Source organism: Agaribacillus sp. DX54, assembly GCF_056858335.1.
Window position 1 is genome coordinate 57,672 of sequence record NZ_JBXEQE010000014.1, and the last position, 107,083, is coordinate 164,754.

The 107,083-nt window shown below is 43.6% G+C and carries 91 protein-coding genes, 2 pseudogenes and 1 riboswitch (1 of these 94 running past the window's edge); of the genes and pseudogenes, 65 read left to right on the forward strand and 28 right to left on the reverse strand.

From position 1 onward, the window contains the following. Positions 1-1,622 carry the 5' portion of a TonB-dependent receptor gene (locus AC04NP_RS15905; protein ID WP_482860790.1) on the reverse strand. The gene continues 772 nt to the left of window position 1, outside the view, so only the first 1,622 of its 2,394 coding nucleotides appear in the window; the start codon lies at positions 1,620-1,622; the stop codon falls past the left edge of the window. 369 nt (positions 1,623-1,991) lie between these two features. On the opposite strand from AC04NP_RS15905, the gene AC04NP_RS15910 reads away from it, so the two are divergent. From AC04NP_RS15910 to AC04NP_RS15920, 3 genes are all read left to right on the forward strand, one after another. After that, complete coding sequence (locus AC04NP_RS15910; protein ID WP_482860791.1) at positions 1,992-2,174, forward strand: hypothetical protein; 183 nt, start codon at positions 1,992-1,994, stop codon at positions 2,172-2,174. A 19-nt stretch (positions 2,175-2,193) separates the two neighbouring features. Then, on the forward strand, positions 2,194-2,613 hold the full coding sequence (locus AC04NP_RS15915) for an Imm12 family immunity protein (protein ID WP_482860792.1): 420 nt from the start codon (positions 2,194-2,196) through the stop codon (positions 2,611-2,613). A gap of 216 nt (positions 2,614-2,829) precedes the next feature. Continuing rightward, complete coding sequence (locus tag AC04NP_RS15920; RefSeq protein WP_482860793.1) at positions 2,830-3,210, forward strand: VOC family protein; 381 nt, start codon at positions 2,830-2,832, stop codon at positions 3,208-3,210. 39 nt (positions 3,211-3,249) lie between these two features. Here the strand turns inward: AC04NP_RS15920 and AC04NP_RS15925 are convergent, their stop codons facing one another. After that, positions 3,250-3,717: a fibronectin type III domain-containing protein gene (locus AC04NP_RS15925; RefSeq protein ID WP_482860897.1), complete on the reverse strand. Its 468-nt coding sequence runs from the start codon at positions 3,715-3,717 to the stop codon at positions 3,250-3,252. 455 nt (positions 3,718-4,172) lie between these two features. On the opposite strand from AC04NP_RS15925, the gene AC04NP_RS15930 reads away from it, so the two are divergent. Further along, positions 4,173-5,573 carry an ATP-binding protein gene (locus AC04NP_RS15930; protein WP_482860794.1) on the forward strand — a complete coding sequence of 467 codons (1,401 nt, stop codon included), beginning with the start codon at positions 4,173-4,175 and terminating at the stop codon, positions 5,571-5,573. Between the two features lie 50 nt (positions 5,574-5,623). On the opposite strand, the gene AC04NP_RS15935 is transcribed toward AC04NP_RS15930, so the two are convergent. Further along, the gene (locus tag AC04NP_RS15935; RefSeq protein ID WP_482860795.1) at positions 5,624-5,854 is read right to left on the reverse strand and encodes a hypothetical protein; all 231 of its coding nucleotides are present in this window, start codon (positions 5,852-5,854) and stop codon (positions 5,624-5,626) included. A 318-nt stretch (positions 5,855-6,172) separates the two neighbouring features. Between AC04NP_RS15935 and AC04NP_RS15940 the strand changes: the two genes are divergently transcribed. Continuing rightward, positions 6,173-7,672 (forward strand): GAF domain-containing protein, encoded by a 1,500-nt coding sequence (locus AC04NP_RS15940; protein ID WP_482860796.1) that lies wholly within the window; start codon positions 6,173-6,175, stop codon positions 7,670-7,672. 111 nt (positions 7,673-7,783) lie between these two features. Further along, positions 7,784-8,167 (forward strand): hypothetical protein, encoded by a 384-nt coding sequence (locus AC04NP_RS15945; protein WP_482860797.1) that lies wholly within the window; start codon positions 7,784-7,786, stop codon positions 8,165-8,167. Positions 8,168-8,330: 163 nt separating this feature from the next. Here the strand turns inward: AC04NP_RS15945 and AC04NP_RS15950 are convergent, their stop codons facing one another. Continuing rightward, positions 8,331-9,953 carry a purple acid phosphatase family protein gene (locus AC04NP_RS15950; RefSeq protein ID WP_482860798.1) on the reverse strand — a complete coding sequence of 541 codons (1,623 nt, stop codon included), beginning with the start codon at positions 9,951-9,953 and terminating at the stop codon, positions 8,331-8,333. 258 nt (positions 9,954-10,211) lie between these two features. Then, the gene (locus tag AC04NP_RS15955) at positions 10,212-11,459 is read right to left on the reverse strand and encodes a phenylacetate--CoA ligase family protein (RefSeq protein WP_482860799.1); all 1,248 of its coding nucleotides are present in this window, start codon (positions 11,457-11,459) and stop codon (positions 10,212-10,214) included. A gap of 335 nt (positions 11,460-11,794) precedes the next feature. On the opposite strand from AC04NP_RS15955, the gene AC04NP_RS15960 reads away from it, so the two are divergent. The 5 genes from AC04NP_RS15960 to AC04NP_RS15980 all read left to right on the forward strand — a co-directional run bounded on the left by AC04NP_RS15960 (position 11,795) and on the right by AC04NP_RS15980 (position 21,649). Further along, on the forward strand, positions 11,795-14,644 hold the full coding sequence (locus tag AC04NP_RS15960) for a two-component regulator propeller domain-containing protein (RefSeq protein WP_482860800.1): 2,850 nt from the start codon (positions 11,795-11,797) through the stop codon (positions 14,642-14,644). A 53-nt stretch (positions 14,645-14,697) separates the two neighbouring features. Continuing rightward, complete coding sequence (locus AC04NP_RS15965) at positions 14,698-17,472, forward strand: DUF1553 domain-containing protein (protein ID WP_482860801.1); 2,775 nt, start codon at positions 14,698-14,700, stop codon at positions 17,470-17,472. A 6-nt stretch (positions 17,473-17,478) separates the two neighbouring features. Further along, positions 17,479-18,945 carry a DUF1501 domain-containing protein gene (locus AC04NP_RS15970; protein WP_482860802.1) on the forward strand — a complete coding sequence of 489 codons (1,467 nt, stop codon included), beginning with the start codon at positions 17,479-17,481 and terminating at the stop codon, positions 18,943-18,945. Positions 18,946-19,101: 156 nt separating this feature from the next. Beyond that, positions 19,102-20,487 carry a c-type cytochrome domain-containing protein gene (locus AC04NP_RS15975; protein ID WP_482860804.1) on the forward strand — a complete coding sequence of 462 codons (1,386 nt, stop codon included), beginning with the start codon at positions 19,102-19,104 and terminating at the stop codon, positions 20,485-20,487. Between the two features lie 184 nt (positions 20,488-20,671). Then, positions 20,672-21,649, forward strand: a complete 978-nt coding sequence (locus AC04NP_RS15980) for an FKBP-type peptidyl-prolyl cis-trans isomerase (RefSeq protein ID WP_482860805.1) — start codon at positions 20,672-20,674, stop codon at positions 21,647-21,649. A 23-nt stretch (positions 21,650-21,672) separates the two neighbouring features. Here the strand turns inward: AC04NP_RS15980 and AC04NP_RS15985 are convergent, their stop codons facing one another. Beyond that, positions 21,673-21,999: a hypothetical protein gene (locus tag AC04NP_RS15985; RefSeq protein WP_482860807.1), complete on the reverse strand. Its 327-nt coding sequence runs from the start codon at positions 21,997-21,999 to the stop codon at positions 21,673-21,675. Positions 22,000-22,143: 144 nt separating this feature from the next. Here AC04NP_RS15985 and AC04NP_RS15990 point away from each other — a divergent pair, with 144 nt between their 5' ends. After that, positions 22,144-22,599, forward strand: a complete 456-nt coding sequence (locus AC04NP_RS15990; RefSeq protein ID WP_482860808.1) for a DoxX family protein — start codon at positions 22,144-22,146, stop codon at positions 22,597-22,599. A gap of 152 nt (positions 22,600-22,751) precedes the next feature. Here AC04NP_RS15990 and AC04NP_RS15995 read toward each other — a convergent pair whose 3' ends face one another. Beyond that, positions 22,752-23,078: a hypothetical protein gene (locus tag AC04NP_RS15995; protein WP_482860809.1), complete on the reverse strand. Its 327-nt coding sequence runs from the start codon at positions 23,076-23,078 to the stop codon at positions 22,752-22,754. Positions 23,079-23,209: 131 nt separating this feature from the next. Between AC04NP_RS15995 and AC04NP_RS16000 the strand changes: the two genes are divergently transcribed. Further along, positions 23,210-23,443 carry a helix-turn-helix domain-containing protein gene (locus tag AC04NP_RS16000; RefSeq protein WP_482860811.1) on the forward strand — a complete coding sequence of 78 codons (234 nt, stop codon included), beginning with the start codon at positions 23,210-23,212 and terminating at the stop codon, positions 23,441-23,443. Between the two features lie 12 nt (positions 23,444-23,455). On the opposite strand, the gene AC04NP_RS16005 is transcribed toward AC04NP_RS16000, so the two are convergent. Further along, positions 23,456-23,710: a hypothetical protein gene (locus AC04NP_RS16005; protein ID WP_482860813.1), complete on the reverse strand. Its 255-nt coding sequence runs from the start codon at positions 23,708-23,710 to the stop codon at positions 23,456-23,458. A gap of 1 nt (position 23,711) precedes the next feature. Further along, positions 23,712-23,891 (reverse strand): hypothetical protein, encoded by a 180-nt coding sequence (locus AC04NP_RS16010; protein WP_482860814.1) that lies wholly within the window; start codon positions 23,889-23,891, stop codon positions 23,712-23,714. Positions 23,892-24,280: 389 nt separating this feature from the next. Between AC04NP_RS16010 and AC04NP_RS16015 the strand changes: the two genes are divergently transcribed. Next, positions 24,281-24,778 (forward strand): hypothetical protein, encoded by a 498-nt coding sequence (locus tag AC04NP_RS16015; protein WP_482860815.1) that lies wholly within the window; start codon positions 24,281-24,283, stop codon positions 24,776-24,778. A gap of 74 nt (positions 24,779-24,852) precedes the next feature. After that, on the forward strand, positions 24,853-26,268 hold the full coding sequence (locus AC04NP_RS16020) for a carboxypeptidase-like regulatory domain-containing protein (RefSeq protein WP_482860816.1): 1,416 nt from the start codon (positions 24,853-24,855) through the stop codon (positions 26,266-26,268). A gap of 5 nt (positions 26,269-26,273) precedes the next feature. On the opposite strand, the gene AC04NP_RS16025 is transcribed toward AC04NP_RS16020, so the two are convergent. The 3 genes from AC04NP_RS16025 to AC04NP_RS16035 all read right to left on the reverse strand — a co-directional run bounded on the left by AC04NP_RS16025 (position 26,274) and on the right by AC04NP_RS16035 (position 29,789). Then, positions 26,274-27,233, reverse strand: coding sequence for a sugar phosphate isomerase/epimerase family protein (locus AC04NP_RS16025; RefSeq protein WP_482860818.1), 960 nt, complete (start codon positions 27,231-27,233; stop codon positions 26,274-26,276). Positions 27,234-27,511: 278 nt separating this feature from the next. Continuing rightward, positions 27,512-28,786: an NADase-type glycan-binding domain-containing protein gene (locus tag AC04NP_RS16030; RefSeq protein WP_482860819.1), complete on the reverse strand. Its 1,275-nt coding sequence runs from the start codon at positions 28,784-28,786 to the stop codon at positions 27,512-27,514. Positions 28,787-29,033: 247 nt separating this feature from the next. Further along, positions 29,034-29,789, reverse strand: a complete 756-nt coding sequence (locus AC04NP_RS16035; protein ID WP_482860820.1) for an SDR family NAD(P)-dependent oxidoreductase — start codon at positions 29,787-29,789, stop codon at positions 29,034-29,036. Between the two features lie 259 nt (positions 29,790-30,048). On the opposite strand from AC04NP_RS16035, the gene AC04NP_RS16040 reads away from it, so the two are divergent. After that, the gene (locus tag AC04NP_RS16040) at positions 30,049-30,513 is read left to right on the forward strand and encodes a DsrE family protein (protein ID WP_482860821.1); all 465 of its coding nucleotides are present in this window, start codon (positions 30,049-30,051) and stop codon (positions 30,511-30,513) included. Between the two features lie 216 nt (positions 30,514-30,729). Next, positions 30,730-31,290 carry a DUF2911 domain-containing protein gene (locus AC04NP_RS16045; RefSeq protein ID WP_482860823.1) on the forward strand — a complete coding sequence of 187 codons (561 nt, stop codon included), beginning with the start codon at positions 30,730-30,732 and terminating at the stop codon, positions 31,288-31,290. Here AC04NP_RS16045 and AC04NP_RS16050 read toward each other — a convergent pair. After that, entirely contained in the window at positions 31,280-32,371 is a 1,092-nt protein-coding gene (locus AC04NP_RS16050) for a formylglycine-generating enzyme family protein (protein WP_482860825.1), read from the reverse strand. The genes AC04NP_RS16045 and AC04NP_RS16050 overlap by 11 nt on opposite strands. Before the next feature lie 355 nt (positions 32,372-32,726). Here AC04NP_RS16050 and AC04NP_RS16055 point away from each other — a divergent pair, with 355 nt between their 5' ends. From AC04NP_RS16055 to AC04NP_RS16070, 4 genes are all read left to right on the forward strand, one after another. Then, positions 32,727-33,905, forward strand: a complete 1,179-nt coding sequence (locus AC04NP_RS16055; RefSeq protein ID WP_482860827.1) for an HAD-IC family P-type ATPase — start codon at positions 32,727-32,729, stop codon at positions 33,903-33,905. Positions 33,906-33,927: 22 nt separating this feature from the next. Further along, positions 33,928-35,394, forward strand: coding sequence for a cation-translocating P-type ATPase (locus tag AC04NP_RS16060; RefSeq protein WP_482860898.1), 1,467 nt, complete (start codon positions 33,928-33,930; stop codon positions 35,392-35,394). Between the two features lie 62 nt (positions 35,395-35,456). Further along, positions 35,457-35,708 (forward strand): hypothetical protein, encoded by a 252-nt coding sequence (locus AC04NP_RS16065; RefSeq protein ID WP_482860829.1) that lies wholly within the window; start codon positions 35,457-35,459, stop codon positions 35,706-35,708. After that, positions 35,708-35,986 (forward strand): type II toxin-antitoxin system RelE family toxin, encoded by a 279-nt coding sequence (locus tag AC04NP_RS16070; RefSeq protein WP_482860831.1) that lies wholly within the window; start codon positions 35,708-35,710, stop codon positions 35,984-35,986. The genes AC04NP_RS16065 and AC04NP_RS16070 overlap by 1 nt, the downstream gene beginning before the upstream one ends. A gap of 34 nt (positions 35,987-36,020) precedes the next feature. Here AC04NP_RS16070 and AC04NP_RS16075 read toward each other — a convergent pair whose 3' ends face one another. Next, on the reverse strand, positions 36,021-38,435 hold the full coding sequence (locus AC04NP_RS16075; RefSeq protein WP_482860833.1) for an FtsX-like permease family protein: 2,415 nt from the start codon (positions 38,433-38,435) through the stop codon (positions 36,021-36,023). Positions 38,436-38,826: 391 nt separating this feature from the next. Between AC04NP_RS16075 and AC04NP_RS16080 the strand changes: the two genes are divergently transcribed. Together AC04NP_RS16080 and AC04NP_RS16085 are read left to right on the forward strand one after the other, a co-directional pair. Next, a complete protein-coding gene (locus AC04NP_RS16080) occupies positions 38,827-39,084 on the forward strand; it encodes a hypothetical protein (protein ID WP_482860835.1) in 258 nt (85 codons plus the stop codon). Then, positions 39,027-39,260 (forward strand): GNAT family N-acetyltransferase, encoded by a 234-nt coding sequence (locus AC04NP_RS16085; protein WP_482860899.1) that lies wholly within the window; start codon positions 39,027-39,029, stop codon positions 39,258-39,260. The genes AC04NP_RS16080 and AC04NP_RS16085 overlap by 58 nt, the downstream gene beginning before the upstream one ends. Positions 39,261-39,555: 295 nt before the next feature. Here the strand turns inward: AC04NP_RS16085 and AC04NP_RS16090 are convergent, their stop codons facing one another. Next, on the reverse strand, positions 39,556-41,001 hold the full coding sequence (locus tag AC04NP_RS16090) for a SusD/RagB family nutrient-binding outer membrane lipoprotein (protein ID WP_482860836.1): 1,446 nt from the start codon (positions 40,999-41,001) through the stop codon (positions 39,556-39,558). Between the two features lie 29 nt (positions 41,002-41,030). Continuing rightward, entirely contained in the window at positions 41,031-44,132 is a 3,102-nt protein-coding gene (locus AC04NP_RS16095; RefSeq protein WP_482860837.1) for a SusC/RagA family TonB-linked outer membrane protein, read from the reverse strand. Positions 44,133-44,740: 608 nt separating this feature from the next. Between AC04NP_RS16095 and AC04NP_RS16100 the strand changes: the two genes are divergently transcribed. Beyond that, positions 44,741-45,490, forward strand: a complete 750-nt coding sequence (locus AC04NP_RS16100; protein ID WP_482860838.1) for a DeoR/GlpR family DNA-binding transcription regulator — start codon at positions 44,741-44,743, stop codon at positions 45,488-45,490. A gap of 27 nt (positions 45,491-45,517) precedes the next feature. Here AC04NP_RS16100 and AC04NP_RS16105 read toward each other — a convergent pair whose 3' ends face one another. After that, a complete protein-coding gene (locus AC04NP_RS16105; RefSeq protein WP_482860900.1) occupies positions 45,518-45,823 on the reverse strand; it encodes a Pycsar system effector family protein in 306 nt (101 codons plus the stop codon). Beyond that, the gene (locus AC04NP_RS16110) at positions 45,715-46,713 is read right to left on the reverse strand and encodes a hypothetical protein (protein WP_482860839.1); all 999 of its coding nucleotides are present in this window, start codon (positions 46,711-46,713) and stop codon (positions 45,715-45,717) included. Before AC04NP_RS16110 ends, AC04NP_RS16105 begins: the two co-directional genes overlap by 109 nt. A 124-nt stretch (positions 46,714-46,837) precedes the next feature. Here AC04NP_RS16110 and AC04NP_RS16115 point away from each other — a divergent pair, with 124 nt between their 5' ends. The 16 genes from AC04NP_RS16115 (at position 46,838) to AC04NP_RS16190 (ending at position 70,080) form a co-directional block, all read left to right on the forward strand. Next, positions 46,838-50,578, forward strand: a complete 3,741-nt coding sequence (locus AC04NP_RS16115) for a BamA/TamA family outer membrane protein (RefSeq protein WP_482860840.1) — start codon at positions 46,838-46,840, stop codon at positions 50,576-50,578. A gap of 4 nt (positions 50,579-50,582) precedes the next feature. Continuing rightward, on the forward strand, positions 50,583-51,107 hold the full coding sequence (locus tag AC04NP_RS16120; protein ID WP_482860841.1) for an outer membrane beta-barrel protein: 525 nt from the start codon (positions 50,583-50,585) through the stop codon (positions 51,105-51,107). Next, the gene (locus AC04NP_RS16125) at positions 51,100-54,813 is read left to right on the forward strand and encodes a sensor histidine kinase (RefSeq protein WP_482860842.1); all 3,714 of its coding nucleotides are present in this window, start codon (positions 51,100-51,102) and stop codon (positions 54,811-54,813) included. The genes AC04NP_RS16120 and AC04NP_RS16125 overlap by 8 nt, the downstream gene beginning before the upstream one ends. A gap of 12 nt (positions 54,814-54,825) precedes the next feature. Further along, positions 54,826-56,232 (forward strand): sigma-54-dependent transcriptional regulator, encoded by a 1,407-nt coding sequence (locus tag AC04NP_RS16130; RefSeq protein ID WP_482860844.1) that lies wholly within the window; start codon positions 54,826-54,828, stop codon positions 56,230-56,232. A gap of 152 nt (positions 56,233-56,384) precedes the next feature. Further along, positions 56,385-56,729, forward strand: coding sequence for a thioredoxin family protein (locus tag AC04NP_RS16135; protein WP_482860845.1), 345 nt, complete (start codon positions 56,385-56,387; stop codon positions 56,727-56,729). Next, positions 56,713-57,408 (forward strand): Crp/Fnr family transcriptional regulator, encoded by a 696-nt coding sequence (locus AC04NP_RS16140; RefSeq protein ID WP_482860846.1) that lies wholly within the window; start codon positions 56,713-56,715, stop codon positions 57,406-57,408. Before AC04NP_RS16135 ends, AC04NP_RS16140 begins: the two co-directional genes overlap by 17 nt. Before the next feature lie 134 nt (positions 57,409-57,542). Continuing rightward, complete coding sequence (locus AC04NP_RS16145; protein ID WP_482860847.1) at positions 57,543-59,075, forward strand: GMC oxidoreductase; 1,533 nt, start codon at positions 57,543-57,545, stop codon at positions 59,073-59,075. Positions 59,076-59,081: 6 nt separating this feature from the next. Further along, entirely contained in the window at positions 59,082-60,233 is a 1,152-nt protein-coding gene (locus AC04NP_RS16150; protein WP_482860848.1) for a VOC family protein, read from the forward strand. A 66-nt stretch (positions 60,234-60,299) separates the two neighbouring features. After that, a complete protein-coding gene (locus AC04NP_RS16155) occupies positions 60,300-60,602 on the forward strand; it encodes a YHS domain-containing (seleno)protein (protein WP_482860849.1) in 303 nt (100 codons plus the stop codon). A 94-nt stretch (positions 60,603-60,696) separates the two neighbouring features. Next, complete coding sequence (locus AC04NP_RS16160; protein ID WP_482860850.1) at positions 60,697-62,340, forward strand: SMP-30/gluconolactonase/LRE family protein; 1,644 nt, start codon at positions 60,697-60,699, stop codon at positions 62,338-62,340. Positions 62,341-62,375: 35 nt separating this feature from the next. Continuing rightward, positions 62,376-63,197 carry an SDR family oxidoreductase gene (locus AC04NP_RS16165; protein WP_482860852.1) on the forward strand — a complete coding sequence of 274 codons (822 nt, stop codon included), beginning with the start codon at positions 62,376-62,378 and terminating at the stop codon, positions 63,195-63,197. 26 nt (positions 63,198-63,223) lie between these two features. Then, positions 63,224-65,875, forward strand: a complete 2,652-nt coding sequence (locus AC04NP_RS16170; protein ID WP_482860853.1) for an MGH1-like glycoside hydrolase domain-containing protein — start codon at positions 63,224-63,226, stop codon at positions 65,873-65,875. Between the two features lie 22 nt (positions 65,876-65,897). Further along, positions 65,898-67,859, forward strand: a complete 1,962-nt coding sequence (locus AC04NP_RS16175; RefSeq protein WP_482860854.1) for an amylo-alpha-1,6-glucosidase — start codon at positions 65,898-65,900, stop codon at positions 67,857-67,859. Continuing rightward, on the forward strand, positions 67,852-68,628 hold the full coding sequence (locus tag AC04NP_RS16180; protein WP_482860855.1) for an MIP/aquaporin family protein: 777 nt from the start codon (positions 67,852-67,854) through the stop codon (positions 68,626-68,628). Before AC04NP_RS16175 ends, AC04NP_RS16180 begins: the two co-directional genes overlap by 8 nt. An 8-nt stretch (positions 68,629-68,636) precedes the next feature. Beyond that, positions 68,637-69,332, forward strand: coding sequence for an SDR family NAD(P)-dependent oxidoreductase (locus AC04NP_RS16185; RefSeq protein ID WP_482860856.1), 696 nt, complete (start codon positions 68,637-68,639; stop codon positions 69,330-69,332). Then, entirely contained in the window at positions 69,319-70,080 is a 762-nt protein-coding gene (locus AC04NP_RS16190; RefSeq protein ID WP_482860857.1) for an NAD(P)H-hydrate epimerase, read from the forward strand. The genes AC04NP_RS16185 and AC04NP_RS16190 overlap by 14 nt, the downstream gene beginning before the upstream one ends. 51 nt (positions 70,081-70,131) lie before the next feature. Here the strand turns inward: AC04NP_RS16190 and AC04NP_RS16195 are convergent, their stop codons facing one another. Continuing rightward, complete coding sequence (locus AC04NP_RS16195; RefSeq protein WP_482860858.1) at positions 70,132-71,268, reverse strand: glycerate kinase family protein; 1,137 nt, start codon at positions 71,266-71,268, stop codon at positions 70,132-70,134. A gap of 211 nt (positions 71,269-71,479) precedes the next feature. On the opposite strand from AC04NP_RS16195, the gene AC04NP_RS16200 reads away from it, so the two are divergent. From AC04NP_RS16200 to AC04NP_RS16245, 10 genes and pseudogenes are all read left to right on the forward strand, one after another. Then, positions 71,480-73,924, forward strand: coding sequence for a TonB-dependent receptor (locus tag AC04NP_RS16200; protein ID WP_482860859.1), 2,445 nt, complete (start codon positions 71,480-71,482; stop codon positions 73,922-73,924). Positions 73,925-74,008: 84 nt separating this feature from the next. Next, the gene (locus tag AC04NP_RS16205) at positions 74,009-74,605 is read left to right on the forward strand and encodes a hypothetical protein (protein WP_482860860.1); all 597 of its coding nucleotides are present in this window, start codon (positions 74,009-74,011) and stop codon (positions 74,603-74,605) included. Between the two features lie 211 nt (positions 74,606-74,816). Beyond that, a complete protein-coding gene (locus AC04NP_RS16210) occupies positions 74,817-75,047 on the forward strand; it encodes a hypothetical protein (RefSeq protein WP_482860861.1) in 231 nt (76 codons plus the stop codon). Positions 75,048-75,685: 638 nt separating this feature from the next. Then, a complete protein-coding gene (locus AC04NP_RS16215) occupies positions 75,686-75,937 on the forward strand; it encodes a hypothetical protein (RefSeq protein ID WP_482860863.1) in 252 nt (83 codons plus the stop codon). Between the two features lie 613 nt (positions 75,938-76,550). Continuing rightward, positions 76,551-76,949: a hypothetical protein gene (locus tag AC04NP_RS16220; protein ID WP_482860864.1), complete on the forward strand. Its 399-nt coding sequence runs from the start codon at positions 76,551-76,553 to the stop codon at positions 76,947-76,949. 627 nt (positions 76,950-77,576) lie between these two features. Further along, complete coding sequence (locus AC04NP_RS16225; protein WP_482860865.1) at positions 77,577-78,212, forward strand: hypothetical protein; 636 nt, start codon at positions 77,577-77,579, stop codon at positions 78,210-78,212. An 80-nt stretch (positions 78,213-78,292) separates the two neighbouring features. After that, positions 78,293-78,934 (forward strand): annotated as a pseudogene (gene pnuC / locus AC04NP_RS16230) (nicotinamide riboside transporter PnuC). Continuing rightward, positions 78,895-79,440 (forward strand): AAA family ATPase, encoded by a 546-nt coding sequence (locus AC04NP_RS16235; RefSeq protein WP_482860866.1) that lies wholly within the window; start codon positions 78,895-78,897, stop codon positions 79,438-79,440. Before pnuC ends, AC04NP_RS16235 begins: the two are co-directional and overlap by 40 nt. A gap of 22 nt (positions 79,441-79,462) precedes the next feature. Further along, positions 79,463-79,561: riboswitch (TPP riboswitch) on the forward strand. 195 nt (positions 79,562-79,756) lie between these two features. After that, on the forward strand, positions 79,757-80,725 hold the full coding sequence (locus tag AC04NP_RS16240) for a carboxypeptidase-like regulatory domain-containing protein (protein WP_482860867.1): 969 nt from the start codon (positions 79,757-79,759) through the stop codon (positions 80,723-80,725). 13 nt (positions 80,726-80,738) lie between these two features. Beyond that, positions 80,739-81,071, forward strand: coding sequence for a DUF6687 family protein (locus AC04NP_RS16245; RefSeq protein WP_482860868.1), 333 nt, complete (start codon positions 80,739-80,741; stop codon positions 81,069-81,071). A 2-nt stretch (positions 81,072-81,073) separates the two neighbouring features. On the opposite strand, the gene prmC is transcribed toward AC04NP_RS16245, so the two are convergent. After that, on the reverse strand, positions 81,074-81,943 hold the full coding sequence (gene prmC / locus AC04NP_RS16250) for a peptide chain release factor N(5)-glutamine methyltransferase (RefSeq protein WP_482860869.1): 870 nt from the start codon (positions 81,941-81,943) through the stop codon (positions 81,074-81,076). Positions 81,944-82,093: 150 nt separating this feature from the next. Between prmC and ribD the strand changes: the two genes are divergently transcribed. From ribD to AC04NP_RS16265, 3 genes are all read left to right on the forward strand, one after another. Beyond that, positions 82,094-83,128, forward strand: a complete 1,035-nt coding sequence (gene ribD, locus AC04NP_RS16255; RefSeq protein ID WP_482860870.1) for a bifunctional diaminohydroxyphosphoribosylaminopyrimidine deaminase/5-amino-6-(5-phosphoribosylamino)uracil reductase RibD — start codon at positions 82,094-82,096, stop codon at positions 83,126-83,128. 135 nt (positions 83,129-83,263) lie between these two features. Next, positions 83,264-83,746 carry a GAF domain-containing protein gene (locus AC04NP_RS16260; protein ID WP_482860871.1) on the forward strand — a complete coding sequence of 161 codons (483 nt, stop codon included), beginning with the start codon at positions 83,264-83,266 and terminating at the stop codon, positions 83,744-83,746. A 271-nt stretch (positions 83,747-84,017) separates the two neighbouring features. After that, positions 84,018-84,470, forward strand: a complete 453-nt coding sequence (locus AC04NP_RS16265) for a protease complex subunit PrcB family protein (protein ID WP_482860873.1) — start codon at positions 84,018-84,020, stop codon at positions 84,468-84,470. Here the strand turns inward: AC04NP_RS16265 and AC04NP_RS16270 are convergent. The 5 genes from AC04NP_RS16270 to AC04NP_RS16290 all read right to left on the reverse strand — a co-directional run bounded on the left by AC04NP_RS16270 (position 84,462) and on the right by AC04NP_RS16290 (position 88,638). Then, the gene (locus tag AC04NP_RS16270; RefSeq protein ID WP_482860875.1) at positions 84,462-85,127 is read right to left on the reverse strand and encodes a phosphatidylserine decarboxylase family protein; all 666 of its coding nucleotides are present in this window, start codon (positions 85,125-85,127) and stop codon (positions 84,462-84,464) included. The genes AC04NP_RS16265 and AC04NP_RS16270 overlap by 9 nt on opposite strands. Positions 85,128-85,171: 44 nt before the next feature. Next, positions 85,172-86,446 (reverse strand): Glu/Leu/Phe/Val family dehydrogenase, encoded by a 1,275-nt coding sequence (locus tag AC04NP_RS16275; protein ID WP_482860876.1) that lies wholly within the window; start codon positions 86,444-86,446, stop codon positions 85,172-85,174. 233 nt (positions 86,447-86,679) lie between these two features. Then, positions 86,680-87,510: a phosphatidate cytidylyltransferase gene (locus AC04NP_RS16280; RefSeq protein ID WP_482860877.1), complete on the reverse strand. Its 831-nt coding sequence runs from the start codon at positions 87,508-87,510 to the stop codon at positions 86,680-86,682. Further along, complete coding sequence (locus AC04NP_RS16285; RefSeq protein WP_482860879.1) at positions 87,491-87,697, reverse strand: putative signal transducing protein; 207 nt, start codon at positions 87,695-87,697, stop codon at positions 87,491-87,493. The genes AC04NP_RS16280 and AC04NP_RS16285 overlap by 20 nt, the downstream gene beginning before the upstream one ends. Next, entirely contained in the window at positions 87,694-88,638 is a 945-nt protein-coding gene (locus AC04NP_RS16290) for a CPBP family intramembrane glutamic endopeptidase (RefSeq protein WP_482860880.1), read from the reverse strand. The genes AC04NP_RS16285 and AC04NP_RS16290 overlap by 4 nt, the downstream gene beginning before the upstream one ends. Positions 88,639-88,736: 98 nt before the next feature. Here AC04NP_RS16290 and dusB point away from each other — a divergent pair, with 98 nt between their 5' ends. The 10 genes and pseudogenes from dusB (at position 88,737) to thrC (ending at position 102,207) form a co-directional block, all read left to right on the forward strand. Next, a complete protein-coding gene (gene dusB / locus AC04NP_RS16295) occupies positions 88,737-89,735 on the forward strand; it encodes a tRNA dihydrouridine synthase DusB (protein WP_482860882.1) in 999 nt (332 codons plus the stop codon). Positions 89,736-89,817: 82 nt separating this feature from the next. Then, a pseudogene (locus AC04NP_RS16300) lies at positions 89,818-89,913 on the forward strand (EamA family transporter); the annotation flags it as partial. Positions 89,914-90,044: 131 nt separating this feature from the next. Then, positions 90,045-91,964: a CocE/NonD family hydrolase gene (locus AC04NP_RS16305; RefSeq protein WP_482860884.1), complete on the forward strand. Its 1,920-nt coding sequence runs from the start codon at positions 90,045-90,047 to the stop codon at positions 91,962-91,964. Between the two features lie 466 nt (positions 91,965-92,430). Further along, positions 92,431-93,576, forward strand: a complete 1,146-nt coding sequence (locus AC04NP_RS16310; RefSeq protein ID WP_482860885.1) for a fatty acid desaturase family protein — start codon at positions 92,431-92,433, stop codon at positions 93,574-93,576. Between the two features lie 173 nt (positions 93,577-93,749). After that, positions 93,750-95,540: a MutS family DNA mismatch repair protein gene (locus tag AC04NP_RS16315; RefSeq protein ID WP_482860886.1), complete on the forward strand. Its 1,791-nt coding sequence runs from the start codon at positions 93,750-93,752 to the stop codon at positions 95,538-95,540. 9 nt (positions 95,541-95,549) lie between these two features. Beyond that, positions 95,550-96,689, forward strand: a complete 1,140-nt coding sequence (locus AC04NP_RS16320; RefSeq protein ID WP_482860887.1) for a 5-(carboxyamino)imidazole ribonucleotide synthase — start codon at positions 95,550-95,552, stop codon at positions 96,687-96,689. Next, on the forward strand, positions 96,686-97,219 hold the full coding sequence (gene purE, locus AC04NP_RS16325) for a 5-(carboxyamino)imidazole ribonucleotide mutase (RefSeq protein WP_482860888.1): 534 nt from the start codon (positions 96,686-96,688) through the stop codon (positions 97,217-97,219). Before AC04NP_RS16320 ends, purE begins: the two co-directional genes overlap by 4 nt. 268 nt (positions 97,220-97,487) lie before the next feature. Beyond that, positions 97,488-99,980 (forward strand): bifunctional aspartate kinase/homoserine dehydrogenase I, encoded by a 2,493-nt coding sequence (thrA, locus tag AC04NP_RS16330; RefSeq protein WP_482860889.1) that lies wholly within the window; start codon positions 97,488-97,490, stop codon positions 99,978-99,980. Next, positions 99,973-100,902 carry a homoserine kinase gene (locus AC04NP_RS16335; RefSeq protein WP_482860890.1) on the forward strand — a complete coding sequence of 310 codons (930 nt, stop codon included), beginning with the start codon at positions 99,973-99,975 and terminating at the stop codon, positions 100,900-100,902. Before thrA ends, AC04NP_RS16335 begins: the two co-directional genes overlap by 8 nt. A gap of 3 nt (positions 100,903-100,905) precedes the next feature. Then, positions 100,906-102,207 carry a threonine synthase gene (thrC, locus tag AC04NP_RS16340; RefSeq protein WP_482860891.1) on the forward strand — a complete coding sequence of 434 codons (1,302 nt, stop codon included), beginning with the start codon at positions 100,906-100,908 and terminating at the stop codon, positions 102,205-102,207. 168 nt (positions 102,208-102,375) lie between these two features. On the opposite strand, the gene AC04NP_RS16345 is transcribed toward thrC, so the two are convergent. From AC04NP_RS16345 to AC04NP_RS16355, 3 genes are all read right to left on the reverse strand, one after another. Continuing rightward, positions 102,376-103,035 (reverse strand): hypothetical protein, encoded by a 660-nt coding sequence (locus AC04NP_RS16345; protein WP_482860892.1) that lies wholly within the window; start codon positions 103,033-103,035, stop codon positions 102,376-102,378. A gap of 738 nt (positions 103,036-103,773) precedes the next feature. Next, on the reverse strand, positions 103,774-104,271 hold the full coding sequence (locus AC04NP_RS16350) for a hypothetical protein (protein WP_482860893.1): 498 nt from the start codon (positions 104,269-104,271) through the stop codon (positions 103,774-103,776). A 93-nt stretch (positions 104,272-104,364) separates the two neighbouring features. Continuing rightward, entirely contained in the window at positions 104,365-105,687 is a 1,323-nt protein-coding gene (locus tag AC04NP_RS16355; RefSeq protein WP_482860894.1) for a M20/M25/M40 family metallo-hydrolase, read from the reverse strand. A 224-nt stretch (positions 105,688-105,911) separates the two neighbouring features. On the opposite strand from AC04NP_RS16355, the gene AC04NP_RS16360 reads away from it, so the two are divergent. After that, entirely contained in the window at positions 105,912-106,328 is a 417-nt protein-coding gene (locus AC04NP_RS16360) for a hypothetical protein (protein WP_482860895.1), read from the forward strand. Between the two features lie 66 nt (positions 106,329-106,394). Beyond that, positions 106,395-106,997, forward strand: a complete 603-nt coding sequence (locus AC04NP_RS16365) for an alpha-ketoglutarate-dependent dioxygenase AlkB family protein (protein ID WP_482860896.1) — start codon at positions 106,395-106,397, stop codon at positions 106,995-106,997. The last annotated feature ends 86 nt before the right edge of the window (positions 106,998-107,083 follow it).

Here is a 107,083-nt window from a genome sequence, read left to right on the forward strand (position 1 = left end):
GTGATGCCTGCCCCTCCGCTAAAATTTTCGAACTTTCTGTCAAATGCGGGCGTCCGCTCTTCAAACTCGCCGGTGGGTTGTAAGGTGCCCGGATCATAGAGGGGCTGTGAATATTGCCGGATATCGTGGCGGCCATGGTCATACCGTATCCCCGCATTGGTTGTCCATTTATTGTTAATGTCCCACACATGATAATTAAAAAAACCCCATTGTGTCGTATTAAAATCAGGCAGCAAAAACTCAAAGCCATCCCTTTGGTTATCCATGTATTGAAACTGTGCTCCGAACAATATTTGGTAATCACGAGCCAGGTTTAGCTGGTAGCGCGCATTGGCAGTATATGTATAGAGCTCAAGGCCCAGTGCCAAATCGCTGTTGACGGCAGCAGCTTCGATGCCATGCGCGCCGGGAAAAGACAATTCCTGCCGCTTATTTCGCTGAATGCCCAGATCCAGTTCGAGTTGATGATTGCCCAGGACAAAGGTGTTGTTGTTAACCAGCATCAGGTGTTGGTTTTCCTGTCTGGGAAAATCTATGTCTCTGTGCCTGTTTTCGTGCCGGAGGTTATAGATGCGCGGCAGGCCAATGGCTCCGGCAAAAATTCCCGCATCCTGGTTGAAGGCCGAAAAACGCCATGTCGAAGAGACCTTATTTCCACGGTAACCGGCCATCAGGCTGTAATGCAGTTCCCGGCCTGCGGTGTTTTTCAACCTGTTTTCATAAATAGGCAGGTTAAAGCCCGCATAGGTAAACTCATCGGCAGGCACGGTGTAATCCCCATAATCCTGATGGGTAACCCGGGCACTGTAGACCCAATGGTCTTTTCTGCCTTGCCAGCGCAATGAATTGGAAAAGGCGCGGTTGTTGGACTGATAAGAAGAAACCCAATCGAGCCTACTGCCATTGGCTTCCGGAAACTCATCAGCCTGTATGTTGATCACTCCCCCCAATCCGTCAGAGCCGTATAGCAAGGAAGCGGGCCCTTTGATAATTTCCACCGACTCCACATCAAAAGGGTCAATTTCCAGGCCATGGTCGGCCCCCCACTGCTGCCCCTCCTGTTTGATACCACGATTATTCACCAGTATCCTGTTAAAACTCATCCCCCTGATCACCGGTTTGGCAATTCCTACTCCCAAATTCATGGCATTGACTCCCGGCAAAGATGCCAAAGCACCGGAAAAAGTGCCGGTGTTGTTTTTTTCAATAAAGTCTTTGTCTATCATCAGTACCGGCTGGCTTTGGTGTAATAGTTTTGTCAGCAGGTTGCGCCGGTAGATGCCCACTTCCTTCAAAACATGCACGGCCTCTGTCAGGGTAATCCGGATGTTTGACAGATCCGGAAAATCCGCTACAGGAAGGCGAACCGGGTCATAGGCCAGATGCGAAATTTCCAGGAAAGCCATTTCCACATTCAGATCACAGGCTATCGAAAAAGTCCCGTTTTCATCCGATATCGTCTGTTTTTCTCTTGGAAAAACTTTGATCAAGGCAGATTCCACAGGCTTTTTTTCACTATTTAACAGAACGCCTCTGAGGAGTACCTGTCCTTCCTGGGCAAAAAGCCCATGGGGTGACCACAGACTAATACAAAGCAGTAAAAAATATCTATTATGCAACATTGTTGCAAAAATAGACATTTATTACTAAATAACAATGCGATGACTCGAGCCGGATACAATATTTTTAAATTATTAAATACACGGCCATACCCCAATATTCAGAGCAATATGGAAATGAAGGTCGCTATGTCTCGAAAAGCACTTACATCATCGCAACTTACCTGGTCACAAATCAGTGGATGCTAACTCTTTACACCGTAAATACCTGGCTTCAATTTAATGCAGACAGAACCATCTTAAATGTTTAACTTTGCGCCACCCGGGATATGGAAATTAAAAATAGTTTCGATCAAATCGATGCCAATAGTGAGATAAAAGACAAATAATTTTCAGCGCAACCCTTTCATGATGAACAAAATGCATTCGGAATTGGAAAAGACGAACCAGTTAATCATTGACCTGAAAAACTGGCATTCATTTGGCGAACCGGAAATAGCCGGTAAACTTAAAGCATTTGAAAAAATACCCAGGCCCGAATGGTCCAAGTACAGGGCAGCCCAACTATCTGAGCCGGAAATAGGTCGATCTTTGGTATATAATAACACAAATTGAACTCCTAAACTAATCGCTCATGGAAATTATATTAACCGCGCAAACCGGTGGTCCTGAATCTGGCAGGTTATTCAGAAATGAAATCGTCAAACTCAGAAAGTCCTTAAAGTTGCTGGGGGACAAGCAATATTCCGAATCTCTGAAAAAAGCTAAAATCTTCTTACGAATCAGCGGGTCGATAGATAATTTTCACAAACCTACCGGAATTCACTACTGGCGATACAGCAAGCCAGGTAAAACCTATTCAGCCGATATCATCATCGCCAGGGACACCTGGCAAAATGGAGAAGGCATCAAGGAAATTTTGTCAAAACTGACCAAAGAATATTTCAGGTTTATGATTGAATATTTAACAAAGAAAAGAATTAATGATATCGATTCAGACCAGCTTCTGCAAGATATTGATGGTGTTGTCATGGATAATTTTTTCCGTCACTAACAAAAGTAATAAAGCGTAAACAAAGCCATAGAATTAAAAATCCGGGAAAATCGACAAGGGTAAATCCGAGAGCGTGTGGAACATTGATAAAAAATACTAATGGACAAAAAAAAGACTTTAATATATTTTTGTTTTTTTTGTATGTTGGCTTTTTCGTGTATGGATAAAGCCGGAAACACAGCAAGTAAAAATGACTCGGAAGTGCAACCGAATAAAATGGAAAAATCAATCAATCCGGTAGTATATTTTGAAATTCCGGTCACAGATATCGACAGGGCGATAAAGTTTTATCATGCCGTATTCGGATTTCAGTTTGACAAAGAGATTATTGACCACAATGAAATGGCCCTGTTTCCATTCAGGGACGAAAGCTCCGGCATTTCGGGGGCCCTGGCCAAAGGCGAAATATATAAGCCAACCAAAGACGGGGTTTTAATTTACTTTAACACCGGCAGCATCGATGAGACTTTAAAAAAAGCCCAACAAAATGGCGCGGAAATCTTATATCCTAAAACCTCCAATGGCGAACTGGGCTTTGTCGCAGAATTTGAAGATAGTGAAGGGAACCGAATTGCCGTGCATGAGCCGGTAAAATGACAAGCCCGGAAGGAAAAAACCAGCCCGGGAAAAAACCGGTTACCGGACTTTTACAAACTTATTGCATACTCCTTCAATACAAACCACATACATACCGGCAAGCAGATCCCGCACCACTACTTTCCAGGCACCACCCTCCCGGATCAGGTTTTTGGTATAAGCCATGCCATCCACCCGCGCTATTTGCACCTGGCTTACAGGCTTGAATTTTCCTGATAGCACAATTTCGTCCGTAGAAGGATTGGGGTATACTCGTAAAGGCTTATCCCTGAGAGGCGCTTCTGCTACCGATAATATCACTTCTGTTGTCACCTTTATAGTGCTTGCCGCCGACTCGTTGCCTGCCGCATCCCTTGCCGTCACCGCAAAGGTATAGGTGGTGGAGGCCTCCAAACCGGTTATGGTAGTACCTGTTGTATTCACCGACCCTTCCAACACATGGTCTTTGTATATTAAATAAGCTGTCACCCCGACATTAACAGTGGCCTTGTCCCAACTAAGGCCAATACTGGTGGTAGGATAAGGTTTTTAGTTTTGTGGGAACCATGGTGGAAGTTGCGGGTTTGAAAGTATGGCACAAGCGTCTCGTGGCTGTTGCACAACTCAAGAATGTGCCTATACGCTCATTTCACCGGCTAAAACCTCTGTGTCTCTTTGTGTCCTAGTGCCTTTGTGGTGCCTGGTTTTTAACCGCGAGAGCACGGAGATACGAGGGGGCACGATGGCTATGGGCGATAGAGGGTAGGGAGTCAACAGTGAAATGATGTGCAGAAACTTTGCAACATATCCGGTGCTTTTGAAAAAATCAATACAACTTAACATGTGAAAAGGGTGAATAGGAGTTAAAATTCGATTTAAACACAGTACAGGGTAGAACAGCGTTGGTAGTTATTTTTAAGGTTGTTTGTAAAAATATTTTATAAAATTTTAATAATTTACACAAAATTGTCATTTTTGTGTAAATGAATTTTATTAAATACGACAAAGAAGAGGTTAAAAAGCGAATTGTAGTTGATAATCCCTGGTGGCAAACGAATGAAATTGCAGACTTTTATCAGCCATTCAGGCACAGGGCCTATTTTGATCCGTTTTATCAACTAGTAGGGATAAAAAGACCCAAACGGGCTGTAGTGCTCATGGGGCCCAGGCGGGTTGGTAAAACGGTTATGTTGAATCAGGCAATTGAGAAGCTCATTGGCTCGGGAGTACCGGCGCGGAAAATAGTTTTTTTAAGCCTGGACAAGCCCATTTATTCCAGGCTTGATCCTGATTATTTATTAATGCTTTCGTTAGAAGCAGCGAGTACCGAAAGCCCTGAAGGTTGTTATTTTTTCTTCGATGAAATTCAGTATCTCAGGGATTGGGAGAATTACCTGAAGACGATGGTGGACACCTACCACGATACCAAATTTGTGGTATCCGGAAGTGCTGCTGCCGCCTTAAGAAGAAAGAGCAGGGAGTCCGGGGCCGGGAGGCTCACGGATTTTGTGCTACCGCCATTGACATTTGCCGAGTTTATAGATATGACGGGTAAACAGGGCATGTTAAAGCATACAGACAAAATTTCGGAAGCGCTGAATATCGCGGCCTTTAATCAGGAATTCATAAAATATATACATTACGGGGGTTATCCGGAGGTGGTCATGAACCCTGAAATGCAGGATGATTTGGAACGTTATGTTTCGCAGGACATTATCGATAAGGTATTGTTGAAGGATCTACCCAATTTATACGGTGTCAGGGACACCCAGGACATGAATGCTTTTTTCAATGTAGTGGCCTACAATTCGTCCAATGAGACATCGACAGCCAATATGGAACGGGATTTACAAATTTCCAGGCACCTGCTGGATAATTATATCGAATATTTACAGGCAGCTTTTTTGATTAAGAAACTATCCAGGGTCGATATCAATGCTAAAAGATTGAAAAAAGAACAGCAGTTTAAATTGTTTCTGACCAATGTTTCATTTCGAAGCGCTATGTTTACGCCCATTGAACCCACCTCCGACATGTTTGGAGCGCTGGTTGAAACAGCCATATTTGACCAGTACCTCCATCGAAGTTATGATATCAGATATGCCAGGTGGAAAGAAGGACGAAAAACCAGGGAAATTGATTTCATCAGTATCGACAGGGCTACCCAAAAACCCAACTGGGCCCTGGAAATCAAATGGTCCAACAACGGAGACCCTTCCAATTTGCGCTCATTTATGAATGCCAACAAGTTATCCACAAGCTGGATGACCACGCTTGATCAACACGATTTGTCAAAGGCCATCAAAAAAGTTCCGGCCTCCATTATGTGCTATATGATTGGGAAAACGCCTGAAATTATCTCCGGGGGTAATGATGGGGTTTAGTTGGTCTTTTGTTACCGGCGCAGATGTTATTTCACCTCCATCATTGGTCATTAATAGGGCAGTGCGCCTGGCAAAGGGCCTGCATTTTCGACGGTGACTCTTCCTTTGACGATAAAATCAGGTTTTACCGAACTTTGGTTTTTATCAACCGGATGGATAATGACAGTGTCGCCCTCCATGGAAATGTTTGATCTGCTATCTGCAATAACCGGTTTTACCTTTTTACCTTGTGAAAACCTTAAAGGCCGGCATTCAAAAAATGGAATTAGTAATGAAAACATTACAGGTAAGATATAATCCAAAGATTGAAATTATTTTTTTCCTCAGCCTTCAATAAATTTGGATGCATTTGGCAATGAAAGCCATGGTGCAATTCACACTTTCGCAGGTAATCCATCAAATTGTCCGGATACCTGTGACCAAAATCGCAAGCGTTGTGTGATGTAAACGAAATTACAGTAACTTCCTGCGCCAAAGTCAAGGGCATTCAGGTGAACACCACAATTACAGGTTATCCCATCCAACTAAAAGGGGCCAACGGATCAATGTCTCCGTAATCCCTGAGGGTCAATTTAGTTTTATAATTAATCGCTTTAAAAATGAAAATTGCAAAGATTGGATTGGATGACAGTTATCCGGAATACATACAGCAGAAAATAATCTTATCGAATCAGATCGCGCTGGTTATTGGTCTATTAGTAGCTGCCCCTTTTACTTTTATCAGCCTCCTACATTTCCCCCCGATTGCTTATTTACCCATGATCGGAACAATCGTATGCATGTCTACATTGGTATTTAACTACTTTAAACTACAGATAATCGCCAGGATAGTCATTGCTTTATTACCGATTCTGCTTACCTCTGCTTATGCTGGCTATATCAACCATGCAGGAACAACTCCTGCTCCTTCATTGGCGATGCTTGCATTAAGTTTTACCCTGGTTATTTTTTTAGTTTTTGATATCCGGGAAAAAGGTTACCTGATCACCTTAAGTATAATAGCCATGGCAGCGCTCCTGTTCATGGACAACATCAATGAATTGCTTGAGCTGGAGATGGATAATGAGGTTATCATCACTGGATACCTGTCAAAAGCAACCATTGCGATTAGTATTATAACCGGTGGTGGATGTATCCTGATCCTCGCCAATCAAAATAAAACATCAGGAGAAAAATCCCAGGAGCTATTAAAAAAATCCAAAGAGGCCAATGACCTGTTAAGTGGCAAGGAGACCGAATTGAAGGAGAACCTGAAGAAAATCGAGGAAGCGCAGGAGGAGGAGAAGAAAAGGCAATGGGCCAGTGAGGGTCTTGCCCAATCTATTAAACTTATGCGCGATCATGAGGAAATGCAACAGCTATATGATGATCTCATATCCTTTACGGTAAAATATGTGGAAGCCAACCAGGGGGGGTTATTTGTGCTGAATGAGGACAATAAAGAGGACCTCTATCTGGAGCTTGTGTCCACTTATGCTTATGACAGGAAGAAGTTTATTGAAAAAAGGATCAACATTGGTGAAGGGTTGCTGGGGCAAACTTATCTTGAGGGTAAGTATGTATTTTTGAAAGAGATACCCGAAAATTATGTAAACATCACCTCGGGTTTGGGGAAAAGCAACCCCAGATCTTTGTTAATTATGCCCATTAAGGTGGATGAAAAAACACTTGGGTTGATTGAATTGGCCTCTTTTAATGAATTCGAAAATCATCAGATGGCATTTTTAGAAACATTGGGCGAAAACATAGCCGCTACGATTGAAGGCGTAAGAAATACCTCCAGAATGCAAAGGCTTCTCGAAGATTCGCAACAACAGGCAGAAGAAATGCGGTCTCAGGAAGAAGAAATGCGCCAAAATCAGGAAGAGCTGCAGGCTACCCAGGAGGAGCTGGCGAGACAAAAAAGTGAAATGGAGGAAGAAATTGCCAGCTTAAAACAAGAATTGGAAGACTACAGGAAGAAAGAACCCGAAAATGAAAAAGTTGAAGATAAAAAGGTTACCGATAATCCCTCGACTGAAATGCAACAGGAACAATCCGGGCAACCGGCACAGGCCCAACACTTAAAAACCACTCAATCGATGACCAATACTGATTAAAGTCATTTCTTACGCTGACGTATATCAAGGTAAATAATCGCTTGTGCGATTATTTTGCTATTTCTTTATAAAGTTTTTACCATTGTCCTAAATCTTTTAAATGCCAGATTGATGAGCGTCTTCAGTAATCCACATATATGTGTCTCCGGCAGGTTTTTTGCCTGGATACTCCCGTGCCTGCTTTTTATCTTTACAAACACCGCCCAGGTGCATAAGCAGAGGATAGAAAACCACAGTACGGTGATCATTAAAATACCTGACATGGAAGAGGCCCAATACAGTGGTATTCTGGACGGGATCTCAAGGGATAACCAGTTTACTTTCGAATACGCCTGCAAAGAGTCCAATATTATTGTGGTCAAGTATTATCACAGCCATAGGGAAAAGGCGGATGTCCGCCTGGCCGCCACATCCAGCTTCAGGAAATGGGGCAAGGTATCGAAGATGGAGGTGATATACGTAGACTTTATGAAAGGATCGACCGGTAAATGTTGAGAAAAATAACGTCTGTGCACTCCCCGGAGTGATTTTTTGTTAACGCAGATCTTTTTTGTCTAGTGCTATTTGTGTGGCATGATAGTACTCATGGTGCCGGGCATCATTCCCTTGTAGCCATAAATTGTTCCTGCACCTCCTGAGCATATTTGTTTGCACCACTTCAATGAGTATCTTCCGACTCTTTTTCTTTCCTGGGAAACCGGTGATCCGCTGTGTCAGGCTTGCGATCGACCAGTTTATTGGGTTTACCATTTCCTCTTTTGATCAAATCAAAGACATCATACAGCTTACCGGTAGTGGTGTAGGCTTCGTAGCGGATCTTGTCCTCGTCCACATGGAGGATTTGATAAAGCTGCAGGCCTTCTGCCGACCGGTCGATCCATTTTTTTTCCTGCTTGAAAGTATACATTTTCGGTCCCGACACCGAAACCACATATACAGGGCCGGTGTTGTCAGGGCGTTTTGTACGGCCTGTGGACTGGTTTTTGGGCATTCCCCTTCCATATACGTGGTCATGGCCCTGCAGTACAAGATCGACGCCGTATTTGTCAAACAACGGTTTAAAGTGCTTTTTCAGCGGCCCGCTGTCACTTCTGGCAGCTCCGTAAACAGGAAAATGAAAGGTCAATACGGTCCAATTGTTAGGATTATCGCTCAGGACTTTTTCGAGCCATTCCAGTTGAATTTTGTAGCGGGTGGTATCCCTGTTTTCAATCTCCATGGAATTCAGGGAAATGATCCTGACCCCCTGGTAATCCAGGTAGTAGGCGGTTTCGCTGAGGTTCGGCCCTTCGGGGCCATTTTGGGGAAAGGTGAATTGTTTCGTCCACAAACGGTCTACAATGGCCTTGCCTTCAGGGCCAATGGTGTACTCATGATTACCGGGTGTGGCAACCATAGGTATCATAGCATGGATAAAGCTTCCGGCATAAAACCACTCACCCCACTCATTATCTGCCTCGGGTATGTTGATCAAGTCACCTGCGTGGATGATGAATTTAGCTTTCGGGTCATCAATGAAGGCCTGCCGTATAGTACGGCTCCAGAAGGACTTGACATCATTTTGCGCATCCCCGAAATAGATGAACGAAAAGGGCTCCGGTTCTGTACTGGCGGTGGTATAATGAAACCACTCACTCCATCTCCGGCCATCTCCCACCCTGTATGCATACATGGTTTTTGGGGTAAGCCCTTCTAAAGTAACAGAAAAGTGGTGCGAGGACACACCATTCAGGCTTTGCGTTTCCAAAACGGCCTGTGTCTCCCGGGTGTCCGGAAAATGCCAGCCTTCTTTATATTCAGGTGCATCGGTTGTCAAGGCAATCTGTGCCATACCTTCGGTAACCGTGGTGTCGGTGCGCCAGGTCACGGCAAAGGAGGTGGCCGGGTTTTGCATCCAACTAAGAGCAATGCGGTCCGGAACGGGTGTCGGAGCAAAAACTTCGGCAGGAGAAGGGATGCTAAACTCCGTCCATTGACTCCAGTAACTTTCTCTGCCGACACGGAATCGGTATTTGGAAGAAGGCTTCAGCCCCTTGACGGCAGCCACATGACTGTAATATGATTTACCATCTCTTGCGTTCACTTGTTTTGAAGTGGCTTGCCCGTGGAAACTGTCGAAAGGCTTTTTCAGCGCTTCTACTTCCACATTGCCGTCGGTGACGGTAGTATCGGTAAACCATGAAAATGTCCACTGGGTTGCCGTACCGTTATGACTGATACCGAGGGGAGTGCCCTGTTGTTCCTGGGCAATTAATAAATTGTTAGCGGCTAATAAAGCCACCAAAAAGCAGGTTATCCGGTGCATGGGTGCTAAGATGTTGTTGATATATTTAATATTGATTAAAATTCAGTTTCCCATTTTGAAAAACACAAAATGATCCGTTTCTTTTGGCAGGAGTAAAAACTATCTGCAAAGGCCCCTCATATCAAAAAGTGTAGCTAAAGTACAATATCCAAAAGGTTTTTCATACATAGCAGTGTTTTATAATTCCGATTATTTCAAATTATTTTGAAATCCTTCTAAAACCCTGCTGCTGTTTCATTCCCTCTTCAAAAATTTAAATTTACCGCTGGCTTCATTGGGAATCACCTCACACCTTTCAAAATCAACTTCAAGTGCTTCAAAGCGCATGGCTTTTATCAATTCTTTGCGGATAATCTCATCACAGATTTCATTATCCGCTATATACTTCACCAGCAATGACTGGTCCTTTTTCAGTAACAGTTGTATCTTCTTTAACCCGCTCACACGCAAAGCCCCGTGAATCAAATGTTGCGAATGCAATTGTCTCCCATCTTTCAATGGCAAAACATCAAATTCACGCCCGTCAATACTTTTAAAGTGCAGAAATTTGTTTTTACAATGGCCCTGTGATTCGGAAAGCGTAATCATGTCACCCAACTCATAACGCACCAGCGGGGTAGTGTACTGGTTGAGTGTTGTAAAAAGAACTTTTCCCTGCTCTCCATTTTTGACCGGCCTATATGAATCATCCACTACCTCTACGAAAAAGTTTTGTTCATCAAAATACAACTGACCGCAATATATGCATGAATAACCCATTATACCGCATTCCACCGCACCATACCTTTGTATTCCCGGGGTACCGAAAGCTTTCTTAAATTTTTCTCCATGATATGATTTTTTGACTTCTCCCCCTGTGGATATAACACGAATGCCCTTCAGACTTTCGCCATGATCCACCAGCCAATCTGCTATCTGTTCCACGCTTGTCAACGTGCCATGTAACATTTGCGGATTGATCTGCCGCAATTGCTTCACCTGATCTTCTACAGGTTGGTGTATACTGACATGAAATTTCCGGCTGTTGATCAGCCTTTGAAAAACTGAATACTTCTTGGGTGACACCTCGCGCCATACCTGTACTACCTTCCACCATGGCCACCACCCGTAGCCCAGCATAAAACGTAAAAAACTTAATTGCCGCACCGCATTTTCCTTTTTGGATAACCGGAATTTCAATGGACTTCCGCTTGTACCTGTGGTGGACATGTTCAGCATCTCATTTTTATTCACCTTTTTCGAGGTGATTTCATCAAGATGGCATTTTCGCAATTCCGGAGCGTTGATTACCGGTAATTTTTGCACATCCTTCAATGAAGAAAGGCCTAAATCCATCCCCTCGTATTTTTTCCGGTAAAAAGGTACGTTTTCGCAGGCATGGTGGACAACTTCCCGAAATTTCGATAATTGATATTGCCTTATATCTGAACGGCTTTTGTAAGGGAAACGTAATGTTTTGAAAAAATCAAACAGCAGATTCATATGGCCATTCTTTGGTTTGTTTACAAAAATATGACACAAGCACTTATGTGTGCGCCCTTCATACCCACTATCGATATTCACGAATGTAATAAATTATGGCATTCAAATAAGGGATTTCATTGAAAAACCATTTAAAATGGCCTGAAGCCATGCCATGACTCCTTTTTTGATAATAATCCATGGATAAAATTCCTTGCAGCAAACATGGATTCAGGGATTTTTCACAAAGAACTGGCAGAAAACATCAGGAAATCATAATTTTGTTATGTTGGGAGAAGCCTGCATACATGAATCCATGTCACCGACATACAAAATTCCCGGTTACCATAATACTTATGTTATTGGCAATTATGTCTTGTGCCCAGACGCCAAAAAACCTGCATTTTCTCCAACTGCCTTTTGAAGGGCTGTCACACCCTACAGTAAACTGCATCTTTCAGGATAAAACAGGCTTCCTTTGGCTGGGCACCATCAACGGTCTCAACCGGTATGACGGCTATAATTACAAGGTTTTCCAATCTGACGGGGACATTAACAGCGGGCTTTCCAACAACTACATCAACAGCATCGGCCAGGATGGTGATGAAAACCTCTGGGTAGGCACCAAGTACGGGTTGAACCTGTTGATGAAAAACGGAAACTATTTTAAGACCTACCTTCCTGATGAAAACAATCCAAATGCATTAATCAATCCGAATATCGAAGTAGTTTACAGAGACAGTAAGGACAGGATTTGGGTAGGATCCTGGGGTGGCCTGAGCCTTTACCGAAAAAGCACAGGAGATTTTATCAACTTTTCACATGACCCGCTGGATGAAAGCAGCATCAGTGGCAATGTGGTAACGACCATTATGGAAGACAGCCGGGGCCGGTTGTGGATTGGTACTGCCTTTTCGGGACTGAACCTCATGGACTTGTCAACCAAGCGCTTTACGCGTTTTCAAAAGGAAGCCAAAAAGAGTAACTGTATCAGTGGCAACAGCATCAGTGCTATTTATGAAGATGAACAGGGACAGATCTGGGTTGGGGCCCAGCGGGGCGGCCTGAACCGGTTTAATGAAGCTTCACAAACTTTTAAGTGGTATCTCAACGAGGAAAAGCGAACCAGCATTGCCAGCAATACGGTTTATTCCATTATTGAAGATGAAAACGGTGAATTGATGGTTGGCGGAATGAATGGTGGCATCAGTGTATACAACAGTGAAGAAGACAATTTCCACCGGTTCGACACTTATGGCAACTACAACCCTTTCGGGAGCAAAGCCAGTGTATTCAGTCATTATAAACTCAGATCGGGTGAGATTGTGATCGCCACCTCAAACGGTGGTGTAAAAATTCAGGATAATTATCCTACCGCTATTACATGGCATCAGCATGTCGAAGGGAACGACCATACGCTTCGCATGAACAATGTCTTGGCTTTAGCTGAAGACGCGTATGGTAATTTCTGGGTAGGGACATCGGGAGGTGGCCTGAATTATCTGACGGTAAAAACCGGAAAATTCAAATGGTTTCCACACTTCAAAGACAAAACCGTCAACAGCCTGTGTTTTGATAAACCCGGCCATTTATGGATCGGAACGCTCGAACATGGCCTGGCAAAATATGATATCATTAAAAATGCGTTTACCTACTTCCCACATCACCCGGATGAACCGGAAAGTCTTAACACCAACCATGTAACAAGGCTGATCAAAGATGATAATGGTTTGTGGACGGGCACTGACAGGGGAATCAGCCTGTTTAATCCGGAAAAGCAACGATTTCAACATTTTCACCATTCAACAGATAAAAATGAAAAACTTGAAATAGGAAAGGTCAACAGCCTCTTGATAGACCAGGCCCGTACAGTTTGGATGGCTTCTGAAAGTGGTCTTCATTATTACGATAAAAAAGATGGAATATTCCGGTTGTACAGATTCCAGGGCTTTGCCAAAGGAAAAAACCGGGACTGGGTATCTTATCTGTATGAAGATAGCCACGGGTGCATCTGGATGAGCACCCTGGATGGAAACCTGATATTGTTGGATGCAAACAGAAAACCCATAAAACCCGGTGTTTCCAACCCTAATTACCAAATCACTGAGGTAACCAACATGATGGAAGATTTCAATGGCTTTTTCTGGATTACCTGCCGGCAGGGTTTATTCAAATGCGAGGTTGACCAGGGCACATACGGCATCCGGGTGCTGAACAAACTCAACAAAAGTGATGGCCTGCAGGGAAATCTTTTCAATAGCCATGCCGGCTTGGTGAGTAAAAGGTCGGGTAATATTCTTGTCGGAGGGCTTAATGGTCTGAACAGGCTCAACCCCCTGGAAATGGATCTGAATCCCAATGTGCCTCCTGTGATCCTTACTGGAATGATGGTCAATGGTGAAAAATACAGGGCGCCTGATAAAAAGGAGCTCTTTGAAGTAGATGAGGTCTCCTTATCGACCAGAGAAGCTTCTTCTATTGACATTTACTTTACCGCGCTGAACTTTATTAAGTCACAGAAAAACCAATATGCATTTATGCTTGAAGGGTATGATGAAACCTGGCATTATGCGGGAAACAAGCATGTAGCCTCATACATTAATCTGGCCCCTGGCAAATATCATTTGAAGGTAAAGGCAGCTAACAACCACGGGGTCTGGAATCACGACAATGCCAGTCTTGGCATTATCATAACTTCTCAAATCTGGGAAACTGCCGGTTTTAAACTGGGTCTGATGTTAATGACGATAGTAATTATTGTTGCAGGTTTTACTGGTTACCGCCGTTATATGGCCCGGCAACCCGATCACCTATCACTATCTGACCTCGTTTTCAGGAACCACCAAACCGCAGACAGCAAGGTGGTTCTCTCCGGAAAACATTATGACAAAGCCTTCGTTGAAAGGGCCGTAAAATACGTGGAGTCCAACATCGACAATGACGAACTGTCAATTGAGAGCATGTGCGCCGAGCTTGGTCTCAGCCGGGCCAGATTATTTCGAAAAATTAAAGAACTCACCGGCCAAACAGTATCTGGTTTCATCAAAGATATCCGGCTGGAAAAAGCAAAGCTTTACCTGGAAGCCAACCCCAGAAGTGTCAGCGAAGTAGCCTTCGCCATTGGATTCAAATCCCATGCCCACTTTACCCGCTCGTTTAAAGAAAAATTTGGGATTTCCCCTTCCGCCTATGTTCAGGGCCGGTAAAAGCCGTCAGAAATACGTTCAGTCAAACATTTGATACGGTTGATCAAGTGAAAATGGCAAATAAACAGCATCTTGTAAGTTCGAATCACTACTATTTAAATTCAGACATGGCGAGGCAATTCGATTTTACCATCACCGGCCCTAAAAAAATATCCTTTTTCGCAGGCATTCTGCTGATACTGCTCTCCTCCTGCCAGGAGGAAAAAATCGATTTTAATGCCCAGGTCCGCCCCATTCTCAACAAAAATTGCATAAGCTGTCATGGGGGCGTCAAACAGTCCGGAGGCTTTGGGCTGATTTTCCGGGAAAATGCTTTGCGCGAAACCAAGAATGGTAAAATCGGTATTGTGCCGGGCCATCCCGACAAGAGCGAAATGATTGCCAGGATTAAACACGACGACCCTGAGATGCGTATGCCGCTTGAAAAAGAACCACTTAGCCAAGAGGAAATTGACGTACTCACCCAATGGATAAAACAGGGGGCAGAATGGCAGGATCATTGGGCCTATCTGAAACCTCCGGAACCGCAAATACCCCATACCACATCCAGCTGGGCAAAAAACGAAATTGATCATTTCATTTTAAACAAAATCAAAGAAAATAACCTGTCACCTTCTGAAGAGGCCGGCAGGTATGACCTCGTAAGGCGTGTTTATCTTGACCTGACCGGTTTACCCCCCTCACAGGAACAAATTGCCGCTTTTGTCAACGACCATTCGGAACAGGCTTATGAAAATCTTGTGGATCAATTACTGGCATCGCCCAAATACGGTGAGCACTGGGCCAGTATGTGGCTGGATCTGGCCCGGTTTGCCGACTCCAAAGGGTACGAAGCCGACAGGGCCAGGGAGATATGGAAATTCCGGGACTGGGTGATCAAGGCATTCAACGACGATATGCCCTTCGACCAGTTTACGATCGAACAGTTGGCGGGCGACCTCTTGCCCGACCCTTCTATCAACCAACTCATCGCCACGGCATTTCACAGAAATACACTGAACAATGACGAAGGTGGCACCGACAATGAGGAGTACCGGATAGCTTCGGTCATAGATCGTGTAAATACCACCTGGGAAGTATGGCAATCCACTACCATGAGCTGTGTGCAATGTCATAGCCACCCTTACGACCCGATATTAATGAAGGAGTATTATTCCTCATTTGCTTTTTTTAATAATACCTCAGACTGGGATGTTCCCGGCGAACAGCCCCTGCTTAAAGAGCTTGAAGAAGATGATGAAACCCGGCTTGAAGAAATCAAAAAGTGGATTGCCAATCGCTCAACTGTGACGGAATCCGGTAAGTGGGAAAAATTCCTGCGGGTAGGGGAACCGAAACTCAGGCCCGAGGACTTTGAGGAGGTAGGAAATGTGGTGCATTATAACAGGTCCGACCAGGACTTCATGCAGGTTTTTAATGGATCGTATATTAAAATCAAAGGGGTTTCCCTGCAGGATGTCGACAGAGTATACATAAATTATCGTCAATCGGAAAAATACAAAGGCTCATTATATATCAGGGCTGACAGCCTTACCGGTCCGGTGATTGGTAAAACCACTTTACCTAAAACAAATGGCTTTGTCAACAGGCCGGTAAAGATCACCTCCAAACCTGCGATCACTGATTTATACTTTCAGTTTATCGGTTTGTCAGGCGATTATGCAGGCTTGATCGATGGCTTTTTGCTTGGAAAAAAACTGCCCGGCGATAACGATACTGAATATCAACGGGTTTATAAGGAAATAGATGAAGTGTTGAATGCTCCTTTCAGACATTCAACGCCCATCATGGTAGAAAAACCCAAAACGCACAGCCGGAAGACCCATATTTTTGTACGGGGAAACTGGCTGGTAAAAGGAGAGGAGGCATTTCCGGGAGTTCCGGAAGTGTTTAGCGGCGAAAAACAGGCGTTTGATAACCGGCTGGATCTGGCCAAATGGCTTGTAAGCGAAGAAAATCCCCTGACCGGAAGGGTTATTGTCAACAGGTTCTGGGCAAAGCTGTTTGGCAAAGGATTGGTAACCACCGTTGAAGATTTCGGAACCCTGGGTGATTACCCTTCGCATCCGGAGTTGCTGGATTGGCTGGCACTGAGGTTTTCAGGGGAATGGGACTGGCAGGTAAAAAAGCTATTGAAAACGATCGTCATGTCAGCTACCTACCGGCAAAGCGCCAAAGTAACCGCCATAGCCATGGAGCGGGATCCGGACAACAAATGGCTTTCCAGAAGTCCGCGTGTGAGGCTTTCCGCAGAGCAGATCAGGGACCAGGCGCTGGCAGTTTCGGGGCTGTTAAGTGATAAAATGTATGGCCCCAGTGTAATGCCTCCACAACCCGATGGTGTTTGGACGGTTGTTTACAGTAACGCCAGATGGAATACCAGTGACGGAGAGGACGCCTACCGCAGGGGGCTGTACACTTATACCAGGAGATCAAGTCCCTATCCTTCATTTATCACATTTGATGCGGCAGGGAGGGAGTTTTGCCTTTCCAGAAGGATCAACACCAACACCCCCCTACAGGCCCTGGTGACTTTGAATGATCCGGTGTATTTTGAAACCGCCCTGAATCTTGCCCGGCAAATCATGCTGGTGAAAGGAGGAAAAAAAGAAAAGGCAGAAGTTGCTTACAACAAGGTAATGGGTAAGATGCCCGGGCCTGAAAAAACCAATATATTGATGAAGTTACTGGAAGAAACCGAGGCCTACTACCGGGAAAATGAACAAGAGGCTTATGAGCTAACAAAGTCAGACAACCCGGAATTGGCAACGCTGACCGTTATGGCCAATGCCCTGATGAACATGGATGAATTTATAGTTAAAAACTGATTTCCGATGGATTTATACAACGAAGCACGAAAAAGAAAACTGGAGTTTACCACCCGCCGGCATTTTTTGAAAAGGTGCGGCACCGGGCTCGGTGGCATTGCGCTGGCCTCGTTGCTCGGCCCACAGTACCTATTGGGAAGGGGTATGGGTGACAATGCCGGACCGGATACCTTGCCTCATTTTTATCCAAAAGCAAAAAGGGTCATCTACCTGCATATGGCCGGAGCCCCCTCGCAACTGGAAATGTTTGACTATAAACCAAAACTCGAGGAATTGCATGACCTGGATTGCCCGGAGTCGTTACTGGAGGGTAAAAGGTTTGCTTTTATCCAGGGAACACCAAAAATGCTCGGTCCGCAACATGCATTCGAAAGGTATGGCGAATCGGGCACCTATGTTTCTGAACTGTTGCCACATTTCAGTAACATTGTCGACGAGGTGGCGCTGCTGAAAGCCATGCACACCGATGAATTCAACCATGCGCCTGCCCAGCTTTTTTTGCAAACCGGAAGTCCCCGGGTCGGCAGGCCAAGCATAGGCGCCTGGGTCACCTATGGCTTAGGCTCGGAAAACGAAAATCTACCTGGTTACATGGTGTTGGTATCAGGGGGGAAAAGCCCAAGTGCCGGCAAAAATGCCTGGGGAAGCGGTTTTCTTCCCTCGGAATACCAGGGAGTACAGTGCCGCAATTCAGGTGACCCGATCCTTTATGTCTCCAACCCCGAAGGCATGAGCAGGGACATACGGCGAAAGTCACTCGATGCTATCAATGCCATCAACAAAGAGCAGTACAAGGAGTTCGGCGACCAGGAGATCCTATCCAGGATCGCCCAGTATGAGATGGCTTTTAAAATGCAGCTTTCTGTTCCCGAGGTTATGGACATCACCAAAGAACCCACATATATTCAGGCATTGTATGGTGCCAATCCGGGGCAGGCATCATTTGCCAATAACTGTCTGCTGGCCCGCAGGCTCGTTGAGCAGGGTGTCAGGTTTGTCCAGCTTTATCATTGGGGCTGGGATATGCATGGCGACAGTAAGGCCACTTCGCTTAATGAAGGGTTAAAAACCAAGTGCCTGGAGATCGACAAGCCAATGACCGCCCTGGTGCAGGACCTTAAGCTCAGAGGCTTGCTCGATGATACCCTGGTAATCTGGGGCGGAGAGTTTGGCCGCACTCCTATGCGCGAAAACCGTGGGGGCAGGATTATGCCTTTTTATGGCCGGGACCATCATACGGAGGCATTTACCATCTGGATGGCCGGTGGAGGCATAAAGAGTGGGTTTTCATATGGGGAAACTGACGATATTGGTTATTATGGCATCAAAGACAGGGTACATGTTCACGATTTGCAGGCCACTATCCTGCATCAGCTCGGATTGGATCATGAAAAATTCACCTATCACTTCCAGGGGCGGGACTTCAGGCTGACGGATGTGCATGGACATGTCGTAAAAGATATCCTCGCCTGAAAATATCAATCGATACGGAGTGATGAACAACCCCAAAAAAGGTGGTTGTGAAAAAAGACCTTTGACCATTTAATTTCCAGGAAAAATGCAAAAATTCAGGCTACAAGAGAAAATGGAAAATTCCGGACCAACATCGACAATACTTGAACTGCGTGTATGACAATTCTTTTGGAAGCTAACCTGACATTGTTTTTTGGCCGGTTTCACCCATTGCTGGTGCACCTGCCTATTGGTTTTATTATCCTGGCGGGCATCTTTGAAATGATTTCATGGAAAAAAAAGGTGGACTTACAGCTTGCCATTGCTTACGCATTATTGGCAGGCGCCATTTTTGGTATGATGGCCATTGTCTTGGGGTTGATGCTCGCTTCGGAAGGTGGCTATAATGAATCGGCCCTGAATACCCATAAATGGACCGGTATCGCCACTACTGTATTATCGTTAGCTGCCTATCTTCTTAAAAAAAAACTGCACAAAGCCGCCTGGATGCAAAAAGCATATCAAAGCACGCTGCTACTGGCACTGATCACCTTAACAGTGGCAGGGCACTATGGAGGCAGCCTGACACATGGTTCTACCTATTTGCTCGAACATGCCCCCGGGCCCGTAAGGCAGTTGGCCGGGCTCAAACCGGCCAGGGAGCGTGTTACTGTAATGGATTCGGCCCTGGTATACGACGATGTTATCCATTACATGTTCGAAGCCAAATGCAATGTTTGCCATAACCCAGACAAACAAAAGGGGGCACTGTTACTTACAGAGCCGGCACATATCATGAAAGGCGGAGACAGCGGACCCGTCATTGTACCCGGAGATGCCTCGCAAAGTGAGCTCTTCCTCCGTGTAACGCTGAATCCTGATCACGATGATTTTATGCCTGCCGAAGGCCGCACCCCACTTACCAAAGAAGAAACCGCCCTGCTGGAGTGGTGGATCGAAGAAGGCGCCCCATTTGATAAAAAAGTAGTGGAATTATCACGCGAAGAAAGAATAAACGGATATTTGAGGGAGGTAGGTATTGGTGAAAAAAAGTCCTTCCTGGCCAGCCTGGCTATTGCGTCAGTAGCCCGGGAAGTACAAGATGAAATAGTTGCCGAGGGATTCAAGTTGAAAACCATTGCCACCGACAGCCCATGGCTCGAAGCAAGTTATTCATCCTATAATCCGGATAAGTTAAGCGAACAAAAGCTGAGCACCCTGACCAACGCAAAAGAAAACATCACCTGGCTTACACTTTCACGTATCCCTTTGAAGGATGACTGGCTTTCTCATATTGGCCGCTTCACCAATCTGACGAAGCTTTGGCTCAACCAGACAGCCATTACTGATGAGGGTATCAGACATCTGGTGCAACTCAAAAACCTGGAATATCTGAATTTATATGGAACAAAGCTCACTGATGAAGCCATAACCGATATCCGGCAACTCTCAGGCCTTAAAAAATTGTATATCTGGCAAACCGACATCACAGAAGAAGGAGTAGCGCAGATTAAAGAATCCCTGCCGGAAGTCGAAGTAGTCTATCAATACCCTTCTTTATAAACTTATTCACAAAGCTTTACGTTGTTAAAACACAAAAAAGTACATTTTTAAGGCCAAAGCATTCCAACCTATTCATCATTTGCAGGGTCTTATGGTCAGGTGACACATATACCTAAAAGGCTAAAAAGAAACCGTGTGTTGCATTTTTTTACTTTGATACTGATGACTGTTAATGCGAGAATTTATGAAAAACAAGAAGATTTTTTTGAACTACAGGGTAAACACGCTTATCATCCTGACTTTAACCGCCCTGTTATTTCAGGGTTGTTTAGACGATGATGAATCAGATTTGGACCGGCAGGTCAGACTGGACGATGAAGCAATCACCGAATACCTGGAAAGCAATAACATAGAAGCGGAAAGAGATCCTTACGGTTATTATTTTGTAAAAACCAAGGAAAACAGGGCTGGAGAAGAAGTGGAGGATGGGGATGTCTTGTCTATCTATTACACCATGACCTTACTGAACGGAAATGAGGTAGACAGCGCTTCTGCCACCAGGGGCGGGGCTGTGAAAATAGGCTTTGATCAGAGTCGCATTACCATGGCTCCCTCCGGGTTATACGTGGGTCTCAGTACCATGAGGGAAGGTGAAATCTACAAATTCTTTATTCCCTCGTACCGGGCTTACGGTTCTTATTCTTACAAGCAACTCATCCCAGCCAATGCTATCTTCATAATCGACGTGGAGTTGGTTAATATCGGTAGTCGTGAGGAGCAGGAAGAAATTGAAATAGGTATGATCGAAGCCTACCTGGAGGAACAGGAAGTGGTAGATGCGGATAACTTTTCCTCGGGGTTATTCTATAAACAACTCAGCACCGGTGATGGCGCCAAGCCCGGAAGAGGCGATAACCTGAGGGTTCATTACAAAGGCACTTACCTGGATGGTACCGTTTTCGACCAAACAGAATCCAATTCGCCATTTGAGTTCACACTCGGGTCCACCTCGGTGATTGAAGGGTTTGAAGAAGGCATAGAGCTGATGCAGGAAGGAGAAAAAGCGCTGCTTATTATGCCTTCCAACCTTGCTTACGGGGAAAGTTTTCAGGTCGTTCCAGCACAAATCAGGGAGGATCTCATTGATAAGGAGCTGATAAGGGAATCTGTCGAACCTTTTTCACCATTGATCTTTGAGGTAGAGCTGGTGGATGTTAATTAAAGATCAAACGAAAGGGTCTTAATTCATGGTATGGCTTGGAGCCATGCTATGCAGCTACGCCACAATACTCTGAATAATTTACTATTAAAATAGCGCAGGCGTTCCATCGCTGCTGCACAACGTTTTAGACAAAATTCTTTGTAGTTTCCTTCGCGTTGTCGTATATCCAGTACACTACCGAGCCTTCCTCCGTATCGGACGGGAATGCCACCCCTGTAAATTTTAATGTCTTTTACGGCATCCGGATTTACCACGGAATATAATCCCAACAAATACGCGGAATTGCAGATAATCCCTTCATCCAATAAAATCAGGGATGAACACTGCAAATAGCCGGATGGAGGCAACATCTAAAGCCCGGGATTAAACGGAAAAATAACACTAAATTCGACATGACTCAGTCCCGGTAATCGTAGGTAGTACAATTTTGCTACCTGATTTTAAAATTGTACCTCAAATTTTTGTAAATTATAGGAAACAAAAACCCTAATACCATGAATGCCTTACATAAAATCGAGCATTGGGCTGATTCGCACCGGCCCACATTTTTCGTAATTCTCCGTGTTTTTCTGGGCGTTTTTATTACCTACAAGGGGCTGAACTTTATGTTCAACATCAATGACCTGCAATCTACGATGACAGAACAGGCAGGTCTCAACTTTTTTGCCGCAGGTATAGCCCACTACGTGATCTTTGCCCATGTGCTGGGAGGGCCGCTGATTATTTTCGGGCTTTATACCAGGTGGGTATCGCTTTTGCAAATACCTATTCTGATAGGGGCTGTATTTTTGGTGAATTATCCCAAAGGATTTCTTTCTGTCGGCCATTTGATGGAATTGGAAATGTCCATCATCATACTGGTTTTGCTGGTGTTGTTTCTGATTTTCGGGGCGGGCAGGTTTTCTATCGACCAGTTGAGGCGGAACGAAATGGAAAAAAGTGAACGGTAGTTAAACTTGTGTGATCGCAGCAAAGATTTTCAAAGTTTAATGAAAAAAGAGGGTGCCCCTTTAAGGCGCCCTCTTTAAAAAAGCCGGTTTATACTTTGCAGCTTTGATTTGGGTTAAGTATATCTCTTAATTGGTAAAGAAAAAATAATAAATCAAAATACTGTGAGCTTGGCAGGTAGTTTTTCATCGATGGACAAAGTTACATACCTGATCCAATTATCGATGTCTCCGTATAATGCCTCTTTGCCATAATCCCGGACGACCAGTTTTTTCAAATCATCAGCCATTGTTTGTAGCGGCTTTTTGCCTGATAACCTGTAAATACCTTTTTGAACTTCCTCGAATTTCCCATGGGCAAGTAACCGGTCGGCCTCATGTGGCCTGAGCCTGGCGGTGTGGGTTTTACCTTTGCAATTCAGCAGCACTTTGTAACCATCGCCAGCAGATTCTTTAGATAGTTCGATAATTTTTGCTTTCATAGTTTTGTTAGTAAAGTTTAAAAAATTTCTGAATTCTGTAGGTAGCTAATTGTCTGGTAAATATATAAAAAAAATAACAAATCGTACTATGGTTTGATTATAAAATTCCTTACATAGCTAGTTTAGATTTTATGGATATCAAAAAGGCCTTTGGAGTTGTACTAAAAAAGGAAAGAGAGAGAATCGGAATAACGCAAATAGATCTGGCAGGACTCTGCGATATTGACAAGGAAACAATCTCTTTGTATGAACGCGGTCTTCGCCAGCCTACGCTAAAAACGTTACTTAAGTTAGCAGATGCATTAAACGTAGAAGCAGAATACCTGGTTACCGAGGTAAAAAAGCATTTGACAAGCCTCGAATAATCCCCAGCCCATTTAAGCGTTCATGGTCAGCCTCTTAATTCTCTCCAGGTAGCAGGCAAGATAAGTTTCTTTGACCGCTGTATTCAGAAATGACCTTTCAACCAGTATATGCACCGATTCATGTACTGGTATGAACTCTTTTATAATTTTGCTTACCCTTGATTGCTTTATCCCTATCTGCCGGCCAAAAAGATAAAAATCCTGATAGGTGTAAAATCCATAGGCCTCATAGGCTTTGGAAAACTCTTCTTTAAACATCCTGGACATATCATGAGATGATTTCTTTTACTGTTATAGTTCCTATTGTATCTGAAAAGGCCGTTTTCAGCAATAAACTAAAATAATCGTTCTCATCAATCTTCAGTAGCCTGCATTGTGTTTGTTTATTCACTCCTTCAGATAACAGTCCAAAAAAGAAAGGGAACAAATAAGTTGATTTGAATATCAAAATTTATGAATTAATTATTGCTGCTCGGTGTTTAGTAAATGATTCGACCCTCGAAAACTCTCAACTTTGTAAGTAGCTTTTAAGCAGGATCATTTATGTATTCCACAGCATAAATGAAGGGCCTTAAACTTTATGAAAGAAAATTAATAAACAGTTTTCTTTCAAATAAATTATTCCTATCTTTCGAACCGAGATAGCTAGGTATTGGAATTTATTCATACAAAGTTTATCACTCCCCCCAATATTGGGATTCTGATAGTAACAAGAATCCTGAATTAATTTTAAGATTTTTTAAAAGCAGATGATTTCATCCGTTTCCTGATAAAACATTCAGGAAATAATTCATGCTAACCTCCATAACTATTTTTTTAACTAAAACACAACACATCATGAAAAATCTAAAAACAACACTGTCAATTCTGGCGATTTTCATTTTTTCAACTGCCTGCCAACAGCAGGACGAGGTATCAATCCAACCGGAATTTGTAGAAGTGGAGATCCCCGATGTTTACAAATCAAGTATTAACAGCAGAACCGCTTACCCGGAAGTTGATGATTTGATTGTGGATGTACAATTAACCACCATAGATGGAAAAGAAGTAACCGGAAAGGTGCACCTTGTCATGCCTGATGATGAAACCTTAATCTATATGGCGGTTACTGAAAACATTCTTAGCTCCACAAAGCTGACACCGGATTTTTGGAAGCAGGCAATAGGCCGGTATCATGCAACGAGCCGGCAATACGAATCACAAGGCTGCTTTGCCAGTTGCAGGGGTATGAAGAGAGGCAAGGGGAAGGGCACCTGTAAAGCTTTGTGCTGGTTACAAATCATTAAAGATGTTGCTACGGTAATAGTTACAGTTGTTACAATATCCAATACATAGATTACGAGTCCGGTTAGGGGGTTCTTAACCCTCTTCCGGACTTCGGCGATTCCGAATTTTAAAATAGCTTTAAAATGAATCCGTGCATTAAACTCAACAGACTGGTGCAAACGCAAGCATCTTTCCGGTTTCCCGGACTGGTGCAGCACAAGCGAGACATGGGTGTTGCACAACGCAAACACATGCCCGTATTTTTTTTTATCGGCAAAAACCTCTGTGCCTCTTTGTGTCTTTGTGCCGCTGTGGTTAAAAAAGGGACACCACAAAGACCCCAAGGCACAAAGAACTTTGCCGAAAACGTTGTGCAACAGCCACGAGACACTTGCGCTATCAGCGTATTTTCGTCATTATTCCAACCTGCCGGCAAGCAATTGTTGAAACTGTTACATATGATTTTTTTAAGTCTGAGTTCGACTACAGTCTCTTCGCAAATGATTGTTGCTTCAGGCATTGTTCAGGATGAAAATAACAAACCCATAGCCAATTGTCACATCGCTGTTAAAGATACTAACCTGGGCACTGTAACCAATGGCCAGGGTCTGTTTACATTGAAAATTCCAAAAGACCATTGTAATATCACACTGCTGGTATCCTATGTTGGTTACCATACCCAGACGGTCAGATTAAAATGCCAGGATAAATCCAATATAGTCGTCCGCCTGAATGATAAAATACATCAACTGAAGGAAGTCAAGGTGAATGCACGCTCACCTTCACAGATTGTGCTGCAGGCTATTTTGAATCTTGAAAAAAACTATCAGGTAGACTCGGTAACTTATACATTGTTTAGCCGGATTACAGACACCGTAGACGCTTTGCCAGTACTGATCAAGGAGTTTGTGCTCGACCTTTACCATGGAAAAAAGACCATTCCGGCTTTTTATATTGAAAAGATACGTGTCAAAGGATTTAATAAGCTAGGCGAAAAAAGATTACAGGATAGCCGGTTAACGGATGTCTATGTTACAGGAAGTCATATAATGCTCCGGTATCTGCCTTCTTTTTTGAAAAAATCGAAAATGAAAAGATACCGTTATACGCTGGCAGATGATGTTATCATCGATGATGATCATTATTATGTTATCATGATAAATTCAACCAAAAAGAATTACCCTGACAAAGGAACCATCCGGATCAACAAAAAAAATTATGGTATCAGCTATCTGGAACAGCAATACGCCGCAGAACACTGGGATGATATGAGCCATTTAAATTTCATACAGAAATCCCATTACAAACAGGTAGATGGCAAATGGTATTTTGTACATGGCACCAGAAGTTATGATGAATTATTAAAAGAACAAAACATAACCATCAAACATCATCAGGTAACGGTAGCCACCGACAGAGTTCAGGCACTACCCCTTGCCGAAAGGCCGAAAATGGGAGTTATGGTTAAAATGCTCAAAGATTTTACCGGAAGTTATGATGACAAATTTTGGGAACATTATAATTTCATTCCTTCGGAAAGCAGGTTTAAAGACAACTAGTTGGGTTATATCAAATCAAAAGCTTTCTTCATGGCACCATAAGTCGTTTTTACAGCTACCTCATTGTCCATATCATTGAGTTTTTGGTTAAACGGTTCAGCACGTACCGGGCCATCGTAACCAAGTGATATCAATGCACCTAAAAAAGCTTTCAGGTTGATCACACCGGTAGCAACCGGCAGCTCCCTTTTGTTATCAATCTGCTCATCGGCGGTAAAACCTGCTCTGGCATCATTAAGATCGCAGGTAACAATATCTTCTTTACGCAGTGTCAGAATATCCGCCACTGTTTCCCCGGCACAAAACCAGTGAAAACTATCCAGCACCAACCCTACGTTGGATTCACCGATTTCAAAAATCAACTCTTTAGCTTCCTGCATCGAACGGATGAATGCGTATTTGTCCCTGGTCATCAAAGTTTTGGGACCTACATATTCCAACCCTAACCTCAAACCGTAGTGCCCCAGCACCTTGGCAATTTCCCTTAACCGGCTGGCATGTTGCCTGAAGTTAGCAAGATAGGTAAGTTCAACGTGTGTAGGCATGATCCATGTGCCCAATCGTGACACGCCGGCCTGCTGCAAAGCGCCTGCCAGCCTGGGCAGTCGGGCCAGACCATCCCTGAAACTTTTTTCATCTTTCCTGAAATCCATTGGCAGCCCCGCCGATCCCCATGAGATTTGTTTTGCCTGCATGGTAGTTAAAAAATCTGAAAGTTGTTTTTCAGACATATTGGCAATTTCATCAGGCATGGCCACAATAGCCTCAAATCCAAATTTTTTGGCCAGGGTCAAAAGCGCCTTCTGATTGGTTTTAACGCCGATAGCTCCCGGATTGAGACACATTTTAAATTTTCTTTTTTCTGCCGGTGATACAGGCAAAGAAAAAACATAAGACGGGGCAAAGCCAGCTATTCCTATCAGGGAGCTTTGCCTTAAAAATTTTCTTCGATGATTGGCAGGCATAAATCTTTGTTTTTTACATAAAGCTAATCAATTCGTTTAAACAATACTTTCAAAAGTTAAAAAACCGTCATTTAACACAGCACTTGCTTTCCCATGGCAAGTTATAACTATTTAGAGCTCAATGGGTGGCTGTTCGATAAGTTCGATCTGGCTAAGAAATGGAAAATTTTATAAAGCTACGGCCGCCGGGAAAAGCTTCAGCGTAGAAGCAACGCTCCGCTAAACGCACGCCAGTTTCCTTGTTACAGGTCGCGCAACATCCACGGATGCTCGCTTCATTAGAGGTTTTTCTTCGTATTAAAAGCATGTGATCGTTTAAAACCAGGTTCACGCAATGTCTCGGTTCCTGTAATCAAATCATTGGCTATAAATGCATTGTTTTTCTCCAGCTTAACGATGGTATAGGTTTGCTGGCTGTTATTAAGGTGTTTAATCGCAGCAATTTCCACCCATCCACTAACCGTTTGAAGCCTGTTCCCCAATTGTAATTTCCGTACGTGATCGAAGCGGTACTCCAAACTTGTTTTTTGGGGATCAAATGATCTCCAACCGTTTCCGTCATAGAAAGGATGGTCGGCAGTTGCTATGATTGCGCTACCATCTTTAAAAATGATTTTCATAAGATTATCATGAACCGGACTGGCCAACTCTTTAATCACAGATGGCTCAAAAAGATTGTTTTCGAGGTTATAACTCAGAATTTCATCACCCACCGAAAGCCATTCAATATTCCTGGTTTGACCATTTGCCAGGGTTATTTTCGTGCCCCGTGCCAGAAAATGAACATCCAAGCCGTCAAAGCTAATTTCCGTGATTACAACATCATCGTATTTAAGGCCTTTGTAAACATCAGCAATTTCAAATTTTATTTTCCAGCTATCCTTCTTTTTTAAAGCCTCCAAATCATTTCTGTCACCATTACCAATCGGAGGCACGGAAAAACTTTGTACGGCTCTTATGTCCTTTAAGTACAAATAGGCAAAAGGTTTATCATCAACATACATTTTAAGCAACTTTACCCTGGAGTTATTTTCCCAGGCAGATTTGCTTTTAACATAACCATTGATAACCACAATTTTGTTAACTCTGGGGCTTTCAGGAGCGAAATGATATTCCAGGTATTCCCCGATACCATATCCATTTACGCCTTCAACCCAGGCGTTTTTATAGCTAAAATCGTGGGCATTTTCAGGCCTGTAGCTGTTATTTCCCTGAGATGCCAGATACGACGAAGCCGTGAAACCCATGGGGCCCATACCACAATACCAACTGCATCCACTACCCTCGGTCATCCAGATATTTTCTTTGGCCTCATCACAGTGTCTCAATATTTCTTTTTCATCCGATGTGATTTCTTTGTAACTTCTTCCCTCTTTATCCAAGTTTTTCCACACCTCGTCACACTTCCGCCACGATTCGGGTGAATTGTACCTGGCGATAGATTCAGGGCTGAAATCAAGTTTTGCGTCAATGGTGGGTTCCAGGGTTTTAATATTTTGACCTAATACCGCTGATGATGTCCATATGAATAGAATAATGTGTAATATTTTCATTTAGTATGAGGAAACTTGTTTCCGGTAAATGTAGCTTTTGCAAATTGTTAGTTTACGCTGGTTTTATTATGGAACTTACATGAATCATAAATCTTCATTCCTAACAGTGGCCTACCTGTAAGGTGCCGCATCTCACCAGATTATAAAAAGCATACTACAATCAATATACCGCCTTCATTCCGTAGTTAAGTAGACCCGTTAAGGATCTTATGACCCCCTGGCTTATCATGGCATCAATTACTGCTGCTCAAACAAAAGTATTGCCCCCGTTTACCGATATTTTTTGACCGGTGATGAATTTGGCGTTTTCAGAAGCCAGGAAAGCGACCATTGCAGCAATATCATAAGGTTCACCCATATGTTTCATTGGAAGATTTTCCACATATTCCCTGATAGATGATTCCGGGGCATCACGGTGCATTTCGGTGGGAATCCATCCGGGAGCGATCAAATTGACGGTGATATTATGCGGGGCCAGCTCAGAAGCCCATGACCTGGTCAACCCAAGCTGCGCGCCTTTTGCCGCAACATAATTGCTGAATTCCGGCATGCCTAACTCAAACGCCTCAGAGCCAATGTGAATGATACGCCCCCATTTTTTTCTTTTCATGGGACCTAACAGTTCCTTGGCAAGTAATAAAGGACTTTTAACAAAATAGTCCATCATTTCCAGCATATCGGCCCAGGTTAGCTCCTCAATGGATAAATGTCGATGGTGGCAGGTAGCGTTAAGCACCAGTATATCAATCTCACCAAAAACCCGGTTTATTTCTTTACACAAGTTGGCCACACCACTTTCTTGCGTCACATCTGCCCTGAATATTGCCGCCTGACCACCCGCCGCGATTACAGCATTTTTGACCTTTTGGGCGCCTTGTTCGTTGTTTATATAGTTAATAGCCACCTTGGCACCATTTTCTGCCAATTTAGTAACCATAGCCGCGCCCAAACCCCTGGAAGAACCTGTTACTAATGCTACCTTGTTAGTTAAATGATGATTCACTTTTAATGCTCATTTAAAATTTCAAACTATTTTCTTCGGCCCACCGCCATGGCTGCTTCTCGGTACGCTTTTAGAAAGCAAAAGCTAACCTCCGGCACGCCATGGGCCAATATGACAAATATCTTCTTACCGGATGAGTAAAGTCACAAAAAAGCAGCAGTTATAACATTAATTTTGGACCAAAAATAAATTTTACAGCTACCGGGCAGGCGTTTACTAACCCGGCAAGAGCGCTTTTCCTAAACAAATCAAAAAAACGATGACACAACAATTTGACAAATTATTTATTTTGGCTTTCCTGTTTTCGGGAATAACTGCTTGTCAGCAAAGCAAAAATACCGAACAGGTTGTTAATACGGAACCTCATTCGGCAGAGTTAATCATTAATCTTGTCAGCGATGCAACCGCTAGTGCCCACAGCTCACTGATGGGACTTCATTTGGGCCAAAATGCGCTTAAAAATGAGATTCCGGTAACTGTGTTTCTGAATGTCAATGGTGTGAAACTCATGTCTCCCGGAGCAGATACCCTCTCTTTTCAAGATGAAAACCTTCATGCGTTGCTGAAAGCGATGATTTCAGACGGCGCGCAGGTACTTGCCTGCCCTCACTGCATGGAGGTAGAGGGCATAGAGGAGAGCAATCTGATCGAAGGTGTAAAAGTGTCGAATGAGGAGCTGATGATGCCCAAAATAAAGGCCAGCCCTACGGTATTTACCTATTGAGCATCAATCATTTTTGCCTTATATACATACTCACTTGGAGAGTTTATGTATTCATATCGGCTAAAATACAAGACCGGGCATAGCAGCAAGTGTCGAAAGCCATGTATGCAAAAATAATATTCGCAGAAAGGGAACTGTTGTTTCGATATTCGCATTTAATTATTTTAGGCGATTAAAACAACACATAAAGTTCACTTAAAAACATATTTTTTAACGATGAAAAAACTAATTCTTTTTGCAGCCTTGTTGATCTTAAGTCCCGTTGTTACACAGGCCCAAAATGTCAGTTGGCGCGGCCTGGACAAAAGTCCATTGGATTACGCGTATTTTCCGGATAACTTCCCCCATGACCGGCAGGCAGGTCAAAAGGCGGTAGTAAGGGTCATTTACAGCAGGCCTCAAAAAAAGGGCCGTGAAGTTTTCGGAGGTATGGTTGCCTACGGTAAAGTCTGGAGAACCGGCGCTAATGAGAACCCTGAAATCAAATTCTATCAGAACGTGACCATAGGAGGGCAAAAGGTAAAGGCAGGAACCTATTCTTTGTTTGCCGTTCCAGGCGAAAAAGAATGGACCATTATCATCAACACCGACCTGGATTATTGGGGCGCGTATAGGTATAAAGAACAAAATGATCTTTTGAGAATCAAAGCGCCAACCCAAAAACTCGATGATGTTATTGAGGCATTTACCATTCAGTTTGTTGGGGTTGGGGAAAACAAGACGGTAATGAAAATGGCATGGGACCAGACCCTGGTTGAAGTCCCTATCAGTTTTTGATGGCTTCCCACATCTCCTGTGTCATTACTCCTCTGAAGCCTGCATGATCCTGCCCGGTATCGGGGCTGCAATGCATCCTGGCACTGGCGCGGTAACTGCTGCAGTAGCTTTCATTGCATAAAAAAGAGCCACCGCGCTGCACCCTCTGGGGGGTATAAGGCTGTCTTGGGTCAAAGGGCTTATCGGCACCCGGGGGATTGGCTACTGTTCCCTGGTTGGCACACTGCGCATAATAATCCACATGGTACCAATCGGCAGTCCATTCCCAGACATTGCCGGCCATATCATATAAGCCGTACCCATTGGGGCGGTAGGATTTGACAGGAGCTGTGGTAAAAAATCCATCGTCCTTCGTATTATGCTCCGGAAACTTTCCTTGCCAGGTGTTTCCGCAGACCGTAATGTCGTTGTCATCGCCCCATGGATATAATTTATTAAACAATCCCCCCCGAGCGGCAAATTCCCATTCAGCCTCGGTTGGAAATCTTTTCCCTGCCCATGCCAGATAAGCCTTGGCATCATCCCATGACACCTGAACAACCGGATGATCTTCCTTTCCTTCAATACTGCTTCCCGGTCCCTGGGGATGGCGCCAGTTGGCTCCCGCCACCCAACTCCACCATTGAGACCAATCAAACAGGTTGTCGGTTTCTACCGGTGTGAAAACCATCGATGCCGCCACTAATATCGAATCCGGGGGTTTGGGCGTATCAGGGGGCAGTTGTTTTTTCATTGCTTCCCATTCGGGCTTTTTCTCCGCAGTGGTAATGTATCCCGTAGCCGACACAAATGCTTCAAATTGTTTATTGGCCACCTCGGCAACATCCATCCAAAAACCATCGATTTTAACTTGATGTGCGGGTCTTTCATCCGGTCTTGCCTGCCGGTCATCATCCAGCGCCCCCATGATAAACTGTCCGCCGGGAACCCAAACCATGCCGGGAGGACCATCGGCAGGAGCTGGGCCTGTATTGGGGACAAAAGCGTTTTCTACTTCTTTGTTCTGAGAAGGTGAATGGCATGATAAGAGGCACGCCGACCATAACAACAAGAATATCTGTGGCCAATAACTTCGTTTCACGTGTTTTTTATACATTGATTTTGTCTATACTTGTCGCGCCATCTCCGGCTTTCCAAATACTTTGCTCTATAAAAATAAATCTAATCTACTTAAAAGCGCATTAAATCGGTAAAATCTTGAATAAATCCAGCGGTACAGTTTTAAAGCTTTAGTTTTTAGCCCCTCCTGAAATTCAATACCCGGCCGCTAAACTATCGGATTCGAAGTCTGACAAGCGCAGAACAGGCCCGCTCCTGAGCACTGACCCATAGTATTCGCGCCAATCAATCAGGAATTTAATTCATATTTCTGTGACAGTTGTAATTACTTTTTCACGATATTTATTATGACAAAAAAAAGCTGAAGAAAATAACCGGTGAAAACAGCAACCAAACAGATCGGTACGAAGCATAGAATGCCGCATGCCCTTTCAATTGAAGAAGTTCTGCAGCAATCGCATTCCGGTGCGGACGGACTTACCGAAGAGGAAGTTTCGAAACTCCGCGAACAACATGGCTTCAATGAAATACCTGGGTTAGGCAAGCCATCGGGCATTGAAATGTTGGTTAATCAATTCAAAAACCCTATAGTACTATTGTTATTCGGGGCGACAGTTATCTCGTATTTGCTGGGTGATTACACCGAGTCTGTTTCAATCCTTGCCGTTATTTTGATCAATGCCATGATCGGTTACATACTCGAGTCTCAGGCGGTAAGATCCATGGAGTCGCTCAAAAAACTTGACAAGGTCTATGCCCGCGTGATCAGAAACGGTGAAATGAAAGAGGTAGAAGCCAGAGAGCTGGTGCCTGGAGATGTAATATCCCTGGAGGCCGGAGATATGGTTCCGGCCGATGGAAGAATCATAGAATTAGCCAGGCTGGAAATCAACGAATCATCCCTCACCGGTGAATCAATGCCGGAGATGAAATCAACCGGCGCACTGGATGAATCGATAGTACTGGCAGACCGTACCAACATGGTGTTTAAAGCTACGGCAGTCACCAGGGGCAACGGCAAAGCGGTTGTGACCGCCACAGGCCTCCACACAGAAATGGGACTTATCTCAAGCATGGTGGAAGAAGCACAGAAAGAGGAAATTCCATTAAACAGGAAGTTAAACCAGCTCGGCAAAAAACTCATTGTATTAACCATAGCAGTTATAGTGCTGTTGATCATCGTGGCACTGGCTAAGGGGCAGGATTTATTTGTCGTCATCGAAACTGCCATAGCGCTGGCTGTGGCGGCCAATCCGGAAGGATTGCCTATCGTTGCCACCATATCCTTGTCACAAGGGATGTTAAAACTGGCAAAACATCACGTAATTGTAAAAAAGCTGGCTTCAGTAGAAACACTAGGGGAAACTGACATCATTATGACGGACAAAACCGGGACACTGACAGAGAATAACCTTACCGCCAGTATTGTCAGTTTACCAAAAAATAATGGAGATATTTCCGCTTCCGCACCCGGTATTGATCATGACGCAGTAGCACTTGCAGCAAAAGATGTCCGCAATCTATTGAATGTAGCTGTTTTTTGCAACAACGCTTAATTTAAGGGAAGGGGAAGACGGCATAGGGGATCCTGTTGAAACTGCCCTGCTGAAACTTGCGGACGATATCAACCCATCCTTAATTGACGAGTTGCGTCAACGCTGGAAAGAGTTGGATGAAATACCTTTTGACAGCGATACAAGGTATATGGCTACGCTGCATCAGGCCGGTAATCGGTATTTTGTCTCTGCCAAGGGAAGTACCGACGAAATCCTGGCTCTCTGCACTTACATCGAGAAGGAGGGAAAACCCGTGGCTTTGCCGGAAGGAGATAAAAATTATTGGAAGGAAAAAACAGTTTTCTTGTCCAAAACCGGCCTCAAAGTTTTGGCCTTTGCCTACCAAAAGCCTGAAACAAGAGAAAATGTTTATACCCATGATCTTATTTTTTCCGGGTTAATTGCCTTTATGGATCCACCACGAAAGGATGTTTTAGAAGCAGTGGCAGAATGTTATCGCGCAGGAATTAAAATTGTGATGGTGACAGGCGACCACCCCGCAACCGCAAAGGCCATCGCCGACATGATCGGCCTGTCAAGGCGCGGGCAGGAACCGGTGATACATGGTGCTGATCTGAAGCCTGTCACAAAAATGACCGGTGAAGCGTTGGAGCGGCTGGATGATACCATCATCTTTTCCCGTGTTACTCCCAGGCAAAAGCTGGATCTTGTCGACCATTACCGTAGCCAGGGCTTTGTAGTGGGCATGACAGGTGATGGGGTTAATGACGCTCCTGCCCTGAGAAAATCTGACATAGGCATTGCTATGGGAAAAAGGGGCACCCAGGTAGCGGCAGATATTATTCTGGTAGATGATGCGTTCTCTTCCATCGTCCGGGCTATCCGGCAAGGGAGGATTATCTTCAACAACGTCAGGAAGTTTGTGATTTACCTGCTTTCATGTAACCTGGCTGAGATCATGGTGGTAACCATTTCCGCCTTTTCCAATTTGGGAATGCCTTTGCTGCCACTGCAGATTTTGTTTCTTAATTTGGTAACGGACGTATTTCCGGCCCTGGCCCTCGGAATGGGCGGTGGTAAGCCTTCTATCATGGAAGGTAAGTTTCACGAGCCCGAAGAACCGATCCTTTCCGGAAAAAACTGGAAGTCTGTTATCCTATACAGTGTAGTCATGACCGTATCCGTTCTAGCCGTCTATAGTTACGCCATATTGGCCTTAGGAGCCGATAACCGCACGAGCAACAGCATTGCTTTTTTCGCTTTGGCCTTCGGTCAATTATGGCATCGGCTCAACCTTATCGAAAGGCGGGATAATTTCTTCAGAAATGAAATCATCCGCAACAAACACCTATGGATGGCGGTGATTTTTTGTTCTGTGTTACTCCTTTTGACCATCGCTATCGCACCGGTAAAAGAGGCATTGCAGCTATCGTATTTGCACGAAGCGGAATGGCGATTGATCGTGATAGGAAGTATTGCTCCTGTGTTTCTGATAAGATTGATGAAGCAATTTAAACTGGAGGGGTGAGTAGTATTGATTATTAATTTATATGCATTGTATGTATAATATATTTTTTATATATTTGACATATGAGGAAAAACATAGATATTGATGAAAAACTACTCACCAAATTAAAAATACTCTCTGCTTTTGAAGATATGAGTGTAAAAGCTTTAATGGAAAAAGCAGTCCGTTTTTTTGTTGAGTACAAGGAAAAAGAAAGATTCAATGCGCTTTCCAATGAAGAAAAAGAAGATATAGGACTACTTCTCCTGATGCAGCAAGCGGATAGAGATGATAGGGTTAGCCGGGATGATGTAATGAAGGCATTGGAAGAATAATGGAAGTTTTTTATCTAAGGAGTTTCCTTAATGATATCAGGAAAATCAAGGACCGGAGACTAAAGAAAAAACTAAAAGATTTAATAATAAATCTCGAAAATGCCGAAACATTAGAAGACGTACCTAACGTTGTTAAACTGAAAGGATATGCGATTGCATACAGAGTTAGAATTGGTGATTATCGCATGGGTTTATATTGTGAAAATAAAGTCATAGAAATTGCAAGATTTGTTAAGAGAAATGACATCTATAAGGTCTTTCCTGACAAAAAAAGATAAAAATAATTGGGTTCAGATTCCTGCAAACCGCCGGCTAATCCGACCGCAGTATACTAGCCGGATTACTTTGATTAATCTTTTTAATCTGCAATGAAATGGTAAACAATAGCACCACGACAATCAATCCGATAGCCCCCAGAAAATCGAGCCAATTAATATTTATATGATAAACGAAGTTTTCAAGCCATTTTTCCATAACATACCAGGTCAACGGCAGGGCCGCACAAATTCCCACCAGCGCCAGGTATAAAAAGTGCTTGCTTAGCAGCAAGGTAATAGAAGACAGGCTTGCCCCTAATACCTTTCTAATGGCCAATTCTTTTTCCCTGGTTCTCATAGTGTAAGCAAATAATCCAAAGATTCCCATAAAAGCAATAAGGATGGCTAATGCCGAAAAAAAATAGATCAGCTCAAGCTGTCTTTCCTCAGCTTCATAGATTTTTTGATACAATTCATCGACAAAGGCATAATCCATAGGAAATTCAGGGAAGTTTTCCTGCCAAAGATTCCGGATCGCAGCGATCTGTTCAAGCATATCATCTCCGGATAACTTTACAAGGATATTATGAATCCAAACCGGCTCTGTAATCATTACCAGCGGTTGGATGCTATTTTTAAGGCTTTCCTGGTGAAAATCTTCCACCACTCCTACCACAGGTCCCCGTTGCAACTGAATGCCGGCTATACTCCAGCTAAATTGTTTGCCCAGGGCCTCTTCCGGCGAGTTCCATCCGATGATCCCAAGGGCCGTTTCATTGATTATATATTCTCTAGGTTGGCTTTGGAGATAGGCCATCAGGTCTTCTTTTTCCCCACTATCCCTGTTCTTTTCACTAAAGTCCCTGCCAGCTTTTAATTTGAGCCCCATCACACCAATAAAATCTTCATCAACGATCTGCACATCCATCACCGGTGGACTTTCATACATTATGCCTTCAGCATAAATGGGCCCCGAGTCCCTGATTTCTGTAGAGGGAACCTCCATTGATGCGGTAACACCCCTCACAAAAGCAAGCTCCTCAAGCTGATTTTTTAATATATCGTATTTGTTTTTTACCGGGTCAGGAAGATCCAAAATCGCCAACAATTGCTCCTTATCCAATCCCAGTTTTTTACCGGTTAGATACCGGAATTGTGACTTGGTAATCAACGTACAGCTTATAAGGGTAATACAAAGAATAATTTGCAAAGCTACCAGCAGATTTTTACTGCTCATAAACTTTCTTGTAGACCCGATATTGCGTTTACCTTTAATAGATGCTACAGCAGGCTGTTTGGTGAGTACAAATGCGGGAAAAATACCTGCTATGAAAGCCACCACAATTGTCGCTGCCACTGCCATGACAATTAAACTGAGCGGTGTAACAGTAATGGGTGCAAACTTCTGAATTAACGGAACCAGTATTACAACAAAAAGGATGGCTAAAACACTACTGATAAAACACATGATGCCTGACTCCATAAAAAAGTAAGTAATCAAATTTCCCCTGTCAGACCCCAATACCTTTCTGATCCCAATCTCCGGGAGTCTTTGCAGTGATTGTGCGGCATTTAGATTGATAAAATTAATGGTTGACATGATTAAGACAATCAAACCCACACTTGCCACCAACCATAAGTGAGACTTTTTACCATTGAGTTTAATCTCCCTGGCTAAATCTGAATTCAGATGGATAGATTTAATTTTTTGTAAAGGCAACTTAACGGTATCTGCATCCTGCTCACCTGCCCTTCTTTGAATAAATGCAGAGAGTTTACTTTCCAGGGAAGCCAAATCCGTATTTTTCCGGGATAAAATATAGGTATAGGCCCACCCCGTTCTTTCCTGCTCTGAAGCGAAGGAAGTAAGCATATTCACCGGCAAATGGGTATTGGCCGGCAGGTCTTCCATAACACCGGTCACGGTATATACATTTTGTATTGATCCTGTAGCGTCAATAATAGATATTTCTTTTCCCATAGGGTCCTGGTCACCAAAAAATGTGTTGGCCATTTTTTGTGTAAGCACGGTGGAATATGGGTGAAGCAGGGCGGTTTCCGGATTGCCCCGGAGAAGCCTGAAATCAAATACTTCAAAAACCTCATTGTCTACCGAATAGGCATGGCTTATTTTATAATTGTCTGTCCCCACCTGAATAAAACGAGGGTAATAATCCTGAAACCGGATGAGATGTTTTACTTCAGGAATATCCGTAGGCAGGGTTTTCACCCAGTCCCTGTCTACCCTCGCCCAATGTACGTCGTAGTTGTTGTCCCGGATATGCATGGTCACACGATAAATACTATCAGCTTTTGAATGCATATCTTCATAACTTAATTCACTTGCTAAAAAAAGGCTTATATAAAAGGTAATACTTAAGCCAATTGATAAACCCAGAATATTGATGACTGAAAACAGTTTGTTCCTGCGAAGGTGCCTTAGGATGATTTTGAAATAGTTGATCGCCATGTTGGTCAATTGCTTGATTCTTATTGAAGTCTCAGGTCCGGATACACGGATTTAGCAATAATTGTAAAACACATCTATAGCCCATCCCTGTTGCACTTTTTACGTTTTACAGACATCTTTTGTTCACATCAATCGATCAGGCCATTCGTGCGGCAAAAACGATTCCGGTGGACAATCGGTGTTGTAGCCATCTTTTGACTTAATTTATTATATTTAAAGCGTAAGGAGGCAAATATTTTTCGTGCCGACTCAACCTTCACAGGCACGTTTTACCAGTTTGGAAATGACGGTGATTCCGATGATATTCAGGCTGGTCCGGAAGGCGCCGGAATCAAAGATACGAAGATAATTTGCTGACAGCTAAAAAGACGAAACCATAGAAAATCGAGCTATGAACCATTTCAAGAAAATTGTCACCGTAATTAAACTCCATGAAAAAGACCTGGAAAGGTTTATGGAGGTCATTAAGCTCTTTGAAGTTGTTTTTGAAATGGAACCGTTCCCAATACCAGCGTCTGCCCACCTGCAAAAACTTCTGGGCAAAAGTGATTTTTTTGTGTTTGCAGCCATCATAGAAAACAAATTGCTTACATTTACGAACTCGCCGTCGATTCCAATTATCAAAGACAGGGAATCGGAACAAAACTAATCGCCGAGATGAATAATTATTGCAAGGAAAAAGGGTTTGAAGAAGTTTTCGTCCAGGCTGAAAAAGTCGATGACTATGCCTTAGATTTTTACCGTTCGACTAAACCAACCGGAGAAGAGCAAATAGTTCACTTCTATTATACACTTGATAAAACAAAAACCGGACTTCGTGAATAAGCTGCGACCCAATGAACAGAAAGGATCAGTTAAGGAATAACATACCTTTTACTACTGTGAAGCATTAAAACAACATGTCCATCCTGTTTGTCAGCAAGGCAAAGAGGCCCAAAAGAATGTAAGCAAGGAGTTCAGCTTTGATGAATGCTAATAAGCTAGTCTTTTTCATAATTTAAAAAATAATCGAGCCTTTTTTTATTCTACGGCGCTGCATATATATGGGTTTTCGCAGCTCCGGTTAACCGTGAAAAAAATAACGCCGGCTTACTATGGCCGGCATTATTTTAAATAAAGCTTATTCTTCTGTGGTACTAAACCACATGGGTTTGGTATGGTAATCAATTTCCAGACCACCTACTTCCTCAAGCGCCTGGCTGTTCCAGTCAAACTCGGAAAAACCTCTGACCAGCCATCTTTGTGCCGGCTTGTCTCCATTTTCAGGAGCAAATTCTTCGGGCAATTGAAAGCCCAAAAATACGTTATTATCATATTGGTACCGCCTAAGATCGACCCAGGTTTCATTATTGGCATAGAGGGCGATATACTTTTGGATCATAATATGACTGAGCGCCAAATCATTGGCATTTTGCGGTAAGGCCCCGGCAATAAACTGACCGGCTGCTGCCGGATCAACACCGGTGAAATCCATATGAGCCCGTATGGCTTCCAGAAAGGCATCGAAAGCTATGGTCAGGTTGCCCTGGATAAACGCCGCTTCAGCCTTAATAAATTGCAATTCGGAATAAGTAATCAAAGGGTAAGCGACTTCATCCTGAAAAATATATTTCCCGTATAGTTGTGGTACGATACCCGAAACATCGCCAAGGGTAGGAGTTATGCCCGTGTATTCGTCATTCTCATCGGTGTTGAACATCAGCGCCAATCTGGGGTCGACCTCTCCATTAAAATAGGTGCCGTTGAGATAACTGATAATCAGATTGGTTTGGAGGCGAAAGTCGTAGTTGCCACGGCTTGGCCCCATAAAACTACTTTTGGCCGAGCTTTCACCCTCAAATGGAATGGCAGCGTTATCTTCATTGCCTGCAAATGACTTGTCTACAAACTCAATTACTTCGGCCGGGTTATAAGAGCTTTTATTAGAGATATGGTGGGCATTTCGCGCTTTCACTGCATAAACAAATTTTTGCCATTTTGATAAATCGCCGCCATACATCGACTCGGTTTCCGCAAAATTAGGATCTGTTTGTCCCGTAGGGTTTTCCAGCTCGCGAATGGCCTCGTCACATAAATCCCTGATGCCCGCATAAATTTCCGCCTGCGTGTTGTAATCAAACTTTGTTAACGTGTTATCCCATGCCTGATCAAATGGTAGCTCCCCGTGATGATCGGTAAGCACCTGCCAGCTCCAGCCGCGAATGGCGGCGGCAATACCTTTGTATCCGGCCAAACCAAATTCTTCCGCCTGCTTTGTCATTTCATTCAGGTTAGAGCCGGTGGCCCAGTAATGATTTCTGAATTTTTGCGTACCACTTCTGTTGCTGGAACCATGACGATCAAAATGATAGTTAGGGTTGAGCCACGACCAGTTTTGTGTTATCGCTCCCACATAGCGGCTGTCAAACATTTCACCCTCCGCCATAGAGTACAGTATCTGGGGCAAATAGAGATGAGGTGCCGCTGTCTGGGGCAAATAAGGATCATCGTTGACATCCAGGTAATCATCGCAAGATCCAAGAACTGTCAAGCCAAATAGTATATATATAAAATTGAATTTTTTCATGATCGATAACATTTGAGAACTGAAAGTCACTAAAAACCAAGTCTGATTCCGGCAGCAAAAGTCACAGGATTAGGTACGGAGAAAAAATCAAACCCTACCGCATTACTACCGCGAGCCGATGCATTTAAACCATTGATGCTCGGATCCGCGCCATCATAATTAGTCAATAAAAGAAGGTTGTTGCCGGTTATATTTATCTGAACATCATTGATAAACGTATTGGTCAATAAAGATGAAGGCAGCCGGTATGATAGCGTCACATCTCTCAGATTAAGCCAGTTAATGTCTTTTTCAATATACGCTGACTCAACCAGCCCTAAAATGGTACTTGTATAATAGTCCTCATCCAAAATAGTCTCCTGAGTGTTTCTTTCCCCATTTTCCAATACCCCGTCAAATACCACTGTTTGCCCCCTGTTAGCGGTTCTGGGGCTTAATCCTGCCGCTGTAAGTGATCTTTCGGTCGCATTAAATACATCTCCACCCTTCCGGATATCGAGCAGGAATGAAAGTGTAAATCCTTTGTAGTCGAAAGTATTGGTAAGTCCTACCGAAAAATCAGGTTCGCGGTTACCTATCAAAACAAAATCAGGGTTTATTTCAGGCTCTCCATCATCACCGATAATCAATTCCCCATTGTCATTTGTTAAAAAGGTACGGCCTGTAATGGTCATAAACGATTCTCCCGGCACATATCCCGCCCTGGCATTTCCGGCCAGCCAGGTATCTGACAAATAAAATTCCTCAAAATCCCCGGGCAACGATAGCACTTCATTCCTATTCAAAGAAAAATTGGCATTGACATGCCAGGTTAACTCATTTTTTCTGAGCACTTCACCATTGACCATAATTTCAAGACCTTGATTTCTGATCTCGCCCGCATTGACCAATTGCAGTATGTATCCCGAGGCATAGCTAAGCCTCGGTGAAACGATCTGATCTTTACTGGTTACGTTGTAGTAGGTAAAATCAATACCTAAACGGTTAGAAAAAAATCGAATGTCAAAACCAGCCTCGTAAGAGACCGTTGTTTCCGGTTTGATGTTTTCATTAGCCCCGAAAAAACTAACATTAAAACCTCCCCCGGTTCGCGTAAACTCCCGAAGTGAAGGCCTGGTGCTGTGTGGAGGGGCATCTTTTCCCACCTGCGCAAAAGAGGCCCTTATTTTTCCAAAAGAAACGGGCGAATTTACATCGAGGTTAAGGGCTTCTGAGAATACAAAACTGGTGCTGACAGAAGGGTAGAAGAAGCTCCGGTTATCTCTTGGAAGTGTGGAAGACCAGTCATTTCTACCGGTGACACTTAAAAACATCATATTTTTGTAATCTGCTTTTAGCTCACCGAAAACACCTATTAGTCGCCGGTTAGACCCGCTTACACTCACCTCACGGGTTGCCTGATCTGTATTGATAATGCTGTAAAGACCCGGCACAAGTATGTCTTCGCCATAACGGGAATCTACCCGGTATTCCCTGTCATCGATATTATTGCCCAGGGTGAGGCCAATATTGAAATCATCAAAGGATTTATTGGCCGTAATAAGTATAAATGAGTTGATTAACTTATTGTATGCCTCATATTCGGCCATTAAACCATTGACATCCCTCGCCATACTCCTGTTTGGGTATCTTTGAATAGACTCCGGATCATAGGCGGTAAGGCCTGTAGTAGTGTAAATGTCAGAACCTATCCTGCCTGTAATGTTAAGCCAGCTCAATACGTCGTAAGATATGCTTCCATTGAGTAGAATTCTGTCGGTTTGATCCGTAATGCTGTTATTCTCTGCTGTGAAAAACGGATTTTCAATCTCATTGTCCCCCAGGATTTTCAGGTTACCACCGGCATCTCTTTGAACCCGTATGTCGTCGGTTACGGGCCACCTGAGCACACTGGAGTATAAACTGCCGGCCCCTTTTGAAGTACGCTCGGCTTCTGTTCTTACATAATTGGCAGAGGTAGTTAAATTAAGTTTAGGACTAAGCCTGGTTGTTAAGTTAACCCTGAATGAGTTTCTGTCAAACCCTGTTTCAGGTACCGAACCATCCTGCATGGTAAAATTTCCCGAAGCCAGATAGGTCATCTGATCATTTCCTCCACTTACACTCAGATTATGAATCTGGGCAAATCCTGTCTCAAAAAAGTTTTCAACGTTGTCGTACACCCTGTCATTAGGTCCTAAAGGTGCTCCCCAATGGCCTACTACCTCCGGATCATTAGTCCCTTCGGTTCCTGTGTTATAGGCTTTAAGGATATCGGGGAAACGGTTGATTTTTTCCCACCGGAAATTATTATTATAGTTGATTTTAGCCGCGCCGCTGCTACCTTTTTTGGTGGTGATGATAATTGCCCCGTTAGCAGCATCGATCCCGTACAAAGCGGCGGCGGCAGGTCCTTTCAATACCGTGACGCTTTCAATATCATTGGGGTCGATATCCCCTGCCCTGCTCGAATAATCCGACTGCCGGTTGGAAGCTTGATTGAGTAGATCTTCCTCGTTCAATGTGGTGTTATCTATAGGGATTCCGTCTACCACAAACAAAGGTTGATTGTTGCCATCCAGCGAGGTACCCCCACGTATCACAATGGAAGATGACGCCCCGGGCATGCCACTGGTAGCCCCTACGCTCACACCGGCTACCCTTCCCTGCAGGGAATTGATCAGGTTAGGACGGGTGGTATTGGCTATTTCCTTTCCCGATACTTCCTGTACTGCAAAACCCAGCTCCTTTTTGTCTTTTTCAACGCCAAATGAAGTGACTACCACTTCCTGCAGTTGCATGATGTCCTGCACCAGGCCTGCATTGACAGTGACAGCGGTTTGTACGTCAAGATTAATTTGTTCGGTTTTTTTTTCGTAGCCAATAAAGCTAAAAATCAAGGTGTAGGTACCCGGTGTTAAACTGGCTGTAATTTTGTAATTGCCGCTTGCATCGGCAATTCCTCCAAATGTTGTGTTTTGAATCTGTACCAAAACACCCGGAAGCGGCTCACGGCTACTCCCGTCAGTAACTTTTCCGGAAATGGTGTAGTCACTCTGCGCCCTGAGGTGGGATACCATCAGGATACACAGCGAAAACACAAGCAATTTCCTTAATTCCAAAAATGGACATCGTGTAATCGTTGCATTCATATTTATTATTATTTAGGGTTAAAATGCCATCAAAAAATATCCACGATTTCCCATGATCCGACCGGAGTTGAGAGGACTCCTGTATCGACTGCCACTTATTTACCCGCTTATCCTGTTTTCAGGCCAAACCGGATGAGTCGATCCAACTGTAACCGTTTGATTAATGTTTCCACACCTTATTGCTCTAAAACTGCTTTGTTCCAAAAAAATCAAACATTTCTGTGGGATATATAATGGGTTACACCAACTTTCTTACACTAAAAAAGGGCCTGGCATGTATCTATGGTGAACTTCGAAACCTGCCAGGATTACCAGCTAAATGTAAAATATAAATCTTATCATTGCAATTAAAAATTGCATAACATTGTAAATAATTGTAAATAATTGCAAATAATTAAAGTTTTTGAATAAAAATTCATTATAATCTTGCAATACAAATAATAATATGCAAATTAATGCTGTTTTTATAATCTTTGCAATGTCCTGCAATATTTGATCTTTAATGACATAAATGATAATTTGTCCGACAGGGTAATTTCGATCCGCTGTAAATCCCCGGAATTAAAAAGGGGAATGATTTTTGGCATGACTTTGTTAAGTTCGTTACTATGTTAAAAGAAGAAAGGCAAAATATAATTCTCAATGAAGTAAGAATACATAACAGGGTGCTCCTCAATGACCTGGCAGCCCAATTGGGCGTATCTGAGGACACTGTAAGAAGGGATCTGAAAGAGCTGGACACGCTGGGAAGAGTCAAGAAAGTGCATGGCGGAGCTATTTCAAAAGGCTATCATCTGTACAGCTACCGTGAACAGGAGATTTACGCCCACGAACACAAAGTGCTTATTGCCAAAAAAGCGATGACGTTGCTGAAAGATGGCCAGGTGGTCCTGATTAGCGGAGGCACCACCAATCTTGAACTGGCCCGCCTGATTCCTAAACAACTCAAAGCTACTTTTTTTACCCCCAGCTTAACAACCGCCCTGCAACTTTTATCACACCCCAATATCGAAACCATCTTTATTGGTGGAAAGCTTTCCAGGGAAGCGCAGATTGCCATAGGTGGTAATGTGGTCAATCTGCTCTCACAGATCAAAGCCGATATTTGCTTTCCAGGCACCAGCTATCTCGATGTCAGACATGGATTGTCGGACTTCGACTGGGAGGTTGTACAAATGAAAAAGGCGATGATTAATGCGGCGAAGCAAACGGTAGCGATGGGTATTTCCGAAAAATTAAACTCCTTTAATAAGTATCAGGTTTGTGATATTGAAGATATTAACTATTTAATCACAGAATTAGACAGCCGGCATGAGTTGCTGGAGCCTTACAAAAACCAGGGACTAAGTATACTTTAGTAACAGCAAAATCACAGATACACCCTTTTAACCAACCACTTCTGCAAAAAATAAATGACAAATTAAAAAAGTCATCACTGACAAAATGATGCCATACATAAAGATATTGAAGGATACCCGGAGAAAACCGAATTTTCTGTCCAGGTTTAGCCCCAGATAATAAATATCCCTGCCTATACTGTTGTACAATTTGTCAGCACTGCCCATCAATTGATTCAAGCCATCTACATAAGATTTTTCCTCCATGTTTTTGAAATTGCCATAAAACAACAAATGATGAAAGCCCGGTTCAGAACTGTTGCCATGGGTTTTATCAGGACGTGTGGCGAGGATGGCAAAGACGATGGATCCAGATTAGTGGCAAGGATCAAAAAAATGGGTACAATCAAATGGGGATCATCGTTTATTTTTCCTAATAAAGTACCCAAAATGATGGATAAAATGATCGCATTAATCGAAATTAAAATATTAGACTTTCTGTCGACCATGGCATTTAAGGTATAATGATTTTTGGACGTCAGCCTGAAAAGGGTTTCAATTCCACGCTCCGGCCGGTTAACCATTTTGGCATATTTCTTTTTTAGCTCTTTTAAGCCCTTTTCATCGACTTTCAGTTCCCTTTCCAGCCAGGCATCTTTCTTTTTATCCAGCTTTTTTTTCATTTTATTCAGCACCACGAGATTGTCCCCGATTCCAAATGTATAAGTACTTTGACCGTAAGCTGAAAGATAACGTTGTTTTCTGAGCTTATTATCCAAATAATCCAGCCAATGCTCATCATCGTAATGTTCGTTTTTTACTGCCTGCAGATAATTTCTCAGGTGGGCCTCATACCTGAAAAAGGACTTTTTTCCATATATACTTGTGCAGATATCTGTCAAAAGCGCGTGTTCGGCAGCACTTTCATTATCGATAAGGGCCAGTGCCTTGTCTATCACCGATTTTTCCAGGCCTGTTTCTGCCAATAGCCCCTTACACAATACATCTGCATCCCTGTATTCCAGGATTTTTATCAAAATTGCCAACGTCAATACCTGCAGTTGGTGCGCTGAAAAATTTAATGCAGCACTCGCTTCTTTAAGGGCCTTTATATACTGCTCAAGCAAATATTTTTTAAATTTATAAACAGAATCACCTTTATTTTTAAGTTCTTTTTCTGCAAATTCATAGACAATTGAAATCAATTGTTCGCTACGGCCCGGCAAATGATGATTAGTCTTCATAACCCATTGAAATTTGTGAAACACAAAAAAACTTCATAAGGTTATGAAGTGGTGTCGTTTAAAATACACTGGTTTATCAATTTTTGTCGTTAATTAGCCCTTTGTTTAACCAAGAGACCAACTCATGCTAACAAACAGGTATACGTTTACCCTATTACTGATATTTATTCTGGGCGCCTGCGCTACCCGTAAAGCGCATTTCTCCGTGGATTACCAACCTCCAACGGCTGATTCCGGAAAACCTGATTATGCTGTTCTTTTTTTTGGAGGAGCGGATAAAAGCCCTGATAACGGCGGCTCTGCCTTTGAGGGATTAAAACAGCACCTGGAAACAACGGAAAAAGGCGCTTTAATACTGTTGGGAAACAATGGTGCGAAAAAAGGCATGTCCGATTCGACTGCCGAAAGTTCCCGTAAAAGAACAAAAAGATTGCTCGAAGGAAAACTGGGTACTATCAGCGCTTTCAAGGGGGATGTATTTGCTGTTCCCGGAAATCATGATTGGGCTAATGGTGGCAGAAGCGGTTATCAAAGGATTTTAAGGCTGGAAGAATTTTTAGAAGATTATTTGGGGGAAAATGTGCTGGTGCCCAACAACGGCTGCCCCGGGCCTTATGAAGTTGAGATAAGGGAGGGATTGGTATTTTTATTTCTAAATACGCAATGGTGGTTACATGAATGGGAGAAAGGCGGTCCGGAAACTGGTTGTGAAATGGAGGGTGACCTGGATTTCATTGTACAATTGGATGACGCCCTGAAGCGCCACATGAATAAGAAAATAATCGTAATAGGCCACCATCTACTTTTCAGCAATGGGCCCCACGGAGGGTATTTTCCTGCCTATACGCATTTGTTACCGCCGGTTTTGGGTTCTGTTTACGCATGGTACCGTAAAAACAGGGGTGGACTTCAGGATCTGGCAGATACGAGGTACAGGATCATGAGAAGAGGGCTACAAAATATTCTCGCCCAGCACCCCAACCTGGTGTATTTGTCAGGCCATGAGCGCTCACAGCAATATCATAAAAACAAGGAGCAACACTACATTGTTAGTGGTGCTATCGCCGAAGCCACTCAAACAGCGCCAGGCAATGGCGCCAGGTTTGCCTATGGAAATCCTGGTTTCGGTAAGTTAAATTTTTACAACAATGGTGACGTATATCTGGAGTTCTGGACGCTTGAGGAGGGTAAAATCCAGTTGACTTTCAGGGAAAAATTATTGAACCATATTTACAACCCTGCCACTGATGACCTGGAAACGCGCTATGCTGATCTGGATTACAGTAACCAGACCGTTAATGCAATCGCTACCACGAAATTAAACAAGGATCAAAAAAGACCGGGGTTATTGGGAAAAAATTATCGCACCGAATGGGCGACCGAGATTAAAAATGTGCCTGTATTTGATATCGGCAAAGAAAAGGGTGGAATGAAAATTGTTAAAAAAGGAGGTGGCTTGCAAACTATTTCGCTGAGGTTGGAAGATAAAGACGGCAAGCAATATGTGTTGCGGTCCATTGAAAAGTTTCCTGAAAAAGCCGTGCCTGCGGCGTTAAGAGGAACCATCGCCTCTGATATTATAGCCGATCAGGTATCTGCCTCTCATCCCTACGGGGCATTTGTAATTCCCAAATTGGCCCATGCTGCCGGTGTATACCACACCAATCCGAAGCTGGTCTACCTGCCCGATGACCCCCGCCTGGGTATCTACAGGGACGATTTCGGCGATGGCTTATTCCTGTATGAGGAGCGGCCGGCCAGGAACAGGAGCGATGTGGAAAGTTTTGGCAGATCAAAAAAGATTATCAATACCCTGGACGTTATTAAAAGAACGCAGAAAGACAATGAACACTATATAGACCAGAATCAGGTGCTGAGGTCGAGGCTTTTCGATATCTGGATCGGTGACTGGGACCGGCACGACGACCAGTGGCGCTGGGCCAGATTCAAAGATGAGGAAGGTTTCAATTTTTATCAACCGATTCCCAGAGACAGGGACCAGGCTTTTTTTTGGTCAGATGGCCTGCTGATCAGGGTAGGCTCACGCAGATGGGGGCAACCCAAATTCCAGGGCTTTCATGAAGAAATCAGGGATGTGGCCGGATTAAGCTTCAATGCCCGCCATTTTGACCGCACTTTTTTGACCAAACCCGATATGGACGACTGGCTTAACACAGCCCGGGACCTGCAGGAAAGACTGACCGACGAAGTGATAGAAGAGGCTATTAAAGGCCTGCCCGAAGAAATTTACAAAATCAATGGCGAAAATATCATCGGAAAATTGAAATCACGGCGACAACACCTCCACACTTATGCCAGGGATTTTTACCTTTTCCTGAATAAAAATGTCAATATCCTGGGAAGTAACAAAGCAGAGCTGTTTGAGATAAATCACCGGAAAAACGGTGATGCCCTGGTAAAAATTCACAGGATTAAAGAAAAATCCGGTGAAATAAAATTCAAAGTCTTCGACCGTGTTTTCAAATACGGGGAAACCAGAGAAATCAGGTTGTATGGTTTGGGTGATGACGACCGCTTTATCGTAACCGGTGAATCTAAGAACAGTATCAGGGTAAGAATCATAGGAGGGAAGGGAAAGGATCAAATCAAAGACAGCTCCAATGTTAGCCGTCGCAACACAATCGTTTATGACAAGACCAAAAACACCACCATCAACTCAAAAAACGGCCTAAAAAACAAAACCTCCGATAAGGATGAAAATATCAACCAATATGATCGCTTCGCCTACAAGTATGACAAAGTCATTCCGCTGGTCACAGGTGGATTTAACCCTGATGACGGTGTGTTTATAGGAGGGGGAATTTCTATTATTAAACATAAATTCCGAAAAGCGCCGTTTGGGGCAAAACATAATCTCACCGCTTCGCTGGCTCCAAGGTCGGCCTCTTACAATTTCAGGTATAAGGGGCATTTTGTCGAAACGGTCGGTTCCTGGGATTTGCTGCTGGAGGCCGACATCTACCAGCCCAGTATTGCGGATTTCTTTTACGGTTTTGGAAACCGAACCCGTTTTGATGAAGACGCACGCGATGATGACAGCCAGTTTTACCGCGCGCGCTTCGGTCAATGGATTTTGCGCACCGACCTGCAGAAAGTACTCAATGACATCCATACTTTTACCATCGGCGGGTTTTTCCGGTCGGTAAATATCAAGTCAGACTTTAATGACAATGAGCCCAACAGATTCATTATCACCTATCCGGAACTGATAGGAAGAGGAAGCGATGCGGCCGTGCCTTTGCTGGACAGGACCCGCAGCTATGTGGGGATGAACCTGAACTATGGTTTAAACCTGAAAAACTCTAATTATTTCCCCACCAAGGGTATTGCCTGGAATGTGGCGGGCAAGCTTGTCACGCAAACAAACTATGAAGAAAATGACTACCAAAGCATTGCCTCCGATTTTTCAGCTTATTTTACTTTTGGCGGGTCTTTGAAGACAACGCTGGCCTTGAGGGTAGGCGGCCAGGCGAACTTCGGCGACTTCGAGTTTTTTCAGGCCCCGCGCCTGGGTGGCTTTCAAAACCTCAGGGGATACAGAAGGGGCAGATTTGCCGGCGATGAGTCATTTTACCAAAACACAGACCTGAGAATTAAGCTATTGGAATATAAAACACCTCTCTTCCCCGGCAGTTTGGGCATTACGTTCATCCATGATATTGGCCGGGTGTGGACGGATCAGGAAGATGTCTCACTGATCGATGAAACCAAGGAAGAATGGCACAGGGGTTATGGTGGCGGCATCTGGATTGCCCCTTTGGGGGAGTTTGTGATTTCTGCAGATTATACGGTCTCGAACGATGATGAGCGAGGCATTTTTGTACGATTTGGCTTCTTTTTTTAATGAAATGAAAACGTTTATTATTTGCGTTGTACTCATTCAATGTCTGATGGTGCAATGCGCAATGGCTCAGTCATACAGCGTAGGCGCCGGACTGGCTTATGGAGATGACATTAGGGAACCTGGCATCAATTTCAGGGGATATTACAACCTGGCCGATAACAGAATTTGTTTTGGGCCTGAATTCACCTATTTTAAAAAACGAACTGAAAACAGTACCAGTGAAGAAATTGATATTTCCCTCTTTGAAATCAATCTGAACGCACACTACATATTTGAAGTCGCCCATAAATTAGGCATTTACCCGGTGATTGGCCTTAACTACAGTCAGGAAAAAGAAGATTATACCGATACTGAAGAAGAAGTTACAGAAAAAAAATGGGGGATGAATGTGGGTGCGGGAACACACTATACAGTGAATAAGTTTACGGTATTTCTTGAATATGACCATTTATTTAGTTATTTAAGTCAAAACACTTTCATTTTAGGGGCATTTTATACCTTTGGAAAAAAAAGTGAGGAGCGTGAATAAACTCAGCCTATACGCATTACTGATAGGTAACTTTTGGTTTAACCCGGCCTGGTCACAAACAAATAACGTCCGATTTACCCAGCTATCAGTTGATCAGGGCTTATCCCAGTCCACCATCCTCAGCCTGGAGCAAGATATGATGGGGTTTTTGTGGGCAGGTACCGCCGACGGGCTCAACAGATATGATGGCTACGAATTTGTCACCATGAGGCGAGACCCTCAAGACCCCGGTTCAATCAGTGACAATGAAATAATGGCTGTTTTAGATGATAAAAAAGGAAATATCTGGATTGGAAATGCTGCGGGGGTGGATTTACTAAATGTAGAAACAGAAATATGCAAACATTTTAGTTTTGATCCCAATAATCAAAACAATTTAAGCAATAGTTATGTCACCAACATTTTCCAGGATCACCAGGGAGACATCTGGGTGGGTACAGCCGAAGGATTGAACAAATTCGACTACCAAAATAACACCTTTTCCAGGTACTATATTAACCCACCCCCCAATAATAACCGGAATATCATCAGGTCTATCTGCCAACTATCAGCTTCCATTTTGCTGATTGGCTCCGGAGAGGGATTATTCCGGTTCGACACGGAAAGCCGGCAATTTCAACAAATCACAGACAACCGGCCTCCTGAAAAAAGTATCAACGCCTGCATGGTCAATGCCATCATTCAAGATAACGATCAAAATGTCTGGGTAGGCACCGATGTGGGCATTTTTAAATATGACGCACAGTTGAAAAACTATACCCATTTTACTTCACAAAACAGCCCGGTAAGTAATGATTTCATTAGATGCGGCCTGCAAAGGAGAGACGGAACCCTCTGGTTTGGTACTGAAAACGGACTGATCCGGTACAACCCTGCAACAAAACGGTTTCATGTATACCGGCATCAGGGCGGCCAACCCCATAGCCTGAGTAATAATACGGTTCATTCTATCCTGGAAGACAATGCCGGCAATTTATGGATTGGCACAGGGAGTGGCTTAAATCGCCTGGATCCATTCTCATTTCAATTCAATCCAATGCTTATCGACCCCTTTCAAAAAAATGACCTTGTTAACAACAAGGTATGGGCAATAGAAGAAAATGGGCCATATCTGTGGCTAGGTACGGAAGGGGGCTTACATTTGTATGACAGTAAGGAAGGCCATATTGTTACCACACATCCCAATCAGGCTATACATGAAAAGCTAAGTAATACCATTGTGAAATCGATGGAATCTATGGGGCCGCAAATGTATCTGGGCACTGAAGGGGAAGGGCTGCTTACATTCGTCATCGGCGCCAATCATTTAACCAGCTACAAAACGGTGGAAAATGACTCCACAACGATCAGTGATGATGTTGTCAGGGTGATCAAAGCCGACCAGGATAATGCCCTGTGGGTTGGCACTGCCTATGGACTGAACCATTTTAACCCGGCCACGCGCAAATTCTGTCGTTTTTACTTCGATGTCGGTAATAATAAATTGAAAATCAACTCTATACGGGATTTAAAACATGACGGTGATTTTATTTGGGCAGGCACGGAAGAAGGGTTGATAAGATTTAACAAAATCACCGGTAAAACGAATCATTTTATCCATTCAGCCGAAGATTCCACAAGCCTGAGCCACAATTTTGTCAGAACCATATTCATAGATCAATCAGGTATATTATGGGTGGGTACTTCCGGAGGACTCAATAAATATGATGCCCAAAAAGGGATATTCAAATGTTACAATACGCGTGACGGTCTTGCCAATGAAGTGATCTATGCGATCCTGGAAGATAACAACCGGCATCTTTGGATCAGTACCAACAAAGGGCTTAGCCGGTTTGACACCGGCGATGAAATTTTTTTTAATTACGACGTTAGCGAAGGGCTGCAAAGTTACGAGTTCAATACCAATGCTGCTTTTAAAAACAGGCAGGGACAGCTAATTTTCGGCGGCATCAACGGTTTTAACATTTTTTCTGCGGAAAACATCAAAGAAAACAATTTCCCGGCACCTATTCTTTTAACCGGATTCGATATTTTCAATAAAAAGGCAGACATCGGCGACAATAGGCCCCTCCGTAAATCTATAATGATGGCCGATACTGTATTTCTTAGTTACAGGGACAACCTGTTTACTTTTCGTTATTCGGCCATCGACTTTATCTCGGCACCAAAAACAGTCTATCAATACCAGTTGGAGGGTTTTGATAAAAACTGGAACTATGTGGGGCCGCGAAGATATGCTACCTATACCAATATACCCGGTGGTGTATATAAGTTTAAGGTCAAAAGCTGTCATAACCAAAGGGATTGGAATGAGGGTCTCTCTATCGTTATCATTATAAAATCCCCATTTTGGGAAAAGCTATGGTTTCAATGGGGCGCTGTTCTGCTTTTTGGCTTATTTTTGTTTGCATTTTTCAGGATCAGGACGCAGACTATCCGCAACAGAAATATAAAACTGACCGGGCTGGTTGAGGAGAGAACCAGGACCCTGAAAGAAAACAAAAAAGCGTTGGAAGAAAGCGAAGCCCTGTTTCGAAATATCTACGAACAAAGCCCTATTGGTATCGCTTATGCTGACAAGGATTTAAAAACCATTATAAAATGTAATCCACAGTTTTGTCAAATTCTGGGCTATCCGGAAGAAGAAATCAAGGGTAAATCCATGCAAAATTTTGTTCATCCCGAAGACTTGCTTCCTTCCAGGCATGAGAGCAGTAACAACAGCCTTTTTAATGAATCGAAGTTTTATCAAAGAAAAAAAAGGCTCATCGACAAAGCGGGTGATACCATATATGTGACAGCGGCAGGCTCCATGATCACCGATTTTTCAGGAAAAGCAAAATACCAGTTGATCATGTTTGATAACATCACTGAAGAATTGAAGGCCCAGGAAAAATTGCAAAAAGCGCGGAGCCAGTTAATCCAGGCCGATAAGATGGCCTCTCTCGGCCAGCTCACTGCCGGTGTAGCCCATGAGATCAATAACCCGGTTAATTTTATCTTCAACGGAATTAACGGGTTGGATAAAAACCTGCAACGATTCCTCGAAATAATCAGCGAATACGAACAACTAAATGGCGAGCAGAATCTGAAAAGACAGCTTTTGGCTATTCTGGAGAAAAAGGAGGCGCTGGACTATGAGGATTTAAAAAAAGATATAAAAGAAATGATCCCCACCATCAAGGAAGGTGCGGAAAGAACGGCACAAATTGTCAAAAGTTTACAAACCTTTGTCTGGAGTGCCGATGTCGACTCAGTACATGAAGACATCCACAAGGGGCTTGAATCAACCTTGTTGCTGCTTTCTAATCAACTAAAAAATAATATATCCGTTAAAAAAGATTTCAAGGCCAGTGACCCGGTGGTACAGTGCCTGCCAGGCCAGTTAAACCAGGTTTTTATGAATGTGGTCATCAATGCTATCCAGGAACTGAAAGCTATGGAAAACGGAATCATTACCATTGAAACCGAATCTGATGAAAAGCATGTCTGCGTAAGCATTAGTGATAACGGAAAAGGGATTCCTCCTGCATCCAGGGAAAAAATTTTCGAACCTTTTTACACCACCAAACCGGTTGGGCAGGGAACAGGCCTTGGCTTATCAATTTCCTACAACATCGTCAAGGAACACGGTGGACAAATCAGTGTGGAAAGCCAAACTGGAAAAGGCACAAAATTCATGATCAAAGTGCCAAAAAATAAATAATTAACCTTTTTGATGGCAGACAAAAAGTACAGCGTTTTATACGTAGACGACGAACCTTCTAACCTACGGGCTTTTAAAGCCACGTTTAAATGGGACTTTCATATATTCCTCGCTGAAACCGGATACGAAGGACTCGAAATACTCAGGGAGAACCAGGTTCAAGTAGTCATCGCAGATCAACGGATGCCCGAAATGACCGGTTTCGAATTTTTTAAAAAACTGGTGGCTGAATTTCCGGAACCCACAAGAATTATTTTAACGGGCTATTCGGACATGGGCGTGCTCATCAAAGCTATCAATGAATGCGGCATTTATCAATACCTTACCAAGCCATGGAATGAGAATGAGCTGAAGTATGTCCTTGAGCGGGCCTGCGAGATTTACCAGTTAAGAAAAGACAATAAAAAGCTTATTCATGATTTGAAAGTTGCCAATGATAAGTTAACCGAGGAAAATTTCTACCTGAAGGAAGAAATAAAGCTGGAGCATGACTTTAACCACATTGTCACCAAAAGCCCACTGTTCAGGGAGGTATTGCAAAACGTTGAAAAAGTCGCCAATACCAAGACCAGCGTTCTGATCACCGGTGAATCAGGCACAGGAAAGGAATTACTGGCCAGGGCTTTACATAACATCAGTAACCGGAGTAAATGTCCATTGATCAAGGTTAACTGTGCTGCATTGCCACGCGAATTGATTGAAAGTGAACTATTTGGTCACGAAAAAGGCGCTTTTACCGGCGCCATTTCAACGAGAAAAGGAAAATTCGAGCTCGCCGACAAAGGAACAATTTTTCTGGACGAAATAGGAGAAATGCCCATTGAGTTACAGGCCAAATTGTTAAGGGTGTTGCAGGAATCCGAGATTCAGCGGTTAGGTAGCGATAAGACCCACCCTATCGATGTGCGGGTGATCGCTGCTACCAACAGGCAACTCGAACAGGCTATCGCCAGAGGCGAGTTCCGGGAAGACCTTTATTATCGCCTTAATGTCTTCCCCATCCACATTCCCCCCCTGAGAGAAAGGGCCGAAGACATTCCCATTCTTGTCAATTTCTTTTTGCAAAAACACGAACCTATCGTTGGCAGGTCAATCAATAAAATCCCTAAAAAAGTATTGAATAACCTGATAAATTATCATTGGCCGGGTAATGTCAGGGAACTGGAAAATGTAATAGAAAGATCCATGATTCTAAGCACAGGTACCACGCTGCAGCTAATGCATCTGGAAAACAAAATGCCTACCATAAAAAATCAACCCGACTTTCTGACCCTGGAAGAGGCCGAGAAGCAACATATTCTCAAAGCCCTTGAATTAACACGCTGGAAGGTGAGTGGAAAAAACGGGGCGGCGGAGTTGTTGAACATGAATCCAAAGACACTTTTTTTCAGGATGAATAAGCTGGGAATAAAAAAATAGTTTTCTCGTATAATAGAATATTTCTGATATATGAGAAAATACTGATTGGGATTTTTTTGCAAGATTTTATATAAAATACTGAAAATCAAATCTTTGCTATTTAGAAAGCAGATTGGCATACCTTTTGGATAAAGATGAGCTAAAAATCTGTTTTGATTTCCTATTATCACAAACTATCCAAAGACGATTTCAGCAAGAAAATCCGGGAACAACAATCCCTGGCCTTATTTGAGTTTACAGTGGATTGGTTGGGAGGCAGTTACATCATCGACCCGATCATCAAAAAACTGGCCAGGGACTATCGCAGGTACCTGGACTTTTATCAGATCAACCTGGAGTCAGATTCAGAGTTGATCAGGACTTATCAGTTAAATAAATTTCCAACCATACTATTTGTTAAAAGGGGTAAAATAGTCAATAAGATTGAAGGTATTACCTCTTCTGAAAAACTAATTGAAGACATCGAAAAACTAATCGAGAATGATCCCATCAACTAAAAAAGACCAGACAGCGGACCACCTGAGATACAATCCCCTGTTCCAGGATTTAACACCACCGCAATTTGATTTTATATCGGAAAACCTGAAGTACCAGACTTATAAAAAAGGCGAAACCATCAGCCATTGCCGTGGACTGGTGCGATATACTTATTTTATCATTTCCGGTAAGATCAAACTATGTGAGATAGACTGCGCAGGCAATGAGCTCATCAAAGATGTTTTAAAGGAAAATGATTTTTTTGGCGACCTGCTGCCCACACGAAATCATTTAAACTTTGAATATGTGGAAGTGATATCCGGCCGCGTACTTATTTGTAAAATTCCCTCCCTGGTGATCAATGATCTCATAAAGAATAACCCAAACTTTTCATTGAAATTAAATACCGAGCTTTGGGAAAAGTACAGAAAAATTGAAAACAGATTCAAAAACGTAGCCTATCTCAAAGATGTGAAAAGCCGTCTTATTAACTTTTTCAAAGACTGGGCTACCAGTGAAGGCGAGCAGATAGGAAGCACGGTTAAATTACAAAATTATCTGACCCATAAAGATATTGCCAGTCTTATTTGCAGTACCAGGGTCACCGTGACCAATATTCTTAACCAATTGCGGGAAGCAGGGGATATTAATTATTCGAAAGGACAGATTGAGATTGTGGACATCCACAACTTCGAATAAGCCCTCTTCAAACCATTGCAGTGACAGGACATTTTGTCTTTGCTACCTTGTCTCTTATCGAATGTAATGATTCTTTGACCGGATACGTGAAAATTTACTGATCGACCATCTTACTATTCAAAAATCATAACCAGATGAACTACGACTTTATCATTATCGGCACTGGGGCGGGAGGTGGCACACTCGCCTGCAAACTTGCCTCCTCAGGAAAGAAGATATTAATCCTTGAAAGGGGCGGTTTCCCGCCCAGGGAAGAGGATAACTGGAGTACCAGAGCGGTCTTTACCGAAGCCAAATACAAGGCCAGGGAAACCTGGCTTGACGCGAAAGGAAAAGAATTTCATCCCGGAATTCATTATTATGTGGGTGGCAACACAAAAGTATACGGGGCAGCCTTGTTGAGATTTCGAAAAGAAGACTTTGGCGAAATCAAACATCATGGGGGCCTTTCCCCTGCATGGCCCATTGTTTATGAAGACCTGGAACCTTATTATTGTCAGGCTGAAAAACTATACCACGTTCACGGATCAAGAGGAATCGACCCTACAGAACCCCCAGCCAGCAAACCATATGCCTACGATCCCCTGCCACAGGAACCTCGTATTCAGGAGTTATACGATGATTTTCAAAAAGCAGGGCTGCATCCTTTCCCCTTACCGGTAGGTGTGCAATTACCCGATGAAAGTTCCGGAGGGCAGGCCCCGTTTGTCATGGGGTCTTTCGATGGCTTTCCCGATCCCACGGAATCAAAAGCCGATGCCCATGTCATCGGCATTAAACCGGCCCTTCAACATAGGAATGTAACATTGTTAACAGACTGCTTGGTTGAAAAACTGGTGACTGATGATTCAGGAAAAACGATTAAAGAAGTTCACACCTCAGGAAACGGGGAAAAACAAATTTTCACTGCCGGCAAAGTGATTGTTTCCTGTGGTGCCATTAATTCTGCCGCCCTGCTACTCCGTTCAGCCAATGATAAACATCCGGATGGACTGGCCAATAGTTCTGGCGTAGTGGGCAGATACTACATGTGCCATAACAACTCAGCCATGCTGGCCATTTCAAAAAAACCTAACCCAACCCGGTTTGGTAAGACCTTTGCAATAAATGACTATTATTTCGGAAGCGACGATTGGGACTATCCCCTGGGCCACATTCAAATGCTGGGAAAATCCAACGCCGAAATGCTTAAGGGCGATGCCCCGGCGATTGCTCCGAACATGGCATTGGATTACATGGCTAAACACGCCGTCGACTTTTGGCTTACCTCAGAAGATTTGCCTGATCCGGATAATCGTGTCATGGTGAATAAAAATGGTCAGTTGCAGTTGTTTTATAAAGAAAACAATCTGGAGGGCCATAAACGGCTAATGGGCAAACTGAAAAAGCTGTTGAAACACCTGGGCTGTGAAGAGCAATTGTTTTCCCAATCTATTTATTTAGGTAAAAAAATTCCATTGGCAGGAACAGCCCATCAATGCGGAACGGTAAGGTTTGGAAACGACCCAGCCACCTCGGCTTTGGATATAAACTGCAAAGCCCACGACCTGGATAACCTGTATGTGGTAGATGGCAGCTTCTTCGTTTCAAGCTCAGCAGTGAACCCTGGTTTAACCATTATAGCCAATGCCCTCAGGGTTGGTGACCATCTTCTGGAAAATAGCTGATAATCGATGAGGCGTATCGTAAACAAACTTCGTGTCTTTGTGCCTTTGTGGTTAACCTTTCTTCACCACAAAGACACGGAGGCACAAAGGGCACAAAGGCTAACCCGGCACAAGCGGGACGCTGGCGCCAGGCGGGGGAGCCGGGACATCCGGTTTGTCGGAGGAAAAATGGTGCTGTACCTCCTGCTGGTCCTGGGCATGCAAGCCAATGTACTGGCCCAGAAAGTAGAAGAAGTCGGCATGGTCTCTATGACAGTCGCCGATTTGAGTCAATCCACCCGGTTCTTTGAGGAAGTCTTAAATTTCAAAAAAATCTTTGAAACAATCGAACATGGCAAAGCGCTCGATCAACTGTTTGGAATGGACAATGTAAGAATCAGAAAGGCACATCTGACCCTGGGCGAAGAAAAAATAGCGCTGATACAATTCATGGCACAGGAAGGTGGCAGAAAAATTCCTATGGATTCAAAAAGCAATGACCTGTGGTTTCATCACATTGCCATTGTGGTGAGCGATATGGATAGGGCCTATGCGCGACTGAGGCAACACCACGTAAAGCACGTTTCCACGTCACCACAAACTTTGCCCGATTACATCCCGGCCGCGGCCGGGATCAGCGCATTTTACTTCCGGGATCCGGATGACCACAACCTGGAGATCATTTATTTTCCGGCAGGCAAAGGAAATCCACGCTGGCAGACCACAGGAGATCAGTTATTGCTTGGCATTGATCATACCGCCTTTGCAGTGGCCAATACGCAGGAGTCCTTGATCTTCTACCGCGATATCCTCGGCATGCAGGTGGGCGGTCAAAGTGAAAATTATGGCCCCGAACAGGAACACCTGAACCAGGTTTTCGGAGCCCGGCTGCTCATTACCGGACTGCATGGAGATAAAGGCATGGGCCTGGAGTTTTTAAATTACCTGGCTCCTCCCGGTGGGAGGCCCTATCCTGAAAATTCCAAGCCAAATGATTTATGGCACTGGCATACCGAATTGAAAGTACAGCATATTAAACAAGTGTATCAAAAATTACAAAAAGCCGGGGCAGCATTTATTTCAAACCGGATTGTGGACTTGCAAAAATATCACTTTAACGCAAAAAGTGGATTTCTGGTCAGAGATCCCAATGGCCATGTGTTGCTAATTACGGAGTGATGTATTTTATACAACAGACGTAAATCCCACTTATACTTTTATTTGCCCTTAAAAAACCCTATGAAAATGTTAAGTATATTATTGCTCGTTTTGACCGTCAACCTGAATACTTTCAACCAAACAAAAGAGTATTCACTGGTCAATGTAAACCAACAAGGTGTCATGCTGAATGGCTATGATGTGGTAGCTTATTTCACCGAAAACAAACCTGTTAAAGGTACAAGCACCTACGCGTCTTTTTACCAGCACGCCACCTATCATTTCACTTCCATAGCAAACAAGCAATTGTTTGATGGAAACCCTGACAAATATGCGCCAAAGTATGACGGCTATTGTGCTGTGGCAGGATTAAAGGTTAATTTTCAGTAGTTCACCTATGAGTATTGGCATGAGGCATCGGTTAAGCGTGCTATTTACGTTTAGTCTTGCCGGGTGATCTATAGCCCAATCAAATTTAAAACAAATGAAATACCTGATAATAATTATAATAATTACGCCTCCGCTTTTTGCCCATGCTCAGGAATCCGTAGAGCTATCGATGGGTACGCCTGAGGCTATTGTCGATCTTCGATCGGCAGAAGGCGTAAAACTGGTTGAAGCAATATGGAAATTTCTTCCGGCAGAAGTAGTAACTGCGGACTTCAAGGCCCCTGGGCCACAGGGAAAAGATAAGCAGTACCTGTATCCTACCGGCAAAAAAATCAAAACCAGGGACATTCATCCAAAAGCCGGAGCTATTGACTTTGATGACAGCCAATGGGAAACACTGGACCAGGGTACGCTGGAAAAAAGAAGAGGAAGTGGCCTGTTTTCGCTCGTCTGGTACAGGATAAAGGTTAAAATTCCACCAAAAATCCTAGATTTTAACACCCGGAATTCCAGGGTGTTTTTTGAAATTGTAGTGGACGACTATGCGGAAATTTGGGTTAACGGACGTTTAAATAAAGCCTTTGGCCAGTCCGGAGGGAAAGTTGTGAAAGGATTTAATGCCAGAAACAGGGTTTTATTGACCGAACATGCCAAAGTGGGCGAGGAATTTCAAATCGCTGTTCTGGGCATCAACGGTCCTATGGCTGACCCACCTTCCAATTACATCTGGTTACGTTCGGCGACACTGGATTTTTACAGTAAAAAGCCCGTGTATGCCGGTTGGGAAAACCTCGGAAGCATAGCCAGGGTAAATCCGGAAATCGACAACATTTTAGATAAAAACGCTAAAATCCAAAAGTTAGCCACCGGATTTCAGTTCATCGAAGGCCCGGTATGGCATCCGGAAGGTTATTTGCTTTTCACCGACCCCAATACCAACGTAATATACCGGTATGACAATGCTACAGGTAATGTGTCGGTTTACATCACCAAATCCGGGTATACAGGCTTTGACATAGGCAAAATCAGGCAACCGGGATCAAACGGATTGGCGATTGACAATGAGGGCAGACTGATTGTTTGCCAACATGGAAACAGAAGGGTAATAAGACATGAAAAAAAAGGACCTGTGACAGTACTGGCAGACTCATATGATCAGAAAAGATTAAACAGCCCCAACGACCTGGTGGTCAGGTCTGATGGCGCCATATATTTCACCGATCCACCTTACGGATTAGAAAAATTTTATGAAGATCCGCAAAAAGAGCAACCGGATCAGGCTGTATATTGTATTATAAATAACAAGGTGCTGAAAGTGGCCGCTGATTTGGGCGGGCCCAATGGCATTGCTTTTTCCCCTGATGAAAAATATCTGTATGTAAGCAACTGGGACATTCGTAACGTACACAACACCAAATCAATTTGGAAATATTCGGTGCGGCAAGACGGATCATTAACTGATGGAAAAGAGTTTTTTAACATGAATTTAACAGATGACAATGAAGCATTGGACGGCCTAAAGGTTGATCACGAAGGAAATATTTATGTCTCTGCCCCCGGGGGTGTCTGGATAATATCACCCGAAGGGAAATACCTGGGTAAAATTATAGCCCCGGAAAGACCGGCTAACATGGCTTGGGGTGATGTTGGAAAATCATTATATCTGACTGCCCATTCCAGCCTGTACCGTATCAGAACAAAAATCGGCGGAAAAATAGCCGTTCACACAAAACAATAATTACTGATTATCAATAAATTAACTAACACCTAAATATGTACCAAAAACCCAACGACAGGTTAAAAGGCCAAACTGCCATTGTAACCGGTGCCAACTCAGGAATCGGAGAGGCTGTCGCCATGGCCCTGGGTAAAGACGGAGCCAATGTAGTGGTTAACTATGTTTCAAACCCCGAGTCTGCTGAAGAGGTGGCGCATAATATTTGCCAGCATGAACTTTGCGGAACCGGTATAGCCATAAAAGCCGATGTGAGCAAGGAAGAAGCGGTACAGGCCATGTTCAGGCAAACCATCGATCAGTTTGGCACCGTCGATATTTGCGTAGCCAATGCTGGCATTCAACGTGATTTTGCTTTGCATGAAATGCCCCTCCAAGAGTGGCAACTGGTATTGGATATAAACCTGACCGGGCAGTTTCTTTGTGCCAGGGAGGCCATTCGCGAGTTTTTAAGGCGGGGGCTGAAAGAGGACGTATCCTGTTCCATGGGCAAGATCATTCATATGAGCTCGGTGCATGAAATCATACCCTGGGCCGGCCACGCCAACTATGCCGCTTCCAAAGGCGCCGTGGTGATGCTGATGCAAACCATCGCCCAGGAATATGGGCCCCAAAAAATCAGAGCCAACAGCATTGCTCCGGGAGCTATACAAACCCCCATCAACAAAGATGCTTGGGAAACACCCGAAGCACTTGAAAAGCTCAATGAGCTGATCCCTTACAAAAGAATCGGTGTACCTTCCGATATCGGAGCGGCCGCTGCATGGCTCGCCTCCGATGAGTCGGACTATATTAACGGAACAACCATTTTCGTAGATGGTGCAATGACCTGTTATCCGGGTTTTACGACCAATGGCTAATTTATCAAATTCCAACCGAGTTTTCCATGGCAAAGAAAAATATATCTGCAGAACAAAAAAGAATTGATGACCATTACAACGGTAAAATCAATTGGCTCCAATGGGGACCTTACTTAAGTGAACGGCAATGGGGCACCGTAAGGGAAGATTACAGTGCCACCGGTGAAGCCTGGGACTATTTCCCCCATGACCACGCCAGGTCCCGCGTCTACCGGTGGGGCGAAGACGGACTGGCCGGCATCTCCGATGAATTTCAAAACCTGTGCTTTTCATTGGCATTGTGGAATGGCAAAGACCCGATTTTGAAAGAAAGGCTGTATGGCCTAACAGGCTCTGAAGGTAATCATGGGGAAGATGTAAAGGAACTCTATTATTACCTGGACAATACCCCTACCCACTCGTACATGAAATATTTGTACAAGTATCCGCAAGCTGCATTTCCCTACAGCGATTTGCTGCATACCAATGCAGCGAGATCTAAATTGGAAAAGGAATATGAACTAATTGATACAGGGATATTCGATCATGATCAATATTTCGATGTTTACATCGAATATGCCAAGGAAGGGCCCGATGATATTTTAATCAAGATATCCGCATACAACAGGGGCAAAAAGCAGGCAGAATTAGTAGTGCTGCCCACCTTATGGTTCAGAAATCTATGGTCGTTTAATAAAATCGATTTTAAACCGGTCATACAAAAAATTGAAAACCTTCAGGGATTTGGCGGGGTGTATGCCGATCACAAAATCCTCGGGGATTATTATTTGTATTTCGACCAACCGGAAAGGTTCCTGTTCACTGAAAATGAGACAAACTCCGAAAGATTGTTTAATTACCCCAACAAGCAGCCTTTCGTCAAAGACAGCATCAACGATGCAGTAATCAACAATGATTTTCAGTTTTTTAATAACTATAATGCCGGTACCAAGTTTTCGCCCTATTACAAATTTATGGTTAAAGGGGGCGGATCATGTGCGGTAAATCTCAGACTCTCTGCACAATCTTTCAGCAAAAATCCATTAAAGGAAACCTTCACCGAAAGCTTCCGTGAAAGGGCAAAAGAGGCAGATAGTTTTTACAGTCGGTTCATACCTGAAAACGGCCATAAAGAAACCGCCAATGTACAAAGGCAGGCATTTGCCGGGATGCTGTGGACCAAGCAGTTGTATCACATAGACATTCCGGAATGGTTAAATGGGGATCCCGGACAGCCCGCACCGCCCGAAAACAGGAAAAAGTTTGGCCGGAATCACGAATGGCAAACGCTCAATAACAACGACATTATTTCCATGCCGGACAAATGGGAATATCCCTGGTACGCAGCCTGGGATTTGGCATTCCATTGCGTCCCACTGGCCCTGATCGATCCCGGTTTCGCCAAAAATCAACTCATCCTGATCATGCGCGAATGGTACATGGCACCCAATGGCCAGATACCCGCTTATGAGTGGGCATTCAGTGATGTCAACCCCCCTGTCCAGGCTTGGGCAGCCCTGAAAGTTTATGAGATAGAAAAAAATAAAACCGGAACCGGCGACATCAACTTTTTGAAAAGGGTTTTTTCAAAGCTGATGCTAAACTTTACTTGGTGGGTTAACAGAAAAGACAAAAAAGGGAAAAATATTTTTGAAGGCGGCTTTCTGGGGCTGGATAACATCGGCGTTTTTGACCGCAGCAATCAGTTGCCCAAAGGAGGCGTACTGGAGCAGGCAGATGGAACAAGCTGGATGGCCATGTATTCCCTGAACATGATGCATATGGCCCTCGAAATTGCCACCGAAGACGATGCTTTCGAGGATGTAGCCACCAAATTTTTTGAACATTTTATCTACATTGCCGAAGCCATTAACAGGATGAGCCATGACTGGGCCAGTGCCTGGGATGTGGAGGAAGGGTTTTTCTACGACCTTCTGGCTATACCGGACGGTAGGTACATTCCCTTGAAAGTAAGGTCACTGGTAGGGCTATCGACACTATTCGGGGTAGAGGTTATAGCCACAAAACTCCTCAAAAAAGTACCTGATTTTTTTTCCAGACTCAACTGGTTTGTAAAATACCGAAACAAGTTGGGCGAATATTGTGTTATACGGGAACTAAGAGACCATGGCTCGATTTTGCTTTCCCTGGTCGATGAAGAAAAATTAAAAAAACTGCTGCAGGCGATGTTAGACGAAAGTGAATTCCTGGCACCGGGAGGCATAAGATCGGTATCAAAAATCCACCGGCAGGGTTACCGGGTCAATATCGATGGTGAAGAATTCGGCATGGACTACCAACCGGGGGAATCAACCACACATCTTTTTGGCGGAAACTCTAATTGGCGGGGACCTGTATGGATGCCCATGAACTACCTGTTGATCGAGTCAATAAGAAAATACTATGATTACTACGGGGATACGTTTCAGGTTGAATTACCTACCGGTTCGGGTCACTTTGCTAACCTGAATGAGGTAGCTGACGAACTTTCAAACAGGCTCATCAGAATCTTTCTCCCCGACAAAAACGGGCACCGTCCTGTGAATGATGGTGTAGCGCTGTACAGGAAAAGCCATTTTAAAGATCTGGTTCTTTTTTATGAGTATTTTCATGGTGAAAACTCACGTGGGGTTGGTGCTTCGCATCAAACCGGGTGGACCGGCGTCGTCGCAGCGCTAATCGACCGCTGTGGCTGGTAAGTATTGGCAACAAAATAATAGCATGATAAAAATCAAAAAAAACGCAAACCCGGAAGCTTATATCAGAAAAGAATGGCTTTATACCAATGGGTTGGGAGGATATGCCTCCTCCACGATTATCGGAATGAACAGCCGCAAGTATCACGGCCTGCTGGTGGCTGCACTGAACCCGCCTACTGAGCGAAGAGTGCTCGTGGCTAAGGTAGAAGAAACCGTTTTGCACGGTGATAAAAGCTATTCCTTATCCACCAACCAATATCCCAACACATTTTACCCTAAGGGTTGTCAAAACCAGATCGGTTTTGACCGGAAACCTTTTCCAATGTTCCGATACAAAGTGGACAAGCTCAGCATTGAAAAAACCGTATTCATGGTACAAAACACCAATACAACCCTTGTCGAATACCAAAATACCTCCCGGGATCAGCTTAAGCTCCGGTTAAATCCTTTGTATTCGGACAGGGACTTCCATGGCCTTTTTTTTGAAAACCCCCTATATGATTTTTATGTTGAAAAAAATAGCAAGGCCCATGTCATTTATCCCAGGTACGGAGAAATACCGGTCTATTTTAAATATTCCAAAGGGGACTTTATCGATGCTAAATACTGGTTTAAAAATATTGAATACGCGATAGAGCAGTACAGGGGGATGGACTTTGCCGAAGATGCCTGCAGCACAGGTTACCTGGATGTGGAGCTCGAAGCCGGCGAAAATGTTTATTTACTTTTTACCACCGACAAGGAGTACCTTGAACACGACCCGGCGAAGTTGAAAAAGCAGGAAGAAAAATACATCCGATCTATCCGCCAAAAAGATATAAAAGATGAATTTGTCCAGGATCTCATATATGCCGGGGACCAGTTTATCGTACACAGAAAATCAACCGATAGTGCTTCGATCATTGCCGGGTATCACTGGTTTTCAGATTGGGCCCGTGATACGATGATATCCGTTCTGGGCCTGTGCATCGCCACCGACAATAAAAAGGCCGCCAGCTCAATTATTAACACTTTCATAGCTTATCTGGATAAAGGAATGATCCCCAACCGGTTTCCCGATTATGCTGATGAACCACCGGAGTATAATACCGTAGATGGAACACTGTGGTTATTTATTGCCATTTATGAATACTACCGGAAATTTGAGGAAAAGAGTTTTATAAAAAAAGCCTACCCCAGGCTGGCCGAAATTATTAAATATCACCTGGAAGGAACCAGGTATGATATACATGTACTTGAAAGCGGCCTGTTGTATGCCGGAAAGCCTGACACGCAGTTAACCTGGATGGATGCACGGATAGGTGACTATGTAGTAACCCCCCGAAATGGCTGCCCGGTAGAGGTTAACGCTTTGTGGTACAATGCGTTAATGATCTTTGATTTGCTTTCCGATGAATTGGGCAAAAAAAATACCATTACACCAAATCTGGCACAACAGGTGAAAAAATCATTCAGGAAAGAATTTCTGAATGATAAAGGTTATCTGAATGACATGATATACTGCGGGGCGGAGCCAGACACAAGCATTAGACCTAATCAGATTTATGCCGTCAGTCTTCCTTTTCCCCTCTTGAATACCAGGGAAAGCAAATCCGTGATCAATCATGTTAAAAAACATCTTTTAACCAGGTACGGGCTGAGATCACTCAGCCCCCAAAGTCGTGATTTCATCGGCACCTACCAGGGCAACCAGTGGAGCCGTGATACAGCCTATCACCAGGGAACCGTATGGCCCTTTTTGTTGGGTGAGTACTACCTCGCCCTGTTAAAAACAAATAATTATTCCAAAAAGGCCAAAGATGAGGTAGAAACACACATCTTAGGATTAAAAGATCATTTCTACAAGGACGGTTGCATCATTGGAATCTCAGAAATATTTGATGGTGACAAACCTAAGATGGGCAAGGGTTGTTCCCAACAGGCATGGTCAGTTGCCCAGCTAATCAGGGTAATTTTTACAGCAGGTTTATTTCAAAATGATTAAAGCATTCAAAAAAAACTGGCCTGTTTATTTCATAGAAGCCTGGGGCCTGGGCACTTTTATGATTTCGGCTGTTCTTTTTACCATCATCGTTGAACATCCGGATTGGCCGGTGAGGCAAAGTTTTGATGGCAGTCCCATGTTAAGAAGGCTTTTTATTGGCGTGGCAATGGGCCTCACCGCCATAGGCATTATTTATTCTCCCTGGGGAAAAAAGTCCGGTGCTCATTTAAATCCTGCGGTAACACTTTCTTTTCTGCGGTTAAAAAAAATCAGTAATCAGGATGCCTTTTTTTATATCATGTTTCAATTTATCGGTGGTTACCTGGGTGTATTGCTGTTCAAAATATTGTTGTACTCATACACTTCCAGCGCCTCGGTAAACTACGCGGTAACCATACCCGGACCGCTTGGTTGGTTCGGGGCAATGCTGCTGGAAGCACTCCTGGCCTTTACCTTGTTTATGACCATCCTGTTTGCCAGCAATAATCAAAAGTTTGCTTCTTTAACAGGAGTATTTGCCGGTATCTGGCTTGCCATTTTCATTACCTTCGAAGCGCCGTTTTCAGGTATGAGCATCAACCCGGCAAGGACCGTTGCGTCTGCCTTACCTGCCAACATCTGGACACATGTCTGGATTTACTTTGCAAGCCCTGTGGCCGGTATGTTACTGGCGGCAGAGGTATATAAAAATTTCTGCCATAAATCGTCTGCGGTGTTGAAATGCCATATGTCCGGGAACAAACACAATTGTAACACTTATAAAGATTAAATCATTTTATGATGCACAAAAATGCCATAGTATCAGGAGGGGTCGGGGCTGTCGGCACCGCCATAGTAAATAAACTAAAAAGTATTGATTATACCATCACCGCCACACTTGGACCGGGGGACAAATCTGAAAACGATGCAGAATCGAAAGTAACTTATCAACAGATAGATTTAACAAATGATGTTGAAACAAAACGGTTTGTAGAGCATTATTTATCCAGGGCAGAAACTATTGACTTACTGGTATTGACCGTTGGTGGTTTTTCAATGGGCAGTCTGGATGAGACCACCATGAACAGTATTAACAGAATGATTGATTTGAATTTTCATACTGCTTTTAATCTGGTGAAACCTGCTATCGAAAAAATGCGGGATCAGGAAACCGGTGGACAAATTATTCTTATTGGTTCGAGACCGGCCATCAACCCACAGGAAGGTAAAAATGTATTGGCCTACAGTCTTTCCAAATCCTTGCTGTTTTCCTTGGCAGAAATTCTGAACGCCCAATACCATGCGCATAACATTGACACAACGGTGATTGTACCAAGTATCGTAGATACACCAGCTAACAGAAAAGCCATGCCCGATGAAAACTTTCTCAATTGGGTAACGCCCGGAGAACTTGCCGACACAGTTGAATTTATTATCTCCGGATCCGGAAAAAAATTACGTAATACTAACTTTTACCTGTATGGAAACGCTTAAAACCAAGAAGAACACATTTCCCCTTTATAAAAAGGAAATTCCCTATTTGTCAACTGAACAAATGATTGAAGTGGATCGGTTAATGATAGAAAAATATCATATCGAGCTGATTCAAATGATGGAAAACGCCGGTAGAAACCTGGCCCTGCTCGCCAAAAAAAGATTTTTGGGGAAAAAGAAAAAAAACAAATCCGTCGTAATCCTGGCCGGCACAGGAGGCAACGGCGGCGGAGCGCTTGTTTGTGCCAGAAGATTGTTTAGCTGGGGTTTCGATATCAAAGTATTCATCACAGACCCACACAACATGACCAAAATTCCCGGTCACCAGCTCGACATCCTGAAAAACATGGAGGTGCCTGTTGAACCCGTCGAAAAGCTGGATACTATCACCAACCCGGGACTTGTTATCGATGGCATTATCGGGTATAGCCTTAACGGAGACCCCCGGGGAACCGCTAAAACCATGATAGAATGGTGCCTGCAGCAAAATAGCCCTGTCCTTTCCCTTGACACCCCATCCGGAATAGACCTTACAGGAGGTAGAATCTATGAACCAGCCATCAAAGCCACCGCTACACTAACCCTGGCCCTGCCTAAACAAGGGCTGGTCGCAGGCAACGTCAGATCACAACGGGGAGAATTGTATTTAGGGGATATTAGTGTACCGCCGTCTTTGTATGCTGAACCCACGCTCGGCTTGTATGTGAAACCGATTTTTAAAAGGAGCGATATCGTTAAACTGGATTAAACGTTGAAATTGAAAGTTTTACAGACCTTCCACCCTTTCAATTACCTGTCTTTAAAGTGAATGTGGGCATAAATTTCTTATCAATTCTTCGCTCCTTGCCACCAGCAAATTACGGGCGTTTTGTAAGGCATAGCCAAGGGGCATATCGTCTTTTTTGAGGGTTAACAGTTTTGATATGCCCAGTTTTATAAGATCTTTATCAGTAAGGCTGTCATCTTTGATGCCACAGATGACGCCAAATGGTCGATGATATTTGACTGCGAGGCTTCCAACACCGGCCACTACTTTTCCTTCCAGGGTTTGACGGTCGAACTTTCCTTCGCCGCTGATTATTAAATCAGCCTCTTTGACCAGATTTTCCAGTCCAACAATATCCATGACTGTTTGAATACCGCTTTTCCTCCTGGCATTCAGGAAGGCCATGGCCCCTGCGCCCAATCCACCCGCAGCGCCGCTTCCTTTTACGCTGGCAATGTCCCTGCCCAGTTTTTTATGCATCAGCTTACCAAATTTCATCAAGCCATCATCCAATAGCTTGATGGCCTCCTCATTGGCCCCTTTCTGGGCCGCATAAACCCAGGCAGCACCTCGAGGCCCAAATAACCGGTTTTCCACATCACATACCACATAAAAGGAAATTTCCTGCCAGTCAATCCCCGGCTGTTGCAGATAAAAATCCTCAATCAATACCAGGTTTTCACCAATTGGCTCGACCGGTTCACCCTGTTCATCCAAAAAGGAGTAACCCAACGCAGAAGCCATGCCAATGCCCGCATCATTGGTGGCGCTGCCTCCTATAAAGAGATAAATTTCCGTTGCACCGTTTTGGATGGCATCTTTAATCAACTGACCCGTTCCCAAAGTGGTGGTGTAAAGGCAATTTCGCTCTGCGGAAGTCAGCAATTCCAGTCCCGAAGCCGCCGCCATCTCTATAAATGCAGTATTTTCTCTCATTAAATATTCAGCCATGACCGGTCGAAATAAAGGGTCGGCTACTGTGACAACCATTTTTTGTAAAGCCATGTTTGAAGCCAATACCGATAACGTTCCTTCTCCTCCGTCGGCAAGCGGTACCGGCCGTACCTGAAATTTGCTGTTGAACTTTTTTACCCCTGCCTCAATCGCTTCGCAAACCTCGGATGCTGTCAAAGAGCCTTTAAACTTGTCCGGAGCAACTAAAATATTCATATATTCAATATTGATAATCGTATGATTTTGGGCCGGAATTCTTTTGGATACCTCAAAGCGCACTCAACGCAGAGCTACGTAAACCTGCAAATCCGGGCCGTTGAAAAATACACAGAAAAAATTAAAAGCAAAAGGAACTAAATTTTCGCAACTCTGTTGCAAAAGATATATATTTGTATTTGCAAAAAACAATGCTTTAATAAAGCCTAAGTTGAAGCCTTTAATTAAAACCCTGAGTAAAACGCTTCCCGGAATAGCTTTTTTTTTGGTATCGGTTTCGGATGCTATTGCCCAAAAACCTGATTCCTGCAATTACGAGGTAAGTGGAGTAATCTATGATTTAAGTACTAATCAGCCATTATCATTTGCATCCATACAAATAAAGGACACCAACGTGGGTACGGTGGCAGATGAAAACGGCAGGTTCATCATTACAGGTTTATGCGAAAAAGAATTTGACATCGTCTTTTCGCATGTGGGCTTCAAACGTTTAACACATCATCATGACCCGCATCATGAGCTGAGCCAGGTATTTCTGGCCCCGGAGGATGTCGCGCTGGAGAGTGTGATTATAGAGGGAGAAGCGCTGGAAGGAGATTTAAATTCAAATACGGTCACAAAACTATCGACACAAGTATTTGAAAATAACCAAACTGAAAGCCTGGGCGATCTGGCTGCCAGAATAACCGGTGTATCTGTTTTAAAAACCGGGCAAAACATTGTAAAACCCATCATTCATGGATTGCACAGCAATCGCGTACTAATCGTCAATAATGGTATAAGGCACGAATTTCAAAACTGGGGGCAGGAGCATGCACCGGAAATCGACCCATCCCTGGCAGAGCATATCAGCATCATTAAGGGCGCCGCTACCGTACGGTTTGGACCCGATGCACTGGGAGGGGTGTTGCTGATCAATCCTCCCGAAATGGAAATGGTCAGCCCGTTGAGCGGAGCGCTTAATTTGGTCGGTAAAAGTAACGGACGCTCAGGAGAGGGGAGCTTCAGGTTACAGAAGGGATATGATAAACTCGCCTTCCTCGCCAGCGGTTCTTTCATCAGGCAAGGTGATTTAAAGGCGCCTGGCTACCAACTAACCAATACCGGCAAGCTGGAAAAAAGCCTGGCACTCGGCGCTAAATATCACAGCAGCCATTTTGATTTAACAGGCTTTTACAGCCACTTTGATCAGGAACTGGGTATTTTGAGCGGTTCCTTCACTGGCAACCTAAATGACCTCGCCCGGGCCATCGAATCGGAAATTCCCCAGAATACCGGCGATTTTTCTTATGATATCGACTCACCAAAACAAAGGGTTATTCACGATCTTTTTAAACTGAGTGGTGAATGGCACAAAGAAAACCAGTCATTTCTGATCCAATATGGCTTTCAAGTCAATCAACGGCAGGAGTTCGACGTCAGAAGGGGTACCAATAATGACCGGCCGGCCATTGATCTGGAATTATTCTCCCATAGTCTCGATGTCGAATGGGACCACCCGGCATGGAATCTCTGGCAAGGCGTCATCGGTGTCCAGTGGGTATACCAGGACAATAACAATTTACCCGGAACCAACACGATTCCGTTCATTCCCAATTACAACAACACCCGGTTCGGTGTGTTTTTAATCGAATCCAGAACTTTCAACAAAAATACCGTTGAACTGGGTCTGCGTTATGATTTTCAAGGAATTTCTGTCCGTGGAAGGGCTGCCGACAACGACTTGTTTTCCAATGACCTTTCCTACCAAAATTTATCAGCTACCATTGGCTTCAAAAAAGATGTCAAAGAGGGGCATGTATTCAGAACCAACATGGGCACCGCCTGGAGGCCCCCTAACGTGTCTGAGTTGTACAGTTTTGGCAGGCATCAGTCAACTTTTGAATATGGGCTATGGCGCTACGAAATCAATGAGAACAATGAAGTGACTGCCAACAGGATTCTCACCGAACAGGATCGCGAGGTACCGTCTGAAGTGGGGATCAAATGGGTGAGCAGCTATGAAATAAGCCAGCAAAATTGGCAAGCAGATGTGACTGGTTACATAAACCTGATCCATAACTTTATCTATACCAAACCTGCGGGAATTACCCAAAATATAAGAGGGGCCTTCCCATTTTTTATCTATGATCAGACCGACGCCCTGCTGATTGGTGTGGATTTTAGCGGAAGTTACCGGCACAACGAAAAGTTTAATTCTACGTTCAATGCCGGCATTCTGTGGGCCAGAGATGTTGGTAACGACGAAAGCTTTGTTGGGCTTCCTCCGATTAACCTGGGTTATTTGTTGAACTATTCTCCCGGCAGTTTCGGGCTATTGCTCAACAACCGTCTTGAACTGGACCTGGGCTATACATTCGAGCAATTTCAGGCTCCCCGGGTTATCAGTGTCAACCAATTGCTGGAAGCCAAAGAAAGTGATATTGATTTATTTGAAAGCAATGACGAAGTTTTTGATTTTTTAGCACCACCTGATGGGTACTTTTTAATGGATGTCTCCTGGGGGTTTCAGATTAAAAATGTGCCGGACCTGTATGGCTCACTGCAAATAAAAAATGTGCTGGATCAATCCTTCAGGAACTACACCGATCGCCTGAGATATTTTGCCGATGACCTGGGAAGAAATTTTATAGTTTCTTTCAAATACAAATTTTAAGAATTTTTCAGATAATATTTGCAACGCAGTTGCGTATATTATAATATTGTAACAAATTGCAAATAAATTAACTTGACTGAACCAATGAAAAAGCTAAATTACCTATCCCTCCTGGCCGGATTTCTTCTGTTCTGCTTAACGATCGCCGGGTGCGATGATGACGACGAACCACCTGTGGAAAACCCTGAAGAAGTTATTACCGATGTTACCCTCACTTTTACACCTGTGGGTGGCGCAGCGCCTATAACGGCCACCGCCTCTGACCCTGATGGCGAAGGTCCGCAGGATCTCGCGCCTGACGGAGCTATCACTTTAGATGCAAACACCGAATACACCATGACGATTGAACTCAGAAATGAAATTGAAGATGAAGATGTTACCGAGGAAATCGAAGATGAGGATGACGAACATATGTTTTTCTTCAGTTTTATGGATCCGCTGTTTGACAGTCCGGAAGGTGATGGTAACTATGATAACCGGTCAGACCCCCTCAACTACAACGATAAAGACGAAAATGATAACCCTGTAGGATTATCCACTTCCTGGACTACCGCCGGAGCGGGCTCCGGAACTTTCCGTGTGGTTTTAAAGCACCAGCCGGACAATCTAAAGACGGATACATCCGGATCTGATGTGGGTGCATCCGAGGTCGATGTGGTCTGGGATCTTACGATCCGGTAAAAACCCTGAAAGTGTTCCGGTTAAAGAAAAACCGAACCGCCCTCGGGCGGTTTTTTATTTTAAAACCTTGTATATCTATCCGGAGGTCGATTAATTGAAGTAGATCCTAACCATCTGATCCATTTCAAAAGAATATACCCTCACAAAAGCTACTACGTATGATCTGTTATCCATCCTTTTAGTTGTTTTGTTGTAAAACGATGGCTCCAAGGTGCAACAAATTTTTTTTATCCGGTATACCACATTTCCCGCTTTCATTTCCAAAGTAAGAAATGCCGAAAAATTACAAATCCAGGGACATGAGGAGTGGGGATCCAAGCTATCATGTATGACAATACAAGCTGATACCGGGTGGCAATTTCTTATCGACTATCAAAAATATTACACCCGTTTTCTTCCTGGAAGCACAGGTATTTTCAGGCTTGTGCAACTGTTTACTTAACTAACACCAGGTAAAGTTTTAAATACTTTTGTAAATACTACTTCCATTTTTGCCTGTCAAAACCGGGGTAGTGTTGTGAAACTTACACACTTGCCAATATGGAGCACCATGACATTTATACCTGAATTTTAAAGGAAACCACCCTTAAATCAGCGCCCTTCTTACGCCTTGGACCGGTAAGACCAAGGGCGTTAAAGTCATAGTATGACTTCAAGTCATGCCATGATTACCAGACTATGACCGGCTACCTATAGGTAGCTGACCGGAAGCTGCCATTCTTTGAAAGGGCTGTCTTAAAATCGAATATAGATGAATCTTAGCATACCTGAAGCCACGCTATGACCTACCGGCCCCAGGTTTTTGTTATGGGAATTACTTTCCCATTTTGAAACAAATTATCGACCCCTGAAATCCCAAAAACGTCTCATAAAGGCCAAAAAACTGCATTTTTTCAGTTGGCACCTGTTTTGGGGTACCGGAATCAAAAGAAAAAAATGAAAATGCTCATACCATTCAACACAAGTTTTAAGGCATCTCCGGACATCTGGTACTTATTTTACCTCATCCAAATTTTACCGGATTACCTGTGCGGAAATATGAGTCAATGACAATCACCCGGATATAAATATCGACAGACCATGGATTTTAGAACATTTAATAATTTATCAGATAAGGGCAAATGCTTTCACATTAAAAACAACGGCACCTACCTTGCTACCAGAAAAGAATCAGGATGCTGGATAAACCTTTATTCCATTAGTGGTTTCTTCGCAGAGGTCTGGTTCCAACTGACTGACAATAAAATTGTTTTCGTCAGTACTTTTCAGGGTGTCATAGGCATAGAAAAATACCTTGAAAAAATCGATATCAGTGATCTTATCAATGCTTAACCCCGATTTGCAGCGCTTCAAATCCATTATGCAGAATTTGAAAAAACCATAGAACAAATTCTCCGGAAAGCTTCCAACCCAACAGCGAATCATCTTTAAACGCAACAGGACTGATGGTCTCAAAAGCGTCAGGTTATCCACCAATGTCGAGGAGGCCCTTGAACAAATCTACAGGGAAGAATACATCTGCTTTTATTATCAGGTATATGATGGCTGGCTTAACTATCGGGTGGGTGAGACAACCGGTCTTGTTTAACATTTTAACACATCTTTTGGATAGCCCCGGGAGGCTCGATTACATCCTGGTTAAATGAAAACAGGGTTCCTGAGACAGTCGGCCATCCGGTTCAGGTCAAAAGCTGCTTCTCAGGTAATATGCTTAGAATCATCAGTGGTCATTTGCCGGCAGTGGGGGTTTTCAAGAAATAGGATGGATCAATGACCGTATTTGATAACCAATTTGATACTTTTTTCCCAATTTGAGAAGGAAAATGCCCTGTTTAACTCCTAAAATGCTTTGTTTAACCAGTTTTTCAAAGTTCCACTAAAACTGGCATGGGCTTTGGTTCAGTACAAGTACAAAACAGAAGTCATTAACATTAACACTCATAAAATGAAAACTAAAGTCGAATTAGAAAAGGAACTCGAAAATATCGATTTCAGGTATAAGTCACTCATAGATATTCCCAACAGAAGGGAAATGACCCCTGCCGAAGAAGAAGAGTTGGAGCTGTTGGAAATCAGAAGAAATGACCTGAAAGAAATTCTGAAGCAGAAAATAGCCAAACGAAGATTCAAATTTGCTTCCATCGGCAAAACTATCACATTGCTGGCAGCCATCATGTTTATGCTGCTAACCGTTTATTCTACTGCCTCAGCTTATCAGTTCTTGCAGTCCGATACTTCTGTTGAGAAGCAGGTAATGATGGGAATAACCACTATTCTTACCTTCTGTTTAACCATAGGTGCCACCTATGCTTACTCAAGGCAGTATAAATTAGAATGGAAATAAGACCATAAAAACAATATAATCACAGCTCGTATCTTAAATCAAAAGTAAAAGCACCTTAGCGGGTGCTTTTTCTATTTCAGGGTTCCTGAAAATCTTTCAATCAGCCCTTTAAGTAATTTTTGACAGCCAACTTAAATTTTCACCCCCTGAACTTTCATTTTTTCCCTAAAAAAGTGCAGAACCCATTGCGTTGAATCCATTCCTGTATTTTCCCAAAAAGGGAATTATTTCTCAAATTAAAAAATTGTCTCATCCTGAACCTTCATTCCCGAAATGGGAGTCAATGTTATCTCAAATCGCCCAAAACAGCGATTTTTTGTAGAAAACCACTTCTGGCACTGGCTTTGAATAGCATATAACAAACAGATAATTGAAACATGTCAGAAACAATAGAGATGATTTTGTTGATTTTTAGTGCCACGATGTTAGGCATGTTTTGCAAGGATATCTTAGCCTATCTTAAAAAAAAGCTTTCATGACTAACATACAATATGTAACACGCATTTTCGAATCAGTTGCCAGGGAAATTTGCTGTTTTTTTGCTCTCTGAAAATTTTTGTCCGGTAGCGGGGTGCAAAGACTTTACGCAGGTTTTAACGTCACTGGAAATACCGGATTTGTTAACTGATGAGAATTACAAGCTGCATTTTCTTACTATACCTTTTTGTGTATGGCCGGGCTACTGCCCAGTCCTGGATCGACCAGATGCCGGCGATTTTACAGGAAGATAAAGCAAATATGATCGTCAGCAGCTATTTTGCCGACAAAAAACTTTTCGATCAGGTTAACCATATGCGCCGGCAGAAATTTCAACTAGAGCCTCTTCCTTTTGATACTACCGGCCAATATACCAAGTCTAAAAAGGAGCTAAACCGGTCTTTACAATTTATCTCCCAGAACATAAACATGATCCCTATCAGGCATAACAGCCAGGCCCTGAGAAAGGTGCTGAATTTCGAAGACAGCGGCCAGATGCTGGTGTCTGTGAATGAGATTAACGACGCCTTGGTGGAAAGGATTTTCGAAAGAAACATCAACAACACCCTGGATAATTGGCTTGGTGATCAAAGTAAATATTCCATTTTACGCTTAAAAGGGTTGAGCGCTGTGGCTGCTATGAAACTATTCATCACCTTTGAAAAAGAAGATAATGCCGTCAGGGTAATCTGGAAATATGCAAGTAGCTATACACTCAACAAATTACCGGAAAACATGGTAAGGACAGGCAGCCAAAGCCGGATAAGCCCTTTAAGGAAACCCTGATCAGGATAACCCATTTTATATTAGCCGGTTTTTATTATTTGGATATCCTTGCAGCATACCACACAACCTAATAGCTGCCAATGTCAGATTTCATCGAACAGATTGCAGATACCGCCTCCTCATTGGATGTTTGGGGGATATTAGGACTGATTTTCGGCCTTTTGGCTGTTTGGTTTTTGATCAAAGAAAATATTTGGACCTGGCCAAGTGGTATTGCCTACGTGTTGGTTTCATTGGTGGTCTTTTGGAAGGCCAGGCTTTTCGGGGACCTGTTGTTACATATTTTATATTTGATATTAAACGGCTACGGATGGTACTATTGACGCTATGGAAAAAATGAGGATGACGATGAGGAACTTGCTGTGTCAACCAGTTCTCCCAAAGAAATGCTCCTCATATTGATACCTATGCTGGTTGGGGTTTATATTTTTGGCTATTTATTGGAACATTTACCGGATTACATCTCCGGTTTGCCGCCGGCAGCCCTGCCCTATTGGGATTCCGTCACTTCAATACTAAGCGTCACGGGAATGTGGTTAACCGCCAAAAAGAAAATAGAGAGCTGGTATTACTGGTTGGTAGTAGATATCCTCGCAACGGGCATTTATTTTTACAAGGCATTGTATTTTTATGCCGTTTTGTACATGGTTTACATAGTATTGGCTGTGTTAGGATATTTATCATGGAAAAAGTCACTGGAAACACAACAGCAGGCAGCCTGATCAAAGTAGCCATTGTAGGCCCCGAGTCTACGGGTAAAACCACGCTGGCCCAAAAGTTGGCGGCACATTTCGACACACATTGGGTGCCGGAATATGCCCGTGAATACCTCGACCGTACCGCTGGAAAGTATGAGCCATCCGATTTGCTGGAAATTGCAAAGGGGCAAACCACACTGGAAGACCGGCTGGCCGGTAAAAGTAAAAACCTGTTATTTTGCGATACCAATCTCCTGGTGATCAAAATCTGGAGTGAGCACAAGTATAAGGATTGTCATCCCTGGATATTAAACGAGATGGACTCCCGGAAATATCACCTGCATATGTTATGTGATGTTGATTTACCATGGACCGCAGATCCCCTTCGGGAACACCCAGATTTGAGAGATTACTTTTTCGAACAGTACAAAAACGAACTTACCGACCTGAAAATCCCATTTCAGGTCATAAACGGAAATGGTACCGAGCGTTTTAGTAAGGCGGTCAATGCCGTGAACAATTTGCGATAAAAAATAAATTTTCTACATTTGCCCTGATGTACAGGGGTGCCTGATTGTAACAACGGCTGAGATTATACCCTATAACCTGATCCGGGTAATGCTGGCGAAGGTAAGTATGTTTTTCGCAAACCGTACGCATGGTATTCATTCCTGTCAAAATTTAATGGTTTTTTAAGGGGTGCCAACCACGGCTGAGATTATACCCAATCATTCTCCGGTCAAAACGGGGAATCACCTGATCCGGATAATGCCGGCGTAGGGAAAGGTAAACTGCTCTAACAGGTTGTTCTGCCTTAAAGTATGTTTCACTCAATTAAAAAACTACATGAAAAAGTTTGTTTTATCAGTAATTTTGGGCCTGGGATGGCAGATAATTTCTTGTGCCCAATTTAACATTACCGGTCAGATACTCGACGACCGGGGGCAGGGGCTTTCCGGAGCCAATATTTGGCTTGAAGCCACTAATAAAGCGGCTGTTTCCAAGGCAGAAGGGGATTTTCAAATTACCGGAGTAAGGCCGGGAAACTACCAGCTAAATGTTTCTTTCGTAGGGTACAACACCTATCAGCAGCCTGTTTCGCTGAATCGGGATGTATCTTTGGAGATCCGTCTGAAGCCTCAGGTGGTCCTTACCGACGAGGTAATTGTGACCGCCACACGTGCTTCGGACAAAACGCCTGTTACTTTTACCAATGTGGATAAAGAAGATATCCAAAAACAGAACCTCGGACAGGATATTCCCTTCCTGCTCAATCACACCCCTTCCGTGGTTGTCACCTCCGATGCAGGTGCGGGAATCGGGTATACCGGCATAAGGATCAGAGGAAGCGATCCGACACGAATCAATGTGACTATCAATGGCATTCCCTACAACGATGCGGAGTCACAAGGCACCTTCTGGGTAAACCTTCCCGATTTTGCCTCCTCTGTGGATAATATTCAGATTCAACGGGGAGTAGGCACTTCCACTAATGGTTCAGGCGCTTTCGGAGCTTCGCTCAATGTGCAAACCACGACTTACAACCCCGATTCTTATGGTGCCATAGACAATTCTTTCGGGTCGTTTAATACCCGTAAGCATACGGTGATGGCAGGCACCGGACTGATCAATAACCGCTTTACCTTTGATGCGAGACTCTCAAGAATAAGCTCCGACGGCTTCATCGACAGGGCCTCTTCCGATCTGAAGTCCTACTTCCTCACAGGCGGGCACCAATTTTTTGATGGCTTTATCTTTAAAATTTTAGTTCGCAAGAGAAACGGGGTTATGGATAACCCTGTTTCTTACTTATAATCACATGCCAAACATGAAACAATTCCTTCCTTTTGCAGTATCAACCAGCTATGACGAGGTCCTGGCCATAGATTGCTTCGCTAAAAATGCTTTCAACCTTTCGCACTGGCGGGGAGCTCCCAAAGTGACAGACATTCATGACGACACCAGCGCCCAGATAACTATGCATGCTATTGAAAAAAACCTCCCTCAGACGCAATACAAGTACGTTACTTGTAACCACTTCGATATAGATGGATTCCTGGGGGTCTGGTTCGTTTTTAATCCTGTTACAGCCCTGCAAAACAACGCCTTAATCAAGGAAATGTCGGTTGTTAATGAAAAGCTCAAGGCTGTATTTGCCTGAAGTCACCTTTTAACACCTTTTACAATACGGTCTTTCGATTGTAGATCTTTCAATACCTGAATCTGCACAAAGCCTTCACTTTCCAGCACATTCATAACCTCACGGCCAAAAGCTTCATTGATCTCCAGGTAGATTCTACCCCCTGTCCTAAGTGCTTGAAATCCTTTTTTAGCTATTGCAAAATAAAAAACCAGCGGATCGCGATCGCTTACAAACAGGGCTGAATGGGGTTCATAATCAAGTACATTTTTCATCATCAGGGCTTTCTCACATTCGCGTACGTAAGGCGGGTTACTCACAATGATGTCACAGGAAAAAGCCGGTAAGTCGTCAAGCAAAATATCGGATTTATCCCAATGAATGCCTGCGTGGTACCTGGCTGCATTGCTCTTTGCGCAATAAAGTGCATCCTCGGAAACATCCATGCCTGTGACAGAGGCATCTTTCAATGCTATTTTCAAACTAACCGCTATACAACCACTGCCAGTACCTATATCGAGGATATAGGGTTTCCCACCCTGATTTTCTTTGATAATCCTGTCAACCAGCAATTCCGTTTCCTGTCTGGGAATCAGCACATTGGAATTAACATGAAATTTTCTTCCATAAAAATCTGCTTCTTCGAAGATGTATTGAATCGGCTCATTATCCTTAAGCCGCCGGATAACCCCCTTGATGTTATCCCGTTCGGCAGGGGAAATTTCCCGGGACTCATTCATCGCCAGCCCCATGCTGTCAATATCAAAATAATGGTCCATAATCATGTATGAAAAGCTGTCGCGTTCATTAACGTCTGCTACAAAGCTCAGACTTTGTATTATCCACTGACGCAAAGCCCTGGGATACATATGAATGTGCTGTGTTTTATCCATCGCGCTGAATTCAAAATTAATGGAATTCCTGATTTATTCTTAATTTTGTCGCCGTAAAGCTTAAAATCAAGGGTTGAACAGGTTTATCGGGAAAAGGTAAATCCCATGGCGCAGTTATTCGTTAAAGTACTCTTGTAACATGTTTTTTAGATGGAGAAGGATGAAACATATATGCAAAGGGCCCTGGAACTGGCGGCCCTGGGGTTGGGCCATGTCAGTCCCAATCCAATGGTAGGTTGCGTAATTGTCCACGATAACCGTATTATTGGCGAAGGATGGCACCGGCGTCATGGTGAATCACATGCCGAGGTATTGGCCCTGAATCAGGTGAAAAACAAGGCTTTGCTACCGGAAAGCACCCTCTATGTCACCTTGGAACCCTGCTCGCATCATGGTAAAACGCCCCCCTGCGCCGACCGTATCGTGCAGGAAGGGGTAGGCCGTGTGGTAATCTGTAACAAAGACAGTAATCCCCTGGTAAAAGGGGAGGGAATCCGGAAAATGGAAGCCGCAGGGATAAAGGTGGAGAACCATCTGCTGGAGCAGGAGGGCCGGCGATTAAACAAAAGGTTCTTCACTTTTTATGAAAAGCAAAGACCCTACATCCTGTTGAAATGGGCGCAGACGGCTGACCGATTCATAGCTAGGGAAAACTTCGAATCCAAGTGGATCAGCCATGAGTTCTCGCGTAAAATAGTTCACAAATGGCGAACGGAAGAAGATGCTGTGATGGTGGGGACCAATACGGCACAATATGACAACCCCCGGTTAAATGCCAGGGACTGGCCGGGCAAAAATCCGGTAAGGATCGTGGTTGACAAAAACCTGAGACTCGACAGGAAATTGCTATTATTTGACCACAGCCAGCCAACGCTTTGTTATAATTTGCAGGAGAATCGCAAGGAAAAAAATTTACAATTTATCAAACTTAACACTGAAAACTTTTCGGAGGCCCTGTTTTACGATTTGTTTGAAAAAAAAATAATGTCGGTAATGATAGAGGGGGGCAGCAGCCTGTTGCAAAGCCTGATCGCAGAGGGATTATGGGACGAAGCCAGGGTATTTGAATCAAAAGCCACCTTTGGCACCGGCATCAGCGCCCCTACTCTGAAGGATTGCAAAATGACAGAAAAAACCCGGTCCGGAGAAGATGAGCTAATAGCCTACAAACATTTTGAAGACTAAAAAACCAAAATCCTGCACCCCTGCGACTCGCTAACATGCCCTACACTGTTGCTGAAATCTGTTGCCGTTGCTCCATACGCCTCCGAATAGGAATAGTTCGCTTTGAAGAAACAACATTAAAATCTATATTTAACCATGGCAGAAGAATTAATCATATCCACATCGGATGATAAGGCAGAAAGATACAGGTCATTGTTACCACAGATAGAGGCACTGGTGGCCGGTGAAAATGATCTGACCGCTAATCTGGCCAACATAGCCTCGGCGCTGAAATATGGTATGGATTATTTTTGGGTGGGTTTCTATAGGGTGAAAGGTCATGAACTGGTATTGGGGCCGTTTCAGGGGCCTATTGCCTGTACCAGAATAGCCAAAGGCAAGGGGGTATGCGGCAAGTCCTGGGAAGAAAAAAAGATATTGATCGTAGAAAATGTTGAAGAATTTCCCGGCCACATCGCCTGTAGCGCCGAGTCCAAATCCGAAATCGTTTTACCTGCCTTGAAAAACGGGGCAGTTGCCCTGGTTCTGGATGTAGATAGTGACCAGATAGCAGATTTTGACGAAATAGATAAAGAATACCTCACCCAGTTGATACGGCTGATAGAATTAAAACTATAATCCTTAAAAAACCGGATCTCTTTGTGCCTCCGTGGTGAAAAATGGTGAACCACAAAGGCACCAAGACACAAAGGGTCTTGTCGAAAACGTTGTGCGACACCCACGTCTAGCTTGCGCTATGCCGCCATGAAAAAAGGAAATCATAAAGACACAAACGACACATCCCATCCGTTAATAAAATGTTACCCTTTCGCAGATGGTCATACAACCTTAGTACCGGAATGTGTGTCTTGTATTTGAGTTTCATATTTAATCTTATATCTTTGTTATAATGAATATAAAGTCAATTACATTCGGTTTTCTGGCATTAGTGCTTCTGGCGGGTTGCAACAATTCTGACAGTGATTTAAACAGGTCGGTGACGTTCGAGACTATCGAAAAAGACCTTTATTCAGGTGTGGATACACCCCAAAATGTGGTCATCACCAACATTAATGACTGGAAGGAGTTGTGGGATGAAACCGTTACATGGACGCCTGATGAGCTGCCTTTTGTTAACTTTAATGAGTCAATGGTGGTGGCAGTATTTATGGGCGAGCGGATTTCAGGTGGATTCAATATTGAAGTATTGGAGATCAAAGAGGCTGACAATGTTATTCAGGTGATATCGAGGGTTACCAATCCTGATTCCAGTAGAGGTGTTACCCTGGCTTTAACGCAACCCTTTCATATGATCAAAATTAACAAAACCAGCAAAGAAATAATTTTCAGCGAACTACACTGACTCTAATACGGCAATCACAGTCTTACCAGCCGTGGTCTTATCATTGACTTTTACCTTTATTTCGGCGTCGACCGGCAAAAAAACATCCACCCTGGATCCGAATTTGATAAAACCGAATTCACCTCCCTGGGCTAACCTGTCACCTTCTTTCACGTAACATTTAATCCTCCTGGCCACAGCACCCGCTATCTGGCGCAACATTACCTCCAACCCGTCATTTGTTTCCACTACAAGGGTTGTTCTTTCATTTTCAGTACTTGACTTTGGATGCCAGGCCACCAGGTATTTGCCAGCATGATACTTAAAAAACTTTACCACTCCGGCTACAGGGCTACGGTTCACGTGAACGTTAACCGGTGACATAAAAATTGAAATCTGCTTACGCCGGTCATTGAAATATTCCGCTTCGGTAGTATTTTCAATCACCACCACTTTACCATCAGCAGGGGCGATAACATGTTTATCATTAATGATGGTCTTGATTTCCGGGCTTCGAAAGAATTGCAAAATCAGTAAATAAAGCACAATGCTCACGGTAATAATTCCGTTTTGCAATAATGCGTTACCGGGTGCTAGCCAGTAAATCAACAGGTTGATACCGAAAAGTAGTATCAAAAGAATAAACAGTATGGTGCGTCCCTCTTTGTGGATAGTCATAATGGTTCTTAAACTTTAAGGTGCAAAGTTAAGACATTAGGAACTTAATAACCACCACGCCACTTATATGTTTTTGCTACTTTGTCAATGGCCACGATGTAGGCGGCGATTCTCATGGACACATTGTATTCTTTCGATGCTTTGTAAACATGGTCAAAGGCATCTTTCATGATTCTGTCCGATCTCCTGTTCACCCTTTCTCCTGTCCATTTGTAACCCAGTCTATTCTGCACCCATTCGAAATAAGATACTGTGACACCCCCTGCATTGGCCAGGATGTCGGGAACTACCATGATCCCTTTATCATTGATCACCTGATCTGCTTTGGCCGATGTAGGCCCGTTGGCACCTTCCACAATCATTTTGACCTTGATTTTATCCGAGTTAGTCATGTTGATGACATCCTCTGTGGCGGCAGGGACCAGAACGTCGACATCCAGCGTCAGCAAATCCGGTCCGTCTATGCTTTCCGCACCATTGAACCCATCAAGGGTACCATCATTTTCATTCCTGAAGTTAATCGCTTCCTTAACGTTAATGCCATTTTCATTATAATATGCACCGGATAAATCACTGATCGCCACAATCTTCACGCCTCTTTCTTCCAGTAACAGCGAGGCAAAAGAACCCACGTTACCAAAACCCTGAACCGCGCAGGTGGCATGATAGGGATTAATCCTTAACTTTTCCATGGCTGCCATGGTCGATACCATCACGCCTCTGCCCGTTGCTTCCGATCTGCCCAGCGAGCCTCCCAACACAATGGGTTTTCCAGTTACCACTGCATTGGTGGTCATACCCCGTGCACGTGAAAATTCATCCATGAGCCAGGCCATTTCACGCGGGCCGGTTCCCATATCCGGGGCAGGGATATCCCTGTCAGGCCCAAAAATTTCACCCAATGCCGCCGTATATGCCCTGGTTAACCGCTCTATTTCCCCCGCTGACATTGATCTGGGATTGCATTTTATGCCGCCTTTCGCCCCACCATAGGGAATGTCAACCACCGCACATTTCCAGGTCATCCAGGCCGCCAGCGCCTTCACCTCATCCAGGCTTACACCCAGGTCATACCTGATCCCTCCTTTGGATGGTCCCAAAATATTAGAGTGGATCACCCTGTAACCTTCAAATACCTGAATGGACCCGTCATCCATTGTAATAGGCAAAGAAACTACCACTTGCTTGGCAGGCGATTTCAAAACGTTGTAAACCTCATCATCGAGACCCAACGCCTGCGCAGCAATTCGAAACCTGGACATCATTGACTCGAAAGGATTCTCTTTATCCTTTATCGGAGCCGGTTCAATATATCCCATATGTTTTTTGCTTTCTAATAAGTTCAGAAACTGATTGCTAATCTTTTTTAACCATTATGCAATTTTAGCTTTTTTAACCAAAATCTTAACAATATTTTTTCAAATTCTACCTTTACACTTAACGAATAAAACTAGAGATGAATTCCCAATGAATGGCATTTAATATATAGTAAACAGTACATTACGCATGAAAGCGCAAACTTTATAATTTTTTTTGAAAAACAGGACTTTTTTTAAAAAAATATTAAAAAGGCAACAATGAAAGGCAGGGATAATAACAATCCGTCAAAACGATCCAGAAAACCTCCATGGCCTGGAATGCTGCTGCCGGAGTCTTTGATGTGGATGCTGCGTTTAAAAAGTGACTCGATTAAATCACCATATGTCCCGGCGATGACACTTATTCCCGCGATGATAAACCACTCTCGCCAAAGCAGATCTGTGAAATAATGAGAGAGGCCATAAGCAAAGGCACAAGCCAGAATGGCACCACCAATACTACCTTCCCAGGACTTCTTTGGCGAAATCCTTTCGAAAAGCTTGGTTTTACCAAACCTGACACCGGCAAAGTAAGCCCCTGTATCACTGGCCCAATGCAGCAACAAGGTGCCGATGATAATCTGCCAACTGTATTCCCCCCTTGTGAAGGCCAAAATGTTCATTAATGAAATTGGAATAGCTACATAGATGATCCCTAAAAAGGTAAAGGCAATATTGGTAAATGGCTTTTTATCGGTTTTTTTATAGAGTTTTACAAAAAAAATACTGGAACTTACGGGGAATATAAAAAAATAAAAGTCTACACTGAGAATTTGCTTTTCAATGAGGAATATTAATGAATAAATAACCAACCCGCAAAAGGTTCCCCAAAATTTGAGGGGCAGCATACCGTCGAGCCCAACCAACTTATAAAATTCCAGTTGAGTAAAAAGACAAATCACAAAAAACACCGTAAAGAATGCCCATTCACTAAGTACTATACTGGTAACAATCAGGATGGCTCCCAAAAAGGCGGTGATGATTCGTTGTGTGAGGTTATTGTACTTACTCAAATTGAATATCATTCTCAATCAATTTTATAGCCCACAGTACATCATCCGTTTTTACATGTACCTCATAATGTCCAAACTGATAGGCGGTATCTTTTTTGTCGATCACCACAGCCATAATGTTGTGGTTAACCAACATATCTTTTACAATTTCCGCTCGATATATCTTTTCAGTACTATAAACCTTCTGCCAATCCTTCATCCAACGGTCTTATTTTTGAGAAAAAAGTTGCGATAGAAATAGATTAGTCCCAAAAATAAGACAAAAAGTATTAGTAAAAAGGTGGCCGGCAAGGATTCTTCTGTTTCAACATCAAGGTCTGTGACATTTTGCTGGTACAGGTACATCATAATGATGGTAAACCCATTATTGATGAAATGCGCCAGCATCGCAGTGCTGAGGCTGCCAGACCAATAATAAAGGTATCCGAACAATACGCCTAGCAGCATGCGTGGCACCAGCCCGTAAAATTGCAGGTGAAAGGCGCTGAACAAAAAACCAGCTGCCCAAACCGCTATATGGATATTGCCGGTAATGCTTTTAAGCAGGTTTTGCACAAAGCCCCTGAACAAAAGTTCCTCACCAATGGCAGGAATCACGGCAATGACCAGAAAAGCCAGAAAAAACTGCTGGAAACTATTAAAGGCAGTAAGAAATTCCGTTTGCACCTTTGCCGCCTCCTCTAACGATTTTAAGGTGTTTTCCAGAGCCGCCATGGACTCGGGAAACTTAAAGTTTGCGTTCCATTCGATAAAAATGCTGTTTACAAACATGAATGATAACACAATGAATGTCAAAAGAAAAATCGGCCATGACCTTAAAGACAGGTTATTGAAAAACATACGAAGCGGTTTTCTCACAACAAACCTCAGATAAATTATGGGAATTACAATGAACCCGAATGCCGATGCCAAACCCTGAATAATAAAAATTGGCGTCTTCGCTTCTTCATGCCCCACCGGGTCAGACAAAACATCGATGGCATGCATAATATCAAAATCAAAAAACGGCAGGGTCAGCAGAACGCCTATGATGGGACCAATCGCCTGGAAACCTGAAAATGCCAGAAGTAAAATCACAATTAACGAAATTACCGGGTTCCGGCCTTCAGATAGATAAATATTATGTTCGAATTTGTCCATATTTGCCTTAAATTTACAGCAAATTTTGAATTTTGGAACTAAATAGCAGAAAGCGGGCCTGTATTAACGAAGATATTTGACAGGAAAGGATAATTTCAATGGTAAAAATCGGTGATCATAGTATTGGTGATTTCCCCCTTTTACTGGCTCCTATGGAGGACGTCAGCGATCCCCCTTTTCGTGCGGTTTGTAAGGAAAACGGGGCTGATATAATGTATACTGAATTCATTTCGGCTGAGGGTTTGATCAGGGACGCAGCTAAAAGTGTCCAGAAGCTGGATATTTATGATTACGAACGCCCCATAGGAATTCAGATATTCGGTGATAAAATCGAATCCATGCGGGAAGCAGCGGCCATCGCAGAAAAAGCCAGTCCTGAGCTAATAGATATTAATTACGGCTGTCCGGTTAAAAAAGTAGCCTGCAAGGGGGCAGGGGCAGGAATCTTGCTCGACCTTCCCAAAATGCAGACGATGACCAAAGAAATCGTAGAAAGGGTCGATCTGCCGGTTACGGTTAAAACCAGGCTTGGGTGGGACGAAAATACGATTAAAATCGTCGAAGTAGCCAAAAGACTTCAGGATGCAGGCATACAGGCCCTCACTATTCATGGGCGTACCAGAAAGCAGATGTACAAAGGGGAGGCCGACTGGCATTTCATTGCGGAAGTGAAGAACCACCCCGACATCCACATTCCGATTTTCGGCAATGGTGATGTTGATTCGCCCGAAAAGGCCCTGGAGTATAAAAACAAATACGGTGTGGACGGGATCATGATTGGCCGGGGGGCTATTGGCAATCCATGGATTTTTGATCAGATTAAACATTATTTCAAAACAGGAGAAAAATTAGCCGAACCCGGTATTGAAGAGCGTGTACAGGTGACCAAAAAGCACCTGGACTTTTCTGTGCAATGGAAAGGGGAGCGCAAGGGAATATTTGAAATGCGAAGGCACTATACCAATTATTTCCGGGGCATACCCAATTTTAAGCCATACCGCACCAGACTGGTGGAATGCGACAACTACTCATTGATCCTGGATACCTTGGATGAAATCGCCTTAAAATTTCAAAACGCTTATTCCTTTGCCGAATGACCGGGCATTCGAAAGCAGCCGGTAGTCATCCCTTGTTAGCATGGTTTTTATCGATAATTCTCTCCCTTGTATAGTTGTATAGGGAAGCTCCTTCATTTTGATTAAAAAGGGGTTAATGAGTTTTAATGCTACCGAGGTGGGCGCCTTGCGCATATTTTCAGCAGGTATTTTTATCATTGTGGCCGGCGTTTATCTCGCCAATTACTCATCTAAACCACCAAAAAAACAGGACATTCCTCCGCTTATCAAAAAATAACAAATTAAATAGTCCTCCTTTATTATTTTTAAGCAAACAATCAATCCCATGTTATGAAGATTCTAATTTTAACTGTATTAACCTGCTTTGTTTACTGTCTGCCCGGATTTTCCCAAAATCAGGCAGAAGCCAATCATGTAAAAGAAAACTATGATAAGGCCATATTTGAGATTCCCATGCGTGATGGAATCAAACTTTATACGGCTGTCTATTCGCCGAAAGATAAAAGTGAAAAGTATCCAATCCTGATGAAACGGACTTGTTATAGCGTAGCACCTTACGGAGAGGATGCCTACCCGAAATCCCTTGGTCCTTCACCCTATTTAATGAAAGAAAAGTATATTTTCGTCTACCAGGATGTCAGGGGAAGGTGGATGTCCGAGGGAACCTTCGACAATATGCGACCTCATGTTCCCGGTAACAATCCCAAAAAGAAAAAAGCTATTGACGAAAGTTCCGACACTTACGACACCATTGAGTGGTTGCTGGCTAATCTGGATAATCACAATGGCAAGGTCGGGCAATGGGGCATATCTTACCCTGGGTTTTATACCGCCGCGGCGATTCCGGAAGCCCATCCTGCGCTCAAAGCATCCTCTCCCCAGGCACCCATCGCTGATTTCTTTTTCGACGATTTTCACCACATGGGTGCTTTCCTGCAAAGCTATCTATTCACCTTCCCTGTCTTTGGGGTTCAGACCGGCGAACCTACCGACGAAAGCTGGTATAACGACGCATGGAAAGATCTGCAGGCAGCGGGTAACAACAACGATGCCTATGACTTTCATCTCGGACTCGGTGCACTGAAAAATGTATCGGAAAAGTATTATGCCAATAACTTTTTCTGGAAACAGGTGACGGAACATCCCAACTATGATGATTTCTGGCAAAAAAGAAGCATACTGCCGCACCTTACGGATGTGGCCGAAGACCATGCCGTCATGACTGTAGGAGGCTGGTTCGATGCGGAAGATCTTTACGGGCCACTCAATATTTATAAAACCCTGGAAAAGAAAAATACCTCTATCCGGAACACCCTCGTTATGGGCCCCTGGAGCCACGGTGACTGGGCACAGGAAAAAGGTTTTCAGGCTGTTAACCACATCTACTTCGGTGACAGTATTTCCACTTACTATCAAAAGCATATCGAAAAGCCCTTCTTTGAATATTATCTGAAAGGAAAAGGAGAACTGAATCTTCCGGAAGCCTATATGTTTGACACAGGGATAAAAGCATGGAAACGTTTTGAAAAATGGCCCCCTGATAACCCCGAACCAATGGTACTTCGCTTTGCTAAAAACGGTAAACTAACCATCGACGAGGAGGTAGATCCTAACGCAAGTTTTGAATATCTCAGCGACCCGCATAACCCGGTGCCTTACCGGTCAGAAATCAGTCCGGTACGGTTTACGCCCAGACCCTTTATGACCGACGATCAAAGGCACGCTGCCACCCGTCCCGACGTCATTACCTTTGAAACAGCCCCTTTAGCAACGCCTATCACATTTTCAGGTGAAATTGCCGCCCACCTGAAAGTCGCTTTGTCGGTAACAGACGCCGATTTTGTGGTAAAGCTGATCGATGTATACCCTCCGGATGCGGAAAGGACCAAGGCCACACCGGACCACGTGCATATGGGAGGATATCAGCAATTGGTGCGCCATGAGGTGTTCAGGGGAAGATTCAGGAACAGTTTTGCTGAACCGGAGCCTTTTAAACCCGGAAAGATCGAGGAGGTAAATTTCCCGTTGCAGGACGTCTTGCACACCTTCAAAAAGGGTCATAAAGTCATGATCCAGATACATAGCACATGGTTTCCGTATATTGACAGAAATCCACAGAAATATGTCGATAACATCTACGAAGCCAGCGAAGAAGATTTCGTGAAGGGCACAATCACTGTCTATGGAGACAGCGAAGTAATTGTTGGGGAATCAGGCGGACTGAAAGGGAAGCTGGATTTTAATAAATAAAGTTGTTCTGATTTTCTGCCTGTCATCAGGTGGCAGGCAACCTATACCCGATGGCGTATTTTCGGGATTAAAGGCAATCGTGGCATACGAACGGGCTTTTCCAATGGGTAAGCCCTTGAAAAAGACAGGGATATTACCTGGCAAAGTCTGCTAAAAGTCAGACGCGTGCCCGATAAGCCAGGGTAATCTGTCATAAGCAAAAAAATACAATCGGCAATTAATCCGGTTGCTACTGGCAAATCCGGAAAAAAATCGTAATTTAGCGGTCGAATGTGGAAATAGGTGATAATTTTTCTCGCAATTTGACGTTCACCACCTAAAAATAACTGATAAACTCTAACTAACAGACCTACCCGGAAGAGATGCGGCATTAAGATTACCGATGATCATTCATCTATTTTTTTAAGGCTTCAAATCTAACTAAAGACTGTAGTAATTAGCCTAATCACTTAAAAAAAGATGTGTTATGCATAAGGTAAGCAGCAAAGGTACGAATGAATCGAAGAATACTAGACATCCATCTCAAAAAATCAGATTTGGCAAACCCCAGGAAGATCAGTATTATTCGGAATTAACCAGAAGGGTTAACCGCTATTTCAAAGACAACAATATAAGTAAAGGGGCTAATCGTGAAATGATCTTAAAAACTATCCTGATATTAGGGGTTTTTGTCGCCAGCTATGTGCTGATCATTTCCAACTTATTTTCCCCCTGGGTTTTAATTCCCCTGGCAATGATCAATGGTTTTTTCACCGCCTTAATCGGATTAAACATCGCCCATGATGCCATTCACGGCGCCTATTCGAGCAATGATAAAGTGAATAGGGGATTGGCCGCGGTTTTTAACATCATCGGAGCCAACGACTACACCTGGAGCATAAGTCATAACCTGATACATCATACCTTCACCAACATTCCCGATCATGATTCCGACATTGATCAAATTCCGGTTATCCGGCTGAATCCCAAGCAGAAATTATGGAAAATTCATCGCTTTCAATACATTTATACGTTTTTCTTTTATTCGCTTACATCGTTATCATGGGTGTTTATTAAGGATTACGCACTATTTTTCGGATCAAAAATTACCCGCCATAAGCAAAATCCTTCTCCGGCAAGGGAGATATTCAGGCTTTTTGGATATAAGCTGATCTATTACACATTATTTCTGATCATCCCGGTCATTATCATTCCACTACCCTGGTATTATATATTGTTAGGGTTTTTGCTCCTGCATATCGTCGAAGGCCTAACGCTTGCCCTCATTTTTCAGCTCGCCCATATTGTGGAGGGTACTGATTTCCCGGTGCCGGACCAGGATGGCACCATGGAATACTCCTGGGCGGTGCATCAAATGTACACTACCGCCGATTTTGCCAGGAAAAATCCTTTGGCAAACTTTTTGTTCGGCGGCCTGAATTTTCAGATAGAACACCACCTTTTCCCAAAAATCTGCCACACGCATTACAAAAACCTGGCCCCTATCGTAAAAGCCACCGCCAAAGAATACAACCTGCCTTACATCGAACACGATACCTTTTTTGGGGCTATCAGATCGCACATTAAAGTGCTGAAGCGTCTGGGAACGGTTCAAATGCCAGCGATGAATTAGTGATATAATAACAACCAGGCCCCATATGCGATGACAAGCACTCACTTCTTGCCCGGATGAAACCGAGGAGATAGAAGATTTGCATAGATATGCGCGAAAGAAATGGGAGAAAAGGGCAAAAAATCAATCTAATATAACTAACCTTAGCTTCGCATCACCTAATTTTGTTGCCTATGAACTCACCCAATGCAATATTCAAGAAAAATGTTAAGCGGCAAGCAGAAATCGTAACGGGACTAAAGAAAAAATATGTCTTCTGGTCCGGAATCAGAGTGACAGTTTTTCTACTATTTATAATATGCCTGATATATTTTGCTAATGCCCGTAACACAGAAGTAGTAGTGGGTTTGGGACTGATTTTTCCGGTCCTCTTTGGACTTCTGATTAAGTACCATAACAAAATCGCTTTTAACAGGGACCATGCCGAGAATTTGAAAGCCATAAACCAACAGGAGACACTTCGTTTGCAGGGAAATCTTAAATCATTTGATGCAGGATCAGAATATATCGACCCTTTACACCCTTACAGCATCGACCTGGATATTTTCGGAAGCCATTCCCTGTTTCAACTATTAAACCGAACAACGACCTTCGGCGCAAAAACGCAATTATCGGAATGGTTGCTGAATCCTGCAGAAAAGCAAATTATTGAAGCCCGACAAGTAGCCGTAAAAGAATTGACGCCCAAAATCGACTGGCGTCAGGATTTTCAGGCCCATGGCATGCACTTTATACAGGAAGAAAACAAAACGAATGCGTTACTGAAATGGTTGAACCAGGAAGATGTGGTCAAAAACAAAAGCTTATACCGGCTGTTGATGTTCATCATGCCGGCTGTGTCAGTGGGTTGTATCGTTTTGTGGATCCTGGGCTTTTCTTTTTATTTTTTGTTGGGGGCCGTTGTGGCTAACAGCATCATCCTTAAAAATGTCCTCCTGGCGGCAAAAGATACCACCACTTATACCAGAAAAAGCTCTGTGGCACTAAAGGCTTACAGTTATTTGATAAAAAAAGTAGAGGACGAGACTTTTAGCGCACCACTTTTGCTGGAATTAAAAAATCAGTTCGATCATGATCATTTTAAGGCCTCTGCAGAAATCAAAAAACTGCAACAGATCCTGTTCAGCCTGGAAAGCAGGGCCAATTTGTTTTACCATATATTGAATGCCTTGTTGCTGCTGGATGTGTTCTGGCTGCTGAAAGCATCGGCCTGGAAACAAAAAAATAAAAAGTATGCAAAAAAATGGTTCGATACCATCCATCAGTTCGAAGTGCTGAACAGCCTGGCAGGGTTTAGTTATGCCAATCCCGGATACACGATGCCTGTCATCATCGATGAAACCTATCGATTAAATGGCATGGCTATGGGCCACCCACTGATCAGGAGCAAAGACCGGGTGGTAAATGATTTCAGCATGACAGGAAAAGGAAAAGTCATCATCATTACCGGTTCCAATATGTCGGGCAAAAGTACGTTTTTGCGCACAGCAGGTATCAATGTAGTGTTGGCGCTCATGGGGGCACCTGTCTGCGCGGGTTCCTTTACCACCTCTGTGTTACAGGTTTTTACCAGCATGCGCACGCAGGACAATCTGGAAGAAAGTGTTTCCTCTTTTTACGCCGAGCTAAAGCGGCTGAAACAACTGTTGGAGATGATTGGCACCACGCATCCTATCCTGTTTATGCTCGATGAAATTTTGAAGGGTACCAACTCTCATGACCGGCACAACGGGGCAGCTTCACTCATCAGGCAGTTAGCAGAAACAGATAGCTTTGGATTTGTTTCAACCCATGACCTGGCGTTGGGTGCTTTATCTGATGATGCCAACCGGATTGAAAATTATAGCTTCAACAGCCAGATTATCGACGACGAAATTATCTTTGACTATAAACTTCACCCCGGTTTATGCAAAAGTTTTAATGCCAGCAAGCTGATGGAAAAAATGGGTATTAAGATTGAATAATGAAGAAATATGGATCAATTTTACAAAAATTTCACCTTAGGAGTGCTTGGAGGTGGTCAACTGGGCAGAATGCTGGTGCAATCTGCTATCGATTTTAATATCGACGTCAACATTATGGATCCGGATGAAAATGCCCCGTGCAAAAACTTTGTCGGCAATTTTCAGGTGGGGAAATTGACTGACTTTGAAAGCGTTTACCGGTTTGGCCAACCCTGCGACCTCGTGACGATCGAAATCGAAAACGTGAACACAGATGCGCTCAAGCAACTACAGAAAGAAGGGAAAAAAACCTTTCCTCAGCCGGAAGTCATCGAGTTAATTCAGGACAAAACCAAGCAAAAGCAGTTTTATCTGGAAAGGGATATCCCCAGCGCAGAATTTATTCTTACGGAAAACCGGGAAGCTGTGGCTGAAAACCGGGATTTTCTTCCGGCCGTGAATAAATTAGGGAGAGAAGGATACGACGGCAGAGGCGTGCAGATATTAAGGAGTGAAAATGACTTACCCAAAGCCTTCGATGCTCCGGGCTTGCTGGAGAAGCTGATAGATTTTGAAAAGGAAATTTCGGTCATTGTGGCCCGTAATGCCGATGGTGAGATAAAAGCTTTTCCCCCGGTAGAGTTGGTGTTTCACCCAATTCGTAACCTGGTGGAATACCTCACTGCACCGGCAGATATCTCCATTGAAATTGTCCGTGAGGCAGAAGCCACAGCCATCGAGGTAATCCGGGAACTAGACATGATCGGATTGCTGGCGGTTGAAATGTTTGTAACCAGGGAAGGCAAAATACTGGTAAACGAAGTTGCGCCCCGTACACACAACAGCGGTCATCATACCATTGAAGCAAACATTACTTCGCAATTTGAACAGCATTTGAGGGCTATACTAAACATGCCTTTGGGTGATACTTCCATAAAAATGCCAGCCGCCATGATCAACCTGCTGGGGGAAGAAGGCCATACAGGGCCCGCACAATATGAAGGTCTGGAAAAGGTATTAAGCCTGAAAGGAGTACATTTGCATTTGTATGGGAAAAAGTTAACCAAACCCTTCCGGAAAATGGGGCATGTCACCATCGTGGACCATGATGAGGAAAGCCTGAAAGAAAAGGTTAAATTTGTCAAAGAAAACCTAAAAGTAATTGCATGACCGGATCAAAAATAAAACCACAGGCGGGCATCATCATGGGGAGCCAGTCTGACCTGCCTGTCATGGCAGAGGCCGCAGATATGCTGGATGAACTGGGTGTGGCGTTTGAAGTAACGATCGTGTCCGCCCACCGTACACCCCACCGCATGGTTGATTATGCTGAAAGCGCCAGAAAAAAAGGACTAAAAGTCATCATTGCCGGTGCCGGCGGTGCGGCACACCTGCCGGGCATGGTAGCCTCGCTCTGCACGCTGCCCGTCATCGGCGTGCCAGTAAAAAGCAGAAACTCTATGGACGGATGGGATTCTGTGTTATCGATCTTACAAATGCCAGGCGGCATACCAGTGGCTACCGTAGCCCTCAACGGCGCAAAAAATGCCGGGATCCTCGCCGCCCGGATCATTGGCGCCTTCGATAAGCAAATCGCAAAAAACCTGCAGCAATACAAGGATGAGCTAAAAGCCAAAGTTGAAGAAACTGCTGACAAAATTGAAAAAAACGGTTACAAAGGAGGCAATATCGGATTTTAATCAATGAATGACGTTTATTATTAAGTTAATTTTAAAATCCCGTTAAATATTTTGATTCCAGCCGGAAAAGCCATAATATTGCCCCAGCTTGGCAAGCAACCTGACGCCAGGCGTCCACTGACAGAATTATGTATACGATAACGACCATAACCCACATCACTACAGGCACCACAGGAGCCGTGCGGGGAATGGTTTGACCAATAAACATTAAAAGAGTTTTACATGAAGCCGTTCCCTGACAGGAATGGCTTTTTTGTTTAGGAATAAAATGAAAGTACTAAAATTCGGAGGCACTTCAGTCGGTTCGGCCGATAGCATCAAACAGGTGGCAAAAATCGTTAAGTCCGGCCTGGATCAGGGCGATCAAATCGTAGTGGTAAGCAGTGCCATGGGTGGTGTAACCAATCACCTCATCGAAGCCAGCCAACTGGCAAAGGAAAACGACGATCAATATCTGAACATTACCCGGCACATTGAAACACGCCATGCCGAAACCATCAGGCAACTGCTCGATGCCCGGTCACAAAGCAAGTCGTTGGCACATCTAAAAATGACTATCAACGAGCTGGAGGAGGTCTTACATGGCGTATCTTTAATCCGGGAACTCTCCGAAAGAACGTTGGATCTTGTATTAAGCTTTGGCGAAAGGCTTTCCGTGCCCGTCTTAGCCACCTATTTTCAGCAAGAAAAAATCAATGCCGTACCGGTTGATAGCAGGGAATTGATTTTTACCAACAACGATTTCGGCCATGCCAGGGTGGATTATAAACCAACCAACCAGGCCCTTAAAGATTATTTCAAAAATTTAACCTCCACGCCTATCGTTACCGGTTTTATCGCTTCCGGTGAAAACAAGGAGACTACCACACTGGGAAGAGGGGGCTCTGACTTTACCGCCGCCATCATTGGGGCAGCCCTTGGAGCGGCTGAAATCGAAATCTGGACCGATGTCGATGGCGTGATGTCTACGGATCCGAAAGTAGTAAAAAATGCATGCTCACTTTCGTATTTGTCTTATTTGGAGGCCATGGAAATGTCGCATTTCGGGGCCAAAGTTATACATCCTCCCAGCCTGCAGCCGGCTTTCAATGAAAAAATACTGCTCAGGATTAAAAATACCTTTAATCCGGCTTTTCCCGGAACCATAATTGGCAGCGAGCCGAAAAATTCCGTTCGACTGATCAAAGGTATCTCATCGATCAAACAGGTGACGCTGATCTCCCTGACCGGCTCAGGAATGGTCGGTGTGCCGGGGGTGTCTTCCAGACTATTCAGTGCCCTGGCAGCAAAAAATATCAGTGTTATCCTGATTACCCAGGCTTCTTCCGAACACTCCATTTGTTTCGCCATTAACCCCGATGATGCCAAAGCAGCCAAAAAAGTTATCAGGCAGGAATTTGAATTCGAAATGGAAAGGGGCAGAATTGATGCACCATTGATTGAACCAGGAAAGTCGATTATCGCTATCATCGGTGAGAACATGAGAAACACACCCGGAATTTCGGGCAAACTGTTCAGTGCTTTGGGAAGAAACGGTATCAATGCCACCGCCATTGCACAAGGATCCTCAGAGGTAAATATTTCAGTGGTTATCGATGAAAAAAACCTCTCAAAATCTTTAAATGCGGTACATCAGGCTTTCTTTCTTTCGGAGTCCAAAACGCTCAACCTTTTTATGGTAGGGGTAGGACTGATCGGTGGCACTTTGCTGAAACAAATCAAGGCACAAGCAGCATACCTACTCAATGAACGGCTACTGGAAATCAACGTCATAGCCCTGAGCAACACCAAAAAAATGATTTTTGATGAAAACGGAATAAACCTGGACCAATGGAAAGAGCAGATGGAAAACTCGGCTGCCGTTGCTGATCTTACCACTTTTGTAAAGGAAATGGTGGCTATGAACCTGCCCAACAGCATATTTGTAGATAACACCAGCAACCTGGAAATCACCGGATACTATCAAAAAATTCTGGCCGCCAGCATCTCAGTGGTTACACCCAATAAACTGGCCAATTCCGGCAGATACGCCGACTATCAGTTATTACAAAAAGAAGCCTTTTTACACGGCGTCAAGTTTTTATATGAAACCAATGTAGGAGCCGGTTTGCCGGTCATCGGCACCATGGCCGATCTGAAATTCAGTGGTGACAAAATCCTGAAAATAGAAGGTGTTTTATCCGGTACCTTGTCGTATATATTCAATAATTTCAAAGGCGAAACCAAATTCAGTGACGTGGTACTGGAGGCCAAAAACAGTGGCTTTACAGAACCTGATCCCCGGGACGACCTCAACGGGATGGATGTAGCCAGAAAAATACTTATCCTTGCGCGTGAATCCGGTGTGGCTATGGAGCCTGAAAATGTGGAAATAGAAAATATATTACCTCAATCATGTCTTGAAGCGGCGTCAATCGATCTTTTTTTTAAAGCACTGGAAAAAAACAACGCCCATTTCGATACACTTAAAAAAGATGCCGAAAAAGCAGGAAAAAAGCTGAGGTTTATCGCCACCCTGGAAAACAGCAAGGCAACCGTACAGTTGAAAGCAGTGGACCAGGACCATCCCTTTTTCAGCTTATCAGGAAGCGATAATATTATTGCTTTCACCACTTTGAGGTATCATGACCGCCCTTTGGTCATCAAAGGCCCCGGAGCGGGAGCAGAGGTGACAGCGGCTGGGGTATTTGCAGAAATCATCAGCATCAGTAATTATCTTTATCAGGGAATTAAAAACATTTTACCCAACAACCATGGATAGCATTAGAGTATTCGCCCCGGCAACCGTTGCCAATGTTACCTGTGGTTTTGATATTCTCGGCTTTGCTGTGGAAAACCCCGGTGATGAAATAGTGGTGAAAACCTGCACCAAACCGGGCGTCATAATCAAAGAAATTAAAGGAGACGCAGGTAGATTAAGTCATGCTGTTCATGAAAACACAGCCACTATTTCTATTTTAAACTACCTGGATCATGTAGGAAGTGATGCCGGATTGGAAATTTATTTATATAAAAAAATGCCATTTGGCAGCGGACTGGGCTCCAGTGCCGCCAGCTCAGTGGCTGGTGTGTTTGCAGTCAACGAATTGATGGGGCAAAAACTACGTACGGAAGAACTGTTAAAATTTGCCTTGGAAGGAGAGCGTGTGGCCTCAGGATCCGCCCACGCCGATAACGTGGCTCCTTCCTTGTTAGGAGGTTTTGTTTTAATACGCAGCTATGACCCCCTGGACATTATTAAGATTAAAACACCTGAAAAGCTGCACGCAGTCATTATTCACCCGGAAATTGAAATCAATACAAAGGACGCCAGAAATATATTGAAGAAAAACGTACCCATCAAAAGCGCCATCAGACAATGGGGTAATGTGGGGGGACTGATCGCCGGACTGACCATGAATGATTTTGGTTTGATCAGCAGGTCTATGGAAGACGTGATCATCGAACCGGTCCGGTCCATGCTCATTCCGGGCTTTGATCAGGTCAAATCCTCAGCCCTGGAAGCCGGTGCGCTGGGATGCGGAATTTCGGGCTCGGGGCCCTCCATGTTCGCATTGAGTACGGCTGTAAACCTGGCTACTGAAATCGGGCATGCCATGCAGGATCAATTTGCCCAAATCGGTATTAAAAGTGAAATTTTTATCTCTAAAATTAACCAGCAAGGACCAATTATTCTTGATTGAGCAATGGAATTATACAGCACCAAACACCTCTCACCCAACGTGTCACTCCAGGAAGCCGTCTTGACCGGTTTACCTCCTGACAATGGTCTCTACGTACCTTCGACTATTCCTGAATTACCGGCAACCTTTTTCGATCACATTCAGGACATGAATTTCAGGGAAATGGCCCTTACCGTCGGTCATGCGCTTTTAAAAGATGACATCGATAAAGACTCGCTCGCCACGATCGTAGACGATGCTTTTAATTTCGATACCCCTGTCGTTCATCTCGAAGATAATATTCACGTGCTGGAATTATTCCATGGACCCACTTTAGCCTTCAAAGACTACGGCGCGCGATTTATGTCAAGGTTAATGAGATATTTCCTGCGTAATTCAGATCAAGAAATCAACATACTCGTAGCTACTTCCGGCGACACCGGCGGTGCCGTTGGCTACGGATTTCTGGGCATTGAAGGTATCAAGGTCACCATTTTATACCCAAAGGGAAAAGTCAGTGAAGTTCAGGAAAAACAACTAACCACCATCGGCGGTAATATTACGACCATCGAGGTAGATGGCAATTTCGATGATTGCCAAAGCCTTGTAAAGGCTGCTTTTCTTGACCCGGTGTTGAGCAAAACTTTACATCTTACCTCGGCCAACTCCATCAACATTGCCAGGCTTATTCCGCAATCATTTTACTATTACCAGGCCTATGCAAAGCTCAAAAGCTCAGGGTTGCCCCTGGTGGTGTCGGTTCCCAGTGGCAATTTCGGCAATTTGTGCGGAGGACTGCTGGCATACCAAATGGGACTGCCTGTGTATCAGTTTATAGCCTCCACCAATGTAAACGATGTAGTCCCTGCCTATTTAAAAACCGGGATTTTTCACCCCAAACCCTCTGTCGCCACCATCTCCAATGCCATGGATGTCGGTAACCCAAGCAATTTTCCAAGGATTCTGGCCATCATGAATGAGGACGAAAGCCTTATTAAAAGCAAAATAAGTGGTTTTGCTTTTGACGATTATACCACTAAAGCAAAGATGCAGGAGATACATGAAAGGTTTAATTACATGATGTGCCCCCATACCGTAGTGGCTTATCTGGGACTGAAGGCCTGGATGGAAAGCCATCGAATGCCCGTAACCGGCGTGCTGCTATCGACCGCCCATCCTGCCAAATTTACAGATATTGTCTCGCCGGTAATTGGTACCGAAGTAACATTACCTCCACCCCTGGCCCAAGCCTATCGAAAGGAAAAAATTGCCGTATCCCTATCTAACCGTATGGAGGAACTGAAAGCTTTTTTATTATCCGGATAATCTAAGCCTTTCAGGTATAAATGCTGTTTTAGTCATCGTATGGCTTGGAGCCATGCGATGACTGGCTGGGATAAGTATGTGCTTATATTTTCATTTTACGGGCAAAAACCTCTGTGCCTCTTCGTGCCTTTGTGCCTCCGTGGTGAAAAATGGTGAATCCCTCTGTGGTTAACGCAAGGGACTGATTTCCTTGGCGGAGATATTGCTCAACTGATCCAGATAGGTAAGCAAGGCGCTGATATCCTGTAGTTTTCTGAGTCTTAAATGGTTACGGGTAGCATAATCTTTCAGCTCTTTTGTATGCACCCGGCCAAGTTGAAATAAAAGTTTTGTATCGGCATTTATATATACCGGTTTGTTTCTATGCGAGTATTTGGATACGGCATAGGGAAAGATTTCCTGTGTTCTGTGATCCATCAAATACAAAGCTTCCGTTGCCATCATTCCGTAGGAGTTTGTGTGCCGGAAAAGGGAAACCGCATTACCGGGATACAACACTTCAATAAACATTTTCTTTTGATATTGATGATTTTCCATGAAAGTCGGAATTGAAACAAAGCGACGATATTCGTTTCTTAATGAATCAAAAAATTCAAATGACTTTATTTTCAATGGGGAAAGTGTCATAAGCGCTTCATTTTCCCTTGCCTGCAACAGGCCCTCGGATCTTGTGGGAACATACCGTAATTGCACCTGATAAATGTGATTATCAATCAACTCAATTTCCCCCGTATACCAGGCATCGCTTTTGGTTTGAGCAAAAACAGATAGATTCAGGGTGACTATAACCAACAAAAACAGGACTTTTAAAAGATTTGCGGGCGACATTTTGGTTTGTTTTAATTTTAAAATCCCGTAAGATATCGCGCCTTGCGCTTTAAAATTCAAATGGCTCGCCGCTGTAAAGCGGCTCGCCATTGAATTAAGGGACTCGGAAAAATTAAAATTTCGTTTGGTGATGCTAAGGTGATACTATTTTTCGAATCTTTTATTTCAATAATAAACCAATGTAAACCCAGGTAAGATTTGCCAGCCAAAGATCTGATTTTTCCCAAATTGGGAAATTACTATAAAACCACCCCTCAGAATGTGAATAAATTAACAGCTATTAGAATAATACAATTAATTACTTCATAAAGATAATCCGCTTTCATACCGGCCCGGGCTTGAACAGCAGGTTTTTGAAGTAAACACCACTAAACTTTGGAATGCCCGATAATCATTTAACAGAACCTGCCTATTCATACTGTCCTACAAACACTTATGATGAGTCTTCCACGGGAATTGTGCAGGATCAATAGGTGTAAAGAAATCTTCAGGATATGCTGTTTCCAGCTAACAGGTGTTTACGGCATTCAAAAAACCAGTATTTTTGTATCAATAGGTTTATGACAGAAGAAAAAGCCGATTTTGGGACAAAATATTTTGCATCTTTGCAAGATCTGGCATGTAATTAAACACAAATCCCTGTAATCGGGACATCAAAAACTCAAGGTTTCGCCAATCTTGCTTCATAAAAGGCCGTAATATTCGCTGCTTCTGATCGGTAATCTCACAGGTTAATGCTCATAAGTCCACCCAGATTCTTTCAGGTTCTGTGCAATCCAGCAGTTTTACATCCAGCTTTTTAGCCAGGTGCTTTAATTGGGTCATTACTTTATCCTTATCCGTGGACTGGATCACCAGGATTCTTTCCCTTCCATCGACTCTGAGGTTTCCTTTATACAATATCCCCCGCATGGTAGTGTTTGCGGCCCTCAACCCAATTTGCTGCGAAAATCTTGATTTTGTCAGGCTGATATACTCTATACCGGGCAAATGCTTCCATTTTCCAAATTTCAAGCCCGGAAGTCCCCAGTATTCTTTGAATTTACGTGCTTCTACATCAATCAGCACACCATAATGCAGGAAAACTATGGCAATGCCTGCCAGGAGTATCACAAAGCCAATCACAGACTTGAAGATTAAAATACCTGTACCTATCAAAATCATTATGGCACCTCCAAAGATTAAACCTGCCGGGAAAAATCTTTCGGTTCTATGTGAGAATACGTTTTTGTTCATGGGATAAATTACGCTGAAGTCATCGTGTGGCTTGGAGCCATGCGATGACTGGTAGTTAAGGTGACTGAAGGCAATATACCGGATGCTTTCATTTTACCTGGTTAAACGGTAGATTAATAACGCGGCACGTTTGGTCAAATCTTCGAAAGTGCGTAAATCCACATATTCACGAGGAGAGTGAGCCCCTCCTCCCATGGCCCCGAGACCGTCCAATCCATCGACATACGCTGCGACAAAAGATATGTCCGCTGCACCCCTTTTGCCAGGATCGTAAGGCTTAACCTCGCCAAGGTCGAGGTCGATACTTACCTGATTTAACACTTTTAGCACCTCCATGTTGCCCTCTGTTGGGCCCATGGCCGGATAACTATCGGTAAAAGAAATTGTAGCACTGGTGTGCGGGAGGTTGCGCTGTGTGATTTCCCGCATTTTTGCCCTGGCTTTTGCCAGTTGCTCTTTCGATATAAACCTTAAACCCCCAGCTACTACGGCTTTCCGGGCGACCACATTAGATTTACCGAAGGCGGATCCCGTGGAAAAGGCAGTGTCAAAGTCCACCTGGGTTCCTCCGAGCAAAACACCCGGATTAAACGTCAGAAATTCCTCCCCTTTTACCTCTTCATAAAAAGCGTTTAATATTCTGGCGGTTTCAAAGACAGCCCCTGCACCGACCCGTTCATTAAATATGCCTGAGGAATGGGCACTTTTTCCTGTGACTTCCAGTTTCCATCCACTGGATCCACGTCTGGCCACCGTGGCATAGTTAAAACCCGAAGCCGTTTCAAAACCAAGGGCTATGTCACTTCTTTTTGCCGCTTCGATAATATCCCTTCTGCTTATATCCAGCGGTTTGCCTGTTTTCTCCTCATCACCATGGAAAGCAACGATAATCTGACTCGATTCCAGAACGCCTGCATCATGCAAGGCCTTTAGCGCATAAAGTGCTATGACATTACCCCCCTTCATATCATTGGCTCCCGGGCCCTTTGCGATCGTATCCTGAAGCATATATTTTTGAAACGGGCTGTCAGGCTCAAAAACCGTATCCAAATGTCCGATCAACAATAGCCGTTTGCCTTTGTTTCCTTTTTTCTCAGCAAACAAATGACCCCCTCGCTGCATCTCTTCAGGCATGTCGATCCAGGTTGTTTCAAAACCGATTTCATCAAAGGCCTGCCGAAACAACGCCCCGACTTTTTTTACCCCCTCAGGGTTCATGGTACCACTGTTAACATTCACTACCTCCTCCAGAAGAGCCAGCGCGGCGGCATGATTGCGTGCTACGTGTTGAATTATCTTTTTTTCTTTCGAGCTTAATTTCTGTGCTTTCAATACCGGCGGCAGTATCACAAAAAGTCCTGTAATAATCCAAATGAGTTTTTCCATGGCAAAATCAATCATTGCAGGGTTCGACATGCATCCTGCTGCGTTACTTATCGATCAAATTATAAAGAAAAATACATTAATTCCTCAGGTTTTACAACCCCGGAAGGCACAAATCCGGAATCGCCCTGTGTCAGGGAATCGGCCTGCTCTTGTTACGGAAGTTTTATTTTTTTATTATCAAATATTTATCCCGAAATTTATGGTATAAGTCACTGAGAATGTCTATATTAATTTAAACACAAAATTGTACGCTTATGGATCAAATAGCATTAGATAACATCGACTTTTTGGCCGAAAGAAGTATTGAAGATCTGCACTATTCCAGCAGGCAATGGTTGTTTAACATTGAATTCTGGAGACGTGAACTGGACTTCTTTCAAACGCTGCTGGATCGAAATGTAGAAAAGGCCCAATCAGTGGATCAAAAAAAACAAATCGATCACTTTCAACACCTCATTACTTATTACCAGGGAGAACTGTTAGATGAATTTCACCAGAACGCCCGGAGACATGAAAAATTCATGCGGGCAATGCTAAAAGGCGAATCCTCAGATGAGGATACCAATTTTAGAAAAAAACACAACCTGTTATTTGACCAGATTGTTTCGTTTGACAATCAATTCAAACAACACAAACTCGATTTTTACGATTTCATATCGAAGCTACTTTAAGGTTTGAAAATTTTGGGAAAAGGGAAGCATACCGCTCCTTTTCCCAAAATTTTTATCTTACAGATAATGGACATTCAAAGCCTGCCAGAGCCAATAAATATTAACTTGCCAGACGCCGATCTGGTCTATTACCCGCATTTTTTTAGCACAGAGGTAAGCCAAAACCTGATGCAGGCCTTAATCAGTCACATAACATGGAAACATGAAAAAATTACAATCTTTGGTAAAAAGGTTTTGCAGCCACGTTTAACCGCCTATTACGGTAATCCTGGTAAGCCTTATGCGTATTCTCATATTAGCCTGGATCCCAATCCCTGGACCAATGACCTGCTTTTTATTAAAAACAGCATAGAAGACATAAGTGGTCACCGATTTACCAGTGTATTGTTAAACTACTACCGGGATGGGCATGATAGTATGGGCTGGCATAGTGACGATGAAAAGGAGTTGGGCATAAACCCTGTGATCGGATCCGTAAGTTTCGGTGCTTCCAGAAAATTTATGTTCAAACATAAAAAGGATAAAACATTAAAATCATCTATCATGCTGGAAAATGGCAGCTTGTTGCTTATGCAAGGTGCCACACAGCATCACTGGCAGCATCAAATTCCCAAAACCAAAAAGCCACTTGGCGCTCGCATTAATCTCACCTTTAGAAAAATTATATAACCGTCTCCCGGTAACCGGCATATTTGTCTCTCACATGCTTCTATGTGTAGAAATAACCCACTTTCAAAACCTTTGTGTCTTAGTGC

Excerpts from the sequence above, each read along its gene's own strand:
- AC04NP_RS16040 (WP_482860821.1), top strand. The coding sequence starts at position 30,049 with ATGACACAACAATTTGACAAATTATTTATTTTGGCTTTCCTGTTTTCG.
- AC04NP_RS15995 (WP_482860809.1), bottom strand. The coding sequence starts at position 23,078 with ATGAAAGCAAAAATTATCGAACTATCTAAAGAATCTGCTGGCGATGGT.
- AC04NP_RS15955 (WP_482860799.1), bottom strand. The coding sequence starts at position 11,459 with ATGAATCTGCTGTTTGATTTTTTCAAAACATTACGTTTCCCTTACAAA.
- AC04NP_RS16090 (WP_482860836.1), bottom strand. The coding sequence starts at position 41,001 with ATGAAAAAATTCAATTTTATATATATACTATTTGGCTTGACAGTTCTT.
- AC04NP_RS16150 (WP_482860848.1), top strand. The coding sequence starts at position 59,082 with ATGAGGCGTATCGTAAACAAACTTCGTGTCTTTGTGCCTTTGTGGTTA.
- AC04NP_RS16355 (WP_482860894.1), bottom strand. The coding sequence starts at position 105,687 with ATGTCGAACCCTGCAATGATTGATTTTGCCATGGAAAAACTCATTTGG.
- AC04NP_RS16115 (WP_482860840.1), top strand. The coding sequence starts at position 46,838 with ATGCTAACAAACAGGTATACGTTTACCCTATTACTGATATTTATTCTG.
- AC04NP_RS16220 (WP_482860864.1), top strand. The coding sequence starts at position 76,551 with ATGAAAACTAAAGTCGAATTAGAAAAGGAACTCGAAAATATCGATTTC.
- AC04NP_RS16290 (WP_482860880.1), bottom strand. The coding sequence starts at position 88,638 with ATGGACAAATTCGAACATAATATTTATCTATCTGAAGGCCGGAACCCG.
- AC04NP_RS16015 (WP_482860815.1), top strand. The coding sequence starts at position 24,281 with ATGAAAAATCTAAAAACAACACTGTCAATTCTGGCGATTTTCATTTTT.
- AC04NP_RS16180 (WP_482860855.1), top strand. The coding sequence starts at position 67,852 with ATGATTAAAGCATTCAAAAAAAACTGGCCTGTTTATTTCATAGAAGCC.
- AC04NP_RS16280 (WP_482860877.1), bottom strand. The coding sequence starts at position 87,510 with ATGATATTCAATTTGAGTAAGTACAATAACCTCACACAACGAATCATC.
- dusB (WP_482860882.1), top strand. The coding sequence starts at position 88,737 with ATGGTAAAAATCGGTGATCATAGTATTGGTGATTTCCCCCTTTTACTG.
- AC04NP_RS15945 (WP_482860797.1), top strand. The coding sequence starts at position 7,784 with ATGAGCGTCTTCAGTAATCCACATATATGTGTCTCCGGCAGGTTTTTT.
- AC04NP_RS16110 (WP_482860839.1), bottom strand. The coding sequence starts at position 46,713 with ATGAAGACTAATCATCATTTGCCGGGCCGTAGCGAACAATTGATTTCA.
- AC04NP_RS16005 (WP_482860813.1), bottom strand. The coding sequence starts at position 23,710 with ATGTCCAGGATGTTTAAAGAAGAGTTTTCCAAAGCCTATGAGGCCTAT.
- AC04NP_RS16160 (WP_482860850.1), top strand. The coding sequence starts at position 60,697 with ATGAAATACCTGATAATAATTATAATAATTACGCCTCCGCTTTTTGCC.
- AC04NP_RS16175 (WP_482860854.1), top strand. The coding sequence starts at position 65,898 with ATGATAAAAATCAAAAAAAACGCAAACCCGGAAGCTTATATCAGAAAA.
- AC04NP_RS15960 (WP_482860800.1), top strand. The coding sequence starts at position 11,795 with ATGTTATTGGCAATTATGTCTTGTGCCCAGACGCCAAAAAACCTGCAT.
- AC04NP_RS16305 (WP_482860884.1), top strand. The coding sequence starts at position 90,045 with ATGAAGATTCTAATTTTAACTGTATTAACCTGCTTTGTTTACTGTCTG.
- AC04NP_RS16285 (WP_482860879.1), bottom strand. The coding sequence starts at position 87,697 with ATGAAGGATTGGCAGAAGGTTTATAGTACTGAAAAGATATATCGAGCG.
- AC04NP_RS16265 (WP_482860873.1), top strand. The coding sequence starts at position 84,018 with ATGAATATAAAGTCAATTACATTCGGTTTTCTGGCATTAGTGCTTCTG.
- AC04NP_RS16190 (WP_482860857.1), top strand. The coding sequence starts at position 69,319 with ATGGAAACGCTTAAAACCAAGAAGAACACATTTCCCCTTTATAAAAAG.
- AC04NP_RS15930 (WP_482860794.1), top strand. The coding sequence starts at position 4,173 with ATGAATTTTATTAAATACGACAAAGAAGAGGTTAAAAAGCGAATTGTA.
- AC04NP_RS15935 (WP_482860795.1), bottom strand. The coding sequence starts at position 5,854 with ATGTTTTCATTACTAATTCCATTTTTTGAATGCCGGCCTTTAAGGTTT.
- AC04NP_RS15990 (WP_482860808.1), top strand. The coding sequence starts at position 22,144 with ATGAATGCCTTACATAAAATCGAGCATTGGGCTGATTCGCACCGGCCC.
- AC04NP_RS16205 (WP_482860860.1), top strand. The coding sequence starts at position 74,009 with ATGAAAAAGCTAAATTACCTATCCCTCCTGGCCGGATTTCTTCTGTTC.
- AC04NP_RS15975 (WP_482860804.1), top strand. The coding sequence starts at position 19,102 with ATGACAATTCTTTTGGAAGCTAACCTGACATTGTTTTTTGGCCGGTTT.
- AC04NP_RS16100 (WP_482860838.1), top strand. The coding sequence starts at position 44,741 with ATGTTAAAAGAAGAAAGGCAAAATATAATTCTCAATGAAGTAAGAATA.
- AC04NP_RS16045 (WP_482860823.1), top strand. The coding sequence starts at position 30,730 with ATGAAAAAACTAATTCTTTTTGCAGCCTTGTTGATCTTAAGTCCCGTT.
- prmC (WP_482860869.1), bottom strand. The coding sequence starts at position 81,943 with ATGGATAAAACACAGCACATTCATATGTATCCCAGGGCTTTGCGTCAG.
- purE (WP_482860888.1), top strand. The coding sequence starts at position 96,686 with ATGACCGGATCAAAAATAAAACCACAGGCGGGCATCATCATGGGGAGC.
- AC04NP_RS16320 (WP_482860887.1), top strand. The coding sequence starts at position 95,550 with ATGGATCAATTTTACAAAAATTTCACCTTAGGAGTGCTTGGAGGTGGT.
- AC04NP_RS16215 (WP_482860863.1), top strand. The coding sequence starts at position 75,686 with ATGGATTTTAGAACATTTAATAATTTATCAGATAAGGGCAAATGCTTT.
- AC04NP_RS16120 (WP_482860841.1), top strand. The coding sequence starts at position 50,583 with ATGAAAACGTTTATTATTTGCGTTGTACTCATTCAATGTCTGATGGTG.
- AC04NP_RS16095 (WP_482860837.1), bottom strand. The coding sequence starts at position 44,132 with ATGAATGCAACGATTACACGATGTCCATTTTTGGAATTAAGGAAATTG.
- AC04NP_RS15985 (WP_482860807.1), bottom strand. The coding sequence starts at position 21,999 with ATGTTGCCTCCATCCGGCTATTTGCAGTGTTCATCCCTGATTTTATTG.
- AC04NP_RS16000 (WP_482860811.1), top strand. The coding sequence starts at position 23,210 with ATGGATATCAAAAAGGCCTTTGGAGTTGTACTAAAAAAGGAAAGAGAG.
- AC04NP_RS16345 (WP_482860892.1), bottom strand. The coding sequence starts at position 103,035 with ATGTCGCCCGCAAATCTTTTAAAAGTCCTGTTTTTGTTGGTTATAGTC.
- thrC (WP_482860891.1), top strand. The coding sequence starts at position 100,906 with ATGGAATTATACAGCACCAAACACCTCTCACCCAACGTGTCACTCCAG.
- AC04NP_RS16130 (WP_482860844.1), top strand. The coding sequence starts at position 54,826 with ATGGCAGACAAAAAGTACAGCGTTTTATACGTAGACGACGAACCTTCT.
- AC04NP_RS16075 (WP_482860833.1), bottom strand. The coding sequence starts at position 38,435 with ATGGCGATCAACTATTTCAAAATCATCCTAAGGCACCTTCGCAGGAAC.
- AC04NP_RS16030 (WP_482860819.1), bottom strand. The coding sequence starts at position 28,786 with ATGAAAATATTACACATTATTCTATTCATATGGACATCATCAGCGGTA.
- AC04NP_RS16065 (WP_482860829.1), top strand. The coding sequence starts at position 35,457 with ATGAGGAAAAACATAGATATTGATGAAAAACTACTCACCAAATTAAAA.
- AC04NP_RS16315 (WP_482860886.1), top strand. The coding sequence starts at position 93,750 with ATGAACTCACCCAATGCAATATTCAAGAAAAATGTTAAGCGGCAAGCA.
- AC04NP_RS15920 (WP_482860793.1), top strand. The coding sequence starts at position 2,830 with ATGGAAAAATCAATCAATCCGGTAGTATATTTTGAAATTCCGGTCACA.
- AC04NP_RS15970 (WP_482860802.1), top strand. The coding sequence starts at position 17,479 with ATGGATTTATACAACGAAGCACGAAAAAGAAAACTGGAGTTTACCACC.
- AC04NP_RS16020 (WP_482860816.1), top strand. The coding sequence starts at position 24,853 with ATGAATCCGTGCATTAAACTCAACAGACTGGTGCAAACGCAAGCATCT.
- AC04NP_RS16245 (WP_482860868.1), top strand. The coding sequence starts at position 80,739 with ATGAAACAATTCCTTCCTTTTGCAGTATCAACCAGCTATGACGAGGTC.
- AC04NP_RS16260 (WP_482860871.1), top strand. The coding sequence starts at position 83,264 with ATGGCAGAAGAATTAATCATATCCACATCGGATGATAAGGCAGAAAGA.
- AC04NP_RS16270 (WP_482860875.1), bottom strand. The coding sequence starts at position 85,127 with ATGACTATCCACAAAGAGGGACGCACCATACTGTTTATTCTTTTGATA.
- AC04NP_RS16365 (WP_482860896.1), top strand. The coding sequence starts at position 106,395 with ATGGACATTCAAAGCCTGCCAGAGCCAATAAATATTAACTTGCCAGAC.
- AC04NP_RS16225 (WP_482860865.1), top strand. The coding sequence starts at position 77,577 with ATGAGAATTACAAGCTGCATTTTCTTACTATACCTTTTTGTGTATGGC.
- AC04NP_RS16165 (WP_482860852.1), top strand. The coding sequence starts at position 62,376 with ATGTACCAAAAACCCAACGACAGGTTAAAAGGCCAAACTGCCATTGTA.
- AC04NP_RS16335 (WP_482860890.1), top strand. The coding sequence starts at position 99,973 with ATGGATAGCATTAGAGTATTCGCCCCGGCAACCGTTGCCAATGTTACC.
- AC04NP_RS16070 (WP_482860831.1), top strand. The coding sequence starts at position 35,708 with ATGGAAGTTTTTTATCTAAGGAGTTTCCTTAATGATATCAGGAAAATC.
- AC04NP_RS15980 (WP_482860805.1), top strand. The coding sequence starts at position 20,672 with ATGAAAAACAAGAAGATTTTTTTGAACTACAGGGTAAACACGCTTATC.
- AC04NP_RS15940 (WP_482860796.1), top strand. The coding sequence starts at position 6,173 with ATGAAAATTGCAAAGATTGGATTGGATGACAGTTATCCGGAATACATA.
- AC04NP_RS16145 (WP_482860847.1), top strand. The coding sequence starts at position 57,543 with ATGAACTACGACTTTATCATTATCGGCACTGGGGCGGGAGGTGGCACA.
- AC04NP_RS16155 (WP_482860849.1), top strand. The coding sequence starts at position 60,300 with ATGTTAAGTATATTATTGCTCGTTTTGACCGTCAACCTGAATACTTTC.
- AC04NP_RS16240 (WP_482860867.1), top strand. The coding sequence starts at position 79,757 with ATGAAAAAGTTTGTTTTATCAGTAATTTTGGGCCTGGGATGGCAGATA.
- ribD (WP_482860870.1), top strand. The coding sequence starts at position 82,094 with ATGGAGAAGGATGAAACATATATGCAAAGGGCCCTGGAACTGGCGGCC.
- AC04NP_RS16310 (WP_482860885.1), top strand. The coding sequence starts at position 92,431 with ATGCATAAGGTAAGCAGCAAAGGTACGAATGAATCGAAGAATACTAGA.
- AC04NP_RS16195 (WP_482860858.1), bottom strand. The coding sequence starts at position 71,268 with ATGAATATTTTAGTTGCTCCGGACAAGTTTAAAGGCTCTTTGACAGCA.
- AC04NP_RS16235 (WP_482860866.1), top strand. The coding sequence starts at position 78,895 with ATGGAAAAAGTCACTGGAAACACAACAGCAGGCAGCCTGATCAAAGTA.
- thrA (WP_482860889.1), top strand. The coding sequence starts at position 97,488 with ATGAAAGTACTAAAATTCGGAGGCACTTCAGTCGGTTCGGCCGATAGC.
- AC04NP_RS15965 (WP_482860801.1), top strand. The coding sequence starts at position 14,698 with ATGGCAAATAAACAGCATCTTGTAAGTTCGAATCACTACTATTTAAAT.
- AC04NP_RS16140 (WP_482860846.1), top strand. The coding sequence starts at position 56,713 with ATGATCCCATCAACTAAAAAAGACCAGACAGCGGACCACCTGAGATAC.
- AC04NP_RS16170 (WP_482860853.1), top strand. The coding sequence starts at position 63,224 with ATGGCAAAGAAAAATATATCTGCAGAACAAAAAAGAATTGATGACCAT.
- AC04NP_RS16185 (WP_482860856.1), top strand. The coding sequence starts at position 68,637 with ATGATGCACAAAAATGCCATAGTATCAGGAGGGGTCGGGGCTGTCGGC.
- AC04NP_RS16080 (WP_482860835.1), top strand. The coding sequence starts at position 38,827 with ATGAACCATTTCAAGAAAATTGTCACCGTAATTAAACTCCATGAAAAA.
- AC04NP_RS15915 (WP_482860792.1), top strand. The coding sequence starts at position 2,194 with ATGGAAATTATATTAACCGCGCAAACCGGTGGTCCTGAATCTGGCAGG.
- AC04NP_RS16360 (WP_482860895.1), top strand. The coding sequence starts at position 105,912 with ATGGATCAAATAGCATTAGATAACATCGACTTTTTGGCCGAAAGAAGT.
- AC04NP_RS16275 (WP_482860876.1), bottom strand. The coding sequence starts at position 86,446 with ATGGGATATATTGAACCGGCTCCGATAAAGGATAAAGAGAATCCTTTC.
- AC04NP_RS16350 (WP_482860893.1), bottom strand. The coding sequence starts at position 104,271 with ATGAACAAAAACGTATTCTCACATAGAACCGAAAGATTTTTCCCGGCA.
- AC04NP_RS16025 (WP_482860818.1), bottom strand. The coding sequence starts at position 27,233 with ATGCCTGCCAATCATCGAAGAAAATTTTTAAGGCAAAGCTCCCTGATA.